At 59.5% G+C, this 113,748-nt stretch carries 106 protein-coding genes, 2 tRNA genes and 2 pseudogenes (1 of these 110 cut by a window edge); 55 read left to right on the top strand and 55 right to left on the bottom strand.

Features of this window, described 5'->3' with window-relative positions; translation table 11 throughout:
* Window positions 1–43 precede the first annotated feature (43 nt).
* The 3 genes and pseudogenes from AC1DK3_RS12050 to AC1DK3_RS12040 form a co-directional block, all read left to right on the top strand.
* A complete protein-coding gene (locus AC1DK3_RS12050) occupies window positions 44–499 on the top strand; it encodes a VOC family protein (protein WP_477192428.1) in 456 nt (151 codons plus the stop codon).
* Between the two features lie 810 nt (window positions 500–1,309).
* The gene (locus AC1DK3_RS12045) at window positions 1,310–3,136 is read left to right on the top strand and encodes a methanol/ethanol family PQQ-dependent dehydrogenase (RefSeq protein WP_477192427.1); all 1,827 of its coding nucleotides are present in this window, start codon (window positions 1,310–1,312) and stop codon (window positions 3,134–3,136) included.
* A gap of 135 nt (window positions 3,137–3,271) precedes the next feature.
* Window positions 3,272–3,433 (top strand): annotated as a pseudogene (locus AC1DK3_RS12040) (EF-hand domain-containing protein); the annotation flags it as partial.
* A 79-nt stretch (window positions 3,434–3,512) separates the two neighbouring features.
* On the opposite strand, the gene AC1DK3_RS12035 reads toward AC1DK3_RS12040, so the two are convergent.
* On the bottom strand, window positions 3,513–4,208 hold the full coding sequence (locus tag AC1DK3_RS12035) for a TonB family protein (RefSeq protein WP_477192426.1): 696 nt from the start codon (window positions 4,206–4,208) through the stop codon (window positions 3,513–3,515).
* A gap of 506 nt (window positions 4,209–4,714) precedes the next feature.
* Window positions 4,715–5,014, bottom strand: a complete 300-nt coding sequence (locus AC1DK3_RS12030; RefSeq protein WP_477192425.1) for a DUF3617 family protein — start codon at window positions 5,012–5,014, stop codon at window positions 4,715–4,717.
* Between the two features lie 561 nt (window positions 5,015–5,575).
* On the opposite strand from AC1DK3_RS12030, the gene AC1DK3_RS12025 reads away from it, so the two are divergent.
* The gene (locus AC1DK3_RS12025; RefSeq protein ID WP_477192424.1) at window positions 5,576–6,715 is read left to right on the top strand and encodes a lysophospholipase; all 1,140 of its coding nucleotides are present in this window, start codon (window positions 5,576–5,578) and stop codon (window positions 6,713–6,715) included.
* 61 nt (window positions 6,716–6,776) lie between these two features.
* Window positions 6,777–6,941, top strand: a complete 165-nt coding sequence (locus tag AC1DK3_RS12020) for a hypothetical protein (RefSeq protein ID WP_477192423.1) — start codon at window positions 6,777–6,779, stop codon at window positions 6,939–6,941.
* A 24-nt stretch (window positions 6,942–6,965) separates the two neighbouring features.
* Here the strand turns inward: AC1DK3_RS12020 and AC1DK3_RS12015 are convergent.
* A tRNA-Ser gene (locus AC1DK3_RS12015) sits at window positions 6,966–7,055 on the bottom strand.
* 129 nt (window positions 7,056–7,184) lie between these two features.
* Between AC1DK3_RS12015 and AC1DK3_RS12010 the strand changes: the two genes are divergently transcribed.
* The 3 genes from AC1DK3_RS12010 to AC1DK3_RS12000 all read left to right on the top strand — a co-directional run bounded on the left by AC1DK3_RS12010 (window position 7,185) and on the right by AC1DK3_RS12000 (window position 9,209).
* Window positions 7,185–7,682 (top strand): hypothetical protein, encoded by a 498-nt coding sequence (locus AC1DK3_RS12010; RefSeq protein WP_477192422.1) that lies wholly within the window; start codon window positions 7,185–7,187, stop codon window positions 7,680–7,682.
* A 101-nt stretch (window positions 7,683–7,783) separates the two neighbouring features.
* A complete protein-coding gene (gene msrA / locus AC1DK3_RS12005; protein WP_477192421.1) occupies window positions 7,784–8,458 on the top strand; it encodes a peptide-methionine (S)-S-oxide reductase MsrA in 675 nt (224 codons plus the stop codon).
* Between the two features lie 247 nt (window positions 8,459–8,705).
* Entirely contained in the window at window positions 8,706–9,209 is a 504-nt protein-coding gene (locus AC1DK3_RS12000; protein ID WP_477192420.1) for a hypothetical protein, read from the top strand.
* A gap of 37 nt (window positions 9,210–9,246) precedes the next feature.
* On the opposite strand, the gene mepA is transcribed toward AC1DK3_RS12000, so the two are convergent.
* Window positions 9,247–10,740, bottom strand: coding sequence for a penicillin-insensitive murein endopeptidase (gene mepA / locus AC1DK3_RS11995; RefSeq protein ID WP_477192419.1), 1,494 nt, complete (start codon window positions 10,738–10,740; stop codon window positions 9,247–9,249).
* Window positions 10,741–10,882: 142 nt separating this feature from the next.
* Here mepA and AC1DK3_RS11990 point away from each other — a divergent pair, with 142 nt between their 5' ends.
* On the top strand, window positions 10,883–11,593 hold the full coding sequence (locus AC1DK3_RS11990; RefSeq protein ID WP_477192418.1) for an alpha/beta family hydrolase: 711 nt from the start codon (window positions 10,883–10,885) through the stop codon (window positions 11,591–11,593).
* 88 nt (window positions 11,594–11,681) lie between these two features.
* Window positions 11,682–13,334 carry a lysine--tRNA ligase gene (locus AC1DK3_RS11985; protein ID WP_477192417.1) on the top strand — a complete coding sequence of 551 codons (1,653 nt, stop codon included), beginning with the start codon at window positions 11,682–11,684 and terminating at the stop codon, window positions 13,332–13,334.
* A 27-nt stretch (window positions 13,335–13,361) separates the two neighbouring features.
* Here the strand turns inward: AC1DK3_RS11985 and AC1DK3_RS11980 are convergent, their stop codons facing one another.
* Entirely contained in the window at window positions 13,362–15,137 is a 1,776-nt protein-coding gene (locus AC1DK3_RS11980; RefSeq protein ID WP_477192416.1) for a DUF262 domain-containing protein, read from the bottom strand.
* Between the two features lie 210 nt (window positions 15,138–15,347).
* Here AC1DK3_RS11980 and AC1DK3_RS11975 point away from each other — a divergent pair, with 210 nt between their 5' ends.
* The 4 genes from AC1DK3_RS11975 (at window position 15,348) to pdeM (ending at window position 20,253) form a co-directional block, all read left to right on the top strand.
* Window positions 15,348–15,701, top strand: a complete 354-nt coding sequence (locus AC1DK3_RS11975; protein WP_477192415.1) for a DUF952 domain-containing protein — start codon at window positions 15,348–15,350, stop codon at window positions 15,699–15,701.
* Window positions 15,686–16,783 carry a quinone-dependent dihydroorotate dehydrogenase gene (locus AC1DK3_RS11970; RefSeq protein ID WP_477192414.1) on the top strand — a complete coding sequence of 366 codons (1,098 nt, stop codon included), beginning with the start codon at window positions 15,686–15,688 and terminating at the stop codon, window positions 16,781–16,783. Before AC1DK3_RS11975 ends, AC1DK3_RS11970 begins: the two co-directional genes overlap by 16 nt.
* A 198-nt stretch (window positions 16,784–16,981) precedes the next feature.
* Window positions 16,982–19,534, top strand: a complete 2,553-nt coding sequence (locus tag AC1DK3_RS11965) for a ligase-associated DNA damage response DEXH box helicase (RefSeq protein ID WP_477192915.1) — start codon at window positions 16,982–16,984, stop codon at window positions 19,532–19,534.
* Window positions 19,531–20,253, top strand: coding sequence for a ligase-associated DNA damage response endonuclease PdeM (pdeM, locus tag AC1DK3_RS11960; protein WP_477192413.1), 723 nt, complete (start codon window positions 19,531–19,533; stop codon window positions 20,251–20,253). The genes AC1DK3_RS11965 and pdeM overlap by 4 nt, the downstream gene beginning before the upstream one ends.
* A 2-nt stretch (window positions 20,254–20,255) precedes the next feature.
* Here pdeM and AC1DK3_RS11955 read toward each other — a convergent pair whose 3' ends face one another.
* The 3 genes from AC1DK3_RS11955 to AC1DK3_RS11945 form a co-directional block, all read right to left on the bottom strand.
* Window positions 20,256–21,011: a TIGR02186 family protein gene (locus AC1DK3_RS11955; protein ID WP_477192412.1), complete on the bottom strand. Its 756-nt coding sequence runs from the start codon at window positions 21,009–21,011 to the stop codon at window positions 20,256–20,258.
* A 44-nt stretch (window positions 21,012–21,055) separates the two neighbouring features.
* Complete coding sequence (locus tag AC1DK3_RS11950; RefSeq protein WP_477192411.1) at window positions 21,056–21,982, bottom strand: sulfite exporter TauE/SafE family protein; 927 nt, start codon at window positions 21,980–21,982, stop codon at window positions 21,056–21,058.
* Window positions 21,983–22,177: 195 nt separating this feature from the next.
* Window positions 22,178–25,060 carry a tetratricopeptide repeat protein gene (locus AC1DK3_RS11945; RefSeq protein WP_477192410.1) on the bottom strand — a complete coding sequence of 961 codons (2,883 nt, stop codon included), beginning with the start codon at window positions 25,058–25,060 and terminating at the stop codon, window positions 22,178–22,180.
* A gap of 363 nt (window positions 25,061–25,423) precedes the next feature.
* Between AC1DK3_RS11945 and AC1DK3_RS11940 the strand changes: the two genes are divergently transcribed.
* Window positions 25,424–26,065 (top strand): hypothetical protein, encoded by a 642-nt coding sequence (locus AC1DK3_RS11940; protein WP_477192409.1) that lies wholly within the window; start codon window positions 25,424–25,426, stop codon window positions 26,063–26,065.
* A gap of 48 nt (window positions 26,066–26,113) precedes the next feature.
* Here the strand turns inward: AC1DK3_RS11940 and pip are convergent, their stop codons facing one another.
* From pip to AC1DK3_RS11925, 3 genes are all read right to left on the bottom strand, one after another.
* Complete coding sequence (pip, locus tag AC1DK3_RS11935) at window positions 26,114–27,094, bottom strand: prolyl aminopeptidase (RefSeq protein WP_477192408.1); 981 nt, start codon at window positions 27,092–27,094, stop codon at window positions 26,114–26,116.
* Between the two features lie 72 nt (window positions 27,095–27,166).
* A complete protein-coding gene (locus AC1DK3_RS11930; protein WP_477192407.1) occupies window positions 27,167–29,005 on the bottom strand; it encodes a solute symporter family protein in 1,839 nt (612 codons plus the stop codon).
* 8 nt (window positions 29,006–29,013) lie between these two features.
* Window positions 29,014–29,274, bottom strand: coding sequence for a DUF4212 domain-containing protein (locus AC1DK3_RS11925; protein WP_290991841.1), 261 nt, complete (start codon window positions 29,272–29,274; stop codon window positions 29,014–29,016).
* Between the two features lie 307 nt (window positions 29,275–29,581).
* Between AC1DK3_RS11925 and mscL the strand changes: the two genes are divergently transcribed.
* Window positions 29,582–29,965 carry a large-conductance mechanosensitive channel protein MscL gene (gene mscL, locus AC1DK3_RS11920; RefSeq protein ID WP_477192914.1) on the top strand — a complete coding sequence of 128 codons (384 nt, stop codon included), beginning with the start codon at window positions 29,582–29,584 and terminating at the stop codon, window positions 29,963–29,965.
* Window positions 29,966–30,040: 75 nt separating this feature from the next.
* On the opposite strand, the gene AC1DK3_RS11915 is transcribed toward mscL, so the two are convergent.
* Window positions 30,041–30,352 carry a hypothetical protein gene (locus AC1DK3_RS11915; protein WP_477192406.1) on the bottom strand — a complete coding sequence of 104 codons (312 nt, stop codon included), beginning with the start codon at window positions 30,350–30,352 and terminating at the stop codon, window positions 30,041–30,043.
* A gap of 267 nt (window positions 30,353–30,619) precedes the next feature.
* Here AC1DK3_RS11915 and AC1DK3_RS11910 point away from each other — a divergent pair, with 267 nt between their 5' ends.
* The 5 genes from AC1DK3_RS11910 to maeA all read left to right on the top strand — a co-directional run bounded on the left by AC1DK3_RS11910 (window position 30,620) and on the right by maeA (window position 36,577).
* A complete protein-coding gene (locus AC1DK3_RS11910; protein ID WP_477192405.1) occupies window positions 30,620–31,228 on the top strand; it encodes a hypothetical protein in 609 nt (202 codons plus the stop codon).
* Between the two features lie 407 nt (window positions 31,229–31,635).
* Window positions 31,636–34,257: a YadA family autotransporter adhesin gene (locus AC1DK3_RS11905; protein WP_477192404.1), complete on the top strand. Its 2,622-nt coding sequence runs from the start codon at window positions 31,636–31,638 to the stop codon at window positions 34,255–34,257.
* Window positions 34,258–34,349: 92 nt separating this feature from the next.
* Window positions 34,350–34,423 (top strand) — tRNA-Gly (locus AC1DK3_RS11900).
* A gap of 485 nt (window positions 34,424–34,908) precedes the next feature.
* Window positions 34,909–35,739, top strand: a complete 831-nt coding sequence (locus AC1DK3_RS11895) for an NAD-dependent malic enzyme (protein ID WP_477192403.1) — start codon at window positions 34,909–34,911, stop codon at window positions 35,737–35,739.
* Window positions 35,621–36,577 (top strand): oxaloacetate-decarboxylating malate dehydrogenase, encoded by a 957-nt coding sequence (maeA, locus tag AC1DK3_RS11890; protein WP_477192913.1) that lies wholly within the window; start codon window positions 35,621–35,623, stop codon window positions 36,575–36,577. The genes AC1DK3_RS11895 and maeA overlap by 119 nt, the downstream gene beginning before the upstream one ends.
* A gap of 248 nt (window positions 36,578–36,825) precedes the next feature.
* Here maeA and AC1DK3_RS11885 read toward each other — a convergent pair whose 3' ends face one another.
* The 7 genes from AC1DK3_RS11885 to AC1DK3_RS11855 all read right to left on the bottom strand — a co-directional run bounded on the left by AC1DK3_RS11885 (window position 36,826) and on the right by AC1DK3_RS11855 (window position 44,382).
* Window positions 36,826–38,328: a flavin-containing monooxygenase gene (locus AC1DK3_RS11885; RefSeq protein WP_477192402.1), complete on the bottom strand. Its 1,503-nt coding sequence runs from the start codon at window positions 38,326–38,328 to the stop codon at window positions 36,826–36,828.
* A 25-nt stretch (window positions 38,329–38,353) separates the two neighbouring features.
* A complete protein-coding gene (locus tag AC1DK3_RS11880; RefSeq protein ID WP_477192401.1) occupies window positions 38,354–39,685 on the bottom strand; it encodes a glutamine synthetase family protein in 1,332 nt (443 codons plus the stop codon).
* Complete coding sequence (locus tag AC1DK3_RS11875; RefSeq protein WP_477192400.1) at window positions 39,686–40,480, bottom strand: ABC transporter permease; 795 nt, start codon at window positions 40,478–40,480, stop codon at window positions 39,686–39,688.
* Window positions 40,481–40,488: 8 nt separating this feature from the next.
* Window positions 40,489–41,400: an ABC transporter permease gene (locus tag AC1DK3_RS11870; protein WP_477192399.1), complete on the bottom strand. Its 912-nt coding sequence runs from the start codon at window positions 41,398–41,400 to the stop codon at window positions 40,489–40,491.
* Window position 41,401: 1 nt separating this feature from the next.
* Window positions 41,402–42,490: an ABC transporter ATP-binding protein gene (locus AC1DK3_RS11865; protein ID WP_477192398.1), complete on the bottom strand. Its 1,089-nt coding sequence runs from the start codon at window positions 42,488–42,490 to the stop codon at window positions 41,402–41,404.
* 82 nt (window positions 42,491–42,572) lie between these two features.
* On the bottom strand, window positions 42,573–43,631 hold the full coding sequence (locus tag AC1DK3_RS11860; RefSeq protein WP_477192397.1) for an ABC transporter substrate-binding protein: 1,059 nt from the start codon (window positions 43,629–43,631) through the stop codon (window positions 42,573–42,575).
* On the bottom strand, window positions 43,621–44,382 hold the full coding sequence (locus AC1DK3_RS11855; RefSeq protein WP_339082311.1) for a GntR family transcriptional regulator: 762 nt from the start codon (window positions 44,380–44,382) through the stop codon (window positions 43,621–43,623). The genes AC1DK3_RS11860 and AC1DK3_RS11855 overlap by 11 nt, the downstream gene beginning before the upstream one ends.
* Before the next feature lie 327 nt (window positions 44,383–44,709).
* On the opposite strand from AC1DK3_RS11855, the gene AC1DK3_RS11850 reads away from it, so the two are divergent.
* Together AC1DK3_RS11850 and AC1DK3_RS11845 are read left to right on the top strand one after the other, a co-directional pair.
* Window positions 44,710–45,822: an alpha/beta hydrolase gene (locus AC1DK3_RS11850; RefSeq protein ID WP_477192396.1), complete on the top strand. Its 1,113-nt coding sequence runs from the start codon at window positions 44,710–44,712 to the stop codon at window positions 45,820–45,822.
* Window positions 45,819–47,009, top strand: coding sequence for an iron-containing alcohol dehydrogenase (locus tag AC1DK3_RS11845; RefSeq protein WP_477192395.1), 1,191 nt, complete (start codon window positions 45,819–45,821; stop codon window positions 47,007–47,009). Before AC1DK3_RS11850 ends, AC1DK3_RS11845 begins: the two co-directional genes overlap by 4 nt.
* Before the next feature lie 189 nt (window positions 47,010–47,198).
* On the opposite strand, the gene AC1DK3_RS11840 is transcribed toward AC1DK3_RS11845, so the two are convergent.
* A complete protein-coding gene (locus AC1DK3_RS11840; RefSeq protein ID WP_477192394.1) occupies window positions 47,199–47,558 on the bottom strand; it encodes an SPW repeat protein in 360 nt (119 codons plus the stop codon).
* Window positions 47,559–47,925: 367 nt separating this feature from the next.
* Between AC1DK3_RS11840 and AC1DK3_RS11835 the strand changes: the two genes are divergently transcribed.
* The 9 genes from AC1DK3_RS11835 to AC1DK3_RS11795 all read left to right on the top strand — a co-directional run bounded on the left by AC1DK3_RS11835 (window position 47,926) and on the right by AC1DK3_RS11795 (window position 56,014).
* Complete coding sequence (locus AC1DK3_RS11835) at window positions 47,926–48,756, top strand: cytidylate kinase family protein (RefSeq protein WP_477192393.1); 831 nt, start codon at window positions 47,926–47,928, stop codon at window positions 48,754–48,756.
* A gap of 49 nt (window positions 48,757–48,805) precedes the next feature.
* A complete protein-coding gene (locus AC1DK3_RS11830; RefSeq protein ID WP_477192392.1) occupies window positions 48,806–49,528 on the top strand; it encodes an SDR family NAD(P)-dependent oxidoreductase in 723 nt (240 codons plus the stop codon).
* Window positions 49,529–49,597: 69 nt separating this feature from the next.
* Window positions 49,598–50,032, top strand: coding sequence for a CBS domain-containing protein (locus AC1DK3_RS11825; protein WP_477192391.1), 435 nt, complete (start codon window positions 49,598–49,600; stop codon window positions 50,030–50,032).
* Window positions 50,033–50,088: 56 nt separating this feature from the next.
* A complete protein-coding gene (locus AC1DK3_RS11820; protein WP_477192390.1) occupies window positions 50,089–50,337 on the top strand; it encodes a hypothetical protein in 249 nt (82 codons plus the stop codon).
* Window positions 50,338–50,624: 287 nt separating this feature from the next.
* On the top strand, window positions 50,625–50,924 hold the full coding sequence (locus tag AC1DK3_RS11815) for a hypothetical protein (RefSeq protein WP_477192389.1): 300 nt from the start codon (window positions 50,625–50,627) through the stop codon (window positions 50,922–50,924).
* A 118-nt stretch (window positions 50,925–51,042) separates the two neighbouring features.
* Entirely contained in the window at window positions 51,043–51,612 is a 570-nt protein-coding gene (locus AC1DK3_RS11810; protein WP_477192388.1) for an HdeD family acid-resistance protein, read from the top strand.
* Window positions 51,613–51,682: 70 nt separating this feature from the next.
* A complete protein-coding gene (locus tag AC1DK3_RS11805) occupies window positions 51,683–52,735 on the top strand; it encodes a patatin-like phospholipase family protein (RefSeq protein ID WP_477192387.1) in 1,053 nt (350 codons plus the stop codon).
* A gap of 4 nt (window positions 52,736–52,739) precedes the next feature.
* Entirely contained in the window at window positions 52,740–54,191 is a 1,452-nt protein-coding gene (locus AC1DK3_RS11800; protein ID WP_477192386.1) for a GntP family permease, read from the top strand.
* 56 nt (window positions 54,192–54,247) lie between these two features.
* Window positions 54,248–56,014 (top strand): metallophosphoesterase family protein, encoded by a 1,767-nt coding sequence (locus AC1DK3_RS11795; RefSeq protein ID WP_477192385.1) that lies wholly within the window; start codon window positions 54,248–54,250, stop codon window positions 56,012–56,014.
* Here the strand turns inward: AC1DK3_RS11795 and AC1DK3_RS11790 are convergent.
* The 6 genes from AC1DK3_RS11790 to AC1DK3_RS11765 all read right to left on the bottom strand — a co-directional run bounded on the left by AC1DK3_RS11790 (window position 56,001) and on the right by AC1DK3_RS11765 (window position 59,446).
* Entirely contained in the window at window positions 56,001–57,059 is a 1,059-nt protein-coding gene (locus AC1DK3_RS11790) for an AI-2E family transporter (protein ID WP_477192384.1), read from the bottom strand. The genes AC1DK3_RS11795 and AC1DK3_RS11790 overlap by 14 nt on opposite strands.
* A gap of 125 nt (window positions 57,060–57,184) precedes the next feature.
* Window positions 57,185–57,403 carry a hypothetical protein gene (locus AC1DK3_RS11785; RefSeq protein ID WP_477192383.1) on the bottom strand — a complete coding sequence of 73 codons (219 nt, stop codon included), beginning with the start codon at window positions 57,401–57,403 and terminating at the stop codon, window positions 57,185–57,187.
* Window positions 57,390–57,662 carry a hypothetical protein gene (locus AC1DK3_RS11780; protein WP_477192382.1) on the bottom strand — a complete coding sequence of 91 codons (273 nt, stop codon included), beginning with the start codon at window positions 57,660–57,662 and terminating at the stop codon, window positions 57,390–57,392. Before AC1DK3_RS11780 ends, AC1DK3_RS11785 begins: the two co-directional genes overlap by 14 nt.
* A gap of 242 nt (window positions 57,663–57,904) precedes the next feature.
* The gene (locus AC1DK3_RS11775) at window positions 57,905–58,732 is read right to left on the bottom strand and encodes a transglutaminase-like domain-containing protein (RefSeq protein WP_477192381.1); all 828 of its coding nucleotides are present in this window, start codon (window positions 58,730–58,732) and stop codon (window positions 57,905–57,907) included.
* A 35-nt stretch (window positions 58,733–58,767) separates the two neighbouring features.
* Window positions 58,768–58,995, bottom strand: a complete 228-nt coding sequence (locus AC1DK3_RS11770; protein WP_477192380.1) for a hypothetical protein — start codon at window positions 58,993–58,995, stop codon at window positions 58,768–58,770.
* Window positions 58,996–59,200: 205 nt separating this feature from the next.
* Window positions 59,201–59,446: a hypothetical protein gene (locus AC1DK3_RS11765; RefSeq protein ID WP_477192379.1), complete on the bottom strand. Its 246-nt coding sequence runs from the start codon at window positions 59,444–59,446 to the stop codon at window positions 59,201–59,203.
* A gap of 339 nt (window positions 59,447–59,785) precedes the next feature.
* Between AC1DK3_RS11765 and AC1DK3_RS11760 the strand changes: the two genes are divergently transcribed.
* The 4 genes from AC1DK3_RS11760 to AC1DK3_RS11745 all read left to right on the top strand — a co-directional run bounded on the left by AC1DK3_RS11760 (window position 59,786) and on the right by AC1DK3_RS11745 (window position 63,375).
* Window positions 59,786–60,094 carry a hypothetical protein gene (locus AC1DK3_RS11760; RefSeq protein ID WP_477192378.1) on the top strand — a complete coding sequence of 103 codons (309 nt, stop codon included), beginning with the start codon at window positions 59,786–59,788 and terminating at the stop codon, window positions 60,092–60,094.
* Between the two features lie 26 nt (window positions 60,095–60,120).
* Entirely contained in the window at window positions 60,121–60,318 is a 198-nt protein-coding gene (locus tag AC1DK3_RS11755) for a hypothetical protein (protein WP_477192377.1), read from the top strand.
* 318 nt (window positions 60,319–60,636) lie between these two features.
* The gene (locus AC1DK3_RS11750; protein WP_477192376.1) at window positions 60,637–61,866 is read left to right on the top strand and encodes a D-arabinono-1,4-lactone oxidase; all 1,230 of its coding nucleotides are present in this window, start codon (window positions 60,637–60,639) and stop codon (window positions 61,864–61,866) included.
* Between the two features lie 21 nt (window positions 61,867–61,887).
* Window positions 61,888–63,375, top strand: coding sequence for an aldehyde dehydrogenase family protein (locus AC1DK3_RS11745; protein ID WP_477192375.1), 1,488 nt, complete (start codon window positions 61,888–61,890; stop codon window positions 63,373–63,375).
* Window positions 63,376–63,411: 36 nt separating this feature from the next.
* On the opposite strand, the gene AC1DK3_RS11740 is transcribed toward AC1DK3_RS11745, so the two are convergent.
* The 10 genes from AC1DK3_RS11740 to AC1DK3_RS11695 all read right to left on the bottom strand — a co-directional run bounded on the left by AC1DK3_RS11740 (window position 63,412) and on the right by AC1DK3_RS11695 (window position 72,970).
* Window positions 63,412–64,860 (bottom strand): NAD-dependent succinate-semialdehyde dehydrogenase, encoded by a 1,449-nt coding sequence (locus AC1DK3_RS11740; RefSeq protein ID WP_477192374.1) that lies wholly within the window; start codon window positions 64,858–64,860, stop codon window positions 63,412–63,414.
* A 9-nt stretch (window positions 64,861–64,869) separates the two neighbouring features.
* The gene (locus tag AC1DK3_RS11735; RefSeq protein ID WP_477192373.1) at window positions 64,870–65,676 is read right to left on the bottom strand and encodes an alpha/beta fold hydrolase; all 807 of its coding nucleotides are present in this window, start codon (window positions 65,674–65,676) and stop codon (window positions 64,870–64,872) included.
* A gap of 10 nt (window positions 65,677–65,686) precedes the next feature.
* Window positions 65,687–65,896, bottom strand: coding sequence for a tautomerase family protein (locus tag AC1DK3_RS11730; RefSeq protein WP_477192372.1), 210 nt, complete (start codon window positions 65,894–65,896; stop codon window positions 65,687–65,689).
* Between the two features lie 45 nt (window positions 65,897–65,941).
* Window positions 65,942–66,271 carry a tautomerase family protein gene (locus tag AC1DK3_RS11725; protein ID WP_477192371.1) on the bottom strand — a complete coding sequence of 110 codons (330 nt, stop codon included), beginning with the start codon at window positions 66,269–66,271 and terminating at the stop codon, window positions 65,942–65,944.
* Window positions 66,201–67,259, bottom strand: coding sequence for a flavin reductase family protein (locus AC1DK3_RS11720; RefSeq protein WP_477192370.1), 1,059 nt, complete (start codon window positions 67,257–67,259; stop codon window positions 66,201–66,203). The genes AC1DK3_RS11725 and AC1DK3_RS11720 overlap by 71 nt, the downstream gene beginning before the upstream one ends.
* An 8-nt stretch (window positions 67,260–67,267) precedes the next feature.
* Window positions 67,268–69,310 carry an ABC transporter permease gene (locus AC1DK3_RS11715; RefSeq protein WP_477192369.1) on the bottom strand — a complete coding sequence of 681 codons (2,043 nt, stop codon included), beginning with the start codon at window positions 69,308–69,310 and terminating at the stop codon, window positions 67,268–67,270.
* Complete coding sequence (locus AC1DK3_RS11710) at window positions 69,303–70,526, bottom strand: quaternary amine ABC transporter ATP-binding protein (RefSeq protein WP_477192368.1); 1,224 nt, start codon at window positions 70,524–70,526, stop codon at window positions 69,303–69,305. Before AC1DK3_RS11710 ends, AC1DK3_RS11715 begins: the two co-directional genes overlap by 8 nt.
* Window positions 70,527–70,567: 41 nt before the next feature.
* Entirely contained in the window at window positions 70,568–71,536 is a 969-nt protein-coding gene (locus AC1DK3_RS11705) for an ABC transporter substrate-binding protein (RefSeq protein ID WP_477192367.1), read from the bottom strand.
* Window positions 71,533–71,847 carry a hypothetical protein gene (locus AC1DK3_RS11700; RefSeq protein ID WP_477192366.1) on the bottom strand — a complete coding sequence of 105 codons (315 nt, stop codon included), beginning with the start codon at window positions 71,845–71,847 and terminating at the stop codon, window positions 71,533–71,535. Before AC1DK3_RS11700 ends, AC1DK3_RS11705 begins: the two co-directional genes overlap by 4 nt.
* A 61-nt stretch (window positions 71,848–71,908) precedes the next feature.
* Window positions 71,909–72,970 carry an LLM class flavin-dependent oxidoreductase gene (locus tag AC1DK3_RS11695; protein WP_477192365.1) on the bottom strand — a complete coding sequence of 354 codons (1,062 nt, stop codon included), beginning with the start codon at window positions 72,968–72,970 and terminating at the stop codon, window positions 71,909–71,911.
* A 162-nt stretch (window positions 72,971–73,132) separates the two neighbouring features.
* On the opposite strand from AC1DK3_RS11695, the gene AC1DK3_RS11690 reads away from it, so the two are divergent.
* Entirely contained in the window at window positions 73,133–74,056 is a 924-nt protein-coding gene (locus tag AC1DK3_RS11690; protein ID WP_477192364.1) for a LysR family transcriptional regulator, read from the top strand.
* A gap of 172 nt (window positions 74,057–74,228) precedes the next feature.
* Entirely contained in the window at window positions 74,229–74,678 is a 450-nt protein-coding gene (locus tag AC1DK3_RS11685) for a hypothetical protein (RefSeq protein WP_477192363.1), read from the top strand.
* 1,240 nt (window positions 74,679–75,918) lie between these two features.
* On the opposite strand, the gene AC1DK3_RS11680 is transcribed toward AC1DK3_RS11685, so the two are convergent.
* From AC1DK3_RS11680 to AC1DK3_RS11670, 3 genes are all read right to left on the bottom strand, one after another.
* Entirely contained in the window at window positions 75,919–76,113 is a 195-nt protein-coding gene (locus AC1DK3_RS11680; protein WP_477192362.1) for a hypothetical protein, read from the bottom strand.
* Window positions 76,114–76,205: 92 nt separating this feature from the next.
* Complete coding sequence (locus tag AC1DK3_RS11675; protein ID WP_477192361.1) at window positions 76,206–76,493, bottom strand: hypothetical protein; 288 nt, start codon at window positions 76,491–76,493, stop codon at window positions 76,206–76,208.
* Window positions 76,494–76,926: 433 nt separating this feature from the next.
* Window positions 76,927–77,154 carry a hypothetical protein gene (locus AC1DK3_RS11670; protein ID WP_477192360.1) on the bottom strand — a complete coding sequence of 76 codons (228 nt, stop codon included), beginning with the start codon at window positions 77,152–77,154 and terminating at the stop codon, window positions 76,927–76,929.
* Window positions 77,155–78,002: 848 nt separating this feature from the next.
* Between AC1DK3_RS11670 and AC1DK3_RS11665 the strand changes: the two genes are divergently transcribed.
* From AC1DK3_RS11665 to AC1DK3_RS11650, 4 genes are all read left to right on the top strand, one after another.
* Window positions 78,003–78,227, top strand: coding sequence for a hypothetical protein (locus AC1DK3_RS11665; protein ID WP_477192359.1), 225 nt, complete (start codon window positions 78,003–78,005; stop codon window positions 78,225–78,227).
* A 19-nt stretch (window positions 78,228–78,246) separates the two neighbouring features.
* Complete coding sequence (locus AC1DK3_RS11660; protein ID WP_477192358.1) at window positions 78,247–78,384, top strand: hypothetical protein; 138 nt, start codon at window positions 78,247–78,249, stop codon at window positions 78,382–78,384.
* 313 nt (window positions 78,385–78,697) lie between these two features.
* On the top strand, window positions 78,698–78,844 hold the full coding sequence (locus AC1DK3_RS11655) for a hypothetical protein (protein ID WP_477192357.1): 147 nt from the start codon (window positions 78,698–78,700) through the stop codon (window positions 78,842–78,844).
* Between the two features lie 168 nt (window positions 78,845–79,012).
* Window positions 79,013–79,750, top strand: a complete 738-nt coding sequence (locus AC1DK3_RS11650; protein ID WP_477192356.1) for a lysophospholipid acyltransferase family protein — start codon at window positions 79,013–79,015, stop codon at window positions 79,748–79,750.
* Between the two features lie 15 nt (window positions 79,751–79,765).
* On the opposite strand, the gene AC1DK3_RS11645 is transcribed toward AC1DK3_RS11650, so the two are convergent.
* On the bottom strand, window positions 79,766–80,965 hold the full coding sequence (locus AC1DK3_RS11645; RefSeq protein WP_477192355.1) for a class I SAM-dependent methyltransferase: 1,200 nt from the start codon (window positions 80,963–80,965) through the stop codon (window positions 79,766–79,768).
* 212 nt (window positions 80,966–81,177) lie between these two features.
* Here AC1DK3_RS11645 and AC1DK3_RS11640 point away from each other — a divergent pair, with 212 nt between their 5' ends.
* Entirely contained in the window at window positions 81,178–81,528 is a 351-nt protein-coding gene (locus AC1DK3_RS11640) for a DUF3175 domain-containing protein (protein WP_477192354.1), read from the top strand.
* Between the two features lie 30 nt (window positions 81,529–81,558).
* On the opposite strand, the gene AC1DK3_RS11635 is transcribed toward AC1DK3_RS11640, so the two are convergent.
* Window positions 81,559–83,082: a glycosyltransferase gene (locus AC1DK3_RS11635; RefSeq protein ID WP_477192353.1), complete on the bottom strand. Its 1,524-nt coding sequence runs from the start codon at window positions 83,080–83,082 to the stop codon at window positions 81,559–81,561.
* A gap of 140 nt (window positions 83,083–83,222) precedes the next feature.
* Here AC1DK3_RS11635 and AC1DK3_RS11630 point away from each other — a divergent pair, with 140 nt between their 5' ends.
* Both AC1DK3_RS11630 and AC1DK3_RS11625 read left to right on the top strand, forming a co-directional pair.
* Window positions 83,223–84,077 (top strand): transporter substrate-binding domain-containing protein, encoded by an 855-nt coding sequence (locus AC1DK3_RS11630; protein ID WP_477192352.1) that lies wholly within the window; start codon window positions 83,223–83,225, stop codon window positions 84,075–84,077.
* A 99-nt stretch (window positions 84,078–84,176) separates the two neighbouring features.
* Complete coding sequence (locus tag AC1DK3_RS11625) at window positions 84,177–85,550, top strand: glycoside hydrolase family 3 N-terminal domain-containing protein (RefSeq protein WP_477192351.1); 1,374 nt, start codon at window positions 84,177–84,179, stop codon at window positions 85,548–85,550.
* Between the two features lie 40 nt (window positions 85,551–85,590).
* On the opposite strand, the gene AC1DK3_RS11620 is transcribed toward AC1DK3_RS11625, so the two are convergent.
* Complete coding sequence (locus tag AC1DK3_RS11620; RefSeq protein WP_477192350.1) at window positions 85,591–86,145, bottom strand: DUF4440 domain-containing protein; 555 nt, start codon at window positions 86,143–86,145, stop codon at window positions 85,591–85,593.
* A 290-nt stretch (window positions 86,146–86,435) separates the two neighbouring features.
* Between AC1DK3_RS11620 and rpsU the strand changes: the two are divergent.
* Window positions 86,436–86,726, top strand: a pseudogene (gene rpsU, locus AC1DK3_RS11615) (30S ribosomal protein S21); the annotation flags it as partial.
* 201 nt (window positions 86,727–86,927) lie between these two features.
* On the opposite strand, the gene AC1DK3_RS11610 reads toward rpsU, so the two are convergent.
* The 8 genes from AC1DK3_RS11610 to AC1DK3_RS11575 form a co-directional block, all read right to left on the bottom strand.
* Window positions 86,928–87,752, bottom strand: coding sequence for an alpha/beta hydrolase (locus AC1DK3_RS11610; RefSeq protein WP_477192349.1), 825 nt, complete (start codon window positions 87,750–87,752; stop codon window positions 86,928–86,930).
* A gap of 12 nt (window positions 87,753–87,764) precedes the next feature.
* Window positions 87,765–89,153 (bottom strand): YiiX/YebB-like N1pC/P60 family cysteine hydrolase, encoded by a 1,389-nt coding sequence (locus AC1DK3_RS11605; protein ID WP_477192348.1) that lies wholly within the window; start codon window positions 89,151–89,153, stop codon window positions 87,765–87,767.
* Between the two features lie 125 nt (window positions 89,154–89,278).
* Window positions 89,279–90,697, bottom strand: coding sequence for an NAD(P)(+) transhydrogenase (Re/Si-specific) subunit beta (locus AC1DK3_RS11600; RefSeq protein WP_477192347.1), 1,419 nt, complete (start codon window positions 90,695–90,697; stop codon window positions 89,279–89,281).
* A 74-nt stretch (window positions 90,698–90,771) separates the two neighbouring features.
* The gene (locus tag AC1DK3_RS11595; protein WP_339082234.1) at window positions 90,772–91,170 is read right to left on the bottom strand and encodes a proton-translocating transhydrogenase family protein; all 399 of its coding nucleotides are present in this window, start codon (window positions 91,168–91,170) and stop codon (window positions 90,772–90,774) included.
* An 11-nt stretch (window positions 91,171–91,181) separates the two neighbouring features.
* The gene (locus tag AC1DK3_RS11590) at window positions 91,182–92,321 is read right to left on the bottom strand and encodes a Re/Si-specific NAD(P)(+) transhydrogenase subunit alpha (RefSeq protein ID WP_477192346.1); all 1,140 of its coding nucleotides are present in this window, start codon (window positions 92,319–92,321) and stop codon (window positions 91,182–91,184) included.
* A 109-nt stretch (window positions 92,322–92,430) separates the two neighbouring features.
* On the bottom strand, window positions 92,431–92,574 hold the full coding sequence (locus tag AC1DK3_RS11585; protein ID WP_477192345.1) for an aa3-type cytochrome c oxidase subunit IV: 144 nt from the start codon (window positions 92,572–92,574) through the stop codon (window positions 92,431–92,433).
* A gap of 171 nt (window positions 92,575–92,745) precedes the next feature.
* On the bottom strand, window positions 92,746–94,662 hold the full coding sequence (locus AC1DK3_RS11580) for a potassium transporter Kup (protein WP_477192344.1): 1,917 nt from the start codon (window positions 94,660–94,662) through the stop codon (window positions 92,746–92,748).
* A 196-nt stretch (window positions 94,663–94,858) separates the two neighbouring features.
* Window positions 94,859–96,706, bottom strand: coding sequence for a M3 family oligoendopeptidase (locus AC1DK3_RS11575; RefSeq protein ID WP_477192343.1), 1,848 nt, complete (start codon window positions 96,704–96,706; stop codon window positions 94,859–94,861).
* A 338-nt stretch (window positions 96,707–97,044) separates the two neighbouring features.
* Between AC1DK3_RS11575 and AC1DK3_RS11570 the strand changes: the two genes are divergently transcribed.
* The 3 genes from AC1DK3_RS11570 to AC1DK3_RS11560 all read left to right on the top strand — a co-directional run bounded on the left by AC1DK3_RS11570 (window position 97,045) and on the right by AC1DK3_RS11560 (window position 102,932).
* Window positions 97,045–98,553 (top strand): sigma-54-dependent transcriptional regulator, encoded by a 1,509-nt coding sequence (locus AC1DK3_RS11570; protein WP_477192342.1) that lies wholly within the window; start codon window positions 97,045–97,047, stop codon window positions 98,551–98,553.
* Window positions 98,554–98,998: 445 nt separating this feature from the next.
* Window positions 98,999–101,161, top strand: coding sequence for a L,D-transpeptidase family protein (locus AC1DK3_RS11565; RefSeq protein ID WP_477192341.1), 2,163 nt, complete (start codon window positions 98,999–99,001; stop codon window positions 101,159–101,161).
* A gap of 211 nt (window positions 101,162–101,372) precedes the next feature.
* Complete coding sequence (locus tag AC1DK3_RS11560; protein WP_477192340.1) at window positions 101,373–102,932, top strand: peptidoglycan L,D-endopeptidase MepK; 1,560 nt, start codon at window positions 101,373–101,375, stop codon at window positions 102,930–102,932.
* A gap of 5 nt (window positions 102,933–102,937) precedes the next feature.
* Here AC1DK3_RS11560 and AC1DK3_RS11555 read toward each other — a convergent pair whose 3' ends face one another.
* The 3 genes from AC1DK3_RS11555 to AC1DK3_RS11545 form a co-directional block, all read right to left on the bottom strand.
* Window positions 102,938–103,867, bottom strand: a complete 930-nt coding sequence (locus tag AC1DK3_RS11555) for a LysR substrate-binding domain-containing protein (protein ID WP_477192339.1) — start codon at window positions 103,865–103,867, stop codon at window positions 102,938–102,940.
* Between the two features lie 279 nt (window positions 103,868–104,146).
* On the bottom strand, window positions 104,147–104,440 hold the full coding sequence (locus tag AC1DK3_RS11550; protein WP_092864014.1) for a DUF2312 domain-containing protein: 294 nt from the start codon (window positions 104,438–104,440) through the stop codon (window positions 104,147–104,149).
* Window positions 104,441–104,738: 298 nt separating this feature from the next.
* On the bottom strand, window positions 104,739–105,047 hold the full coding sequence (locus tag AC1DK3_RS11545; protein ID WP_477192338.1) for a DUF1244 domain-containing protein: 309 nt from the start codon (window positions 105,045–105,047) through the stop codon (window positions 104,739–104,741).
* 210 nt (window positions 105,048–105,257) lie between these two features.
* On the opposite strand from AC1DK3_RS11545, the gene AC1DK3_RS11540 reads away from it, so the two are divergent.
* The 4 genes from AC1DK3_RS11540 to AC1DK3_RS11525 all read left to right on the top strand — a co-directional run bounded on the left by AC1DK3_RS11540 (window position 105,258) and on the right by AC1DK3_RS11525 (window position 110,015).
* Entirely contained in the window at window positions 105,258–106,553 is a 1,296-nt protein-coding gene (locus tag AC1DK3_RS11540) for a glycerate kinase type-2 family protein (RefSeq protein WP_477192912.1), read from the top strand.
* Between the two features lie 89 nt (window positions 106,554–106,642).
* A complete protein-coding gene (locus AC1DK3_RS11535; RefSeq protein ID WP_477192911.1) occupies window positions 106,643–107,071 on the top strand; it encodes a DUF1036 domain-containing protein in 429 nt (142 codons plus the stop codon).
* On the top strand, window positions 107,068–108,513 hold the full coding sequence (gene pyk, locus AC1DK3_RS11530) for a pyruvate kinase (protein ID WP_477192337.1): 1,446 nt from the start codon (window positions 107,068–107,070) through the stop codon (window positions 108,511–108,513). The genes AC1DK3_RS11535 and pyk overlap by 4 nt, the downstream gene beginning before the upstream one ends.
* A 149-nt stretch (window positions 108,514–108,662) precedes the next feature.
* The gene (locus AC1DK3_RS11525; RefSeq protein WP_477192336.1) at window positions 108,663–110,015 is read left to right on the top strand and encodes a TAXI family TRAP transporter solute-binding subunit; all 1,353 of its coding nucleotides are present in this window, start codon (window positions 108,663–108,665) and stop codon (window positions 110,013–110,015) included.
* 44 nt (window positions 110,016–110,059) lie between these two features.
* On the opposite strand, the gene AC1DK3_RS11520 is transcribed toward AC1DK3_RS11525, so the two are convergent.
* On the bottom strand, window positions 110,060–110,794 hold the full coding sequence (locus tag AC1DK3_RS11520) for a tetratricopeptide repeat protein (protein WP_477192335.1): 735 nt from the start codon (window positions 110,792–110,794) through the stop codon (window positions 110,060–110,062).
* Window positions 110,795–110,877: 83 nt separating this feature from the next.
* Window positions 110,878–111,003, bottom strand: coding sequence for a type B 50S ribosomal protein L36 (gene ykgO, locus AC1DK3_RS11515; protein ID WP_013216601.1), 126 nt, complete (start codon window positions 111,001–111,003; stop codon window positions 110,878–110,880).
* A gap of 578 nt (window positions 111,004–111,581) precedes the next feature.
* Here ykgO and AC1DK3_RS11510 point away from each other — a divergent pair.
* Both AC1DK3_RS11510 and AC1DK3_RS11505 read left to right on the top strand, forming a co-directional pair.
* Entirely contained in the window at window positions 111,582–112,487 is a 906-nt protein-coding gene (locus tag AC1DK3_RS11510) for a Kdo hydroxylase family protein (RefSeq protein ID WP_477192334.1), read from the top strand.
* A 390-nt stretch (window positions 112,488–112,877) separates the two neighbouring features.
* Window positions 112,878–113,748, top strand: partial view of a DUF937 domain-containing protein gene (locus tag AC1DK3_RS11505; RefSeq protein WP_477192333.1) — the 5' portion only. The gene runs 308 nt beyond the window's last position; 871 of the gene's 1,179 nt are visible here — the first part of the coding sequence; the start codon lies at window positions 112,878–112,880; the stop codon falls past the right edge of the window.

Raw genomic sequence — 113,748 nt, 5'->3', positions numbered from 1 at the left:
GGCCGACGATGCAGCATCAAGTCAAGCGTGTATGGAGGTGCATATGAGCGGGGTTCAAGTCGACCAGCAAAGCTATCAGATGCCGCCGGAGGATGGGTTTACCGTCGCACACTTTCTCACTGTCGCCGACATCGAACGCTCGGCTCGATTTTACGAAACGGTCTTCGGAGGTCGTATTCTGAGCAAAGGCGATAGCAGCGGCGCGCCGGGCTACATCCAGATCGCGAACACGTGGCTCCTTGTCAACGTGGGAGGCGGTCCGACACCCGACAAACCATCTGTGACGCTCAGCGTCCCCGCCGACCCCGATTCGGTCAGCAGCTTTATGAATATCCGCGTTGCGGATATTCAAGCATGCTTTGAACTTTGGAAAAGTCGAGGAGCCGAGTTTATCACAGAGCCAAAGGAAAAGTACGGCGAGACGCGCTGCTACATTCGCGATCCTGACGGCTATATTATCGAAGTTGGACAAAGAAAGCCGGACTTCACTTACGGCTGAACGGCACGACACATGAAGGCATCAGGTGACCGCATACACTCCGCGACGTGAGAGCGGGAGGAAGGGTGCTTGTTGGCCGCCGCGCTCGAGCAGTCCGCAAATTTGTTAGTGGCTGGCCGAGAACGACGCCGAGAACGTGGATGTCAGAGCTTGTGTGATAAAGCTCTCTGAACCTCAGAGATCTTCGTGAATTCATAGCCGCCGCATGCATGCGCACTCGGGTTTTCTTTCGCGTCATACGAGACGTCCATTAACATATCAGATTTCAAAAACGCGGCCGCACTTTCGTTTGCGCGCAACTCGACAATCATGGGGCATGACATTCTGATCCGCAACGAAACTGCGGGTGACATCCCGGCGATTAGCCGGCTTGTCACTGAAGCCCTCCTGATGCTTGCGCAATCCACTGGACCAGGGCGAGCATCGGACGCGAAGTGCGAAAAAGGCGCGATAAAGAGGAGAACTTGAATTGGTCTTAGGTCAATTGGCGACGAAGCGTAATTTGACTGTTGCGAAAGCGGGAATACTTTCCTGACCGGCAGCGGGATCTCCCGTAAAAGACCCTCGATGACTGGTGGTCCACTGCGATGATGATTGCTCCAAGGAGCGGCTGTGGTGGATACGAAATGTTATTTCCACCGCGAGCGTAGGCCTCTTTCATCATCTCGGAAGTGAGGAATGAAAGTAGAGTGAGTGGAGCCTATGTGCTTTCCACGTTTGCAATCCAACTCCTCTCAAACTCTTCAATCCTCCCAGCGAAGTACGCTGAACCGATGCCGTGTATGAGGCGTCAACAAGTGGAGGAAGCAAATGCGAAAAAGTGCGTTGGCGTGCGGTTTGCTCGCAACTGGCGCGTTCTCGGCGCCTGCATGGGCGAACGAGAGCGTGATAAAGTGCTCTGCAGATCCAAACCAGTGGTGCATCCAGTCCGGTGACTATGCTGGCACCCGGTACTCGAAGCTTGACCAAATCAACACCGAAAACGTCGGTCAGTTAAAAGTGGCTTGGACGTTCTCCACGGGCGTTCTTCGTGGTCACGAAGGCGGTCCGCTCGTGATCGGCGACATGATGTATCTCACGACGCCTTTCCCGAATGACGTCATCGCGCTGAATCTTGCTGACGACCAGAAAATCGTCTGGAAGTATACGCCGAAGCAAGATCCGTCAGTCATCCCCGTGATGTGCTGCGACACGGTCAACCGTGGAGTGCAGTATGCCGATGGCAAGATTTTCCTGCACCAGGCCGATACCGCGCTCGTCGCTCTCGACGCGAAGACGGGTAAGGAGATGTGGAAGGTCGTCAATGGTAATCCAAAACATGGTGAGACCGGCACCGGCTCTCCGCTTATTACAAAAGATAAGGTGATCATCGGCATCTCGGGCGCCGAGTTTGGTGTTCGCGGTTCGCTCACCGCCTACGATACCAACAGCGGCAAGAAGGTCTGGCGCGCTTACTCGATGGGCCCGGATGCGGAAATGCTGGTCGATCCGGAGAAGACCATGTCGCTCGGCAAGCCGATCGGCAAGGACTCCTCGCTCAAGACTTGGAACGGTGATCAGTGGAAGATCGGCGGCGGTTCGGTCTGGGGCTACATGGCCTACGATCCGGACCTCAATCTGATCTACTACGGAACCGCCAATCCCTCCACCTGGAACCCCGTCCAGCGCGCGGGACCGAATGGCAAGCCGATCGATCAGAAGTGGTCGATGACGATGTTCGCTCGTGACGTCGACAACGGTATGGCCAAGTGGGCCTATCAGTTCACGCCGTTCGACGAGTGGGACTATGATGGCGTCAACGAGCCAATTTTGGCCGAGCTCGACTTCGGTGGCACGAAACACAAGACGGCGACGCAGTTCAACCGTAACGGTTTTGCCTATACGTTCGACCGGGGAACGGGTGATCTTCTCGTTGCCGAGAAGTTTGATCCGTCGGTCAACTGGGCTACCGGCATCGACATGGACAAGGCCAGCAAGGACTACGGCCGTCCGATCCGTGTTGAGAAGTACTCGACGTTCAAGAACGGCGAAGGCCAGGACGTGAATACGAAGGGCATTTGCCCTGCGGCACTCGGTACAAAAGATCAGCAGCCGGCTTCTTATTCGGAGCTGACTGGCCTGTTCTACGTTCCGACGAACCATGTCTGCATGGACTACGAACCCTTCAAGGTTTCGTATACGGCTGGTCAGCCTTACGTTGGCGCCACGCTCTCCATGTTCCCGGGTCCGGATGAACCGAAGCGTATGGGTAACTTCATTGCCTGGGACGGCGCAAAGGGCAAGATCGTATGGTCGAAGCCTGAGCAGTTCTCTGTATGGTCGGGCGCTCTGACCACTGCTGGCGGCGTTGCCTTCTACGGCACGCTCGAGGGCTACTTCAAAGCCGTCGACCAGAAGGATGGCAAGGAGCTCTTCAAGTTCAAGACGCCGTCGGGCATCATCGGCAACGCTATGACTTACACCCACGATGGTAAGCAGTACGTTGCAGTGTTCTCAGGCGTTGGTGGTTGGGCGGGCATCGGTCTTGCTGCTGGCTTGACGAACCCGACCGATGGTCTCGGTGCCGTTGGTGGCTACGCTGGCCTCTCGGAGTACACGAACCTCGGTGGGTCTATGACTGTCTTCTCGCTGCCGTAGCGCTTCCTCCAAGAAAGACCGCTAAGGGTCTGCGAGTAACTTGACCGGCGCGCATCTGACGCGCCGGTCCTTTGAAGTCAAATTTTGTTCGCAACCAACCGACAAAGTAAGTGTTGGGGCAGGCAGCGAAACACTCAGGCAGCCGACCCCGACAACGACGGAACATTCGATCAAAAGGGATACGAAGCGCTTGTCGTAACGCGGTTCAAGGCGGCTGATCCCGACAACGACGGCACTCTTGACGACAAAGAACTCGCAACCGACGCCGGCAAATCATTCCTGCTCTTGGTAGAATAGTTTCCTTGGCCGCCTGGCATGCGCGCAAGTCGTATTCAGGCGGCCCCTTTCTCTCGAAAAGCAGGCTTGTGGAGGGGCATCAGCGAGGCGATCTTCCTCTCATTAGCTTCGCCTCAAATGTGAATTGTTGCTCAAGGGAGATGGGCTTTAGGCTGACTTTTGGCGGAATTGGAGGAAAAGGCGCCGCCCGGTCGAGCGCGGCTACAGCTGCATCGTCGAGTATTTTGAAGCCCGAGCCCGATACGACCTCTCGCGACAAGACCTTGCCGTCGAGACCGATAGTAAAGCGCATGACGACAGTTCCAGACCGCCGCGACGGTGCGCTCACTTTCGCGCGCTCGAGGTGCTTGTAGATCTGACCAAGGTAAAGACCGACCGCTTTCGGATCTGCGCCTGTCTTCGCTGGGCCGGAACTCTCCTCAGTGAAGACTGCAGCTTGTGGCGGAAGCTGTTCCTTGATCTGCACCGCATCTGATTGGGACGGCGCCGGCGGTTCTTGCGTCTTGCCCACGCTGGCCTCGACAGCGCTCGCATCCGACACAATGACGTCGCGGAGCTCGTCCGGCTTTACCTCATCCGATTGGGGCGGTGGTCGAAGCGGCAAGATTTTGACCGTATCGATTGCGTCGCCAAGCTTTATAACGCCTTCGGTCGCGATGCCTGGCTCGACAAGCACGAAATCGGTCCCTTGACCGAGGTCGAGCGCATCCGTGCTGAATTTCTGCAACGAAGGTAGCATTAATCTGCCGATCGACGCGTGGATCAGCACAGACATCGATATTGCGATTAATCGCAGCCGGCTCATTCTGGTGTGATATTTCTAAAGCGTGCACGCGTTCGGGTAGTTATTCGCACCTTGCGGCTTCTTTTGGACCCTCACCTTGAGCGTGCGAGAAAGGGGCAAAACCCCAATATTCCATTAGCAGACATTGGTTCGGCGAAGAACTCACTCCGGGCTCGATTTGGCGAATATACTCATCGATCAGAGCATTGCGGAAACTAAGAAGGACCAGGAGCAGAATCGGCTTTCCGTCATAAGTCTGCAGCTATCGGCTTTAGCTTTTTTCGAAAGCTAAATGATCCCCGAGCATGGGGCGCCGTCCAGCATGATTTGGGTTGCTCTTACACGATTCGTCACGCCGGCCTGTCGTTCGAGGTCAGAGATCCTGATGAGAGCCTTCAATATTGGATCGCATCCTGCCGGACGCCTGGTGAGGCTCTTCTCAAGAAGGCCGAAGCGCACGTGCGGCGGTCATGTGAGAAACTGAACCGCAATGATAGTCACGGCCCGACAGTTGCCGATGCGGAACGGCACTCCGATCCTAGGTACTTCCGGTCAACGATTACGCCCATATGAGGAACGCCATCCTGGGGAGGATCGAAAGTGATCTTCGACATCGCGCGATACCACGTCGTGAAATCCCCGGTGTACACCGTGCTTATCTTCTCGGTGCCGCCATCTGATGTGCAAACGACATCGACATATGTTTCGTCGGCGAGCCGCTTGATGCTGGCGACGTTGCACTGTTTGCCGCCCACCACGCTATCGGCTGCTGCAATGCAAGTCTCGAACGTCTTCATTCCGATGCCTTAGTCGACGATCTCCGGATAAAAGGCGTCGGACGGTTCGTGACCGCCCTCATCGATTGAACGGCGCGGGACCAATAGTCCGCCAACCAATCTTTTTTGTCGAAACCCGCCACTTTGTTCGGCTGTGTCGCGATCTACTTTCAGCGAATGGAGCATAGAAATCAGTGCCCTGCCTTCCGATGGGGCTTTAGAGATCTGTCGACGTCCCATCGTGCGTTAAACGAACATATGGCTGCTCTCCGCGCCGCTTCCGAATGGGCGCAATGGAGATTTTGCTTTTATTTTCAGGCCCGCAGGTGAGGGGATTGCAAGAAGCGTGGCCATGCGGCCGTTCAACAAAGATCCGAGCAATTCTTCACCGGTCTAGGCAATCAGTGCACTCCAGCTTCGCCCCACGCCCAGCGAATTCAGGCACGTCATGCCACGATCGTGCGTCTCTAGCGCGGTGCAGCCAATCGGCAACTTCAGACTAGCTTCCGACGGTCATGGTGCCGAACGCTGCGTTCTAGAGGTGAGATAACCATAGCAACACTCACACCGTGGGAGAAATTCATGACGCCAAGGCAGAATAAATTGGTCACTACACTGTGTCTGAGCTTGATGCTCGTGTCCGGAGCGTCTGCTGGAAACGACGCTAAGACGAAAAATGGATCCGGCAATGGAGGTAGTAATACTTCTCCGAGTATTGGAAAGTCACTTTCCCTCAAAGACGAGGCAATGTTCTTCGTCAACGGGAGCCTTACCACCAGCAATTATCCGAGCGCCGGCAGCGGGACGACAGCGCCGACGCCTGCAACTTTCGACGTCAACCAAATGTTCGTCCACTTCCGTAGTCCGAAGTCCAAGTCGTCGCACAAGCTCCCCATCATTATGGTTCATGGTTCTGGTCTCACTGGCATGAGCTGGGAGACGACCCCCGACGGCCGCGAGGGTTGGGCGACCTACTTCACGCGCCTAGGCTTCGATACTTACATCGTCGACTTTCCCGGCCGCGGTCGCGCCGGGTTCAACGTCACGCCGTTAAACCAGGCAAAGTTTGAAAATAACGTCGCGTTGCAACCGAGTTTAGGAAGAACGGGGCTTGAAGGAGCTTGGGTTAATTTTCGCTTTGGTCCTACTTACCAAAACGCGTTCCCAGGAGTGCAGGCTCCGGAGGTCAACCCAGACGGTACGGTCAATCAGGCCAATGTCGAGCAATTCAGCGCCCAGGGCGTGCCCAACGCCGAAGCGACTCTGACGCCAGCGGCAGCTGAGACAGTTCCGGCAGCGCTTGTTGAGCTCCTGAAAAAGACGGGCCCGGCAATTCTAATGGTCCATTCTCAGGCGGGCCAGTTCGCAGACACTGCGGTCGGTCTTCGCCCTGACCTCATCAGACTTATGATTCACGTTGAGAGCAACTGCCGCAATGGCACGGCGTTCACGCAAGCCCAGCTCAACGGCTACAAGCAAGTAAAGTCGGTTCTGTACGTGCACGGGGACAACGTTGTCGGAAATCCCGCAAGTACCGGGCAGCCCCGGCTCACCTTCTGCACGGCTGACATGAACGCCATCAACAACGCTGGCGGAAAAGCAGCGCTGGTTCAGCTGCCGAGCGTTGGCATTAAGGGGAACACCCACATGCTCATGCAGGACAGGAATAATCTGAAGGTGGCCGACTGGCTCATCAAAGAAATATCGAAGCGCGGCTTCTGACAGCTTTCCCCAAACATCTCGACATGGTCCGGCGTGTTCAGCGTCGGACCAATTTTTTTTGATGACGGCCGACGCCGATGAGCTCCACAAGGACGAAGCGTTTCGCGATCCCAACCAGAAGTACTCGCAATACCTCATCCCGGCAGGCGCGGCAGGGAAGCTTCGCGAACAAGCACAGCCCATGGAGATCGAGCATCTTGTGGCGATTCCCGCTCCATCCTCGTAGAGACTGGGATCAAGGCATAATAGCTGGCGGAGGGGGTGGGATTCGAACCCACGAGACCCTTACGAGCCTACACGCGTTCCAGGCGAGCGCCTTCAACCACTCGGCCACCCCTCCATCGCAATCGCGAAGCAGCGCACTTAACCCATCCGCGAGCCAAGCGCAACGCCGCTCGACAAGTCTTGAGGCTTGACCGCCGCCCGTCGCGGTCACACAAAGGCACCCGGTCAACGAGCAAGTGCGAATATGACCAGCTCAGTGCTACTCAAAATCTTTGCCGGACTGGCCGCATTAGGCGTAATCGCCTATTGTTGCCTATGGTACGCGGCCGGCGAGCCGAGCAATTCCTGGCTGCTACGCCTCGCGCTGGCGGCCTTCCTGATCGCGCTCCTGATGAGCGTCGTGAACCCGGAAACCCGTCCCAGATTGATGCTGCGGTTTCTCGCCGCGCTCTTTGCTTTATTTACGCTGATCGCCTTCGCGGCCGATGTTTCACGGCCGCCCGTGGACGGCGTCCCCGGAGGCGCCATCTCATTGATGCAGCACCTGCAAACGTGGTCGCCCTCGTTCGTGGCATCGCTTCAGCGGTCCGCCACGGCAACGGTCGATCCTTTCTTCTGGGACCCGGTGCTGACGTCGGTATTGAACCTGCCGGGAACCGTGATCTTCCTCCTGCTCACGATTGCCTGCGGCTACCTCGGACGGCCGCGCCGCCGTATCCGCATTTTCGCCAACGACTACTGACCGGCCAAATGAACGACGAGACCGTGCCGGCCCTGAAACGAAATGGGATGAGCCATCGTATACTGGGCATCATCCAAACAATAATAAGAAGGAGCCAATCCATGTTCGCAAGGAAGCAGGTCGCGATGCCGACCGCCGAGTCCGCGCCGAAGGGTCGCCCGACCCCAATTCTTAGCCCCGACGCCGAGCACTATCTCTTTTCGCAGCCGTTGAACCCGCCCTATCCCGCCGGGCACGAGGTCGCAATATTCGGCCTCGGTTGCTTCTGGGGCGCCGAGCGGCTGTTCTGGCAGCTGGGTGAAGGCATCTGGATCACCGCGGCAGGCTACGCAGGCGGCTATACGCCCAACCCGACGTATGAGGAGGTCTGCTCCGGCCGCACCGGCCACACGGAAATCGTGGTCGTCGTCTTCGATCCGAAGACCATCTCCTACGACACACTCCTGAAGACGTTTTGGGAAGCCCACGATCCGACCCAAGGCTTCCGTCAGGGGAATGACGTCGGCACGCAGTACCGGTCAGCGATCTATACGACGACGCCAGAGCAGCAAGCCGCCGCCGGGGCATCGCGTAAAACCTACGAAGAAGCGATCGCCGGCAAGGGCTATGGCCCGATCACGACGGAGATCAGACCGGCCGGTCCGATCTACTTGGCCGAAGGCTACCATCAACAGTACCTCGCCAAGGTACCGCATGGATACTGCGGCCTCGCCGGAACGGGCGTCGCTTGCCCTAAGCCCGCAAGCGCCTCGGCACCGGCGCCGGCGAAGAGCTAAATCGCCAAAGACCTGATCAAAGACCACCAAGGCCGTCAGCCATGCCCAACGGGCCTGGCTGGCGGCCTTTCTATTTGGGCGGCCGTCCCTTTCAAACAAGCAGGATGGAAAACCATGGAATTGACTGATATGGCGGGGATGGGGGCATCTAAAGCGCCTGCAATCGGCATGCTGCTCGCGGTATGCTGGGCAGAATTACAAACACCCGGCTTAGACCGTGCCCCTCACTGCTATTGGAAGGGGCGTTATGGGCACGACAAAAACTCTGGCCAAAGGTTGCGGAATATTTGCCCTGGCACATGCCGGCATTTTGACGATCGGGTCCATCGTTGGCCCGCCCCAGGAAAGCGCGGCCTCCGAGAAGCAACCGACTGCGGTTGTCGCTGAAGCAGATGAGCCACAAGAATTTATTCCGCGGGCGCTGTCGAATGAACCGAAAAACCCGTTCTTTCCCTTAGCCAAAATCACTGCGGATTCTGTGCGGGCCTGTAGGGCCGCGGCACTGGCCTTCGATAGTAATAGGCGATTGGAGATGGCCGAAAAGGTGGTGTCGGCCTGTGAGGCGGACGCCGATAAGGACGCGGGCAGGGATTGCACCATGTACGCCGTTAGGGTGGCGTCTGCCGCCTCAAAGTTCATCCATCAGATGAAAATGATCGAAGACGATAATCCGGCGTGGCGGGGCATGATGGATATAATTCGCGGCCACAATGACGAGGCTCGGGATTACGCGAAGCGGTGCGAGAAATAGTGACCTAAGCCTTTACTTGTCTCAAGGGGTAGGGGCGTTATTTCGGATCGACCGTCGCGGCTTTCTTGAGATGCGGACGAAGTGCTGGGCTATTGGCCAAATGCGCTGGAAGCCCCTTCGCCCCCGGCACAGCCGCAGCATTCGCGATCGTCGCATGAACTGCCGCAGCCTTGGCCAATGTCTTCTTGACTTGCACAGGCGTCATCAGCGCTTCGGGCGGTACAGTGATGGGCTCAGGTCCGGACTCGAGCACGGCTTGGCATTCTTTCGGCAGCTCGGCCAGCATGAGCGGCGGCTTCGGCGGCTTCACTCCCGAAACAGGAGGCGGCGCGGGCTCGAGCGGCACCTTGGACGGAACCACTTTCGCCAGCCATTGATCGACTTCCTTCCCGCAACCATCGTCCCCTGTCGGCGGCGGTTGCGGAGCACAGCCCGCAAAACCCTCCGGGCATTTGATGCGCATGTGGAAGTGGTAGTAATGCCCGAACCACGGCCTCACCTTCCCGAGCCACTTTCGGTCCGTATCTTTGGTCTGGCAAAGCGCCTTCTTGATCGCAGGATGAACGAAGATGCGCTCGACTTCCGGATAGGACGCCGCCCGCTTGATCAGCGCGGTCTGCTTTTCGGTGAAAATCTGCGGATCGACGGCAACGCTCGTGCCATCGAGCATCGACGTCGCCTGCATCTCCTCGCGTTCTTTCGGAGTGAGACGGCGATCCGGCATCGGCGTCAGCCAGATATCGGCATCGAGCCCGATCTGGTGGCTCGCATGTCCGGTGATCATCGGCCCACCTCGCGGCTGTGCGATGTCGCCAACCAGCAGTCCCGGCCAGCCGTCGAGCTTCTGCGCATCCTTTGCGAAACGCTCGACGAGCGCGATCAGCTTCGGATGGCCCCAGTTGCGATTGCGCGATAACCGCATCTCCTGCCAAGCAGGACCGTCGATCGGCAACGGCACGGCGCCCGCCAGGCAACCGCGAGAATAGGTTCCGATGGCACGCGCTTCGAGCGGGGCCGGAACCTTGGCCGCGCCGAAAAGATTTTTTGCCCCGATGAATTTCGGCCAGACGGGCGTTTTGGACGGCTCCGCCTGTTCGGTTCCCGGAATAGGCTCGACCTTGATCGAGATCGGACGAGCCTTCGAAGAGCTCGGCGCCGCGCCCGACGGATGTTTCGTCGTCACCGATCCCGTGGTCGTATCGCTCGACGAGGCAGCCGGCGTCGCGCTTGTTGCCTGCGGTTCTTCGCCGGCGGGCCCGCTCTCGTCCGAATTCGTCAGCAGACCGCTTCTCGGCACGAAATGCGGCAACGGCGCATGATGACTTGTACCGGCTTGATTGCCAGTACCGGGATGAACCGGATCGGGCGCAACCGGAACGCCGCTCGCGTCATCGACCTGCAGCGGGTCGGCACGGAGCGGTCCGATGAAATCCAGCACTGAAAGCGGCACGCCTAGCGATTGGAGCAGCGGAGCCCAAACCATGGCCATCGCACAGAAGACCGCGAGCACCAGTAACCTTGCGGCCCTCATGCTTTGTCCCCTTTTTTGACATCGCTCATCCTAGACCATTCTCGGGCGAAATTCTGACCCAAAAGCGATTTCAGTTGCAGTGTTGCCCGGCGCCACATTAACGAACCATGGATAGCGGCATTAACTCCATCGCGAACACATTATGAAACGCCTTCAGAAGGTTACCGAACCCGTCAGCGCCGAAGCGACAACGAGGGCAACGCCCGCGTTTCGTATCGATAGCGGCCCATCCGCTGCCGAAACTCGCCTGATTTTAGCGCATGGAGCCGGGGCGGGGATTACATCTTCGTTCATGGAATCGTTTGCCGCGCTTCTCGGTGAACGGGGGGTCACCCTCACGCTCTTCGAATTTGCATACATGGCGAGCCGCCGCGAAGGCGCTCCGAAGCGGCCGCCGCCCAAAGCCGAGAAACTGATCGGCGAGTACCGGGACTTGGTCAGCGCCGTCGCCAGCGAAAATCCGCACCCAAAGCTCTTTATCGGCGGCAAGTCCATGGGCGGGCGCGTCGCGAGCATGCTGGCTGATGAGCTTTACGAAGAGAAGACGATCAGCGGTCTCGTCTGCCTCGGCTACCCGTTTCACGCGCCCGGCACGCCCGACAAGCTGCGCACCGAACATTTGAAACAGCTTCGCTGCCCGGCTTTGATCGTCCAAGGCGAGCGCGATCCGTTCGGAACCAAAAGTGAAATCGAAGCAATCCGGCTGTCCAAGAAAATCACTTTCGCCTGGATGAGCGACGGCGATCACGATTTCGGTCCGCGCGGGAATTCCGGGTTCACCCGAAAGGGCAACCTTGCTGCCGCCGCAGACGCCGTTGCGGCATTTATCGCGGTGCATTCGGCCGCGCGTTGACGCTGACCTCCGGGACACCTACGGTGCGCGACTTCGCCGCAAAGCAAGCCTTTGTAATATCAACCACACCCGACCGCAGCAGCATCAGATGACCGCACTCGTCTTCACCCCCGAGCAGGCCGCAGCCAGCAAAGACTCCAAGGCTTGGCCGTTCGAAGAAGCACGCCGGCTCATCAAACGCCTCGAGCGTCTGCCCGACGGCGACACAAAAACCGTCCTCTTCGAAACGGGATACGGTCCGTCCGGACTTCCTCACATCGGCACCTTCGGCGAGGTCGCGCGCACGACAATGGTGCGCCACGCGTTCGAGACGCTGACCGGAGGCAAGCGCAAGACGCGCCTCCTCTGCTTCTCCGACGACATGGACGGCATGCGGAAAATTCCGGAGAACGTTCCGGACCGGAAGGCGCTAGAGCCCTACCTGCAGATGCCGTTGACGTCGGTGCCCAATCCGTGGGGCGGCGACTACGCAAGCTTCGGCGATCACAACAACGCCATGCTGCGCCGGTTTCTCGACACCTTCGGCTTCGATTACGAATTCGCGAGCGCCACTGAGTATTACAAGTCCGGCCGCTTCGATGAAGTTCTCCTGCGCGCGGTGGAACGCTACGACGACATCATGAAGGTCATGTTGCCGACGCTCGGCGCAGAGCGGCAGGCAACATACAGCCCCTTCCTTCCCATTTCGCCGAAGAGCGGCCGCGTCCTCTACGTCCCGATGAAGAAGGTGGACCCCAAGACGGGAACCATCACGTTCGAGGACGAAGACGGCAAGGACCTCACGCTGCCGGTCACCGGCGGCCAGGTGAAACTTCAGTGGAAGCCGGATTTCGGCATGCGGTGGGTCGCCCTCGGCGTCGACTTCGAGATGTTCGGCAAGGACCACCAGACGAACGCGCCGATCTACGACAAGATCTGCGAAATCCTCGGCGGCGTTCCGCCCGAACACTATGTGTACGAGCTGTTCCTCGACGACAAAGGCGAGAAGATTTCGAAGTCGCGCGGCAATGGCCTGACGATCGACGAATGGCTGACGTACGCATCGCCCGAAAGCTTGGCGCTCTTCATGTATCAGAAGCCGCGAAGCGCCAAGCGCCTCTATTTTGACGTCATCCCGCGCGCCGTCGACGAATACCTGCAATTCCTGTCGGGCTATCAGAAGCAGGAAGCGAAACAGCAGATCGACAACGCCGTCTGGCACATCCACAACGGAGCGCCGCCGAAGCCCGAAATTCCCGTCACGTTCGGCTTGCTGCTCAACCTCGTTTCGGTTTCGCACGCTCACAACAAGGACGTGCTGTGGGGCTTCCTCGGCCGCTACGCGTCCGGAGCAAAGCCGGAAGACAATCCGATCATCGATAAGCTCGCCGGCTACGCGATCCGCTACTACGACGACTTCGTGAAGCCGACGAAGAAGTTCCGCACGCCCGACGACGTCGAGATCGTGGCGCTCGAAAGTCTCGACAAGGCGCTCGCGGCGCTTCCCCCCGGCAGCGACGGCGACACGATCCAGAACGCCTTGCTCGACGTCGGCCGCGCCATTCCGCGCTATCAGGACCCGACGAAGACCAGCCCGACGGGCGGACCCGGCGTCAAGCTCGATTGGTTCCAAGCGATCTACGAAATCCTGCTCGGACAAGAGCGCGGGCCGCGCCTCGGCACGTTCGTCGCGCTCTATGGAATTCCAGAAACCCGGGCCCTGATTGCCAAGGCACTCAGCGGCGCGCTCGCCAACGCCTAGCCGCAACCGGAATCGCAGTTTCGGGGCTTAGACGAGCGGCGTCGCCGTCTCAGATTCTTCCGCCGCTTTTGCCGCCCGCGCTCCGGACCTGTGTCCGAGGATGTCGATGCGCCAGATCCGGTCGATCAATCCGACCAGCAACAGCTCCCGCGTTTCGATCTGCCCGCGTCGCCATTCGCGCTCGCCAATGACATCGCGCGTAATCGCCAGCATAGGCGCTTGGCTCGACCCCTTCGAATAAATCTCTTTCTTGTCGTCCCACGACGCGTTGCGCGCCCGATCGTTCTCCTGCTGGGTGATCAGCACGAGATTGCCGAGGCTTTCGACGAGCTGCGCGCGCTCCTCTGCACTCGGGAACAATTGCCGCCACGGGCTCGAAGCCGCGGGCCGCTGCGGCAGCACATGCTCGATCGTATATTGATCGGGGTCGACGGCATCCATCCCGCCCGACAATTCGTCTCCGAGCCGCAGCAGAAGCAGCTTGCAAACCTTCGGATTGCGCTTGTGAAAATCCTTGAGATGAAACGCAATGCCGCGCACTTCGTCCCGCGTCAATTGCAGAACGGGATGCGATTTGTCGATCGGATCGCCTGAACGAATGACCTTGACGAGCTCCGAGAACCGGCGAACGCGTTTCCCTGACCCCGCGCACAAAAGGCGGGTCAGCATGGCGAGCCGCTCGATCTCACTGAGGAGAAATGCGGCCCGGGCAGGATCGCGCTTCCAATCCTTGAGCGCGAAAATAGCGGCTGGCGCCCAATCGGCCTCCGGGAGGCGGTTGAGGTATGCAAGCGTCGACTGCATCTCTCGCGGCAACACGCCGTCGCCTCCGCTGCGAACGATCGCATACGACTTGGCGAGCGGCAGGAAAACATCCTTGAAGAACGCCTCCGAGCCGCCGGAATCGCGAATGACCTGGCGCACCCCGGAAACGATCTGCAGCCGCCCGTGCCCATAGATGGTTCTGAGATGTGCGAAAAACGCCTCGAACCCTTCCCCGAGTTCCACGCTCATTTCATCCCACATCGCGACGGCCCATTTGGCGTCGTTGGCGGACATGCGCGCGAGGATGTCGGACTTCAGGATGTCGTTGCGCTGCAGCTTTCTGCCTCGCTCGTTCAGAACGACAAACATCTGGTGGGAACGATCGATATCATTGCCGACGATGACAACCACGAAGCATCGGTCCGCTATGAAATCGGCAAGCGCCGCGCGGTCGGTGTTGGTCAGTTCCGCAAGCACCGTCCTGAAACGGTCGCGCACGTCGAGAAGCGTCGCTTCGGGAAGCGAGGGCGATTGAATGTGAACCGGCAGCACCGAGCTGCCCGGCAACAAGACGTTGTCTTCGAAAACGGCGCGTTCACGTGTCGAAAGGTGCAGCCGGAAACGCTCCGTCCGGAAAAACCTTGTGCCCAGCTGGGCGACGAGCATTCCCTGAACGCGTTTCGTGACGGTCTTTCGTGCGTCGGTTTCGAGGTCCCGCAGCACGGCAAGCAGTGTCATCAATGTGACGAGGCGCTGCTGACCATCGATCACTCCGAATTCACGGGGGGTCATCTTGGGTGACAGCTTCGCCGTTTCAGCCCCCGGCGCATCCATCAACACCACGGCGCCCAGGAAGTAAGCAGGTTCCGGCTCGTCGTCGGAGGAGATGCCGGCGGCTTCCAGAAGATCGTCGAGGAGTTGTTCGGCCTGCTCTCGTCCCCAGGAATAGGGCCTCTGGAAAAGCGGGATATTCAGTAGGTAAGGACCGGACAACAATTCTGAAATGCTTAGCGATGCCGTAGGATACACGAATGCCACAACCCTCTTGACTGCCGTTTGCGGGCCCGAGTATTTCGCCTGCGGCTATTAACACGCACCCCGCCAAACTGTTGCGTGCCTAGCCATCCGTGATAGCAACGATCATGCACCGGCGCCACACCCCGGCCGTTGCTTCCGACAATTGGATGATATCTTTTCGCAGACATCCGGAAAGTTCAATTCGCACGTATCCGTAAAGTTCAAAATGGAATGAAAAAAATCGTCTACAAAATTGCCACGGCCACCGAATGGTCAGATGCAATTGCAAATGGCAATTATGAAGGGTCGCTCGACGACAAGCGAGACGGATTCATTCATCTGTCACAACAGCACCAGCTGTCCGGCACATTAGAAAAACATTTCAAAGGCAAACGCGATCTCGTTCTCATCGCGTTCGAGGCGGCCGCACTAGGCTCTGATCTCAAATGGGAACAATCGCGCGGAGGCGATCTTTTTCCTCACCTCTACTCCGCTCTTCCCGTTTCTGTGGCTTTATGGGAGCGGCCATTGCCAAAAAATAGCGACGGCGTTCATTGCCTTGACGAGGAATGGTTCGCGTGCTGACAGGCATCTACCGGCTGACGCGCCCCGCGCTTTTCGCGCTTGCTCCAGAGGAAGCGCACGAACTCACCGTGCGCGCGCTCGAATGCGGACTTTATCCGCGATCCTTCGGCGCCGACGATCGCGTGCTCTCGCAAACGGTGTTTGGATTGGAATTCAAAAATCCGGTCGGCATCGCAGCCGGTTACGATAAGGACGCCCGCGTACCCGATGCCGTGCTCGGCATGGGCTGCGGCTTCGCCGAGATCGGCACCGTCACCCCGCACCCGCAAAGCGGCAATCCGAAGCCGCGTGTCTTCAGGCTCGTCCAGGACAACGCCCTCATCAACCGGCTCGGCTTCAACAATGGCGGCCACGCCGCAGCTCTTGCGCGTCTCGAAGCGCGGATGAACCGCGGCGGCATCGTCGGCGTCAATATCGGAGCCAACAAGGACAGCGTCGATCGCGGCGAAGATTACGTGTTGGGCCTGTTGCGGTTCAACTCGGTCGCCAGCTACTTCACCGTCAACATCTCCTCTCCGAACACACCTGGGCTTCGCGATCTCCAAGCCCCCGCCGCGCTCGAAGCGCTGCTCGCGCGTATCATGGCCGCGCGGACGAGGCTGACAAATGACGGCGCGCAGCGGCGTCCGATCGTCGTCAAAATTTCCCCCGACATCGCCGCCGACGACATCGCCCCGATCGTCGAAAAGCTCGTCGCCTACGACGTCGACGCCATCGCCGTATCGAACACGACCTTGGCGCGCGACGGCTTGAAGTCGTCCGAGGCACGCGAAGCCGGTGGCCTTTCCGGCCGCCCGGCCTTTCAACGCTCGACCGCTATGCTCGCCCGCATTTTCAAGCAGACGGAAGGCCGAATCCCGCTCATCGGCATCGGCGGCATCGACAGTGGTGAGCGCGCGCTCGAGAAAATCGAAGCCGGCGCCACATTATTGCAGCTTTACACGGGCCTTGTGTACGAAGGCCCGAGCCTCATCGGGGAGATCAAATCTTTCCTCGCGAAGACGCTTCACGCAGGCGCGCACGCGAACCTCGCCGCAATCCGGGGCCGCCGCGCTGACGACTGGGCGAAACGGCCGCTTTAATTGCCGCGTTTTTTTCGACATCTTCGGAAGCTTCAGCAGGTATAACGGCAGAGTTGCCCATAAAAGCGATTTAGAGTGACCTGAGCCAATTTGCCGAAGCAAAAATTAAGCGTGCCGCGCAAATCCACGAAGAATCCGGAAACGGCCGAACAGCCTTCCGCAAAGGACGGCGCGCRCAAGCCGCGCAGCGCCGCGCTGATGGCATCAACGGCGAAGAAAAAAACGCGCCGCACGCGCTCACCTCGCGCGACCGAACCTCTGCCCGCCGAGATCGCCGCGTGGTTCGAAAAGCGCGGCTGGAAACCGCGTCCTCACCAGCTCGCACTTCTCGATGCCGCGCGCGAGCGCCGCTCGACGCTGCTGATCGCGCCGACTGGCGCCGGTAAAACGCTCGCAGGCTTTCTTCCGAGCCTGATCTCGATCCACAACGGCGAAAGGAAGAAAATAGGCGCGGGATTATTCACGCTCTACATTTCGCCGCTCAAAGCACTCGCGGCCGACGTTGAACGGAACCTGACGCACCCGATCGAGGAAATGGGCCTCAAGGTCCGCACCGAAACGCGCACCGGCGACACGTCCCTCGCACGCCGGCAGCGCCAGCGCGTGAAGCCGCCGCAGATTATGCTGACCACGCCGGAGCAGGTCGCCCTGCTCCTCAGTCACCCCGATGCGCCCTACCTGTTCGCCGATCTCGATACGATCATCCTCGATGAACTGCACGCGCTTGCAGCCTCGAAACGCGGCGATCTCCTCGCGCTCGATCTGGCCCGCCTGCGCAAGATCGCGCCGAACGTCATGACGATCGGATTATCGGCGACGGTCGCGCGCCCGAGCGAACTTCGCGGCTACCTCGTTGCGCAAACGGAGCCCGAGGAGGTGACGCGTCTGTCCGATATCGTCACCGTCAAAGGCGGCGCGAAGCCGGTCATCGAAATTCTCGAAGCCGAAAACGAAATTCCCTGGACCGGTCACACCGCCCGCTACGCGATGCGCGAAGTCTACGAAGCAATCGGCGCGCATAAGCTGTCGCTCGTTTTCGTCAATACGCGCATGCAGGCCGAATTCGCATTCCAGGAACTCTGGCGCATCAATGACGACAACCTGCCGATCGGCTTGCACCACGGATCGCTCGAAGCCGCTCAGCGCAAGAAGGTCGAAGCCGCAATGGCCGAAGGCCGTCTGCGCGCCGTCGTCGCCACATCGACGCTTGATCTCGGCATCGACTGGGGCGATGTCGATCTCGTCATCCATCTCGGCGCGCCGAAGGGTGCAAGCCGGCTATTACAGCGGATTGGCCGCTCGAACCATCGGCTCGACGAGCCTTCGCAGGCGATTTTGGTCCCGGGTAATCGGTTCGAAGTTCTCGAATGCCGGGCTGCCCAGCAGGCGGCGGAAGCCGGAGATCAGGACGCTACGCTATCGCGCGTCGGCGCGCTCGACGTCTTAGCGCAGCACGTACTCGGCATGGCGTGCCAGGCGCCGTTCAATCCCGATACGCTCTTCGACGAAGTGCGCTCGGCTCTTCCCTACGCGGGCCTGACGCGAAACCAGTTCGATCGCACAGTCGACTTCGTCTCGACAGGCGGCTACGCGCTGAAGTCCTACGAACGCTTTGCCAAACTGAGACCGGCGGACGACGGCAAGCTCCGCGTCGCCAACCCGCGCATCGTGCAACAGTACCGCTTGAATATCGGCACGATCGTCGATGCCCCTCACCTCAAAGTGCGCCTCGTCTCAGGCCGCGGTGGCAAGAAAAATATCGCCCGCATCGGCGGCCGCGTCCTCGGCGAGGTCGAGGAATATTTCGCCGAGCAGCTGACACCCGGCGACACGTTCGTCTTTGCCGGTCAGGTCCTTCGCTTCGAAGGCATTAGAGACACCGAAGTTTTCGTCTCGCGCGCGGCAGCCGAAGATCCGATGGTGCCGAGCTACGACGGCGGCAAATTCCCACTATCGACGCATCTGGCGAAACGCGTACGCGACATGCTCTCCGACCCGAGCGTCTGGTCGGGCCTGCCGAACCCCGTTGCGAATTGGCTGGAGTTGCAGACCGAACGCTCCGTCATCCCCGCGCCTGACGAAGTGCTGATCGAAACATTCCCGCGCGGCAATCGGCACTTCCTCGTCGCCTATCCGTTCGAGGGGCGTCTCGCGCACCAGACGCTCGGCATGCTGCTCACGCGACGCCTCGACCGCATCGGGGCAAGGCCCGTCGGCTTCGTCGCCAACGACTACGCGTTGGCTGTTTGGGCGCACGACGACATTTCCAGCCTCATCTCCAACGGCCGCCTTTCGCTCGAAGAACTCTTCGACGAAGACATGCTGGGCGACGATCTCGACGCCTGGCTCGCCGAAAGCGCGCTCATGAAGCGCACGTTCCGCCTATCCGCTGTCATCGCGGGATTGATCGAACGGAGACATCCGGGCAAAGTCAAATCCGGCCGTCAGGTGACGATCTCGACCGATCTCATCTATGACGTGCTCCGGCGGCACGATCCCGGACACTTGCTGCTGGAGTCCGCCTGGGCCGACGCTGCCACGGGGCTGCTCGATATCAAGCGGCTCGGCGCTTTTCTGGCTCGCATCAAGCACCGAATCAGACATCAAACTCTTGATCATGTATCTCCGCTCGCTGTGCCGGTGTTGCTGGAGATCGGAATTGAGCTGGTTTACGGCCAAGACCGTGACGCAATTTTGCGCGATGCCGCTGACGAGTTGATCCGCGAAGCAACGGGGGATGTGCGGACATGAACATGCTGAAGCCGGAGCGCATCGGGCTCGACGATTTCGCCGACCAACCTGTGCTCGTTTGCGGCAAAACTTTCGTCGCGCACAAATCAGGCGCACTCTACTGGCCGGCCGAGAAAGCGTTGATCGTTTCCGATCTCCATCTCGAAAAGGGATCGTCCTATGCCGTGCGCGGCCAAATGCTGCCGCCCTACGACACACGCGAAACGCTCCACAAGCTCGCGATCCTGATCGACAGGTACGACCCTGAAACGGTCATCTGCCTCGGCGACAGCCTCCACGATCCGGCCGGCGCCGCGCGCATGGACGCGGCCGACGTCGAAAGCCTTCGCATACTTCAGGAAAATCGCGACTGGATCTGGATCACCGGCAATCACGATCCGAGAATCGATCGCATGCTCGCAGGATATGTGTTGCCCGAGATCGTCGTCGGCGGCATTGCGTTGCGCCACGAGCCGCACGCCGGAGCCTCAACGCACGAGATCGCGGGACACTTCCATCCCGCAGCCCGCCTCGTATTCCACGGAACGTCGTTGCGCCGTCCCTGCTTCGTCGGCAACCGCCTCCGCCTCGTCATGCCCGCATTCGGCGCTTTCACCGGAGGCCTGAACATTCTCGACGTCGCGTTCGAACCGCTGTTCGATGCGGATGGCCTCGACGTCTGGATGCTCGGCCACGAGGGCCTCTATCCCGTCGCTCCGCGCCTGCTGCGCGAGGATTGAACCTACGCGGGCTTGCGGAATGCGTAGGCGGCCGTCAGTCCAGCTGCTGCCGCGAGCAGAACCGTCACAAGGCCATAGGCGAGCGGCTGCGAGATCGCGAAATTATGGATGAACCGCTCGATGCCTTCACGCTGCAGCATGACGCGGCTCTGGTACTGGCCGAGCAGCTTTCCCTCCTTGAAGAGGTAGACGCGCGCGGTCAGCGGGCCGACGGGCACATTCGGCGGCAGCGAAATCGTTGCACGAAAGAGGCTGCGGCCGATGAAGGTCACGCCGAAGTCCCGTCTGACGTAAACGCCTTGCGCCTCCTTCAGGCGGATCAGGGCATCCTTGAACGACCGCACGGTGGCGGCATCCACGTCGGCATCCCGCGCATGAGCCATGTGCACGTGGTCGAAGCCGATCTGGTTCGCATCTAAAAGGGCCTTGTCAGTGATCTCATCGATCGGCCGCGTCGAAGCGATCGCGTAGTAGCTCGGGACCGATGCGAACATCAGGGACGAGGTGTTGATCCAGATACCGGCCACACGCGATTTTTCTCGCACCACCACCGTGGAGGGCATACCCTCGACGACGATGATGATGTCGTAGGTTCCAGCCTCGGGACTTGGCTGCACGCTGTTCTCGACCGTGCCGAAAACCAGAATTTCCGTGCCCGTGAAACTCGACGTGATCGCGACCTGTCGCGTTGATGCGTCCGCTTCCACACCCTCCTTCGGCCTGTCGGAAGCAGCAGCGCTGCCGGCAATCGCGAACATCAAGACTATCGCTGCGCAAAGGCGCTGAAGCATCCGGGTGCACATCATGGCGCCCCCGGCACGAGCGCGAGCGAATATAAGTCGCTGGGCCGCACAGCGAGATCAAAAGCCATGCGAGCCGCAACAAGCAGGATCAGCGCACCGAGCAGAACGCGCAGATGCTCGCCACGAAGTTTCTCACCCGCCATCGTGCCGAATTGCGCACCTAGGACACCGCCCGCGATGAGGATCGCGGCAAGGACGATATCGACCGACTTGTTTTCAACCGCGTGCAGCACCGTCGCCGTCGCGGAAACGAACACGATTTGAAAAAGCGATGTGCCGATGACGAGTCCCGTCGGCACGCGCAAGAGATAAATCAGCGCCGGGATCATGACGAAGCCGCCGCCGATGCCCATCATTGCCGAGATGAAGCCGACGAACATGCCGATGACGATGGGCGGCACCGCACTGGTATAGAGCTTCGATCGCGGAAACCGCATCTTGAACGGCAACCGCTCGATCCAGCCGTGCTGACCGGGCTTACGCAGCGACGAGCCACCCGGCGCGCGCGGCTTTCGCGAAGCGTTTATGCCCTCGATCAGAATAATCGTTCCGACCGTGCCGAGGAAAATCACGTACGTCAGCGAAACCGTTAGCTCGAAGAGACCTCTCGCCGTCAGTATCTTTACGAAATTGACGCCGAGATAAGTTCCGACGAGGCCGCCCGCCAGCATGACGAGCCCGAGCTTCACATCGACATTGCCGCGCCGATGTTGCGTCATGGCGCCGGAAACGGATGACGCGACGACGTGAGACGTGCTGGTCGCGATCGCAACGCCCGGCGGTATGCCGAGAAACGTCAGCAGCGGCGCCAGCAGAAATCCACCGCCGACACCAAACAACCCCGAGAGAAAACCCACAGTCGCGCCGAGTGCCAGAAAGGTGATGACGGAAACCGACATCTCGGCAATCGGCAGATAAAGGGTCATCCGGCGGTCCTGGGCGGCGAGCGGCGCAGAAAGGGAAGGCGTCTCAGAAAGATTGCGCTAAGGGACACCAATCGGCGAGGCACGGCAAGCACCGGCGCCATTATGGCGTGTCACAACCCGTCACAGAATGATCGTCGATCTCTTCCACCGGTTGCAGCCTTTCCCGGCGCCCTAGCCGCTCAGAAAGAAAAGCCGCTAGCCGTTCATGCCGTTTTTCGGGTTGTTCTTCCAGATTTCGCCAGCCGTCCGGGCATCGTTGATGTCGCGACTCGACGGAGAAGGCTTCCACGCTGTGATCATCTTGTCGGCGACCTTCACCTCGTCTGCAGTCAATTTGCCGCGAAGGATGTCACGCCGCCGTACCGCATCGGCGTCACCGCCGCGAGCAGCGATCGAAAGCCACATGAACGCCCGCTTCATGTCCCGCGTCACGCCGAGACCGTTTTCGTAGAGGACCGCAAGATTGAACTGGCTGTCCGCCAGACCACGCTGTGCAGCCGCCTCGAACCACTGCGCGGCCGTCATATAGTCGGGAGACTGGTCGTTCTGATTGGCGCTGAGCACCGCAAGATTGTGCATCGCCTTGATGTTGCCCTGCGCCGCGGCGCGCTGATACCAGACCGCAGCCTGCGCCGCGTCTGGCTTCAGTCCGAGACCGCGCTCATAGAGCGTACCGAGCCGGTACTGCGACTGCGCGAAGCCCTGGTCCGCCGACCGCTGATACCATTTCGCGGCATCCTGGAAGCTCTGCGTCGTGCCCTTTCCTTCCGCGAGACGAGCGCCGACTTCGAATTGCGCCGAAGGATCGCCGTTTGCCGCCGCGAGACGCAGTGACAGCGGACCGACCGTCGCGGGCGGCATGTCGAGCGGCGATGATTTCGACGCACTCGTCTGCGATGCACTGGACTTCGACGGAACTTCCGTAACCGACCCTGTGGTGAGGTCGGCCTTCGCGCCTTCTGTCTCAGCTTCGCTCGGCACCATCGAGGCGGGAACAGCGGATCTGTCGCCCGACCGGGCAGCCGCGTCTCCCAGCTGACCGGACATCTCAGCCATCGCTTGATGACGCCTCGCCTGTTCGAGTCCGGCCGCCGTTACAGGCTGATCGAGATCGACGGCCACGCCAAGCATCGGCAAAGCCGTGGTGCGTCGGGGCGCAGCATCGGACGCCGTATTTTCGCGCCGGCCGTCGCCCGGCATGAGATCGCCGCGCGGTCCGTTCCCGCCGAGCGATGGGTCGGCCGCCTTGTCCTCATGGCCTGCGGGAGACGAAGATCCGGGCACCGATTTGGCTGCATCCGTCGACCCGCCCGTGTCGGCGCCGTTTGCCTGCGGAGACGTTCCGGGCTCGACCTGTTGCACGCTCGAAGGCTCGCTCACGTGGCCTTTGCCGAAACCGAATGTGTACCAAAGGCTCCCCAGCGCAACGAGAGCAACGGCCGCAATCAACATGAGCCGTGGCGATGGCGCCGATGGACCCGATGTCCTTTTTGACGGCACGGCGGCCGGGCGAATGGGCCGGCTTCCGGCAGGCGGCGCCGCCATCGGCCCCTCGGAGGCCGAAGACGAGATCGAGACGGACGCCGCTGGCCCACCGGCGATTTCGGCTTGCTCGGCCGCAAGGCGCATCTTGGCGCGCCGGGCATCGGCGACGAAATCCTGACGGCTCTTCTCACCCTTGCGAGCGGCCTCTTCAGACGCTCCAGAAGCCTCGCGCGGCCCCGCCAGAACGGAAGCGACCGAAGGTCTCGCCGAAATTTCCGCGAAGACCGCACCCAGCGCTTCGTCGATGTCGTCATCGTCGACCTCGACCAGCTCCGGACGGCGCTGAGTTTCGCCGCTGAACGCTCCGCCGCGATACTGGCGGCTGTCGGGTGCCGGCAAAGTTGCGGCGTGCTGAACGAATTCAATTGAATCAACACGATCCAAAAGACGGATCATGGCTTGCTGCATTGTATCGAGAAGGGCTGCGGTCTGCTCTTCTCCCTGACGATTTTGCGACATCATCCGCTCGATCAGCGGACGCAGCTCATCGGCCGCCGAATGCCGGTCGTCGCCACGAAGATCGGCGAAACGTTGAGCCGTCTGCTCGGCCGCCGCCCGTGCGATCGCATCGAGATCAGGAGCACGCTGAACCGGCACCGCGCCGGTGACTGCGTCGACCGGCAGACCCTGGACATCGGCAAGCGTGTGCGAAATGCTCGCAAGCTGCGCCTCGATGATGTTGAGCCGTTCCAGCTGATCCTGCGTCTGCACGAGATGATTGACCACCTCGGCGACATGCGACTCGATCAAGTGAACGGCCGCGAGATCGTCGTGCGTCGCGACGCCGGCGAACAGCTTCGCGAACTGCCGCTCGAACTGATCGAACCGTTGACTGATCTCCGAAATGCCGTTGTCGGGCCGCATCGCTGCGAGCGACTGCTCGATCCCCTGAGCGATCTCGGCGAACTTGCCCTCGAGCCACGCCTCGTCGATGCCCTGCTGGCTCCCTGCGCGCGCAACGGAACCGCTGGAGTAATGCCCCTTCGGCGCGAAATTCACGTCACCAGTCTCGTAGAGGCCGGCCAAGGCGTCGGCTGCCGCGCGATCCCAGGGATCGGTCGCATCGCCGGGCACGGAGTCGATGACGTCGAACGTATCGACGCCCGGCGCGCGCTTCGAAAAGTCGTCATCGCGATCTCGCGCATCGCTATGCGCCGAGCGCAGCGCCATCGGCATTCCCGATCCGTAAGGGTCATTGTACCGCGACGGACCCGAGGGCTGCCGCTTGTCATTTGCCGTCGTCTTTACATCCGCCGGATCCGACAACCGCTGTGCGAGTTCCGCCATCGCGGCTTCGATGCGTACGAACGCCGGCGCAAATTCTTCAGGAACCCGAGGACGGAGCGCATCCGCTTCACGACCCATTCCGTCAATGCGTTCTTGCATTTCGGCGAGTGCTGCCGTGTGGCGCCTGTCCGCGTCGACGAGCTGAGCGGCAATCACATCGAGCATCGCCTTGAGCTCGACGCGGCTGTCGTCGCTGCTCGCGTCCTGGTCTTGCGAGTAGCCAGCACTCAATTCCGAATTCGACATTTTCCCCTCGAGGCAACGCGATGCTGACGGTCCGGGAGAACGCAATGTCAGCGGGATAGGGACATCGCAGGCGTCCTTACCGCGCAGGGCAAATTGCGAACGTGAGGACGCGGCACAAATCAGGCTCGAAGTAACAATCGAAGCATGCCAGTAAACGCGGGGTTAAGGGCCGTGCTAAAAATGATAAAAATATTCAATTACAATGTCTTATTTGGCCTGCCCGCGATCGTGTGAATGACTCCAGTCGAACAAATTTCGCCGCGACCGGGCAATGATTCGGCAACTGCGAGCACAATCACTGCCTTGTGGTGCCGATACACCGCACCATTTGCGGGTCTTAGTGCCTATGCGGAGGACCCGAAAATGACCCTAAGGACAACGCGAGCGGCAACCCTCGCGCTACTGATTTTGCCGGCGCTGGCAAGCTTTGCAGCCGCTGGACCAGTAATGGACGAAGACGCGGACGCGAGTTCGAAATCCAACGAAGGACGCTATTCGATGTCGCCCGTCGATGGAGGCGTCATGCGCCTCGACAAGGAAACCGGCCTCGTCGCGATATGTGCTCGGATCGGCAATGAAATAGCATGCAGGGGCATCGAAGATAAAACCGATGTACCTAAGGCCGACGAACTCGCGGCGCTCAAAGAGGAGAACAGGCAGTTGAAGCGCCGCATCAAAGCGATGATGGCGGCGATCGATACCAACGAAAACATGATGATGTCGCCGAACGGCTACGGCATGCATCCCGGTATGCATGAATTTGGCCCGCAAGCCGGGCCGCCCGTCAGCAAATTTGAAATGCCGAGCGAAGAGGATGTTGATCACGCGCTCGACTACATGACGCGCATCTACAAAAAGATCCGTGATCACGCCAACGATCTCGATAGATCCTCGCCTCCAGCCAAAACAGCAAACGCCCCGGCAGCGACGCCGCCGATTGGCCCCGGGTCRCCGCCGCCTTCGTCTGCGCCCGCTCCCGCGCCTACCCCGAAGGCTACGCCCTGAGTTAATCGTTGAGTTGATCGCTCGGCTGCGCGCGACTGTTGCAATGCTTTACAAAGACGACGCCGGGCTGGCCGACGCGAACTTCCGCGTTGCGCGTACGAGTTCATGGACGATGCCGGGCTCAGTCATCGCGTGCCCGGCGTCGGCAACGACACGTAAATCGGAAGCGGGCCAGGCCTTGTTGAGAAGCACGGCATTCTTCACGGGCGTCACGACATCGTAGCGCCCGTGCACGATGACACCCGGAATGTGCTTCAGGCGTCCGGCTTCGAGCAGCAATTCGCCGTCGCGGCGGAAAAACCCGGCATTGACGAAATAATGGCTCTCGATGCGGGCGAATGCGAGGGCGTAATGATCCGCGCCGAAACGCGCGACACGCTCGGGCTCCGGAATGAGCGAAAGCGTCGTGCCTTCCCAGATGCTCCAGGCGCGGGCCGCCGCGTACCGCAAGCTGAGATCGTCGGACGTCAAACGGCGATGATAGGCTGCAATCATATCGCAGCGCTCGTCGGGCGGTATGGGCCGCTGAAATTCCGCAAATGCCTCAGGGTAGATCCAGCTGCAGCCGTCCTGGTAGAACCAGCGCAGCTCGGCCTGCGTGAGCAGGAAGATGCCGCGCAGGATCATCGAGCTCACGCGTTCCGGATGAGCCTCCGCATAAGCGAGCGCCAGCGTCGATCCCCACGACCCGCCGAAAAGCTGCCAGTGCCCGATACCGAGCTCTGTTCGAATACGTTCGATATCCGCGACCAGATCCGGCGTCGTATTGTTATCGAGCGAAGCATTCGGCGTCGAACGCCCGCAGCCGCGCTGATCGAAGAGCACGATCCGGTATCGCTCGGGATCGTGAAATCGGCGCATGGTCGGGTTGCAGCCGCCGCCGGGGCCGCCATGCAGGATCACGACGGGCTGCCCGTCGGGATTACCGCATTCTTCGACGTAAAGCGTGTGCCCCGCGCCGACGGGAAGCCGATACTCGCGATAGGGCGCGAGAGGCGGATAGAGGTCCAATCGGTCACGAACAGTCATAACGAAGGCCCTTGAGCTTGGGAAAAGCTCGAACCATCCTACCCGATGGTGCCCGCTGATGTGCATGGGGAATTATGTGCGGGCATGCTTCCTGAGCTGCAACCGCTGCATCTCGCGATCGTAAATGATCTCCCCACCCGGAACGCGCATATCCCGGACAATCGACAGCGCGTGGCGGCTGGCCTCGGGTCGCATCAAGCTCGTCATCAGCGCAAGACCGAGCGAAACGGGAAGACCGAGGATGCCGGCGATTGGGCTTGGCGTCGACAGCGTGCCCATCTCGCTCATCAGAATGGCCAATGATGCCGCGACGAAACCCGATATAACGCCGGCGATCGCTCCCCCGACCGTCAGCCGCTTCCACCAGATCGACAACAGCATCGCCGGAAAGAGGCTCGCCCCCGTGATGGAGAGCGCCCACAGCACGAGCCGCAACGGATCGGTCGGGGCGGCAATAGAGAGCGCAGCGCCACAACCGGCAACGACGGCGATGAAGGCGCGCACGACCCATACGCGGTTTTGCGCCGACGGCGGCTCCCAGGACATGCCTTGCACAACGTCTTCGCCAAGCACCGCGGCGAGAGAAACAGTCGTGGCGCTAGCCGTGACGAGCGCCGCCGCGAGCGCGCCGGCAAGCAGAAAGTAAACGAAAGTTGCAGGCAGTCCGACCGCAACCGGAAGCGCGAAGAGCACGCTGTCGCGATCGAACTTCAAGCCCTCGAAGCCGAGATGTGTGGCCGCCTGATCGAAGGCGACGAAATGGTTGGCAGCTGCTTGAAACAGCCACTGCGGCAATGGCCCGAGCCGTTCCGCCCGCACCGCGTCGAGCGTGAAATCGCGCATGAAGACGGCGACCGACGAAATCGTCAGAAGTGCCAATCCCGAAAAGACAGTCGCCCAGCCGAGAGACTTCCGCGCTTCATAAACTCCCGGAGCCGCGGCCACGCGCGGCAATAGCCAGGGCGCCGTGCTGATGCCGGTCGCGATGGCGAACGTTCCGATGATGAAGGCCAGGGGACCGATCGCGCCGAATGGTTGCGTGTAAGGCTTCGTCAGCGACGAGAAGCCGTCGGGCGGCAATTGAAAGGCCAACGGCCAGACATTCACCAGCTGCAAGCCTTCGTTCACCTCGTTTCGCACCAATCCGCGCACCATCGGCCCGTTCGCGAGCTGCGGGATGGGCAGGCTCGTCACGATGACGCTGACCGTCGTCACGACTGCAAGCAGCGCCAGAAAAAGCGCGATCGATTGCGCGACTCCGGACCAGGTGGACGACCGAGTGCCGCCGGCCATGGTCGAGATTGCAATGGTCAGCGCGAGAAGGCAGATGAGCCCGTTCTCGCTGCCGCCGACCAGCCTTTGAGCGACGCTGCCGCCCATTTGAAGTTCGGCAGAAAGAACCAGAAGCATGGGAACCGCTGCGACGGCAGCCGTCACGACCCTGAGCACCCGGCTTTCGAACCGCCGCCCGAGGTAGCTCGGAACGGTGAACGCGCCGAACTTCCGGTAGAAGGGCGCGAGCGCGATCGCCATGATGACGAAGCCGGTGAGCGTGCCGATCAGCAGCACGAGAGCATCGAACCCGGTAAAGAAGAACATTCCGGTACCGGCAACGATCAAAGTCCCGCCCAGCGCCGAAGCGCCGAGCAGCAGCCCCGTATAGGCTGCCGGCACCCGCCGCCCCGCCGCGAAAAAGCAGAGCGTCTCGTTCGTCGAAACGGAGAGACCCATCGCACCGTAGATGAGAACGGGTCCGGCGAGGACCGCCAATCTTAGAAGATGATCATCGAGACGAAGCTGCTCGAAAATCAAAACGAGCAGGAACAGCGCCGTGTAGAGCGCCGCGAAAATGCTGAAATACGTACCGAGCCGAGGATTGACCACCCTCGCGCGGGGAGCGCCGAACGCCATATTCCGCCTCACATGTCTTCATGGGCGCCATGCCAGTGATCGATGGCATTTTGGCGATTGACGTAACTCGCGACCGTAATGAGGGCGACCACGAAGAATCCGTGAGCCGCAAGGAAGTACCCCAACGGAAAACCGAGAAACCTGCTCGCGTTCAACTGCTCGGCATAAAGTGGCAAAATGATAACGAGGGCGATGAACGGGATGATGCTCGCCAGAACCTGCCATTTGGTGTGCCGCCAATAGGGCTTGCGTTCCTTGCGTTCGATCATTCGGCCGGATCTCCCCCTACCGCTCGGCGGACCCCCAAAACTTGTCCTGAGCTTCCGCCATTATGCCCGGCCGGCACAGTCTTTGTCCAACGATCCGATAGGCAAATCGCCCCGGCGCGTCGTTGTCGTGCCTCGTTGTCGTACCAGGCGCAATCCCTTAAGTTCGATACGAGTCGTTGCAGCTCCGCACCACCTTCGGCTGCCGCCATGCATGTGTTCGCCTCGTCATGACGACAGCCCGGATCGTGGATTATGATTGCGGAAAATCCGTCCCGAAATATCAGCTGAGAAGGACATCGCAATGGGCATAGTGAATGATTTCAAAGAATTCGCGATGCGAGGCAACGTCATCGACCTCGCCGTCGGCGTCATCATTGGCGCCGCGTTTGCGCCGATCGTTTCGACGCTCGTCGACAATATCGTCATGCCGCCGATCGGCTATGTATTGGCGGGCGTCGACTTTTCGAACCTTTCCGTCGCGATCCCAACGCCGACCGAACCCGTTCTGATCAGATACGGCATATTCCTGAACGCCGTTATCAAATTCCTCATCACGGCATTCGCAATCTTCATTCTCATCAAGTTCATCAACATGCTCCAGAAGCCGAAGCCTGCGGCTCCTCCAGGCCCCACGCCGACCGAGATCTATCTCAAGGAAATTCGCGATCTTCTTGAAAAGAGAACGACCTAATCCGCCCACGCATTCGGGTTCAGCGAGCGCAATGCAAATGCGCCTCGCTGATCTCTCGCCCGCGGCGTCGACCAGCTATTGCTTGATGTTGTATTGCACTTGTTGGCTGACCCAGCCGCTCACACTCAGGCTGACCGCCGGAGTTTTGCCCTGATCTCCGGCCGCGCGCGTCGCTTCCAAGTCTTTGATCCGCGAATCGAGATCACTGGAAGCCGGATCGACGACGGTGCCTCCGGCCGCAGCTCGTTTGATATCGTGATCGATATTCGCCGCTAGGCCAGGGTTTGAAGCGCTTACCGAGCCGAGATCCTCGGCGTATGCGACGGCGCCGAGCGAGCACGCGGCAACAACAGCGGCGATGCAGAAAGTTGCGGTGACCGTCTTCATCATGCCCCCCGATGAAAGTCCTGAATGATTATCACGCTTCTTAAACGAAGGCGCCAATAAATTCCGCCGGGCTGATCGGCAGGGAGCCTAGACCCGGCTTAGGCTCAAACGCGGTGCAATCGCACCCTCGCTTGCAGGACGTCTCACGCATTGCGGGTTCAATCCCCCATGGCGTACGGCGCGCTGACCGGGATCGAATTAACCGTTACACGCTCGGCGATGTCTGCTCGATTGCTTGCTTCGCGATCTGTGACATAACGTTTGGCCATGATGAGCATATTTCGACGTACTAAACCTCGTACGCACCGCGCGCTTTCCCATATTGCATTCCAGCTTTCGATAATTCTGGCACTCGCCGGGGCATCCCTCGAGGCGACGGCGCAACCCATTCCTCCCGCCATCGATCTCACTCCGCACGCGGGGGGAACGGCGATTCCAGATCAATACAAGCTCAATATGCTTATTCGAACGACGCTCATCGCGCTGAGTCAGGCGAACCAGACGGGCAACTATTCCGTTTTGCGCGATCTCGGAACGCCGCAATTCCAATCGATCAATTCAGATGCGCGTCTCGCCGAAATCTTCTCCGCTCTGCGCCAACGCAATCTCGATTTGTCGCCGATCCTGTTCTTCGATCCCACCATGATACGCCCACCTGCGCTGCAGGATGACGGCATCCTGAGAACGACGGGATTTCTCGATACCAAACCTGAGCGCGTACTATTCGATATGGGATTTCAGCCGATTGACGGCCAGTGGCGCCTGACGGCCATCGTGGTCGAAATCAAGCCACCTGCGCCGCCGCCGGCGCAACCGGCCAAGGATGCCGGCGCGAAAACACCCAAAAAAGCGAAGCAGAATTCTTCGAAGCCTTAATTCGCAACGCAACAAGGCTCGTTAATTCGCGATATGGCATTCGCTATATTCGCAACGTCAAAAAGCAAATTTCGGCACTCGGCGATTCGAGTGATTTATTTGCAACGACGCAACCGATTAACGGAACTTTCCTGCGATATTGTTTTGACCGCTGACTGAAGTCTCATACGTTCACTGTACGTCATTCTACTTTTAAAATGCATATCGTCAGCTCACTGCAGGAAACCTGACGAAAGTGTCTGCTGCCTGCAGCAAGATGCGCGTGCTGAGGAACTTTTAGTCGGGAGTCCGGGGGGATTCCACATACGTCGAATTAGTTAACTTCGCGACGGGTGCGGGGTCGGGCGGTTTATTGCCCGAAGCCGCAACCGCCGATGGATTGTGTGTTGCGTTTGTGGAGTTGTGTCATGTGGACGGCGAGCAGTAATCGCAGTGCATCGACGACCAGGGTGCACTATTTCGGCCGCGGCAGACGTGTGATCTCGTCGGTCGGCGCTGCGGCGCTTGGCATCGCCACAACCATGCCGGCCTTTGCGGCCGGACCGAATACGAGCGCACCGGCAGGCACACCGGCGACACCAGCCGCAGTGAGCACCAGCACACCTCAGCTCTCCACCGTCGGGGCAGGTGGCTGTGCGTGGCAATATACCAAGGCCATCAACAGTCTTGGCCAGCAAGCCCTCACCGCCAACTACGTCGGCCTTGGGTCATCCGCCGCCGGTCTCGCTGCTTCGGGCATCGGGCTCGCAGCACAGCAGGCAGCGGCCGACGCAGCCGCCATAGAGTTCGGCATAATGGGGGGCGGTCTCACCGAGGCGGCCGCGGCGATGCTTCTCGACGTTCCACTCGTTGGTACCGGAGTCGGGGCGTCCCCCGGTCTCGGGTTCGCCGCCGGATCGGCTTTCGCCCTCGCCGGGTCCTCGACGGCAGATGCCATCGGATTGGCCGCCGATATAGCCGGCGTTGCCTTGGACGCGACGGGAGTCGCATCGCAGATTGCAGGTGCTGTTTTCGCGCAGGATCAAGCCAATCTCAACGCCTATGTCTCGGAAAACCTGCCGCTCTGCGACACGACCTTCACAGGCACAGTGACCGTGACGGATGGGGGCGTAAACGTTACCGGGGATTCCATATTCAACGGCGACGTTGGCATTGATGGCGGCTTGAGCGTCAGTGGTGATGTCAACGCCAATCAGGTTCATGCTGCGCAGGGAATTTCAGCTCACGACGGTGCGATCTGGCTCGGTGACCCGGACGGCGTCCACTACTCCGACGGCATCACGCTTGGCGGCGGCGCGCTTTCGGGTGCAGGCACCGGCGGGGCGCTGGCGACGACAGGAGACAAAGACGCTATCGCGATCGGCAACGGGGCCAACGCCAGCAATGCCAACGACACGGCGCTCGGCACCGCGGCCAACGCTAGCGGAGGCGGCGCCACCGCGATCGGCGCGGGCTCGGATGCCTCGGGAAGCAAGTCGGTTGCAGTCGGTGACTCGACCGCGTCCGGCGCAAGCTCAGTCGCAATCGGAGATGGATCGACGGCGGCCGGCATCAACGGGATCGCCATCGGCAAAGGGAACAATTCGGGCACTGGCGCCAACAACACCGTCGTCGGCAGCGGCATCACCATTACCGACGGCAGCTTCAATACCGTCCTCGGCGATCCGATCACGGTCGACGGAGACGGCAACGGCGTCCTCGGAAATAACGACACCGTCGTCGGCAACAACAATTCGGTGATCGGCAACGATAATACTGTCAAAGGCCCCGGGGCTGCTGACGGCAACAACAACAAAGTTCTCGGCAATGCAAACGCGGTAACCGGCACCAACAACTTCGTCGGCGGCAATAACAATACGGCGACCGGCGTCCGCAACGTAGCGATCGGCGAAGGAAGCACATCTACCGGCAACGACGCGGTGGCCATCGGAACCGACGCAACCGCGACAGGCGACAGCAATATCGCAATCGGCTTGTCGTCCGTCGCCAGCGGCGTCCTCTCCACCGCCACCGGTGCCCACGCAAGTTCTGACGACAGCTTGGGTTCGACGGCCGTGGGAGCCTACTCGAGCGCCGATGACAGCGCGTTCTCAACGGCCATGGGCGCCGGCTCGAATGCCGATTTCTCATTCGGATCGACGGCCGCGGGTGCCTTCTCGAATGTTTCCGGAACGATTGGCGGTACCGCAAACGGCGTTGGCGCGACTGTCGCCGCCGGTACGTCGGGCGGCACCGCTACAGGCGCAGGCGCGTTTGCGGGTGCCACCAACGCTTCCGCCTATGGCACGGGCTCCAACGCAACAGGCCTGAGCTCTATCGCAATCGGCAACTCCGATGCGACAGCAACGAACGCCGTCGCGACCGGCAACGGCGCGCAGGCGACGGCTGTAAACGCTTCCGCCTACGGTCCGGGCTCCAGCGCGACGGGCCTGAGCTCTATCGCAATCGGCAACTCCGCCGCGACAGGAACCAACGCAGTTGCGATGGGAACTGGGGCGCAGGCGACGGGCGAAAATGCGATAGCTATCGGCACTGGCGCCAGTGCAACGCCCGCTGGTTCAGCCGCCTGGGGCAATAACTCTGTTGCGCTGCTTTCCGACCAGCAAATGTTCGGTAACGCATCAAACACGTACACGACGCCCGGTATCACGTCGGACTTGAGCATGCAGCGGCAACATGGGTTGCTGCAGCTCCCAACGACGGATGCGAGCGGCAACCTTGCTTCCGATCACGGAGCGACATTCAGGACGATATCCAGGCTGCAAGCCGGTGTTGCTATCGCTCTCGCCGCTGAAGCGCCGCCCCTGACATCGGCGCAAAACTTTGGCTTTCGCATCGGCTGGGGCAACTTCGACGGCTCCGCCAACGGCGCCGCCGCCAGCGCGATCGGCGTGCTCTGCCGGGGATGCTTCCAGTCCGGAGACCGGGTTACATTGGACGGCTCCGTCGGCTCCGGTTGGTCGAGCTACATGAGTTATGGTTCCGGCAATGTGTTCGGCGGGCGAGCAGGCCTTTCGTGGGCCTGGTGACGAGCCCGCGGGAACTATCGGCCACCGCCATCATTTGCACGCCCTGGAAAATCGTGTAGTAACAGGGCAAGAGTCCAGCAAACACGGGCTTTGCGGGCGTAGTTCAATGGTAGAACGGCAGCTTCCCAAGCTGCATACGAGGGTTCGATTCCCTTCGCCCGCTCCACGGATTTAAATGGCTGAGCTCAATCCATGCTGCCATTCCGACTTCACCCACTACCGTCCATTCCGGCTTTTGAGCTGTTTTAGTTCGCGTCGCCCCATCTCCGACGTTTTGCGTGCTGCACTCAATCAGTGCGCTTCACGTAGGGGCATGCAGTCAAGTGTTGTATCCCCCTGCATCAGTCAAAACACGGCAGCTTTTGCCAAGCCGTCTGAAGTGTTTTCGAACGCACTTCCTGGGAAAGGTCAGCCGGTCCAAATCTTCTGGCGCAATTTCGATCTTCAGTTTTTATCTGACTGGTCGCTTGACGGTCGGAAATTCCAACTCCGCAACTATGATCGCCACGGAGCTCCGGTGATTAGTATGAATTTTATTTTCAAATTCTAATGTCCTATTTAATGACTTTCGGGCTCGGATTGATGATCGGTACGGCTGATCGGGCTGAAACAAAGCAGCGACAGTCAAAGATCAACAAAGGAGCCGGAGCCATGGGCAAAGGACCGACGTCTGCATTAAGAAACGTCAAACCTTCGCAGCGCGAAGCGACCCCGGGCTCGGGTGCTTCCGTGCTTCATGATCCCACGCTCAACAAGAGCACGGCATTCACGGACGAAGAGCGCGCCGCGCTTGGGATTGAAGGTCTGCTACCTGTCGCGGTCGAGGATATTAATGGGCAGGTTGCACGCGCGCTGCGCCATCTGGAAGGCAAAACAACAGACCTTGAGCGATACATCTATCTCATCGGCCTCAATGATCGCAATGAGACGCTCTTCTACAAGGTCGTGATGTCGGATCCCGTCCGCTTCATCCCGATTTTGTACGATCCGACAGTTGCTGAAGCCTGCACAAAGTTCGACGAGATCTTCCGCCGGGCCCGCGGGATGTATGTTTCTCTGCATCACAAGGGGCGCATCCGAGAGGTGCTCCGGAACTGGGCGGTAAAGGATGTGCGCTTCATTTGCGTTTCTACAGGCGGGCGCATCCTCGGCCTTGGCGACATTGGGGCCAACGGCATGGGCATACCGATCGGCAAGCTTCAGCTCTACACCGCCTGCGCGTGCGTGCCGCCGCAGTCCCTGCTGCCAATTCTCCTCGACATCGGAACGACCAATACCGCGCTGCGCGCCGATCCGCTTTATCTAGGATTGCGCCAGCTCCCGCCATCGGATGCCGAACTCGATGAGTTCGCCGATGAATTCGTTGACGCGGTACAGGGAGGTCTTCCCGGGCTGCTGCATCCACTTCGAGGACTGGAAGGGAACGGATGCAATCCGCATGCTCGCGAGATATCGCGACAAGGTGCTTTGCTTCAACGATGATATTCAGGGCACCGCAAGCGTAGTTCTGGCTGGCCTCGAGACTGCCCTGCAGATTCTCAACGGCAAAATCTCAGATCAGCGCATTCTATTCCTCGGCGCCGGCTCAGCCGGCATCGGCATTGCCAACCTGATCGTCTCGGCGATGGTCCAGGAAGGACTTTCCATCGAGGAAGCACGCAAGCGGATCTCACTGTTCGACATCCATGGACTTATCGAACCCGGCCGCAACGATCTCTCTCCGTCGCAGCAGGTCTATGCTCATCCGGCTAAACCGTCGACAGATCTCGTCGAGACTATCGAGACCTTCAAGCCTACAGCGCTGATCGGCGTCAGCACGTCGGGCGGCGCGTTCAATCAGCCGGTTGTGGGAGCCATGAGCCGCCTCAACACGAGGCCGATTATCTTCGCGCTTTCGAATCCGACCGAGAAGGCGGAATGCACGGCGGAGGAAGCCTACCGGTGGTCGAATGGCTGCGCGCTATATGCGGCCGGCGTCCAGTTCCCCGACGTGAACATCGACGGCAAGACCTTCCATCCCGGTCAGGCCAACAACTTCTACATCTTCCCCGCCGTCGGTTTGGCTGCCTACGCCGCCCGCCCGACCCGCATCAACGACCAGGTCTTCATCGTCGCTGCGCGAGCATTGGCTGACCAAGTCACGCCGGCGCAACAGGCGCTCGGCAGGCTCTATCCCGCGCAGTCCGACATTCAGTCCGTCGAGGTCGGCACTGCCGTGAAGGTTGCCGAGTACATGTTCGATAGCGGGCTCGCCACAGCGCCACGACCCAAGGACATCCCGAGTTGGATCGAAGCCCAGCTCTATAGGCCCTACTACTGATCCTGCCCCCGTGGCTCGGGCTCCTCCCCCCGGGCCGCACACCCCCCGGGGGCACTGATTTTGTCTTCTGCGGGCTCGGTTACGCCTAGCCGACGGAATGGCACCCAACGGCTTCAGCGAAGCGCTAGGAGCGACGTAACTCACAGCTCTCTAGTCGCTGTCCTCCCGAGAGGTCCACTTTGTGAACAGAGCAAGCGCAACAAAGAATTGAAATCGCGTCCGGCGATGTAGGAGCAGAATGCCTTGGTTCAGGAAAAATGAAACACTTCGTCTGAGAAGCAGATCTGGGGGAACCGGATGCACTCGGCGAAATAATTCTGCGTGTGCTGCCATTCCGGCTTGTTGAGACGTTTCGGCATCAAATGAATGTCGCGCATAAGGTAGCCAGGGTTGAAGTTCTGATCATCGATCCATGGCAACGCTGGATCGCCGAGATCTTCATCCCGCAGCTCGACGGTTACCATTTCTCGCCCGACGAGCCGCATGTGCTTCAGAAGCCGGCTCACAAAGTCGGCGATCAACTCCACTCTCAGTGTCCAACTCGAGCGGAAATATCCGAATACCCACACAAGGTTGGGAACGCCAGTGAACATCATGCCATGATACGTGACCGTATCGGCGAGGTTTAAGGGCGTACCGTCTTTGGAGAACGCAATGTCCCCCAAAACGCAAAGGCTGAAGCCCGTTGCCGTGACGATGATGTCCGCTTCGAGCGTTTTGCCGGATTGCAATCGCACACCCTCCGGTGTGAACCGGTCGATGATGTCGGTGACGATCGACGCCTTGCCCGCGCGAAACGGTTCGAAGAAGTCGCCCTCCGGTATGAATGCGACACGCTGCTGCCATGGCCGATAAGTGGGTGTGAAGTGTTCCGCGACATCGACTGACGGCCCAAGATTCGCTGCGACAGCGGATATCATTTCTTTCGCAACGACATCGGGTTCGTTCTGGGCGCGCAGAAGCCTTCCCTCTTGCTCCTTGAGAAGCTTTTTCCGGATGATGGAGTGGATCCAATTCTCGTCGATTTCCAACGCGCGCAGTTGATCCGCGAGCGCGTCCGCGTTGGTTCCGGGATTGAAATAAGTTGGCGACCTTTGGAGCATCGTCACGTGCGCTGCCTTCTCGGCAAGCGCCGGTATCAGCGTCGCTGCGGTAGCGCCGGAGCCAATCACCAGAATGTTCTTGCCGGCGTAGTCGATGTCGGATGGCCATGTCTGCGGGTGGACAATCTGGCCTTTGAAGTCGTCCATCCCCGGCCAATCCGGCGTATAGCCCTCCTCGTGCCGATAGTATCCCTGGCACATCCAAAGGAAGTTGGTCGCAAACGCAAGATTTTCACCCGTTTGCTCGTTGCGAACGACGAGATCCCAACGCTTGGCCGTGCTATCCCAATTCGCCGAAATGACGCGGTGACGATACCGGATATGGCGCTCGAGATCGTCCTCTTGAACCACGGCAGTCAGATAGGTGAGGATTCTCTCGCCAGTGGCGATTGGTGACTCCACCCAAGGCTTAAAGCTGTATCCGAAGGTGTACAGATCGCTGTCCGAACGCACACCGGGATAGCGATGCGTATGCCAAGTTCCCCCAAACGTCTCCTGCGTCTCAAGAAGAACGTAGGATAATTCGGGGCAGTCCCTCTTGAGCTGGTGGGCGCTGCCGATGCCGGAAATGCCGGCGCCGACGATGATGACGTCGAAATACTGAACATCATCCGCCTGCCCCTTCTGGGTCATCGTTTCCATTGGCATTTCGCTTTCTTGTGTGAAGATCGGCCTAGACGGTTTCCATGTACCGGCGCCGCTCGAGGTCCGTCACGGTTCGCTCGAATACGCCCAGCTCGAAATCAGCGATGCGGAGAGCGTTGTCGACGACCTCAGGCGAAAGCACCTCTCGAATGCCCTTGTCCGATGCGGCACATCGGACGGCTGCTGAGAGGGTCGAGGGCACCTTGTCCACATTTTCGTCGTATGCATTCCCGCTGGACGGCGGCGGAGGGATCAGGCCAAGGCGAATGCCGCGCAATCCCGACCCAAGCGCAATCGATAACCCGTAATAGGGATTGACGTCTGCACCCGCCATGCGGACTTCGAGCCTCGTGCTTCGCGGTGTTGCGTTTATCGCGCGGAAACCGGTCGTGCGATTATCGATAGCCCAGTTTCGCGTCGTTCCAGCGAACGTCATCGATTGCAGGCGCTTGTAGGAGTTCACGTTCGGCGCATAAAAAATCATCGAGGGCGCGAATACGTCGATGTTGCCGGCCACGAAGTTCTTGAACGTGTCGCTGAGACGGAGCGGCTTATCCGCGTCGAAAAATACGGGCTCCTTGGTGACGGTCTTTTGGAGGCTCATGTGGATGTGGCCCGAACATCCCGACAAATCTTCGCGAAACTTTGCCATGAACGTCGCCATGGACCCTGCTTGAGACGCAATCTGCTTCGTCGCCAGCTTGAGCATGACCGAGGTGTCTGCCATTTTCACCGGATCGGAGTGATGCAGGTTCACCTCGAACTGTCCTTGCCCCCATTCGGGCAAGCAGCCTTCAATTTCGTTTGGAAAGCACTCGCGTAGCTTTCCGATTATCGGCTCCCAGTAATGTCCTTCGAGAATTGAATAGCAGTGAATATCCCGAGAGGCAGGTTCGATATCGGACCATCGGCCTTTGCGGACTTCCGCCATGGAAATCGGCAGCAAGTAGAACTCGAGTTCAAGGCTGGCGCTGGAACTGAAGCCCATCGCCTTGGCTTCAGCCACCTTGCGCTTGAGCATGGAACGCGGACAAAGCGGATGGGGCGATCCTTCGGGCGTTGCCCAGTCCATGAAGACGATCGCTGTGTTCGCCTCCCATGGCGCGACGCGGAACGTCGGTAGATCGATCATGCCTTTGACGTCTGGGATACCGGTGTCAAAGAGCCCTGGCAGCACTTCGTCCATCGTTGTCGTTCCCAGAAGAAACGATGCAAAGTGCAATCCGTCCTCAATGGCGTGATAAAAATAGGGAACCGTCAATCGTTTACCGCGCAGAACGCCCGCCGCGTCGGTCGCCGCGATGATGACTGTGTTGATCTTTTCGCTCGTTATCAGTTCGCGGACTTCTTCGATGTTCATTCAGGCCTCCCGTTCATTCGCGTGCCCACGCGAAGAATACATTCCGGCGACGATCAAGATGATCGAAAGAAAGACAATGAGCGTGGCGACGGCATTTACTTCCGGAGTCACCTCGCGGCGCAGGAGAGACCACAATGTCATCGGGAGGGTATTGTCTCGTCCAGTGAGCAGGAACGTCACGGCGATTTCGTCGAAGGAAATCGAGAACGCGATCAACATCGCGCCAAACAATGCCGAGCGGATGCCCGGGAAAGTTACGTTCTTAAAGATCTCCCAGTCGTTGGCACCGAGATTTGCAGCTGCTTCCGCTTGGCTTTTGCCCAGCTGCTGAAGTCGCGCGAACACCTCCGTGATCGTAACACACATCAGCGCCGTGCCCTGGCCGAGCATGATCGTGTGCAACGAAAGGCGCAGGTGGATCGTGAGATAAAACCCAAGAAGGGCGATACCCGTGATGATGCCTGGAAGAACGATCGGCAACATTACGATGCGTCGAAACACACCCTTCCCCGGGAACTCGTATCGATCCAGCGCGATAGCCGCCGGCAGGCCGAAGAGAACACTGATGGCAACGACGCCGAGGCCGACATAAATGCTGTTCCAGATGGACATCAGCATTTGTTCGTCCCGGAAAAGTTCTCCGTACCAACGGAGCGTGAATCCATTGAACGGCAACCCGGTATACTGGCTGTCGTTGAACGAGAAGACCATCATCACCAAGATCGGCGCGTACAGAAATGCGAGCACCGACATGGCCAATGCGGTCACAAGTGAACGATTGCCAAAAGCGCGCATGAGATCTCTCAAAACCGAGTTTGTGTTTTTTCTTCCAGCCATCCCGACGCCGAGATGAGCAGGAGGCCGAGCGTAATAATCACCAAGCCGATTGCAGCAGCCAACGGCCAGTCAAAAGCCACGCCGAGAAGATTGATGACCACGTTGGAAATCATCACGGAGTCTGGCCCTCCGACGAGAACCGGGGCGACGAAATCGCCGAACGCCAGCGAGAAGGTGATGATCGCTCCCGCCACTACACCGGGAACACTGATCGGCAGGATTATGCGCCAGAAGATCATCCAGCCGTCCGCACCGAGATTGCGGGCGGCTTCGATCAAAGATGTCGGCACCCTCTCGAGCTGCGCGTAGATCGACAGGACTGCGAATGGCGTGAAGATGTACGTCAGCGTCATGTCCACGCTGAATTCATTGTAGAGGAACAAACGCACGGGCTCGTGCACTAGGCCGAGATTCTGCATCCCGACATTGAGTATGCCGCCCGACCCGAGGATCGTTTTCCAGGCGTATGCCTTGACGAGATAACTGGCCCACCATGGAACGATCACGAGAAGATAAATGAGGAACTTCAGCCGCTGCGTCCGAACGTGGAAAGCGAGATAGAAGGCCAGTGGATAGGCGACGATCGAGGAAAAGACGGCCGTCATCAAACCGATCCGAGCCGATTTGATGATGACGCTGAGGTAGGGATCCACCGTGAAAACGCGCACGAAATTGTCGAGTGACAATCCGGGAATGAACCGCATGTCGTCCACATGCCCAAGGCTCGTGTAGAGCAGCGTGGCGTATGGGATCAGCATGAAGACCGTGAACCATGCCAACGGTGGCAGCAGCCAAAGAAAGAGCCGACGCCGTTCAATCGCACGGGCGCTGCGGATGCTGGTTCTCTTAAGCTCGAAAGGCTGTTCAATCGCCGTCATCTCAATGCACCACAACGTGGGCTTTGGCTGGATTCACCTTCAGCGCTACGGCTGAGCCATGCGCGACCGGCGGCAGGTCGGTGCGAGCATGGACGTGAACGACGCCCGAGTTACCGTTCAATGCGACGACATACTCGACATATTCGCCGCGATAGAGGCTATCGACGACCGTTCCACCGATCGTATCGGCGGCGGCATCCGCGAATGCGAGATCTTCCGCACGAAGCATGAGACCGACTGCGCTTCCGGGTGCCGCCTCCGCTTTGCCACGCAATCCGACACGATCTCCGTTGCGAAGACGGACCGTCACGGAGTCCGGCTGTTGACTCTCAATCGTCGCGTCCACGATGTGCGCGTGCCCGATGAAGGACGCAACATAACGATTGGCCGGGCGATCATAGATCTCCCGTGGAGTGCCAAATTGCATGACCTTTCCTTGCGACATCACCGCGATGGCATCGCTCATCGCCATCGCTTCATCCTGGTCGTGCGTGACATAGATGAATGTTTTGTTCAGTTCGCGATGCAGGCGAATGAGCTCGAGCTGCATAATCTTGCGCAAGTTGGCATCGAGCGATCCGAGCGGCTCGTCGAATAGAACAACTTTTGGATCGGTGACGAGCGCGCGTGCCAGCGAAACCCGCTGCTTCTGGCCGCCAGAGAGCTGATGGGGCTTCTTGTGTGCATGGTCTTTGAGATGCACGAGATCAAGAAACTCAGCGACCCGCTGCTGAATCTGCGCTTCCGTATACTTGCCCCTCTTGCTCTTGACGCGCAGGCCGAACGCGACGTTGTCCTGGATCGTCATGTTCGGGAACAACGCAAAATCTTGAAACACCATGCGCATATCGCGGTCGGTGACCGGCTGATCTGTGATGTCCTGGCCGTCTCGAAAAATCTGCCCTGACGTCGGCATCTCAAGACCGGCAATCATTCGTAATGTCGTCGTCTTCCCGCACCCGGAGGGTCCGAGAAGAGTGACGAATTTACCGGCCCCGATCGTCATGTCGACGCCGTCAACTGCCCAAGAAGCGTGCCCGTGACCTTCAAAGAGTTTGCGAAGATTTCGAAGTTCAATTCCAACAGTCATCGCACCCAAAGGTCCTATCTCTTAGTGGCTTGGAATAACGGGCACGCCTCTCGCGGCGCTAACGTCCTCTGACGAACAGCAGTTACTTGCTTGCCGCCTTCACTTGGTTCCAAATTTCGAGATACTTTGCTCGGCGCTTCACCGGCTGCCACCAATCAATGTTGGTAAGCGTCGCGGGGTCAGTCATACCCAGCTCGGTATAGGCCGCTTTGGTTTTCTCATCGAGCTCATCGACCATTTTGACATTGGGGTAGCCGAAGCCCGTGACCTTGTGCGCCAGAGCTTGCGCTTTCGCCGAAGACACGTAATCGAGGAACGGATAGACGCAGGGATTGCTTTCGGCTCCCTTGACGATCATCCAGCTATCGCTCCAGCCTCCCCGGCCCTCTTTCGGCATAAGATCAGCGACCTTCTTGCCGTCGGTCCGCAGCTGAACGATTGTGGACTCCCACGAATTTCCGCCGACCGCTTCGCCGGTGGCCATCAAGGTACCCATCTCGCCGGTCGTGAACCAGTATTTGCGGATGTTCGGCTTCATCGCGATGAGCTTGGCCTTGACTTGCTCGAGCTGCTCGTCGCTCAGGTCGTACGTGTTTTTGAATCCGAGATAACGCGAAGCGGTGTAGACGGTCTCGATATCGTCCCAAACAGAGAGCTTGCCTGCGTATTTCGAGTCCCAGAGGAAGCCGAGGGTATCCGTCTTCGGATCGACGAAAGCAGGGTCTGCTATGACGCGGATAATGCCCCATCCGTAAGGAACTCCCCAAAGCTTCCCGTCCTTCACATCCCACGCCGGCCGCTTAAACTGCGGGAGAAAGTTCGCCAAGTTTGGAACTTTGCTTTCATCGATAGGCGACACGGCATCAGCGCTCACAAGCCTCATGGTCGTGTCGTTGGATGGCGAGATGAGATCGGCGGTTCCGCCGCCGCTCATGATCTTCGATACGATCTCATCGTTCGTGCCGACATAGACCGCATTCACTTTGCAGCCGGACTCGGCTTCGAAGGGCTCGACAAAGCTTTTGTCCGCATACCCCTCCCAACAGAGAACAGTTAGCTGTCCCCCGGCCATCACAGAGCTGGAGAATGCAAAACTTCCAACAACCGCGGCCGTAACCAGACGGTGTAATCTACGCGTCACGCAGTCCATTACTCTCCTCCTTCGTCAGCAGTTGAATGGGTATTTCGCCAATCCGGCTCACCGTGTTGACACGGAATTTGTTCATGATGGCGTCGTAGGCTTCCGAGATGTGACGCGCGATCTCCGTGTCGAGGGCGCGAGCGTCACGTCGCCGGATCGCTTCGATAATCGGACCATGAGAGCGCGCCGTCGCGGCCTGCGCCTTTACGTCGTTGGTGTTGGTCATGAACCAGAGGCGGTACGTGAGGCCCGAAAGATTATAGAGCGCCTGGGTCAGAAAAGGATTGCCGCAGTCCTGATAGACCCGGACATGAAACGCAAAATCGAGATGAAGAAGGCCTTCGACATCGCCTTCCCGCGTAAGCGCCGGCACGCTATCGAAGGTGTGGGACAGATCGCTGATCTGCTTGCTGGACGCCGATTCCAGCCAAAGCCGCCACGCGAGCCGCTCCAAATGAAGCCTCAAAGTGTAGAGGTTGTTGACTTCCGAAACCTCGACGGGCGCGACCTCGATCACCTGGTTGCGCGGGAAGAGAACGAGCCTTTCGCCCGCGAGCCGAAGCAATGCTTCGCGCAGCGGTGTGCGGCCGTAGCCGATTTTTTCAGTAAGAAGACGATCGTTAATCACCGAGCCGGGCTGAAGCTCGCAGCGAAGGATCATCGCGCGAACTGCGTGATAAGCCTGTGTGGCTTGCGTCTCTCGCTCACCCTCGGCCTGGGGCAGTCGAAACGGTTCTCTCTTTTTGGGCACAAAAACCCTCGATCGCGAAATCCAAGATCGCGGCAGTAAGGCCTCTCAGGAATATATTGTCAATATTTTTTAGCAGGAAATTCGCTCGAATTTCCAGCGCTGCACTGCATCAAAAATCAGCGCATTTACGGCCATAACTTGCGAATTGACGACTACAATATACTGCTAATATACCTGTATAGCAGGAAATGATCGCCTGATCGCGTTCGTGTGATCGTCGGTCCGAGAAGCTGAAATGACCCTTTGATTGTTGAATAAGATGCACGCACAAAGGCTCCGTGTGATCGGGCGGCCTAACCGATCGCTCAGATCTTGAGGCGCAAAAGCATGGCGGTCTCAGGTGAAGCCGACGGCATTCTCGCCGACGATCCGGATGGCTGGAATAAAAAAAGTTGGAAAATGCTGCGGTGCGGATTCCAAGCAGCGCTCCCGATGATCTCCTATTTTTTCCGGTTCACATCGCTTGCCCGCCAGATGCGGGGGATAGATCCGCGAGCAGGCATCCACGCCTGGATTATGAAGCGCTTCGCCAGGTCGAGCGGGGACACGGTCGAGGACCGCAGGAAGCCGGCATTTCTGTCGCTATCTTTGTTGGAAGGGCCCGCATCTAGGCAGATCTCGATCACAGAACTTGCGATCGATGGACCAGTTACCGCGCTTCCCGCCCGTCTTTACCGGCCGAAGGGCGAGCGCACCGGTCGAAAGCCGTTGTTGATCTATCTCCACTTTGGCGGCTGTGTGCTCGGCGATCTTGAAACTTGCCATACCGCGTGCAGCCTCCTTTCAGAGTACAGCGGTTGGCTCGTGTTGTCCGTTGGATATCGGCTGGCTCCCGAACATCCCTTTCCGGCGGCAGTGGAAGACGTTTTGACGGCGTTCCGCTGGGCTCGATCAACGGCTGATCGCATCGGCGCGGACCCAGACCGCGTTGCGATCGGTGGCGATTCGGCGGGAGGATACCTTGCCATCGCAGCATCGCTTTGCTTGCGCGATCGGCGCGAGCCTATGCCATGCATGCAACTCCTCATCTATCCGGTGGTTGATATGGACCGGCGCGCAATGCCGGTCACTCCATACGATCGCAATTACCCGTTATCCCGTGACGACATGATTTGGTTCGCGGACCAATATACCAGCGCTCCAACAGATGCCGACGATCCTAGGTGCTCGGTCAGCCGCGCTACAAGCCTCGCAAATTTGCCCCCAGCGATAATGGTCCACGCGGGCAATGATTTGCTGCGTCCTGAAGGCATTGCGTTCGCGCAGCGTCTCGCGCGGGAAGGCAATCCGGTCAAGACACTCGACTATCCGTCGCTGCCACACGCCTTCACGGCGATGTCGGGCGGAGTGCCGCGCGCGCGTGATGCGCTGATCGAAATTGCCAAAGCCATTTCTGCAAACATGCAAACAACCGCACACGAAAGAAGGATCGAGAGATGACGATTGCGAATGCGAACTGGAGCTACCCCACCAAGGTTTGGTTCGGTCCTGGTCGAATTGGCGAACTGGCTTCGGCGTGTAAGGAGATTGACATCTCCCGGCCGTTGTTCGTCACCGACCCAGGCATCACAAACCTTCCAATGGTGCGTTCAGCCTTGGCCTCCTTGCAGGACGCCGGGATCGCGGCCCGCGTCTTCGATGCGCTGCAGGGCAATCCGACCTCGGTCAATCTCGCGGATGGCGTGACGGCCTATCGTCAGGGCGGACACGATGGCGTGATTGCTTTTGGCGGTGGAAGCGCCCTCGACGTGGGCAAAACAGTTGCCCTCATGATTGGCCAATCGAGGCCGGTATGGGACTTCGAAGATATTGGCGACAATTGGCGGCGCGCCTCCGCGGAAGCTATCGCGCCCATCATTGCGATCCCGACAACGGCGGGAACCGGCTCGGAAGTCGGACGGGCCACCGTCATCAGCGACGCCGACAACCACGTAAAGAAAATTATTTTCCATCCCACGATGTTGCCTCGCATCGCAATCCTCGATCCCGAGCTGACCGTGGGCTTGCCACCTTCATTAACCGCCGGAACGGGCATGGACGCCCTATCACATGCGATCGAAGCTTTTTGCGCACCGAGTTATCATCCGATGGCCGATGCGATCGCGATGGAAGCCGTGCGCCTTGTGAAGGACTATTTGCCCCGCGCGGTTCGCGCTGGAGATGACATCGAGGCTCGCGGTCAGATGATGTCGGCGGCAGCGATGGGCGCAACTGCGTTCCAGAAAGGCCTAGGCGCTGTCCACTCCGTCAGCCATCCCATCGGCGCGATCTACGGCGTGCATCACGGACTGACCAACGGCGTGGTGATGCCCTATGTCCTCGCTTTCAATGCTCCGGCCATTGGTGAGAAAATGCAGCGCCTAGCCGCTTACCTCGGTTTTTCCGACGGCAAGTCGGGCAGTTCGGCCGTGCGAGCCATCAACGACTGGATCCTCGAATTGAGATCAGAGATAGGTATCCCCGCGACGATCGCCGATCTGGGAGTCGAGAAGGAGAAATTTGGAGATATCGCAAGGCTCGCGGTCGTTGATCCGACCGCAGGCACGAATCCGGTTCCGCTAACTGAAGAAAACGTCCGAGAGCTTCTCGGTGAAATGCACTCAGGAACAGTTCGAAAGGTTGCATGAACCGCAAACGATAAGCAGCATGATCCTCAACAAAACCGATTCCGGGACAGTCTCAGAGCCGCCGTCAGGCGGCTTCTTTTCGCCATACGTAAAAGAACTCCTTACGCGTCTCGGTCGTATTCAAAATTCGGACGCGATAAGGGCACCACGGGTATGCCTATGAACAGCCCGCTCCCTCGTCCTTTAACGTCAGGCACTCATATGCCCTGAGGTGTGCTCGTTCGCCGACCACAGCGCTAGCACGATGGCGGCGATGCCGATCACTATGCTAGTACGCGTCGCGACCGCATGGCCACTGAAGTTCAACACCCACGGTGCTACGATCAGCCAGGCGCCCAAGGCGGCACTGATCCACTCCTCCCAGACGCGGAAGGCAAACAGAGCCGCCAGAGCCAACAACGTGATGACGGCCCCGACGATGTGTGCATTCAGTGCTGCGTTGCCATCCGTTGCATAGCTTAGCGCCCAAGGTGAGACGAACAGCGCTATTCCGAGCAGGACGTTGACCGAGTCCTGCCAGTCGCTTGTGATGTTTTGCTTTGCATCCATTGCCAACCTCCTCTGGTTGACATCGCGAGTCCCATCAGGGGAATTCGCATCTGTGTATTTGAAGTAATTGACCGTCTGGCGCGTTCAAGGACGCGGCAGCCGGAATCGGAAAAAATTTGATCAATCGTGCCCGCGTTACCGCAATGCAATAAGCCGATTGTGTGTGAATCGGTCCGCCCGGGTGAGCGTCAGTAACCTTGCCACCGCACTCCGTGCGAGTTGCTAGGGCGCAAACAACGGCCTAAAATTCTGCCGAATGGATCCATTGAGCGGCGAGCGCGAGTTCTAAGTACCTGTATTGCTGCTTGGCGGCCCGTCGGGCCTGCAAGCACATCCTCCGGCACGCGATGCCGCAAAGGAGGATACGATGGCTGTCATTGCCATGACGCGCGAAACGGCGACGCGCGGAAGCGAAGTTGCGGCGGGCCTCGCAAATCGATTGGGGCTCGCTATTGTTCACCATGAGATCGTCGAGCATGACATCGCCGAACGAGCCGGCATGCCGGAAAGCGAGGTGCATCGATTTCTCGAAGGCGAGACGTCGTTGCTTGAGCGGTGGACGCTCGATCGCAAGCGAATGTCCCGGTATACGGCTCAAGAAATCCTGGAACTGGCGGCAAAGGGAAACGTGCTGATCAGGGGCTGGGGCGCCACTTACCTCCTGAAGTCCGTTCCGCACGTCATATGCGTGCGTATCTGCGCCCCGATGTTATTTCGCGAAAGTGTCCTGATCGAGCGGCTCGGCGTTGGCATCGCCGCAAACGCACGGCGGGAAATCGAGCGCAGCGACGCTGCTCACAATGGAACAATACAAAGGCTTTTCGGCATCGACTGGGAGGATCCGTCGCTCTATGCGATCGTGCTCAATACTGCGCGGGTCCCGGTCGCAGATTGCGTCGAACATATCGTTCGCTTGGCGGAGAGCTCGACATTTCAGGAGACCGCAAGATCCCGCAGCGTGCTGATGGACCAGATCATCTCGCTTCGCGCGCGGACTGCCGTGGAGCGACAGTTCGGCGCCAGTTCCGCTCAAAATTGCTTTGACGTGCATGTTTTCAGCGGCAAGGTGCTGCTCACGGGAGCAACGACGGATGAACAGATGATCGTCGAAGCCGTGCGTTTGCTACAGGGCGTTGAAGGTGTGACGACGGTCGAGAGCAAGGTCACCCATGTTGCATTCGTTCCGCATGAGGACTGACCGCCAATCTGCTCGCCGAGCTAGAGAGACAACGTAAAAGGAGATGGCCATGGCGAGCGGGTTGGACGGCAAGTTTGCTCTTGTCACGGGGGTTAGTAAGAGCGGACAGATCGGGGTTGCGGCATGCCAAGCGCTGGCTGACCTTGGCGCGAGTCTCGCGATCTCGGCTCGCAATCGAGCCAATGTCGAGGCACGAGCGGCCGAGCTACGCTCAGGCGGTGCTCGCGTTCTGGCGCTGGCCGCCGATCTGTCTAACGAGCAAGAAGTGAACGAGGCGTTCGATCAGATGATTCGGGAGTACGGTCGCATCGATATTCTGGTGAACTTGGCGGGCGGGCTCACACGTTACAAACCGGCGGTAGAGCACTCCTTGGAAGACTGGCAGCATGAAATGAGCAACAATCTTTTGTCGTCATTTTTGTGCTCGCGCGCCGCCTTTCTCCGCATGCGGGATAGTGGTGGGGGAACCATCATCAACTTCGCCCGTGCCGGACTGCCTCAGGCCAACATGGTCGCCTACAATTGCGCCAAAGCGGGCATCGAGGCGCTTACGAGAACGCTCGCACTCGAAGGTCGTGACGTGGGTATCCGGGTCAACGCTGTGGCGCCTGGACTCGTAGATACCGAATCCAACATCGCCGCAATGAAGCCCAAAGACCTTAAGCATTGGGCGAGACGTGATGATGTTGCTCAAGCTGTTGCGTTTCTGGCAAGCGACGCGTCTGCCGGAGTGACAGGGCAAGTCCTAGCAGTCACTGGAGGGGGCATTTGAGCCTCCGTAACGGCCGCAGATTGAGATACCCGTTGATGGTTGCCGCAAGATCTCGAGAGGTGACGCAAGATGGCAACCGTAAGAGATGTGCTCGAACAGAAAGGGCGTGAAGTCTACCATATTCATCCAGATGCTTCCGTGCTGACCGCACTCGAGATGATGGCGAAGCATCACATTGGGGCGTTGGTCGTCATCGACGGTGGCAATCTCACCGGGATCATCACCGAACGAGACTACGCGCGAAAGATCGTGTTGAAGGGTCGGACGTCTCCTAGAACGCTGGTGCGGGAGATCATGTCGACGACAATCATCTGCACCCGACTCGATCAAACCGTCGAAGAATGCATGGCGATCATGACCGCGAAGGCCGTGCGCCATCTCCCAGTCCTTGAGCACACGAACCTTATCGGATTGGTTTCGATAGGCGATTTAGTCAAATGCGTCATCGCAGATCAAAAGTTCATAATCGAGCAGCTCGAACATTACATCCAAGGGGGCCGCTGAGCATACCGGCTGGCTCCTCTGTAGCGCTGGCCGCCCAAGATTGTGGGAGACCCGAGATGCAAATCGAAGAAACAAAAGGTCGGTTTGGGTTTCACTTTTCAGCGGGCGATGACGACGCCCATCCGACAGCAGCTTTCGTCCAAATCTATGTGAAATCCAGCGCGATGAGCCGGGTGGCTGACCTACCCATTTCTCCGCATTTGATGACAGCAGCCGAGATTGATCGTTTTGTCGACGATGCGATATTGGCGCTAGAAGCCGTCCGGAACGATGCGAAAAGTGCGCTGACGATGGGCCAGCCGTGACGGATACGAGGGCTCAATTCCCTTCGCCCGCTCCAACGCTCGGATATTCGTCAAGCCAATCGGCCGTAGGCGCTGCACCCCGTTGAACGCGAATACTCAACAGCCGGAATCGCGCAAATTTCTCAACTGCGCCGGAAAACGCAAAATCTGATCGCTCCTCTGAGTTGGCAATTACCGGATTAACGCTATTAGCCATTAAAAAAATAATTTTTAGGACGGATAACGCATCGTCTCTATACTGGGGAATAGACGGGGGACACTTGGAGAAAAGCCAAGGAGTCCAGACGATGAAATATATTCTTGCGACTGCGGCCGCCACGCTTCTCTTGGGCGCGGCGTCTCTCCCGGCAACAGCTGAAGATACGCCCGCCGCAAACGGCTCAACTCATACCATGGGCGACAGCGGCAAGCTTCCGGCGAGCGGCGCCGTCACCAACCGCGTTCCGGATATGGGCGCCGGTACAGGCTCGAGCACCGGCACGGATGGCACCACCCACAGAATGGGTGACGACGGGAAACTCCCGGCAACGAACTCCATGAGCAACGAGGTACCTAAAATGACCTCGCCAGACGCTACCGATAAGTAACGAATTCCAAGCTCATCCTCATCGTCGCGATTGTGATCGGCGCCTCGTCCCGAAACGAGAAGGCCGATTACAGGCAACCGTTTCAACAGCGATTTTTTCGAAGTTCGGGAGGTTCGTAATGACAGCCAGACCAATGCTCGAGACGCGTTCGGAAGCGGCAGATCCCAGTTGGTGGGGCGCTATTCTCGTCGGCGCCATCTTCATTTTCGCCGGTCTCTTCGTTCTCGGCGATGTCGTTGCGGCGACCGTTATCAGTGCCTTTCTCATCGGCATCCTGCTCGCCGTCGCGGGAGTGGCCGAGGTGTTTCAGGCCTTCTCCGCCCAGCATTGGCGCGGCTTCGCCTTCAGACTTCTCGTCGGACTGCTGTACGTCGTCTGCGGGCTGATGCTCATGACGGACCCTGCGCGCGCCTCCATCATTCTCACTTTTGTGTTCGCGATTTCGCTAATCGCCTCCGGATTTGTACGCATCTTCCAGGCCTTTCAGTACTGGGAATGGTTCGGATCGCTTCTGCTCATCTCCGGCATAGTCGGCATCGTTGCGGGTCTTGTCATACTCGCGCAATGGCCAGTTAGCGGCTTGTGGGTTCTCGGTCTTCTGGTCGGTATCGATCTCATGCTCCACGGCGTGTGGTGGATCTCGCTCGGTGGCCGCTTGCGGCAGGAAAGAAGTTCCCTCCCGGCGTGACGCCGTCGGCAGTTGTTTCTTGCGGGTCCGGCAGGCGGGCGACGAGTTTTTGGGTCCAACGTGAGCGACGATGGCGACTAAAAATTCTAACGCCCGCCGGAAAGCCGGCCGAGAGTCCTGTTCGATCGATCTCGCCTTGCAGGGCGGCGGATCTCACGGTGCCTTTACCTGGGGAGTCTTGGATCGCCTGCTTGAGGAAAGCTGGCTTGATATCGACGGCATTTCCGGCACGTCTGCCGGCGCCATGAACGCCGCCGTACTCGTTGATGGCCACGCGGAAGGTGGCGCAGCGGGAGCGCGCGCCGCGCTGGAAAAATATTGGCGCAACGTATCGCACGCGGCTTTGCTCAGCCCCTTCCAGCGTACGCCTCTCGACGTGATGCTCGGACGTTGGACGCTCGACACGTCGCCGGCTTTCGTCGCGATGGATTTGATGTCTCGCTTGTTCTCGCCGTACGACTTGAATCCGGCAGGATCGAATCCGCTTCACGATATCCTGCTCCAAAACATCGATTTTGACCGGCTGGGGCGTGCGCCGATCAAGCTGTTCGTCACCGCGACCAATGTGCGAACGGGCAAGGGCCGCGTGTTTCGAAACGCCGATATCTCTCCTGAAGTCCTCCTCGCGTCCGCTTGCCTGCCGACGCTCTTTCAGGCCGTCGATATCAATGGCGAAAGCTATTGGGACGGCGGCTATTCCGGCAACCCGACGATCACACCACTCGTCCGCGAATGCACGTCCAAAGATACGATCCTTATTCAGATCAATCCGATCGAGCGGCCCGAAATACCCCAATCCGCGCGCGATATTCTCAATCGGCTCAACGAAGTTTCGTTCAATTCCGTTCTGATGAAGGAGTTGCGTATGATTGCGATTTTGCGGCAGGTGGCCAATGCTGGCGACTGCGAGGGCGCACTTTGGGCCGGTATGCGCATTCATCGCATATCAAGTAAGGCGATGGTCGCGCTCGGCTATTCCTCCAAACTCAACGCCGAGTGGCAGTTTCTGTGCATGCTGCGCGATGAAGGGCGCCGCGCGGCGGAAGCATTTCTAGAGACGGACGGAAAAAACTTAGGCCAACGGTCCTCTTTCGACCTCGACACTCTTCTCGAGGGAGTATGACGCTGTGGGTCTTGTCGGCATCCTGATCGGCCTGGGCCTGCTCGTCTTTTTTGCCTTCCGGGGCTGGACCGTACTCTTGCTGGCCCCCGCAGCCGCCCTCATTGCCGCTGCATTCGCGGGAGAACCGCTGCTCGCCAACTGGACGCAAACATTCATGGGGAGCGCGGCGCAATTCCTGGCGCAGTTCTTCCCGATCTTTCTGCTGGGCGCGCTCTTCGGCAAGCTGATGGAAGACAGCGGCTCGGTCGCCGCCATTTCCGGCTTCATGACCAAGAAGCTGGGAGCGAAGCGCGCGATACTCGCTGTTGTCCTGGCCGGCGCGATCGTTACCTACGGCGGCGTCAGCCTTTTCGTGGCGTTCTTTGTATTGGCGCCGATGGCCCGAGCGTTGTTTCATGACGCTGGAATTCCGCATCGGCTCATGCCGGCCGCGATCGTCCTCGGTACTTCGACTTTCACCATGTCCGCGTTGCCGGGAACACCCGCGATCCAGAACGCGATCCCGATGCCGTTCTTCGGCACCACACCGTTCGCCGCTCCCGGCCTTGGCATCATTGCGTCCGCCATCATGCTCGGCTTTGGCCTGTGGTGGCTCCGTCGCGCCGAAAACGCAGCACGCCGTGCCGATAAAAGCGGCGGCGCTCCGGGCGCGGACGTCGATGCGGCGGTGAATAATGAACTTGTTCGCGAACTCGCAACGACCGCACGGGAATTCGATCCCGCCGAAATCCATCGGGGCCATCGCAGCAAAGCCTTGCCGCCAATCGCCTTGGCCGCGTTGCCTTTGATCGTGGTCGTGAGCGTCAATTTTCTGATGTCGATGTTCGTCCTGCCACGCTTGAACGCTGATTTCTTGGCCGATCCCCGGTGGGGTTCGACATCTCTTTCGGCCGTTGGCGGTGTGTGGGCCGTGGTCGTCGCGCTCTTCACCGCGACTTTGACGCTGATCTTCATCAATCGGGAACGTCTGCCCGCTCTTCGCGAGAGCGTCGACGCGGGAGCCAACGCCTCCGTCTTGCCTGCCTTCAGCGTCGCAAGCCTCGTGGGCTTTGGCGCGGTCGTGGCGGCGCTACCGGCGTTTGCGGTCGTACGAGATTGGGTTTTATCGATCGGTGGCGGTCCGCTCGTCTCCCTCGCCGTCGCGACCAATATTCTTTCCGCATTGACAGGATCGGCGTCGGGCGGCTTGACGATTGCACTCGATGCGCTCGGCCCGACCTATATGGCTCTCGCCGCACAGCACGGGATTGATCCGGCGCTTCTGCACCGCGTCGCCGTGATAGGCTCAGGAACACTCGACAGCCTGCCGCACAACGGCGCGGTCGTATCGCTTCTCGCCGTGTGCGGAACGACGCATCACGAAAGCTATTTTGACATCGTCATGGTCGCAATCGTCGGCGCAATCATTGCCTTGGCTGCAGTGATTGTTCTGGGCTCGGCGTTTGGAACATTCTGATGGGTTCCATGTCACGTGCAGACGCGCGGATCCAGTTGCATAGGAGGCACAAGGCAATGCGCCCGATCGTCGACCCGCGTCAGGGTGATGTCGAGGACGACGCATCAAGCACCAAACGGCGCACGCTCATTTCTTTGGCCGGAAGTCTATTGGCCGAAATAAGCCTGCCGAAACTCATCGCCGCTTGGGCAATACTGATTGTCTTGCCGGCCTTGTTGCTCGGAGCGGGGCCGCTGCTCGCGTCGATCTGGATCAGTTCCGTCTCGTCGAAAGCGGCTGAAATTTATACGGGCCTGTTGGCTCCCATCCTTTTGGCAATCCTTATTGTCATTGGATGGTTCGGCGGCAAGCCGCTGTGGCGCCTGATCGAGGCAAACTTCTGGTCGTTGAACGCGCTCGCTGTTCAACCTGCCTATGCGTTGTCACGTGAAGGGCTGCGCCAATTCGCGGAGCGCTTTCTGCCGGCCGATGTCGACCAACGCTCGCGCGACATCGCACGCGCCGTCAGCGCCGCCATATCGGGCCTTTTGATCTGCGGCGTGTCCGTATGGATTATCGCGCTCGCTTGGCCGGGTACGCGCTGGACCGGATCGCTAGCTGATCTCTCGTCCCCATCAAATCTTGCGCACATCGCACTTCACAATAGCGTCGTCATCGTCGCCGCCTATCTGGCCGTCGCTGGCTTGGTTTGGGGTTTGGCGGACACCGTGATGCCACAGCCTCGCGATCTTCCGCGCTATCCACCCGCTCCGGCGACGGGGAGAATTTGGCGGGTGGCACACCTGTCTGACATTCATGTCGTCGGGGAAAGATTCGGCTTTCGCATCGAGGGCGGACGTTCCGGTCCGAGAGGCAACGAACGCCTGAAGCAAACGCTGGCAAAGCTCGACGCACAACATCGAGACCGCCCCCTCGATATCATCCTGATCACCGGAGACATCACGGATGCAGGACGCTCACCGGAATGGGCGGAATTCATCGACGCGCTGTCACCTTACCCGCATTTGGCGGCATTGACGGTCATCCTCCCCGGCAATCACGACCTCAACGTCGTTGACCGCGCCAATCCGGCYCGCCTGGATTTGCCGACGAGTCCCAAGCGGCGTCTGCGTGAGATCCGGGCGCTCTCGACGATGGCGAGCCTGCAAGGCAATCGCGTGCATGTCGTCGATGATGCGACGGGAAAACTTGGCGCAACGCTGGAAGAATTTCTCAGGCCCCACGCTGAAAAGATCGCCGAATTCTCAGACCGGGGAACAATGCGCCTGTCGTGGGATCTGGCGGGACTGTGGCCTGAGGCGTTTCCCATGGTGCTACCTCCGGACAAGGAGGATGGGATCGGCGTCATACTTCTCGATTCAACCGCCGAGACGCATTTCTCATTCACAAACGCGCTCGGCTTGGTGACGCAGGAGCAGACCCGCGCCATAGAGAAGGTCGCCGCGCAATTTCCGAACGCCCGTTGGATACTCGCGCTCCACCATCACATGGTCGAATATCCGAAGGCCGCGAAGGCAATGTCCGAACGTATCGGCACCGCGCTCGTCAACGGAACCTGGTTCGTACGCCGCATGCAGCGACTGTCAGGCAAAGCGATCGTCATGCACGGGCATCGCCATATCGACTGGATCGGTCTTTGCGGCGGCCTCGTCATCGTCTCGGCGCCATCGCCCGTGATGGACGTGACGAACGACCGGGATACCTATTTCTACATCCACAATCTCTGCATTGGCGCCGATGGCAATCTCGCATTGCTCGAGCCCGAGCGCATCGATCTCAAGGCAGACAATGATTTGTCGGTCGCGGCGCCTACCCCCAATTAGTTCGAGGCGCTCCGAAAAGATCGGCAATCCATCGCGTCGACGGATGCTCCTCGCAAAGCGTGAGAAGAGCGATCACGATAGGAACGCCGATGAAGGCTCCGGAGAGACCCCAAAGAAAGGTCCAGAAAAAGACCGCGAACAAAACGACGAAGGGCGAAATCGACAACGCGTTGCCGACGAACCGCGGCTCCAGATAACTGCCCACCACGAATTGAATGACGTTGAGGCAGGCGAACACAAGAACCGTCATCTGCCAAGATTCGAACTGTGCCATCGCGAACACCGTCGGAAAGACAGTCGCGATAAACGGGCCTATGAACGGGATGAAGTTCAGCGCGAATGCGATGACGCCCCATTCGGGCGCAAGTGGCAGCCCCGCCAGCGATGCGAACGCCCACACCAGCAGGCCCGTGACGACGCTCATCAGCGTCCGTACAAGCATGTACCGCCGCAGCTTGACGGCTGTCTTTGCGCCGCCGGCAAGCAGCACTTCGCCTATTTTTCCGTGCTTCCAGCCTTGGAGTTTAACGCGCGCGTCGTCCACCTCCAAGAGGCCCAGCAAAACGTAGATGAAGACGATGACCGAGAAGCTGACAGCCGTATTGAGGCCCGCAGTGACCTGCTGCGCAACGCGGATCAATTGGTCGACGTTGAAATAATTCGCCCACAGCCCGGAAAGCTCAATGCCATGACTTTCAAGCCATCCGGCGACCGAGCGATAAAGCGAATGCAGGCGTTCAGCGTCGCTGGCAACGAAACGGGCGACGCGAGCCGTCGCCCAGCCGACCAGTGACGCAAAAACGAACACCACGAGAATGGTTGCCATCATGGTCAATGCGAGGGCAACAAGCTGCGGAACACGAGTCTGCAGACCCTTCTGCAGCGGCCACGCGATCGCCATGATGAAGAGAGCGAAAGCCAGCGGTGCGAATACCGACTGCGCCAGCGACAGCGCGCCGGCTACCAGCACAACGGTGCACGCGCCGAGCATCGCAAGAAGCGTACGGTTAGCCGGGGACTGGGGCGAGTGTTCAGGAGCTATCACACGGGAGATTCTGAGCTTGCAGCTTCCGGCGGTCAAGTCATCCGTGTTCGAAGTCTGAATACTTTCTAATTCACCGGGTAGCTGCTTCTCCGCAGTTGCAGTTTCAACCGCGCGCCGAAGCTACTTCATACGGCGGACGCTGATAGCAGTTCGCTCTCGCGGGCAACGCGCTCGAACGCTTCCGCGATCGTCTTGATCCGGTATTGGCGCTCGCCGCCGTCCGTCGGAAGAACGCGCGTAACCTTGTAGAGCCTCGCCGAGGCCGCGAGCCCGCGCAGCGACGGAGAAAAATCGACCGTCTGCCCCACTCTGAATTTTGGAATGGACACTCTAGGATTGGACATTTCCTGCCTCCGCATCTCGCGCCAGAGCTGCTTCCAGATCGGCGGGTTCAATCTCAATGATTTGCCGCGATACGCACGCATCGTTCGACGGCAATTCGATGGTGGTCTTTACGCGCCTGTAGCCGATGAAGGACATGCCTTCGACAGGCTCCTGAGACACTTCGATTGCGTAAGTACCCGGCGGATAGTTCCCTTCGATTCCATCGAGGAAGAAGTGGCGGGAAAAGCTTACCGAAGAGCGGCGCGATGCACCTGTCACGATGTCGATCCGAACTGGATCTCGCAGCTACGACGATCGGGCGGCACGCCAGAACCCACTGCCTGCTGATTAACGACGGCGCGTCCGTGCGAGGGCCGGAATTTCATTAAACCTCAAATCACTGGTTTCGGGTGAGGCGCAGCCTCGGCGCGTCGATAGACGCTCCTCAAATGCACTGGAATGTTCTTTTAGCACCCTATCGCCATAAGACCTAATCGCGGCCGCTAGCCGAGCTTTGCATATCAAGTCGGCAGCAACGCGCGGTCAGCAACTTCGTCCGTCCACACGCGAAAACCTTCAAGTGTATTGGGACCGAACGTCGTCGTAATCGCCACGTCTGCCGCGTCCCGCCCGCGGGCGATCAGAACTCGACCAATCCGAGGAACATTGTTCCGCGGATCGAACGTGTGCCAATGATTGCCGAGATAAACCTCGAACCAAGCCGCGAAATCTCCGGGCGGATAAGGCGGCGGCGTACCCGCGTCACCGAGGTAGCCGGTGCAATATCGTGCCGGGATGTTCAGTGCTCGGCAGAACGCAATGGCCAAGTGCGCATAATCGCGACAGACCCCGCGACGCTCTTCATAGGCTTCGGAAGCCGTCCTCGTGACGCGCGCATGTTCGTAGCCAAACGCGATATGATTATGCACGAAATCGCAGATCGCCTGAACCCGCCCCCGGCCCGGTGTCGCGTGACCGAAAAGACTCCACGCTAGATCCAACAGCCGGTCGCTGTCGCAGAAACGGCTGGCGAGAAGGAAAACAAGCGCGTCCTCGGGAAGCTCTTCGACCGGAACCTGCCAAGCATCGGCAATCACCTGATCGGGAAGGCCGGAATCCCTCACAATCGCATCGGTCGAAATTCGCACACGTCCCGCGGGCGCGACGATCCGGCTGCACCAATTGCCAAACCCGTCGCGATAGCCGGAGATCGGGACCGAGGGACTGACAATGATGTGGTCCGGCGTCGCTAGGTCGGAAACGCGCGTGTAATGGATGTTGAGCATCAAAATGGCAGGTGTCGGTTGAGGGAACATGTAGTCCAGCTCGTAACCGACCCGGAGCTTCATCTTACCATCCCTGAACTCGACTTGCCTCGATGCGTTCAATGCTGGGCTAGGTCGGCAAGCGCGTGCCGTTTGAGACCCGAAAGATCGCGCACGCCGTTCGCCGATGCCTCTATGACGCGCAGGGCGAGCATGAGGCACATGCTGTCGGCCAGCGGCGCCGAGTTCGGCTCATCCGGTTGATTTTGAATGTCGAGTAACGCCGCGGCATATGCACGATAGCAAAGTGCGAATTGATCGGGAGTGAACGGGGGTCGGGCGTACATGGCTTCCTCCATGGGCAGGCGGGAGCACGAGCATCTCTCAGCCATCGACGCCGGCGGAAATTTGCCGATGATCGAATGACCTTGCGCGGTTGTGGCGCGTATAGCTACCTTTTTTATTTTTTTAGTCGAACGGCGCGCCGGCCGGCACGAACGAAACGGCCGACGCACATGCAATTATCCAATGCTCAAACGAGACGCTAACCGATCACGCCGGAACTCGATGAGCATCCAGATCGATGATGTTGTCGCCCGGCGCGTTGATGGCGGAGAAGTCCGTCACCTTGTTGCTGTCGCAGACATAGAGCCACTTCGCGTCGAAGAGTTCGCCGTCCCGGATGAAGCCGAGAATGGCTCCATGCTTGGGACGCCAGAAAAGCGTCGGTGGCAACGCCGTTCCCATTTTGACCCAATTGGGCTCGACGTATTCTCCGACAGGCTTCCAGTGAATCATTGTCTGTCCTCAGCTTCCTTCATTATGAACGCGGCCGGGCACAGAACCTCGGCGAAGTCGATACGAAGGTACGGTTATAAGTCTCTTCCCGCCAGGGTGTCCTGACCGAATATCGAAGCAAAGCGATGGGATTAGCCCGATCCGCTTGACCCTGAAGTCGTCCAATCGTTGGCGCGCTTTTGCTGCCGCTCAAGCGCAAAGGTGGATGTTTCCCTACGCCTTAAAACGAACTATGCGCTTTTCGGGAACCAATTGAAACGGGGCGGATTGAGCCGTCTCGCGAGAGCCAGCTGACAGTTTGGCATTGCACAATCGACCCCGAACCCCCATTTATAGCTCATGTGGAACTATCCGAAGCCCGTCCAGCATCAAGCGGCAATTGATGCCATAAAGCCCGAACGCGATCGCGAAGCTGCAAAATCCAGAGTTGCTGAAGCGAAGCTTCGTCGTCAACGCGAGGCTATTCAGGCCATCCAGGAGCGCGAATCCGAACGGCTCGCCGTCCAGACCAAGACGCAACGTTTGCGTGCCGAACGTCTTGCACGCGAGGCTCTCGAACCGCCGCCCGTCAAGAAAACGCGGACCGCCACAAAGAGCATCGCCGAACGCCCCGTTAAGCAGGCCAAGCGATCGACTTCAAAGTCGTGAAGCCGAATTAGACCGCTGGAGTGCCCGTGCCGAAGTTTCTCGAATGCACTGACTTGGCCACCGGCGAAGCTATCAACGTCAATTTCGACAACGTTGAAGTGTTCGAGAGGGCTGATCAATCGGGTCGGTCGGGAACGAAAATTAGCTTCGTGGGCGGCCGCTATATCTTCGTCCAACAGACGACCAAGCAACTAGTCGACAGCGTTAACGGCGACCAGTCCTAACATTCTTGGCTGATACTCATACGGCTCGCATCGAGATGCGGGCCGTTTTGCTGCGCCCTCTGGCCTGCGCATGGCGGCCGGCTCGCCGTAGGCGAGTCGCTATGCGCCGAAAAGACTCTGACAGTTTCAAAAAGCCCAATTGTACATCTTGAATTATTCGTTTTACGGGCTCGGAGTTTCACGCTTAGCCTTTCCCTCATCCTTGTCTTCGGGGCGACGAAGGGGCTTTGAAACTTCGAACACGGGGACGCGGTCCGTCGATTTCTCCAATCGAAATCGGCGAGCCCGCGAGATGGGAAACGCCTAGAAGGTAACGCAATGAAGCACGGCACGTGGACCAACTGGTACGGCAATCAAAGCTGCAACGCTTTCGTCGCCGACGCCCAGACGGAGGATGACATCGTCAAAGCGGTGACGTTCGCAAAGAACAAAGGCTTGAAGGTCCGAGTGGCCGGAACTGGCCATTCCAACGTGCCCCTCATACCCAACTCCGGCGTCGTCATCCGCACCGATAAGTTGAAGGGGATCGCCGCGCACGACTTCGAAAATAATACCGCGACCATTTGGGGCGGCACGAAAATTCACGATATCGGCGACGCTCTGTGGGAGCTCGGCCTCGGCCTCAGCAATCAAGGCGATATCGACACGCAAAGCATCGTTGGAGCGATATCGACAGGCACTCACGGCACAGGCCTGAGTTTAAAAAACCTGTCGTCGATGGTGGACGCGCTGCGCATCGTTGATGCCACGGGAACCGTTCGCACGCTCGACGACAGCAATCAAAACCAGATGCGAGCGGCGCGCGTGTCCCTGGGTCTTCTAGGTATCGTCACGCAGGTCAAGATGAAGGTGACAAAAGCCTATCATCTCCACGAATGGGTCGGCCTGATGCCCTATGAGGCCGCCGCCGAGATCGAAAACGATATGATCAAGAAATACCGACATTTCGGCTATTTCTGGTGTACGTCGGCGCCTTCGGTAAAGTGGCTTGGTGTGCCGACAGAGATCAACCCGGAGCGCTTCGACGACTGCGCTTACGTTCGCATCTTCGATCCAAATCCGATCGATGTGGGCGAGCTTTCAAATTACGAGATACGCCGTCGATACGACCGGAGCTACAGAATATACCCCGAGGTCTACACACCCGACTTCCACGAGATGGAATACATGGTTCCTCTCGACGTCGGCGTGGAATGCTTCAGAGAAGTGAAAACCACGCTTCGCGATCTGTTCGAGGTGGTGACAGTCCCCGGCGAGGTGCGCTACACGGCCGGCGACGATAATTATCTCTCCGAATATTACGGCGGTCCGCGCATCGCAATTTCTGCGTCCGGCAGAATGGGCAAGGAAGATCTCAACTTCTTTCGGGCGCTCGACAAGATCTTCGAGAAGTACGACGGGCGTTCTCACTGGGGAAAGATTCACTTTCTAAACCGCGAACGGCTGGCGCGTGTCTATCCGCGCCACGGAGACTTCGTATCCGTGAGGCGCGAGATGGATCCCGAGGGCATGTTCCTCAACGACTATCTTGAACCGCTCTTCGGTTAGCACGGGGTCAAATCAGCAAAAATGAAAACAAAATCCGAATGGATCGACGCCGCTGCTCGCTTTCAAGCCGAAGCAAGATCATTCGTCGACGGCCGCTTCGTGTCATCCCCGAATGCAGCAACACTCGAGCACGTGAACCCGGCAACTGGTCTGCCGCAGTACGCGCTCGCCCTCGCCGATGACGAACTTCTGAATCGCGCCGTCGACGTCGCGCGCCGGCGCTTCGACGATGGAGCTTGGTCGCGTTGCCATCCAAGCAAACGCCGGGAAGCCTTCTTAAAGCTCGCGGCGCTGATAGAAGAAAACAGCGAACGCCTGGCGCTTTGCGAAACGCTGGACACCGGCAAGGCGATCCGGGATTCATTCCTGCGCGATGTTCCAGGCTCGGCCACGACATTGCGGTGGTACGCCGAAGCCGTAGACAAAATCTACGGCGAGACGGCGCCAGTCGGACCCGGCGTCCTCGCCACGATCAATCTCCAGCCCGTCGGCGTTGTGGGAGCAGTCATTCCTTGGAATTTCCCGATTGAGACGGCCTTCTGGAAAGTCGCGCCCGCACTCATCCTCGGTAACTCGGTCGTTCTGAAGCCCGACGAAAAATCATCGCGAAGCGCATTGCTATCGGCGGCGTTGGCCGTGGAAGCAGGAATTCCCGAAGGCGTCTTCAACGTCGTAACGGGTGGCGCCGAGCTGGGACGCGCCATGGGCCTGCACCCTGGCATCGACGCGCTTTCGTTCACGGGCTCGACGGAGGTCGGCAAAAAATTTCTCGAATATTCCGCACACTCCAATCTGAAAATGATCAGCCTCGAGTGCGGAGGCAAGAGCGCGAACGTCGTGTTCGCCGATACCGCCGACCTCGATCGCGCGGCAAGTTCCGCAGCCGCCGGCATCTTCTTCCATCAAGGACAGGTTTGCTCGGCGAATAGCCGGCTCTTGGTTGAAGACAAGATCGCGGACGAGTTTGTCGAAAAGCTTCGGAAAGAAGCACTCGCGTATTCACCGGGCGCTCCACTCGACCCCGAAACGCCAGCCGGAACGATGATCGGAACATCTCACCGCGACGCCGTCCTTGCCAAGATCGCTGGCGGCAAACGCGACAGCGGCCGCATATTTGGAGGCGTAACGAAAACCGTCGAAGGCTGCGATAACTTCATCGAGCCGACGATCGTCACCGGTCTCGCCGAGACGTCCGAACTCGTGCGCGAAGAAGTATTCGGCCCTGTCCTCTGCGTTCTTCCCTTCAACGGCGAAGAAGCCGCCATACGCATGGCGAACGATTCACCCTATGCCTTGGCAGCTTCCCTTTGGACCGGATCATTCAGCCGCGCTCACCGCGTTGCATCCAGGCTTCAGGCGGGCACCGTCAGCGTCAACGCCGTCGATGCGCTCGATCCGGCATTGCCGTTCGGGGGATTCAAGGGATCGGGCTTTGGCCGCGATCTCTCGCTCTATGCGCTGCGCAACTACGCCCAGCCGAAGGCCGTTTGGTTCGACTTTCGAGACTGACCGCAGTACCGCAGGCGGCGCGGCGGCGACGTCGCCTCAGGCCATCGTGACAAATCGACTGCTGAGATAGGGTTCCATGGCATCGGGCCCGCCTTCGCTGCCGTAACCGGAATCCTTCACGCCGCCGAAGGACACTTCCGGAAAACTCAGGCCATTGTGATTGATCGTCAGCATCCCGGCCTCGATCCGGCTTGCGAGTTCGTGCGCCGTCGCAAGGGACTTGGTATGAGCGTAGGACGCAAGTCCGTAAGGCAGACGGTTGGCCTCCGCAATCGCGTCATCCAAATCCGAATACGGATTGATGATCGCAAGCGGTCCGAACGGCTCCTCGTTCATGACGCGCGCGCTGATCGGCACGTGCGCCAGAACGGTCGGCTCGAAGAAATAGCCCTTGTTGCCGATCCGGCGCCCCCCGGTCCGCAAGTCTGCGCCTCTTTCGACGGCATCGGCGACGAACTCCGCGAGCGCAGGAATGCGCCGCTCGTTCGCCAGCGGACCCATCTGGGTGCTTGCGTCGAAACCGTTACCAACCTTGATGGCTTGCGCCGCTTGGACGAAGCCTTTCAGAAAGCGCTCGAAGACGGTCTCATGAATGAGAAACCGCGTCGGCGCGATGCAGATCTGACCGGCATTCCGGAACTTGATTTGCGCGAGCGTGCTGACTGCATTCTTGATATCCGCGTCTTCCGTGACGATGACCGGAGCATGTCCGCCAAGCTCCATCGTCACCCGTTTCATGTTGAGGCCAGCAAGGCTCGCAAGCTGCTTCCCGACGGACGTCGACCCTGTGAAAGAAATCTTCCGAATGACGGGATGGCTGATCAGGTAACGCGAAATCTCGGCCGGGTCGCCATAGACGAGATTGACGGCGCCGCGCGGCACGCCCGCGTCCACGAATGCGCGAACGACCTCGGCGACAGACGCCGGCGTTTCTTCCGGGCCCTTGACGATGACGGGGCAACCCGCGGCGAGAGCGGCCGCCAGTTTCCGCACGATTGCAACGATCGGGAAGTTCCACGGCGTGAAAGTCGCGACGGGACCGACCGGCTCCTTGATCAGAAGTTGACGCACGTGTGGCCAACGAGAAGGAATAACCTTGCCATACGTACGCCGGGCTTCCTCGGCGAACCACTCGATGAAGTCGGCCGACGAGTTGACTTCGAGAAGCGCCTCGGCGAGCGGCTTTCCCTGCTCGCGCGTCAACAGCGGCGCGATCGTGGCCGCCCGCGCTCGCAGCGTTTCGCCGGCCTTGCGAATGATCTTCGATCGCTCCGGAAGCGGAATTGCAACCCATGCAAAAGCGCCGGTTTCCGTCGAGGCCAATGCCTCTTCGAGATCACTCACAGTCGCGTGCGCGACGGAGCCGAATATCTCTTCCGTTGCGGGATCGATAACGCGGATCTTCCGGCCGTCGCTACTATCGCGCCACTCACCGTCGATCAGAAGCTTGGTATGGACAAATGAGTCCGACGAATTGGCGGCCATGATGATCCCTTAACGTCCTGCGACGCGTTGCTTCGCTTCGCCGTCTGCGGTGTGTTTGAATAGGAAACGTAGCATGTGGGTCGCGACAAGATCGGGGGCTTCGAGCGTGATCGCATGCTTCAAGCCGTCGAGAATGACGAGTTCCGAATTCGGAAGCGCATCGGCGATGAGGCGGTTCAGTCGTGGATTGCAACCACCGTCAAGCTCCCCGGTAATGACAAGCGCAGGCGCTGTGATTTCGTGGAGCCAAGGTCCCATCTCCGTCCCCGCATAAATGTCGAAGACATTCATGAAGATTTCGGGAGGCGTATCGAGAACCTGCTGGGCGCGCCGGGCGATGATATCCGGGCGCGCGGCACCGAATTCATCCGTGAACCACCGCGCCGTCATGGTGTTGAGCACAGCGCTAATTCCCTGCTCACGCAGCATTACGCCGAGACCCTTCACCTTCTCGCTGTCGTCTTCCGTGCGGAACGCGGCGGTCGACAGAAGCCCAAGCGACTGAACGCGATCCGGAAAGCGGCGGGCATAGGCCGGTCCGATCATCCCGCCGAGCGAGTGCCCGGCGAAATGCGCACACTCGATACCGAGCTCGCTGCGAAGCGCCTCCAGATCATCGACGAGATCGTCCAATCCGAAGCGGCCCTCGGGTATCGGAGACTGGCCGTGGCCGCGCAGGTCATATGAAACGCATAAGAAATGCTCTTTCAAATGATCGACGATCTTTGCAAATCCGGTTCTGCGCGCGCCGATGCCATGGATGAGAAACAGGGCCGGACCTTCGCCCTCGATCGTGTAATCGCAGTCGATTGCCATCTTGCGCGCCTCAGCCGGATTTCGCTGGCTCGGACGCGCGATCGGAACAGAGCTCCCCCGCGACGGCCCAGTCGGTGGTATCTACCTCGGTGAAGAGCACGTGCACGGCCTGAGGCTTGGCTCCGCAGATTTCGACCATGCTGTCCGTCAGGCGTTTTGCGATCCGGCGCTTCTGGTCGTTGGTGCGGCCGGGAAATATTTCGACCGTAATGATCGGCATGGGAAGTCTCCTGAAATTTTTTGTCGATGTTCTGCGTTGCGACGCTCAACCGGACTTTGCGGGCGTCGCCGTGGGCGCGGGAGTGCGCAGCGAGAAGAGCTCGCCGGAGACGCCATAATCGCCGGGGTCCATGTCTTGGAAAATCACCTGCACCGCTTGCGGCTTCAGTCCGCAGACGTCGGTGACTGTGTCAGTGAACGCCTTCACCAGGCGCTGCTTCTGATCAGGCGTCCGCCCTTTGAACATTTCAACTCGGATAATGGGCATGCGTAGTCTCCTGTCGTTATGCCGTTCGAATTGCGTGCTACTTTTGCGCAGCGGTGGATGATCGCGAGGTCGAGTGATCGGGCTCCCACTCGCTCCAATGCTGGGCATTGTTGCCGATGGGAGCGATGCGGCCGCCGTCCGCGGTATCGCAATAAAGCCCGAAGTTGCCGGTGGCTTGCTCGCGAAAGAACCGACTAAGCATGCCTTCGATCATGTCACCGTTGACGAGCTTCCACGGTTCGTCGGCCTCTCCGAATGCGGCGATCACCGTACCGTCGGGAAGCGTTCCGCACCGAACAGGCGCCGTCGCTTCGACGGTGAAGATCATCGTCGTTTGAGGTTGTCCCTGCTCCTGAAAGACGGAGTAGGGAAAGAGCGGAGTGGCCTCTATGCCAACACGCCGGAAGAGATCGCGAATGACGCTGCTATGGCGCTCGCCGGGACGCAGCGGCGCCAACGGAATTTCGAATTCGGAAGCCCCCGGACGCCGGCAGAGAACGACACGGCCGTCATTCGCCAGAAGTCCGCCGACGAGCAGCGGCACCCCTAATTTTTCGAGCGACTGCTCCGCGAGGCCGAAGGCCACGTACCCGCCTCTGAAATATCCCAGCGGCTGCCCGGCACCGGCTTTGAAACTGCGTACCCGGCTGATGAGAACGATGTGATCACCCGCTTCGACAAGCTGCTCGCGCGTACAGCACAGCGTAGCGAGACTGCGTTCAAGGACCGGAGGATCGCCCGAGCTCAGATTGCCGAGTGCTTCGATTTTGGCGGCCCCACGCGACGCGAAAGCACTCGCGAGATCGCGCTGCCAGTCACCCAGGATGTTGATGCTATAAGTATCCGCGCGTGCGAACGCTTCCAAGCCCGAAGCCGTTTTCGCGATGCAGACGAGCACGAGCGGGGGATCGAGCGAGACGGAGGTGAAAGAATTTGCGGTAAAGGCGCGAAGTTCGCCCTGCTCATCGCGCGTCGCGACGACGGTGATCCCGGTCATGAAGCTGCCGAGCAGATCGCGAAACTGCCGGCGATCGCAGATCTCCGCGTCGACCCAATCGGCGCGATGAACAAAGCCATCCTGTTGAGGTTGCTGCATGCTTCCCATCATTGCACCGCGATCCGCCGCATGAAGCGATCCGATATCATCGCAATCATCGCGATGCTCAGGCCCGCGAGCAGCCCCATCCCCGAATCGGCCTTGCTGAGCGCGATGTAGACGTCCTGTCCAAGACCACGCGAGCCGACGAGTGCGGCGATCGCCAGCATCGCGAGAGCCGCCATAATCGTCTGGTTCAGCCCGAGGATGATATCGCTCCTCGCAGCCGGAAATTTCACGAGGAAGAGCAGTTGCAGCGGAGTGCAGCCGGCAAGATGGCCGGCATCGATCTGCGTCGCGGGCACATGCCGCAACCCCTGTTCCGTGTATCTGGCCATTGGCACGATCGCGTAAGCGACGATCGCGATATAGCTCGAAAAATCGCCGACTTGGAAAAACATGATCAGCGGAATGAGGATGACGAATGGCGGAATAGTTTGCAGGAAATCGTTCACCGGCCGCATCGTGCGCGATACCGGCTCATATTCGGCTGCGAGCACGCCGAGAAAACCGCCGAGCACGATCGCTGTGATGATCGACGCCGCCATCAGGTAAGCCGAGAACATCGTCGACGGCCAAAAACCGCTGACCGCTATCGCCATCAAGCCGCCAGCAGTTATCGCGGCGAGGCGAATGCCACCAAGCCACCAACCGACCAGCGTCAGCCCGGCGATCAGCGGTAGCCACGGCATTCCAGTGAAGCCCGTATAAAGCAGAAGCCCTGTGAACAGCACGCCGAGAGCGACGCCGACCTGTTGACGGAAAGCCAAAACCAACGCCGAGCCGCAGAAGACTGCGACGTAGATGGCCACGAGCGCAGGGCTCAATTCGAAACCCCAGATCGCAGGCGTCATCGTCCTCATCAATCCGATGCGGAGCGGCAGGAGAAAGTACGTCGTGATGACGCTTTTCAGAGTTGCTGTGACCGTTGAGAGATAGACGCTCACGGACATCAGGGAGTCATTGAGAACTGGCGCCAGATAGCCGCGCATCGAGAGTTGTGCAGGCGACGGCAACAGCGGCGCGATGGCGACCCAGACGATTGCACCTGCGAGGAAAGTCAGTCCCCAGAAACTTTTCCCGGATAGTTTGCTTTGCGGCTGCCGCTCGCGCACGAACGCCGCCTCGCTGACCCGATCGAGCAGAATGGCAAGCAGCGTGACGACCAGCCCCGCGATAATGCCGTTGCCGAATTCGGCACGGCGAGCCGCACGCAGAACTTCCCAGCCGATGTCCTCGAAACCGCCGATGACAGCGGCAAAGATTACCATGCTGAGGGTTGCCATGATGGTTTGATTGAGGCCCATCAGAATCTGGCGCGTCGCTGCCCCCAAACGCACCAGTGCAAACATCTGAAGCCTGCTGCAGCCCGCGATCTCGGCGGCTTCGATCGTCTCGCGCGGCGTCTGATCCAGACCCACCTTCACGTTGCGGGTCATCGGAGGAAGCGCGAAGAGGACGCTCGCGACAAGCCCGGCCACCGGCCCGAAGCCGAAGAGCACGATCAATGGCGTGAGATAGGCGAACGCCGGAACGGTCTGCATGACATCGAGCACGGCATCGACGGCTGCCGCCACGTACCGGTTCGAATGCGCGAGGATGCCGAGAGCCGCCCCGAAAATGCAGGCAAGCGGCAATCCCAGAGACACCAGCGTGAGCGTGGCGATGCTTTCCTTCCAGTACCCGGCAAATACGATGTAGAGGCAGGTCGCAGCCGTGAGCGCAGCGAGCCCGGGTCCCGCAATCCGGAATGCGCCGAGTGTCAGAACGACGACCATCACGCTCCACGGTATATCGAGGAGCACCGACTGCAACGCCTTCAGCTGCCAATTGAGCGCGTCGCCGACGACGCGAAACAGCGTGCGAAACTCGGTGCTAAATCCGGTAATAGCGGCGTTGGTCCAATTCGAGACCGGCAAGCTGAACGATGCAGGTACTTGTCCGAGCCACGAAAGCTCACGTCCGAACATCACGGCAAGAACTGCCAGCGCGAGCGCCGCGAAGCACCCGAGCGCAGTCAAAGACTGGCGATTTGGAAACGCCTCAAGCATGACCGCTGTTCGTTCGCCCCAGGAAGGACTTTATGAGGTTGTGATCGATTACGCCGGCCATGGTCCCGTCGGCCTTGCGTACTGCGACCCGCTGCGCACCGCCTAAGAAGCATTTGAGGGTCGACTCGATCGACTCGTCGGCATTGACGACCGGATCGCCTTGCGGGCTGAACGGCTCTTTCACCGGCACCGCGATTTGGCCTGCCTTGACGACGCGTAACGCCGGCACGTCTGCAACAAAACTCCGGACGTAGTCGTCCGCGGGGTTCAGGAGAAAATCGAGCACCGAGCCGATTTGAACGATCTTGCCGTCTTTCATGATGGCGATGCGGTCGCCAAGCCTCGCAGCCTCGAGGAAGTCGTGCGTCACGAAGATGATCGTCTTGTGAAGCTTCGCCTGCAGCCGAAGGAACTCGTCCTGCATTTGTTTGCGAATGAGCGGGTCGAGCGCGCTGAAGGGCTCGTCCAGGAACCAGAGATCGGGATCGGTGATCAGCGACCGCGCGATGCCGACGCGTTGCTGTTGACCGCCTGAAAGTTGATGCGGGAAGCAGTCCTCGCGTCCCGCCAGCCCCACGAGTTCGAGCATGCTGCGCGCCTTCGCCAGCCGCTCGGTGAGGGCCATGCCTTGAACACGCAACGGAAACGCTACGTTATTGATAGCCGTCAGATGGCCCATCAATCCGAAGTTTTGAAAGACCATGCCGATTTTTCGGCGGCGGATTTCCGTGAGGTCAGCCCGCTTCGCCTGCAGGAGATCAAGTCCTTCGAAGCGAACTTCGCCCGCTTCAGGCTCGATCAGACGCGAAAGACAGCGCACCATCGTCGACTTTCCGGAACCGGAGAGCCCCATGACCATCAGGATCTCGCCGTTCCGGACATCGAGGCTGACGCCGGCGACCGAGGGATTGGCCCCCTCGGCGATGAGGCGTGCGATCTTCTCGTCGCGCGACGACGCCTCCGCGAGGATCGCGCGAACACGTCGCGCGTCGCCGCCATAGACCTTCCAAAGATCGCGGCAGGAAAGAATTGGCCCAGATTTCGCCGACCAGTTTTCTTGCGGCGCAGGGATGCTGCTCTGCGCCGCTTTCACCTCAGTGGATCGTGTAGGCAGAGTGTCGACGTCGGCGGAACCTTCGGCCAAGGCAAACATCGGTCCTCCGGCAACGGGAATGGTGGCCGATACGGCTGCTTTCCATGTTGCAAATAACTTCATTGCTAACCCTCGAAGCCGGATGACGCCTTTGCCGCCCGGCACTACTTCTCCGCGTCGGCAACCCAACCCTTCCAGGTTTTTTCGTTTGCCGCTAGCCAATCGGTGGTGACGGCGTCGAGGGAGGCGCCGCCTTCATCGATCTTGGTAATCATCTCGATTTGCTCGTCGTTCGTGAATTTCAGAGACGAGATGAGCTTCACCGCGGCAGGCCACTTCTCGGCCATCCCGACCCAGGCGACCTTCCTCACATCGCCACGAACGAAGTCGCAGTCGTATGTCGCATTCGGATTGAGGCCGACCTCAGGTTTGTCGAAACATCCATCCTGATAGGGCGGCAGCTCGACTTGGCGAAGATCGTATTTGCCGTAGACCCAGTGGGGCTTGTACCACATCACGAGCAGCGGCGTTTTCTTGGCGAACGCCGATTTGATCTCGGCGACGATCGCGCCTTCGCTACCGGCCGGAATTGAAACGAAGGGCAAGTCGAGAGCTTTTATTCTGTCCTTGTTCGTCGTTCCCCAGTCGGCGGGATAATCGAGGAACCGGCCATCCGGCGCCGTGTCGGGGGTCGCAAACACGGCCGCGCAATTCTTGAGTGCCTTCCAATCAGGCAAGCCCGGGCACGTCTCTTCCATATAGGCGGGATAGAACCAGGTCTCGACGGGCTTGATCCCAAGGCCGCCCACATCGACGACCTTCTTCGTCTCGAGCGCCTTATCGTAGGCATCGCCGATATTGGTCGTCCAGATCTCGAGCGCCGCGGTGACACTACCGTCTTGCAACGCCGTCATCTGCGGGAAATAGCCCGCCACGACGAACTCGACGTTGTAGCCCATGTTTTTCAGGATCTTCCCCGCAATGTGCGTGGTGATCGTCTGGCCGGTCCATTCGTTGATTGTAAGCTTGATGGGGTCGGCCGACTCCGGCTTCCAATCCCCGGCAGAGGCTGCCGCCGCGAACCCGGACGCCGCAGTCACTATCGCAAGGGCACGCGTGAACTTCCTGATCATGTCCGCTCCATTTCGGCTTGACGTTGAAGGCCCGTACAGTTCAAGGCACGAACCGCTTCCGCACTTTCCGCGGGAAGGCGGCTAGAAGCCAGAAGGGGTTGGCGCTCGGCTGAAAAATCCCAATCGTATTGCAGGGAATAGAATGGGTCGGTGAGAGTTGCGGGCATGAGCAGCGCGGAGCCGCCATCCACCGAATGAAACTCGATCACCGGAGTTCTTTCGTCAGCAGCCGACTGCTTTGCCGGCACCGCGCGGCGACTGGACCGCGCGCGGATGACGACGAGTTTGCGTTGAGGCGCTGCAGATGCCAATGCGTTACCTTATGGAGTTAGACCTGCGGGTAGAGTTTTCATTCGTCGCGACATGAGTGATTTATCCGATCTGCGCCGATGAGACGGCTGCATCCAGCCGCGCTTGTTTCGCCGGCTTGAAGTGGGGCATGATTTCCGTCGCGAAGCGTTCCATCATGTCGAGCATGTCCGCTTGCGGCAGACCGAAGCCCGAGCTCATGATGACTTCGTCAATGCCCGCTTCGGCATACTTCGACAGACTTTCAAGCATTCGCGATTTCGTACAGATCAGGAGATTGTCCATCATCTCCTCGAACTGCTGCTTGCGAGGCAACGCTTCGACCATGCCGTCGCGGAGAACACCCGGCCCGCTGAACACGTTGTCGAAGCGCTTATAATAATCGTAGACGGAGTGCCCGATGCGACGGGCTTCAGTGTCGTCGCGAGCCAGATAAATGACTCGCTGCAGCGACAGCTTCGGCGAACGCACACCCACCGGGGCCTCGCTCCTGCCCTTCCTGAAGGCATTGACCTGTTCGAGAAGCACATCGAACGACGAATTGAGTGGCGTCGTCTGAATGTCGTACCCGCGCTTGGCGTAATTATAAATCGCATCCGGCGTTATCGTAGCGATCATGATCGGGACCGGCCGCTCCGGGCGCGGCATCACGGTTATTCCGTCGAACTTGTAGTAAGCGCCGTCCCACGAGACGTTCTCGCGCGTCAGCAGCGCCTCGAGCACAGCGAGCGATTCCGCGAACTTCTTGGGCGTCTCCGAAAGTTCCACCCCAAGGCCGGTCAGCTCCGCCGCGAACGCTCCACGTCCCACGCCCAGCACCAAGCGGTTGTCGCAAAGAATGTCCGCCTGAACGACCTCACCGGCAAACACGCGCATATCGCGGATCGGCAGAACCGAGATCGAGATGACGACGTCGATGTTTCGCGTCAACGTCGCGATTTTGGTCGCCATCTGGAGTGGCGACGGGATGATCAGAAGGTTGATGAGGTGGTGCTCGGGGATCGAAACGGCATCGTACCCAAGGGCGTCGGCATGCACGGCTTGCTCGATCACTTCCCGATAAAGACGATCGCCGCCGTAGTCTTTTCTGGGAAGGAACGTCGTGAGGAAGTAGTTGAAGCGCATCCACTTATCCAACCTGCAAGCGACCATGCAGGGCACGTTATGAAGGCTTGAAAGATCGATAAAGCGATTTTATTGATATAAATCATTCGACTTTGTCGAACTGTCGATATCGCAGTGCAACACCCGCTCGTCGGCTGCTGCCTCAAGGCAAGGATCGTGTGGATGCAGATCGAAGCCCTCGAGACGTTCGTAAAGATCGCCGAAGCGGGGAATTTCTTTCGCGCATCGGAAGTGCTTTGCGTCACGCCATCGACCGTCAGCGCCCGCATCCAAATGCTGGAAGACAGTCTTGGCCAACGCCTGTTTCGCCGTTCGCGCACGAGCGTAACCTTGACCCAGGCAGGAAGCGTGTTCCTGCCCTATGCCCAGTCCGTCGTGCGCAACTGGCACAAGGCGCGCCGCGAAATAGCTTTGCCCAAAGGCTTCAACGGCATTCTGACGATCGCCGCGTCACCCGTCATATGGGGGGATCTGATGGCCTCCTACCTCGCGTCGTTTCAACGTCAGGAGCCAACCGTCGCGATCAACGCAATCGTCGCCGATCCCGCGACAACAGCGGCCAAGCTGAATGCCGGCGAAGTCGACGTCGCAATTTTTCATGAACCGGCGCTGAAAGTCGGCTGGTCGGCCACCAGGCTGCTGACGGATGAACTCGTGCTCGCGTCCACGATACGGCGAGAACTCGTCCGATGGGATCCGAAGTACGTGTACATCGATTGGGGGCGCAAATTCAGCGATGAGGTCTTTCGTGCCTATCCTGTCGACGACACGCCGATCGTAACATTCAGCGACGGCGATGCTGCACTCGACTATATCTTGCGTGTGGGCGGTTCAGCCTACTTGCCTCACCGTTGGATCAACGCGTTGCCGGGGCGGCTCCATCCCGTTCCCCGCGCGCCCGTGTTCGACGTCGGCATCTACGCTGTCTTCGACGCAGCGCTACTCGAAGCCGGCGACCGGCGGACTTTCGTCGATAGTTTCATCGCCGCCATCAACCGCGCGGAACAGATCGAGTTGGAATCAATTCCGTCGTCGGCAGCGAGGGCGCTTTCGAGCTTCGACCAGAAGGCCGGCACCCTGACCTGACAACGGCGTCCGCCGGCGGCTATTGGGGCACCCGACGGGGAAATTCGCCGGATCTGAGAATATTTACGGACGCAGTCTGAACGTACATATTGTCGACATATGAAATGCCCAAAGCATTTGCTCCAGCGCGTCACCGCTTTGCACTGATGAACGATAAAGAGGATCGCCACCGATGAAATTTCTGACCAAGCAAATACTCGTAGTTGTTGCCGCAGTAGCAATGCCATTCTCGGCGCACGCGGCTGACGCAGACGCCGGCATCGAGTTGGCGTTTATGCCGAGTGCGATGGACGTCACCTTGCTCAACGAAGGCGGCAAGTTCGTCACCGTCGACATGAAGAAACTTGCGAAGGGCGACAAGTGCCATTTGGAGAAGGATGCGGTCATCATGAAGGTCGGGCCGGGCGCTGCACCGGCGACGACTCGCGTTCGCTACGCCGCGCCAAATCTCAGTCATGGCGGTTGCCCGTTCATGACGGAGTTCGAACTTCCGGACGCCGACTACACCGCTGCCCGCGCCGCGTTCACAGCCAAGACGGATGAGGCCTCCAAGAAGGTTGACGATCTCAAGAAACAGCTCGGAGACAAGTGGAACGAGCTGACCACCCAGCAAAAACAGTAGGCCACACGGAGCGAAAGGCTGGCCTGCTATTTGGCCTTTCGCTTCCTTCTCACCGAGTCATGCCGCAGAAGAGAAATCAAATAGATCCCTAAAACGAATGGCACGCCCAGTGCCAAAACCATCTTGATATCCTCAAGCATGGTAGCCACCCCTCCAACGTAACCCCCATCATTTCTAGCACATGCACGCGCGAAAACGTCGAAGCGTCTCGTGATGCAAAGTAATTTATCCGCTCCCTCGCGTTTTCTCGGCACCTGATGTTCAGCATATCTTCAGCTAACGGATCATGCGTTACAAGCTTCCCCCGAGAAAGCGGCCGGGAAGACGTCACCGCCCCGGCCGCGAAACACGCCTTCAGCTGGCACCGATCAGCACCCCCGTAGCCACATGCATCGGTTGAACCAGAAGCCGCCCATGCCCCATTGATTGGTGCACATTTGCTGCACGGAATCGCATCCCCATGCAGGACCGCCCGGAGGAGGAGGCGGTGGTCCGACACCCGGCGGCGGAGGCGGCGGACCTCCCTGCGCCTGCTGAATCATTGGCGAGACAGTAGGCGCCGTCGTGAGCCTTGGCTCTGCGACTGCAACCGTCGCGATGACGCTGCTGCTGAACGCAATAAACCCGAACACAATTTTTCTCATTGCGCGTCTCCATTGCTTGAAAGCAGGAAGACTCTAACGGCGCACCAGAGGGAGTATGGAATTCGCGGCTTCCAAGCTGAACATCGGGTTCACAGTCGCTCTCCTTTGATCCGCAGGCCGCGGAAATTCTGGCGCTGAGAATCGAGCGCGCACCATTACCGAAGCCGGATTTTTTTCGAGCAGACACCATCGCCGGCAGAAGTTGTCGGCAGCGATCAACAGAAAGGGCCGGAAAGGCAAACCCTCCCGGCCCCGAAATTCAATTTTCGATTTTCCACCTATTGGCAGCCGCGCGATGCCATGCAGACGTTGTACGGCCCGCCACCAGGAATCCATTGCTGAGCACAGATTTGCTGCGCCTCATCGCAAGAGTTGTAACCTGCAGCCCATCCCGGACCTGGTTCAGGACCGGGACCACCCGGACGGTCGGGCCAACCGAACTTTTGAGCCTGCTGAACCATTGATTGAGCAGTTGGCGCAGTTGGAATCTTTGGCGCGGCGACTACGGCCGTCGCGATAACGCCGCTGCTGAATGCGATACACCCGAACACGAATTTTCTCATTAGGCCTCTCCTTCACTTGGAAGCAGGGAGACTCTAACGGCACTTCCAAAAGAGGATCGAAAACTGGACATCGCGCTGAACATCGGGTTCACCGGCGCTCACCTTTGGGCCGCTGTCCATGACGCGCCGCACACGATAAATCAACCAAAAACAAATTGCATTTCGATTGCCATCGAGGCGCTCGATCACCCGCATAAAAAACAGCTGGAGCAGATTTTTTCTTGTCATCGCGAATTCAAAACTTCAGACGCCGCATTAAAAAAAGGCCGGGAGGAAAAGCGGCCCCTCCCGACCTCGAAATTCAAATTTGCAGACCGCTGTTAGCAGCCGTGACGCCACATGCAGCGCCGGAATCCGGGGCCGCCCCACCCCCAACGATCGGCACAGAGATGCCGAGCACCGTAGCAACCGCCGTATCCATAGCCCCATCCAGGACCACCATAGAAACGTTGCCCGCCGTGCCAACGGCGGTGCCAGCGATAGTAGTCGGCTTTCTGCACCATGGATTGAGCGGCAGGTGCCTTCGTCGGGAAAGCTGGCTCGGCCAACGCCGACGTCGCGATCAAGCTGCTGCTGATTGCAATTAATCCGAACACGACTTTTCTCATTGGGTGTCTCCATTGCTTAGAAACAAGGAGACCTCTAACGCGAAAATTTGCAAAATGTGTGCGCTTACGAGAATGTATTCAAGCTGAACATCCGTTCACGGACCCGCCGCAATTTCTCGACGCCGCGGTCGTCGTGAAACGCCGAATGGAAGCCGGTCTTTTCGGCGAGTGCATGCCGCATCAAGGCGCCGGTTGCGTTGTAGAAGGATGAACCACATCCGGGTGAGCCGCCGGAGCCGGAGCAGGAGCAGGAGCATTGATCGCCGCGGGCGGGACCCTTGGATTCATCTGCCCATAATAATAACTTCCGGCCGCCAATGCGAACGCCACCAACAATAACGCGACAAGAACGTTCAACGTGTTGTCGGTTCTGCGAACGACTTCATCTAGACCTCGGCCTTCGCTCCACAAAGCCATGATCCAATCTCCTCGGTTAATGCTTGCTATGCGTCGGTCCGTCGAGCGCCACCGACGCAGCCGGGAATGCCGAAACAATGCCCGCGTCATCGGTAAGGATGCGCCCGTACATCAACACCGAAAAAAGCACGACGCCGAGAACGAATAAGGCAAGTACGCCGACAAGGATCACGCGTCGCGCATCGCGTCGCGCGATAGCTTCGTCTGCGACATCTATAAAATCGCGGTTTTGGTCTAACGCCATGGCGTTATCCTCCAAACGTTCCTCAGGAGAATAACGGTGCTGACTGAACGAGGTTCCTCGGAGCGCCCAGAGGATACTTATAAAGAAAAAGAGAGCGGACATTTAAGCCGCTCTCTTCTTTGAGCTTATCGCTCATGGACAGAACCATTTGGGGACGGCGCGGTTCTGTCAGCTGCCGATCAAACCTCGGGGTAGAGATTGCCATGTAGATTCATGGGCAACAACTACTCAGCACATACGCTGCTGTCGGCATCCGATAAGCAATCTGATTTGGGTACGGATGGTCAAGCCCAACCTGCGCGATACCTTGGTGCTGCGCTGCTGCGGCCACAGCCGATGCGGCCGGACGGCCACTCAGCGCGCGAAAACGCGCATGCGGGAACCACCAGTCATCAAACGCGTTTTTGGCTCCCGAGCGAGGCGTCAGCCCCGCTCGTTAGGGTGCCGGCTCGGTGCGGACGAGCCGGCATTCCGTTGGCTTAGGAACCACATGCAGAACACTTGTTACAGTTCGGACGAGTTGAAAAAGCTCGCGCACATCATCAATGAAATTCTCACTGAGGCACGAAGCCACCGCCCTGAACTTTCGACTGATGATGTCGTTCAGCGTCTCTGCGCCATTGCCGATCGAGGCGAGCGCGACATATCGAAATTTCGCGCCGCTATGTTGAACCAAGCAGCCTGAGAAGCCCCGCCAGAATACCTCGGAGGCGCGGCGGTTCGTTGGAACCGCCCGCCAAGGCCCTGATCGGCGATGTTCCGCGGTTGTGCTGCGGCCTCGAGGAACCCTCGTGTCCCTGACACGTTGCCTAGCGACGTGCGCCGGAACGTGCCACTGGGAGCGTGCCATGACCTATGAAAGCATTGCGGTAAGCAATAATCAGCCAGCGGAGCTTTTCGATGCGCGGTCCCGCATTGCGCGCCTCGAAGCCAAACTCGAGCAGGCCGACTATCTAATTGCCGAAGCGCTCGAGTCCGCTGTTGATTACGAAGACATGATCCGCAAACTGCAGATGGCCCAGCAAACGCTCAAAGAGGCATTGAGCCGGCAAAGTGATCTGATGCGGGCGTAAAAACCTGCAACGATCCGGTGTGGACGATACGATATTGGTACGGCAGCTCGGCGCAGTAGCGAACACCGGCCTTGTCGGCATCCTCCCACGACTCGAAGGCGCCATCGAGCAATCCAGTCCCTCCGCCAAAGCATCCCTCATCGTCACCACGGCATGACTGACACCACACGACCACGCGAAATTTTTCCATTACGTCACCCCGTAAAATGCTGTGCGCGAGCATGTTGAGCTCCATGCCGCGCCTGCTTTTCTTCTGATTTTGCTTCTGAATTTCGGATGAACGTCGCCGTGAGATTGGTTACCGCCGATCACGGATGTCGACGACAAGCGAGCAACGACGCCACGTGCTCAATGCGTGAATATGTGCCGCACGCATTCGTGCAATTCGGTCGCACCAACTTGAATGTACCTAACGGGAGCTTTATGTGGCCGAGTTCGTTACGAGGCCGCAACTACCTTTGAGTTTTAGTATGCCGAAGCATGCAGGAAAAATCCGGTTCGATGAGGTCAAGCATCAAGCCTCCGACGGATACTATGTTTTCATAGCTCTGATCTGCGTCGTCGCCTCGACAACGCTCGCGGTCCTCATAAGCCTCGGCATCGAAATGCTCGGCTGAAGCGTTGTCGAAGTGAGCATTGTTGCTCGAAAGTTTTATCCCAACACTAGCAACTGCGGCCGACCGGGGGACAATTGCGTCCTCGCATGAATTCGCTACTTTTGGATTGACGCGAGGCTCGTTTTCTCGCGGCCAATTCTGACAACGCAGCACGCCGGTTAAAACCAAATGACCCGTGTATCGAAAAAAAATAAGATTCTGGCGGGGATCGCTGGCCGCATCGTAGCCGGATTGATCAACGCGGTTAAAAAGACGTCGCGACCCGTCTACCAGCCCTCCACTTTTTTCGATGATCTGCGCGCCGAGGCACCCTTCATCATGGCGATGTGGCACGGCCAATTTATGATGCTGGCTGATCTCAACACGCGCGAGTACGCCGTGGCGGCGATGGTCTCGCGTCACGGCGACGGTGAGATCGTGGCGCACTTTTTGAGCAAATTCGGCATCTCGGCAATTCGTGGCGCCGGTGCAGGTCACCGAAAAAGGGATCGCGGCGGCGCATACGCGCTTCGAGCGGCAGTGCGGGCACTCGAAGAGGGGACCATCGTCGCGATGACGGCTGACGTTCCCCCCTCCCGGCCGCGCCATGCGGGCAATGGCATTGTTGCATTAGCCCGCCTCTCCGGCCGCCCGATCATTCCCGTCGCCGCCGCCACCTCGAGATTCATCGTGCTCAACTCCTGGAGCCGGATGACGATCAATCTTCCGTTCTCCAAACTCGCCCTTGTCGCCGGCGATCCGATTTTCGTCGCAGCGGATGCCGATGAAAACGAAATCGAACGCAAACGGCGCCAAGTTGAGAAGTCTCTGAACGCAGTGACGAGCAGAGCTTATGAAATAGCTCAGGCGGCCGAGCCGAGGATGGATGTGGAGCCGGCTGGCACGACGTCAAGTCGCAACGGCTGAATTAGCGCTGCGAAGTCACTCGGCTGCCACGCTTCGGCCCTTGTCCTCTTCGCGCTGGCGCAACCTTTCCTCTTCGGCTGCCATGTAATTGCGGACACGCGGAACGGCGTCGATCGTCTTCGCAAGCTGTATCTGAAAGACGACGAGGCCCCCGTAGCGGAAACCGGCTTCCGCCGCTGCCAGATAGTATTCCCACATCCGGCAGAAACGTTCGTCGAGCACGGAGGCGGCTTCTGCGCGCCTCGCCATAAACCGGCTTCGCCAAGCGGCAAGCGTATCGGCGTAGTGAAGCCGGAGGATCTCGATATCGGTAACGATAAGACCCGATCTTTCGATGGACGGAAGAACCTCCGCAAGCGACGGGAGGTAGCTGCCTGGAAAGATATATTTTGCAAACCACGGGTTGATCGCGCACCGGCCGTCGATGCGCCCGATCGAATGCAGCAACGCCACGCCGTTATCGTTGAGGCTCCGCCGAACGATGTCGAAGTAGGTATCGTAGTCCTTCGGACCGACGTGCTCGAACATGCCGACGGAGACAATTCGGTCGAATGACTCATGCAGCGCCCGGTAGTCTTCCAACCGGAAGTGAACCCGGGAACTGAGACCTCGCTCCCTGCCCCGCCGTTCCGCGACCTTCAGCTGCTCGGGCGATAGCGTCAAACCGGTAACGTCCGCGCCATCGATGTCGGCAAGATAAAGCGCCAATCCACCCCACCCGCTCCCGATATCGAGAATTTTAGCTCCCGGCGGAATGAGAAGCTTTGCAGCTATGTGCCGCTTCTTGGCCAGTTGAGCGGCATCCAAGCTTTGCCCGGGAGCCTCGAAATAAGCGCATGAATATTGCCGGTCGACATCGAGAAACAATTCATAGATTCGATCGTCGATGTCGTAATGGTAATGGACGTTTTTACGCGCCAGTCGTTCCGAGTTCCGCCGCGTCCACTGCCCGACCGTTGTGCGCAAGACATTGCGAAGGCGTCCGAACTGGGGCGGCGTCAGGCTGTGAAGGTTGCGCCCCAAGAGCTCGAGCAAATCGTAAACGGAACCGCCCGACACTTCTAATCGGCCATCGGTGAAAAGCTCGCCGAGCGCCATCTCTGGATGGAACAAAAGTTTCAAAGCCGCTTTTGAATCCGTCAAGCGCACTTTCAGGGGCAGGCCCGTACCGTCGCCGGCCGAGACGCGGTCACCTCCGGGAAATTCGAGCGTCAACGAGCCCTCACGGACGCATTGGCGTACAAGCGATTGCAACGCACGTTTCATCGGCCGGGCCGCATAGTTTGCGCACAAACGTTAAAAATAACGACCGGAAAGGCCCTTTGGTTCCTGGCGAAGGCTCCCCGGTATTCGGAACTTAGGCGACTAACTTCGGTTTTTCACGTGCATTGGATCAACGCAGTAAAATCACTCTAAAGGATTGTAGTTTGCCCCAGCGCGAAAAAAATTCCAAGCCGGAAGCCGATCGCCGGAAAGCGGAGCGCAAGAGCGGCGGACAGAGCCGGCCGAAACACCTCTGGTCCGCGGAGGTCACCGAGCACAGCGACGCACTCGATCTCGAAAACCACGTGTTCGCTCGCAAACCGGCGGAAATCGCCCAATCACTGAAGCGTTCAGCAGAACGCAGTCACCGGCGAAAAACGACGCCGTTCCAATCGGCGATGTCGATGCTCAACCTTTATATTAATCGTGCAGGCAAGAACCTGACCGCCAAACGCCGGCAGACATTGGATCGCGCCAAAGACGAATTGCGCAAGGCATTTGGCCGGACGAAATAATGAGACGAAATAATCATTTTCGCTTGTGCGTTACACACGCTTGCCAGGAGTTCGAACCCGGCTGACCCCGTGTGTGGTCTTCTCCCAATAGAAAGGCCGAAGCATCAAATCGAGAACCGCGCGATAAGCGGCAAATGAAATCGCGAGCCAATAGACCGGCAGAAACAAAATGGAGAAGAGACGTCGCGACGTGCCCGACCCGGCGGACGTAATAACGATGAGCGACGCGGCGGAAAGATAACCCGTCGCGAGGTTGGCTCCGCACAGCCAAAGCAGAAAATCGCTCTCGGGCAGAACCCCTATTCCCAGCACGCTGTATATCGCGGCCAGAACATAGAACCACGGATGGCAGAGCATCGAAACGAGCATGGCGCAGATCGTCACCTGGAAGCCGGCAAACTTCCACGGACCGAGATCGCGCCAAAGCCGGGAGGGGCGGCGCATGTGAACGAGATACGTCTGCATCCAGCCCTTGATCCAGCGTGTACGCTGACCGAGCCACGCACGCCACGTCGTCGGGGCCTCTTCCATCGTCTCCGAGTCGACGAGAGACACTTCGTACCCGAGGCGAGCCAGGCGAATTCCGAGATCGGCATCCTCTGTGACGTTGAATGGATCCCATCCCCCGCATTTGAGAAGAACGTCGCGCCGGAAATGATTTGACGTTCCGCCGAGAGGAATGGGCCACCTGAGATAGTCCAACGCCGGAAGCAAGCCCCGGAAGAGCGCCGCGTATTCGAGCGCGAACTGCCGGCTGAAAAAGGACTCGTCGATGTTCGAGACCGACAGCCGCGCTTGCACGCACGCAAGACGCGGTCCGCCTTCAATAAAGGCGTGAGCCGCGCGGCGAAGCTGATCAGCGTCCGGAACGTCCTCGGCATCGAAGACCACCACGAGCGCGCCGCGCGCATCCTGCAAAGCGTAGTTCAGCGCCCGCGGCTTCGTTTTGGGCTGCCCCTGCGGAACCGTTACCGTTCTCATGTTCGGATAAAGCCCGGCGTTCGCGATCGCTCGCCGTGTCGCCTGATCGTCCGCCTCGGTGATGAAAAGTATTTCGAGGAGTTCGCTGGGATAATCAAGACGCGCAAGCGCATCGAGCAAGCCCGGCACCACGGCAACTTCCCGGTAGAGAGGGATGAGCACGGAGAACGTCGGCAACCGGCTGTCGAACCGCCGGTCGAAAGACCGCCGCTCCGGCCGTCCCTTCGGGTTCCTCCACGCCTGCCAAAACGCGACCAGCCGAACCGCAGAGATCATGAAGAACGGCAACGTGATGGTCAGCGACCAGAGGACGAGGCCGAAATCGTTGAGCAGGATCAGCCCGGCCGTCAGCGCCGACAGCGCCGAGAAGAGGAATGCGCGCTGCCATGCAAGAAGCGGAGAAGCCGCGGAAAAGTCCGGCGCCCGCCGCCGCAAATCGTTGACCGCGCGGTCAAGTTGCCCAATATCGCGTTGAAACTGCGATTGCGACGAACCGAGTCCGCGGACAACAGCACGCGACGTCCGTACGGCACGCGCAGTCGCAGTCGGCGTTTTTGACCGAGCCCCAAACATTTAGCCCCTGGTTGGCCCCCACGGCGACCGCCCTCGCCCAGCCAGTGACAAAGTATATGCTCAAGGTGTGCAGATTTGAAAGCTGGAAGACGCGCGGATTTGCGATCTGTCCGCGAGGGGAGCAAGAAGAGCGGATGAAGATGCAGAGACGAGTCCAGAACGCCCTCCTTGCTTTTACCGCCGTCGTGACGTTGGCGCTCGGCTGTGCCGTCTCCGCCTTCTCCGAAAATGCGGGGCCGATACGAGTTGCAGCAGCGGCCACGGAAACAGCGACTGACACCGCACCCACGCGCCGGGTCGTCATTCGGTTTCTGACCGATAGTGATTTCCCGCCCTTCAACTTCTATGACGAGGACGGCGTGCTGGTCGGATTCAACATCGATCTCGCACGCGCCATTTGCCTGGAGCTCGGTACGTCCTGCGATATCAAGGCCCGTCCTTGGGAGGATCTTTTCGCAGGCCTGAAAAAGGGCGAAGCCGACGCCGTCATCGCCGCTCACAAGGTGACGGGCGCAGCACTCAAAGACGTCGACTTCACGGATCGCTACTTCCATACCCCCGGACGGTTCGCTGGACGCAAGGAGCAGCCCCAAGTCGAGATGACACCGAGCGGCCTCGACGGAAAGCGCATCGCCGTTGCGCGCGGCACCGCACACGAAGCCTTCCTAAAAGCCTTTTTCCGCGATAGCCCGCTCGCGATCTACGAAAACGCCGACTTGGCCCGCGAGGCGTTGGCCGCCGGCAAAGCCGACTTCATTTTCGACGATGGAATATCCCTCGCCTTTTGGCTGAACGGAACTTTATCGCGTCAGTGTTGCGAAATGCGGGGTGGACCCTTCTTGGAACCGAAGTTCTTCGGCGACGGCATCGCAATTGCCGTTCCGAAAACCGATCCTGGCATTAGGCTCCTGCTGAACAAAGCTCTGGAGCGAGTGAGGGCATCGGGGCGATTTGAAGAACTCGTTCAACGCTACTTTCCCGTCAGAATTTATTGAGATTAATTATCGTCGAAGCTGGGCGTCGCGCAAAAGCAGGCCTAATACTTTTGCAGTCTCCCAGCGGACGGGTCTCAAAACCGCGAACCTTTGTCGAGCATGATTCAAACCATCGCCCGGGCCGTTATTCTTGCGTTCCTGTCGGTCGCGCTTCTCGCGCCGATTGAAGGCGGCGGAGACGCTCATGCCGGGTATTCCAAATCGGGGGCGCGTAAATATTCCGCGAGATCTGCGCGCGCAAAATATAAAGCCGCCCGCCTATATCGAAACCGCTTGGCGCGGCGGGCCGCTGTTGCCGCAGCGGCGGCTAAAGCGGCCCAGGCATCCGCCGAGGCCGCCACCAGGCGGCCGCAGAAGCTCCTGACGAGAGCTGAGATCTTAGCATCCGATCCTGCGCGCCTCGAACGGCTCGGCAGCCGCCTCGTCGTGGGTTTTGCGAGCTTCTCCGAGGTCAAACCCCTCGTCGAGAAAAAAGCGATCTCCGGCATCTTCATCACCGATCACAACGTGCGTGGCCGCAAGGCCGCCGATGTGGCCAAAGACATTCAAGTTCTGCAGGACATCCGCAGAGCACAGGGTATGCCACGTCTCATCGTGGCGGCCGACCAGGAAGGCGGTTACGTTTCACGTTTATCGCCGCCACTCAAATGGCAGCCCACACTCGGAATGATCATCGCCAAACTCAAGACCGATAGCGAACGCGAAAAAGCCGTGCGCGAATATGCGGAGACGCAAGCTCGCGAACTCGACCGGCTCGGCATAACGATGAATTTCGGCCCCGTTGTCGATCTGCGGCTCGGGCAGGCTTCCCGTGACGATGGTGAAACACGCATCTTCTGGCGGGCCATCGACAGCGACCCCTATCTCGTCGCCAAGGTCGCGGGCTGGTACTGCGATACGCTGACGAAATTCAACATCATCTGTACGCTCAAGCACTTCCCCGGCCTAGGCCGGGTGGCGCGAGACACGCACGTCGCATCTGGCGAACTCGCCGCAAAGGAAAGTCAGCTTGAGCTGAGTGACTGGCTGCCGTTTCGCCGCGTCATGACCCAGCCAGGCATCGCGACCATGGTCGGCCACGTACGCGTCGATGCCGTCGACAAGGCGACGCCTGCGTCCTTCTCGGATGCCGTAGTCAACGCGGTGATGAGACCGCGCTTCGAAAACGATGGGCTGCTGATTACCGACGATTTCAGCATGGGCGCGGTGACGGGTTCGAAAGACGGCCTCGGCGGCGCCGCGGTCAAAGCCGTCAACGCTGGGATCGACTTGATCCTCCTCTGCGCGCTCGATGCGCACTTCGACATCCTCATGTCAGCACTGATCGAGGCCGACTCGAAGGGTGAGATGGCACACGCCCGCGAGGCGGAATCCCAAGAACGGCTGAAGCGATACGTCTTCGTCGACGACCGTGAAATTCCACCCTCGACACCGCTTCAGGCTGAACAGCTCGGCCCCTCGGTCTCGCCGTGATACCGAGCCTGCCGCGTCCGATCTGCTTATGAGCAGCGCGCTACGGCGGCGGCGACGAATTGCTTGCCGCACTGCCTATCGGCTTGGCCGCGCCTCGCGGATCGGCCGCTAGGAAATGGCTCACAATCCACCAACGGTCGCCGCGCAGCGCGTACTTCATCGAATAAATTCCACCAAGCAATGTACGCGTTCCCTTGCGCTCGCCGCTGAGCCGGTAGACGACCGGACCATTGACCGTCGCGGCACTGCAGTCCGACGTCAGCGACGAAGGCCTGATTGAAATCACCGGATGCTTGGCGAGCAGATCCCTATAGTACGAGCGGATCGCCTCGGTGCCTTGCTGAAGGTTCCCCTTGCTCGCGGTCAGCGTCGCATCTTTCGCGTAAAGCGCGGAGAGCCGCGCCGGATCGCCGCTCGCAAATTCCACCCTCCACCTATTGAGGAGCTGAACGATCTCGACGTCCGAGAGCTTCGCGCACGCCGCATCCGCCTGCACCGGTGCCGCATGGATGCACATGGCGACCGCCGCGAGGCTCACGATCGAAACGAAAGCCAGCGATCTGAGCGAGCGTCTGTAGGTTAAGGGTCCGTTCATGCCTTCGAGTCCTCCAAGTCGCCCGGATTTTTCACGATTCCCGCCCAAACGCGAACCTGGCTTCCGTCGCGTGCGGCCGGCTCCCCGCAGGGGAGTCGCACGCGACAAAACAGGCACCTACACGCGACAAACAACCCCCCCCCGAACACTCGCGCAGTCCCGATTGCCAAGCAGCGTTGTGTTTGCTACAAGGCCCGCAGATAAAGAAGCGCGGGCCCCGGCGGCAAAACCACCGGCGTCGGTGTTTTTGTGCATCCCGACAATCTGGATTCATTAGAGGATACAACCGCTTGCAGGTTCTCGTTCGCGACAACAACGTTGACCAGGCTCTCAAGGCGCTTAAGAAAAAGTTGCAGCGCGAGGGCGTCTTCCGCGAGATGAAACTTCGCGGTCATTTTGAGAAGCCTTCAGAAAAAAGAGCACGCGAGAAGGCCGAGGCGATCCGCCGGGCCCGTAAGCTCGCACGTAAGAAGCTTCAGCGTGAAGGTCTCCTTCCGAGCAAGCCGGTAGTGGCCCGTGGCGGCCCCGGTGGCAAGGGCCCGGGCGCTGGTCGTGGTGGCGCTGGCGGTGGTTCCGGTGGTGGCTTCGGCGGCAGCAGCGGTGGCGGCTTTGGTAGCGGCGGCAGCAGCGGCGGTGGCTTCGGTGGCGGTGGCAGCAGCGGCGGTGGCTTTGGTGGTGGCGGCGGCGGCGGTTTCCGCAGCGGCGGCGCCTGAACCCAACGTCTAGCTAATCGAATATTTAAGGCTCGCGATTTTCGCGGGCCTTTTCGTTTTTCCGGCGCGTCAGTTCTTTTGCGGTCGCGCCGCACGCAGCCTGCTGATCCAGTGGTCGATGATGCCGAACGACGGCCCGTCATGAATGACGTGTCCGCCTCCCGGTATCGTCCTGATCTCTTTGGGTTCGTTGGCAGCCTGGAATAGCCGCTTCCCCATCTCTACCGGCACGATGTCATCGGCTTCGCCATGCAGGATGAAAAGCGGCGCGTGAACATCGCGGATATAGCCGATCGAGTCGTAGCGATCCTTCAGCAGCCAACTGACCGGCAGCCACGGATAATACATCGAGGCGAGTTCAACGATCGACGTATAGGGGCTATCCAAAATCACGCCCGCCACTTTGTTCTCGCGCGCGACCTGAATAGCAACGCCGCTGCCGAGCGACTCTCCATACAGAATAATGTCGTCCGGACTGACGCCCTCTTTGACCAGCGTCTCATAGGCAAGCTTCGCATCGGCGACGTTGGCCGTCTCGGAGGGCTGACCCGTGGACCCGCTGTAACCCCGGTACGCCATCATGAACATCCCGCGTCCGCGCTCGAGATACCGGCGAATGGTTTCGCGCCTCAGTTCCAGCGCACCGCCGTTGCCGTGGAAATAGAGAATGGTCGGCTGCCCGGGTTTCGCCTTGCCATACCAGGCGACGATCTTTTCGCCGTCCGGCGTCGATAGTATCCGCTCCGATACATGCGGCAGGCTCGCAGCCGCCGGCGTTGTCCGCGCCGGATCGGGGAAATAGATGAACTGGCGCTGAGCGATGAACATGACTCCCACAGCTGCCGCGTAAATAGCCGCGGCAGTCGCAACGACGGCTTTAAGTATCAGAAGCATACCGAGCTTGTGCTAGCGACCGCGCCGGACAAGGTAGCCAATCCTGTTGCCCTCCCGTTCCCGAATTTTTTCGAGCGCCGCCAACACGTCAAGACCATGCAACGGCACGCCGGTATCGGCGACCGCATCCTGATTGAGTTTCAGCAGTTCGTGATAGATGGGCTCGGCCGTCTTGTGCAGCATCGCGACGACGGCCACGGTCTTCCTCGGCATATTGACCGGAACGCGCGGGAATACCGAGGAAAGAACATCCTTTGCGCTCTCCGAAAAATGCGAGGCGAACCGCCCGAGCACCGAGACGAGCTTGATCGCAGCCGTCTCTTCGAACCGGTAGTTGAAGCGCTCCATCCATTCGAACAGCTTGTCCATCGTGAAATCTTGGAGCCGAATGCCCGCGGTCTCTCGGTAATCCTGCCATTCCGCGACGAGGTCGAAACCCGATTCCATATCGATGTCGGCCGGCGCGAACGTCAGATCCGTCGCAACACCGACTCGGTCGAGAAAGTCTTTGTTTTTCCGCGCGATCTTGGTCGGATAGGTCGGCAGTTTGAACATCCCGAAGCTGCCCTGCTCATAGGCAAGCCTAACGAGCTTCGAGCAGAACAGGTTGCGTGTGTCGTCGGTCCGCATCGAAAAATCGTAGAGGATGCGTTTGCCGCCCTTCGCGCGCGACGCGGCAACATAATCGAAGATGCATTTGGCGGCCCGCGCGGCCAGGTCCGCATCGCGATTGCGATAGAGCACCGCGCGGACGATGTTGTGATCGAGCGCTTTCGCCAGTGGATTGATGACCGCGCCGTCTTCGATCAGGCTTTCGACCATCCAGTGATCGCCGGCCGGGTCGATATATACGATGCCGATGTGGCTGAACTGGCTGTCGACATCGCCGATCCGCGCGATGGCAGCACTGTTGTGAGCCGTACCGCGAACCAGAATGACGTCACCCGACCGGAAATGCTGCGCGGTGCCGCTCCGGTAGAACGGATAATTCACGAGCGTATTGTTGTCCGAGCCGGTGAACCCGCGCAGCAGATAGCCACCCTCGGCCACGCGCGGATGCCCGGTGGTGATCTCGCCGAGCATGTCGGAGACATAGCGGAGCACGCGAAACACGTCGCGAAAGCCCTGCGTCACGTCAGGCGTCATCAGCCCTAGCATTTCGTAGTGCTGGAGATGATTGCGCAGGCCGACCCGGAGATCGAACAGCCGGTACATCAGGCTCTGCGCGTTCTTCGCAATCTCCGCGACCTGGTAATCGTCAAAACGCGCTTTCGCCGCTCGCTCGTAGATATACTGGAGATTGCGCGCCAAGAGGTCCGCACTCGTGACCGGCGTCGCCGCAAGGATTTCGATGTGCTCGATATCTTTTTCGAAAGACGCCGACGCCACGGGAGCCAACACGGAAAAACCCTCAAACCTGCATTCAACTGATGCAGAAGCTATAGCAGACCAAATCCGGCGCTGCCGGGCAACCTATCGATCGGCAAGCGCATGTTGCCGATCTGCCCCTAAGCCCGCTGGGATCTCTACTCAGCCAGAGCCTTAACGATCTCTTCCGTCATTTTCTTGGCGTCGCCGAGCACCATGACGGTGTTGTCGCGGTAAAATACCGGGTTGTCGATGCCAGCATAGCCGGAAGCCAGCGAGCGCTTGTTGAAGAACACCGTCCCCGCCTTCCAGACCTGGAGCACGGGCATGCCGTAAATGGGCGATGACTTGTCGTCTTCGGCCGCCGGGTTGACGACGTCGTTCGCCCCGATGACGTACACGGCATCGGCCTGCGCGAACTCGCTGTTGATGTCCTCGAGTTCGAAAACCTCGTCGTAGGGTACGTTGGCTTCCGCCAGCAGCACGTTCATGTGCCCCGGCATACGGCCCGCGACCGGGTGAATGGCGTATTTCACTTCGACGCCGGCTTTCTTGAGGGAATCTCCCATCTCGCGAAGGGCGTGCTGAGCCTGCGCCACGGCCATGCCGTACCCCGGCACGATGATGACCTTTGCGGAGTTCTTCATGACGTAAGCCGCGTCTTCCGCCGACCCGAGCTTCACGGGCTTCTGTTCGCCTCCGCCCGCAGCGGCAGCGACCGTCTCACCGCCGAACCCGCCCGCGATGACGGACAGGAATTGCCGGTTCATGGCCTTGCACATGATGTAGGAAAGAATGGCGCCCGACGATCCGACGAGTGCGCCGGTGATGATCAGCGCGACATTGCCGAGCGTGAACCCGATGCCGGCGGCAGCCCAGCCCGAATACGAGTTGAGCATCGACACGACGACCGGCATGTCCGCGCCGCCAATCGGGATGATGATCAATACGCCGAGCAGGAGGGCCAGAAGAACGACCAGCCAGAACAGCCATGCCGAACCGGCGGACATGATGAAGCTGTAGATAACGAAAATCAGAAGCAGGGCGAGGCCGCCGTTGATGACATGCCGCATCGGCAACAGGATCGGCTTGCCGGACATCCGCCCTGAGAGTTTCGAAAACGCGATCACCGAGCCCGTGAATGTGATGGCGCCAATGGCAACGCCGAGCGACATCTCGAGAAGGCTGCCGGCTTTGACGCCGAAACTCGGATCTGCAGGATCGACGAGGATACCGAACGCCGACGGCGCATAAAGCGCGCTGGCCGCCACGAACACTGCAGCGAGGCCAACGAGCGAGTGAAAGGCCGCGACGAGCTCGGGCATCATCGTCATCGGGATTTCGCGCGCCGTCTTGGCGCCGATGAAACCGCCGATGCCGAGGCCGAGTACGATGAGGATCCAGGACGTCGCTGTCGGCTCCGCAAGGCCGAGCGTCGTCAGGATGGCGATCGTCATGCCGATCATGCCGTAGAGATTGCCCTGCCGCGAGGTCGCCGGGCTCGACAATCCTCTGAGCGCCAGAATGAAGAGAACGCCGGCGGCGAGGTAGAGCAGTGCGGCGACGTTTGCGGACATTGGATCGATTCCCCGGGGCCTAATGTCGAATGTCTTCGGCGTTTCTCGTTGCGCAGTTCAAGAGAGAGAGAGCGTCAGCCGTCCTTCTTCGCCGGCGCGTCCTTTTTCTTGTACATCGCAAGCATGCGGTTGGTGACGAGGAAGCCGCCGAAGATGTTGACCGACGCCATCGTCAGCGCGAGGAAGCCGAACACCTTGGCAATGCTGCTGTCGGACGAGGTCAACGAAACGCCGACCGCGAGAAGCGCGCCAACCACGATGACCGATGAAATCGCGTTGGTGACGCTCATCAGCGGCGTGTGCAGAGCGGGCGTAACCGACCAGACGACGTAGTAGCCGACGAATACCGCGATCACGAAGACCATGAATTCGTAGACAGAAGGGCTGATCAGCGCGCCTTCGGCCGCGAACGCCGACGATGCGGAAAAGAAGAACACTGCAAGCGCAGCAAAAAGCGGTGTCGTCACGCGCATGGCGAGGCTCCTCATACCGTCTTCGTCGCGAAATTCGGATGCACGAGCTGACCGTCCTTGGCGACCAAAGTCCCCTTGATCAACTCGTCGTCCCAATTGACCGCAAGCGTCTTTTCCTTCTTGTCGATCATCGTTTCGATGAAGGCCAAGAGGTTACGTGCGTACAAACTCGAGGCATTGACCGCGATCGTACCGGCGAGATTGAGCGGCCCGAAAATCTTGACGCCGTTCGGCGTCTCGATGGTCTTGCCCGCTTCGGTCAGCTCCGTGTTGCCGCCCCGTTCGGCCGCAAGATCGACGATGATGGACCCCGGCTTCATGCTTTCGATCATCGCACGCGTGATGAGCTTCGGCGCCGGACGCCCGGGAATGAGCGCCGTCGTAATCACGAGGTCCTGGTTCTTGATGTGGTTCGCGACAAGCTCGGCCTGCTTCGCCTGATATTCGGCGCTCATCGGCTTCGCATATCCGGCAGCCGTCTGCGCCTGCTTGAATTCATCGTCCTCGACCGCGATGAACTTCGCACCAAGCGACTGAACCTGCTCTTTCGTCGCCGGACGCACGTCCGTTGCGGTCACCTGCGCGCCGAGCCGCCGCGCCGTGGCGATGGCCTGCAGCCCGGCAACGCCGACGCCCATGATGAAGGCTTTCGCCGCGGGCACCGTGCCAGCCGGCGTCATCATCAACGGCAGCGCCTGCCCGAACATCGCGGCACCGTCGACGACGGCTTTGTAGCCCGCGAGATTGGCCTGGCTCGACAGCACGTCCATTGATTGGGCGCGCGTCGTCCGCGGCATCAGCTCCATGGAAAACACCGTACCGCCGCTGCCCGCGAGCGCTTCAAGACCCGCTCGTTCGCCGAACGGATCGATCATCCCGGCGACAATCGCGCCCGGCTTCAAGGCCCGGATATCTTCGGCGGATGGCCGGCGCACGGCGAGCAGAATATCGGCGCCGGAGAGCGCGTCAGCCCGGCTGACGATCTCGGCGCCCTGGGCCCGATAGGCGTCATCGGAGAAACGAGATCTGAGACCCGCACCCTGCTCTATGCGCACGCGCGCGCCGAGGGCTGAGAACTTTTTGACAGTGTCGGGCGAAACCGCAACGCGCGGCTCGTCGGCCGGTTCAGTGGTAACAGTTATCGTAACCATGTCTCGGTCCAATTGAGCGGAAGGGACTGCGCGGCCGATATGAAAAAGGGCAGTCCATGATCGGCCCGCCCTGTTTTGAGGGTGTCTGTTACGCTTGGAAAACCGCGCGTCAGACCAAGAAGAACTTCATTCCGGCCAACAGGACGACGACGAAAACGACGCCGTACTTCGATAGACGCAGAAACGTCTCGTAGGTGTCGACGTGCTGCTCATAGTCCATGGACGGACTGCCCTTTGACGTATCGATGCTCAAGGCTTTCTCCCCTAGGCGGTTGGTTCGTTTCCTGGTTGGTATCTTAAGTCGCCGCGAGCTTCAAGGTGTCGCAGCTCAATCGCCGCAGACAAGGGCTGGACGGCCGCTGCCGCTCAAACTGCAGAATCACCAAGCACGAAGTGAGAAATCGACGTGAACCGGCATGGAGCGCTAGACCGCGACCTGCGTGCCGACCTCGACGACCCGATCGGTCGGAATTTGGAAATAGGTCGTCGCATCCTCAGCGCTTCCTGCAAGCGCGATGAACAGGCGCTCCTGCCAACGCGGCATTTCGGATTTCGCCGTCGTCCGCAACGACCGTCTCGACAGGAAGAATGAGGTCGAGCCGATATCGATGTTGCAGTCTTTGCGGCGCGCGTGCTCGAGGATCTTCGGAACGCTCGGCGTCTCCATGAAGCCGTAACGCGCAATGATGCGAATGAAATGATCGGAAATCCGCTCGATCGTCAGCCTCTCCTGCCGCGCGATGCGGGGCGTCTCCTCGGTCCGGATCGAGAGCAGAATGTTGCGCTCATGCATGACCCGGTTGTGCTTCAGGTTGTGCATCATAGACGTCGGCGCGGCATAGGGATCGCCAGTCAGGAAGACGGCAGTTCCCGATACGCGATGCGGTGGCTTCGCTTCGAGTTTGCGCACGAGCCAATCGAGATCCGCCTCGTTGCGCTTCGTGACCTTGGCGAGAACGCGCGTTCCGCGAACCCAGGTGAACATGATGATCGCCAGCATGCACGCAATCGCGAGAGGCACCCAGCCGCCTTCGAAGAGCTTCAGGATGTTGGCTGAGAAGAACGCCTGTTCAATGAGCAGAAGCGGAATGACGATGAGCGCCACGCGCCAGAGCGGCCATTTCCAGCACTTCCAAATGACGAAGAACGCCATCAGCGTATCGATGACCATGGCAGCCGTAACCGAAACGCCGTACGCCGCCGCCAGATTGGACGACGTGCGGAACGCGAAAATCGCGACCAGAACGGCGATGAAGAGGATCCAGTTGACCCTCGGCATGTAGATCTGGCCTGCCATGCTCTCGGACGTATGCCGGATCTCGAACCGCGGCACGAGACCGAGCTGGATTGCCTGCCGCGTGAGCGAAAATGCGCCCGTTATCACAGCTTGGCTGGCGATCACCGTTGCGAACGTCGAGAGAATGAGCATCGGGATCAGCATGAAATCGGGGTAGAGGCGGTAGAATGGATTCTCGACCGCGGCCGCGTCGTTCATGACGAGCGCGCCCTGCCCGAAGTAATTGAGAACGAGCGCGGGCATGACGAAGTAGAGCCACGACGCCGTAATGGGACGGCGGCCGAAGTGCCCGAGATCGGCGTAGAGCGCTTCGGCGCCGGTACACGCCAAAAACACGAGGCCCATCACCGTCAGCCCCAAGAACCCGTGATGGTAGACGAACGTCATCCCGTAAATAGGGTTGAGCGCGTAGAGCACGTGCAGATTGTCGGCGATATGCGCGAGACCGCCGAGGCCGAGCACGACGAACCAGACCACCATGACCGGACCAAAAAACCGCGCGACCCGATCGGTGCCGCGCGATTGCATCCAGAAAAGTATGGCGAGAACCACAACGGCGACCGGAATGACCGCGCGCTCGAACTGCGGCGCAATCAGCTTGAGGCCCTCGACTGCCGAAAGCACCGAGATCGCCGGCGTGATGACGGCATCGCCGTAGAAGAACGATGCACCGGCAATGCCGAGCGCGCCCAACAACGGGGCGCTGCGCCGGGCGACCGTCTGGCCGAGGGCCATCAGCGCGAACATGCCGCCTTCGCCCTTGTTGTCGGCGCGGAGCAGCAGCAGCACATATTTTATGGTGACGACGAGCGTCATGGCCCAGAAAATGAGGGACAGCACGCCAAGCGCAGCTTCGGCGGTCGTCAAACCGCGATGTGCGGCGGCGGTTATGGCCTCCTTGAAAGCATAAAGCGGGCTGGTTCCGATGTCGCCAAAAACGACGCCGACCGAGCCGACTGCCAATGCCCAGAAGTTCTTACTATGATGCCCTTCGCCGGCGCCGAATTCGGCAGCGGACTGAACTGAAGCGGGCGCTTGTGCCATTCAGGCACCTCGACCTTATTTTAAGGCTGCATCGCAGCAAAGTGGCGGGCTTCTACTCCCGCCTCAGGTCGTTGGGAAGCGGCAAATTCGCCTCCCGCCCCCCGTAAACGCCCCTTCTCCGCTTGACAATGCGCTGCGAAAGGATTCGTTGCACTGCCTCGCCGAGGATTTCCGGGCCCGTTCCTAACCTGCGACCTCAGTCAATTTTTTCCAGTTCATCGATCATGCCTTCGATGACCGTGAGCCCCTTGTTCCAGAACTCCGGATCGCGGGCATCGAGCCCGAATGGAGCAAGAAGTTCGGAATGGTGCTTCGAGCCACCGGCCTTCAAGAGGCTGAAATATTTCTGAACGAATTCGGGGTGTGCTTCGGCGTAAAGACCGTACAGCGAGTTCACGAGGCAATCACCGAAAGCGTAGGCATAGACATAGAACGGCGAGTGGATGAAATGCGGAATGTAAGCCCAGAAGACTTCATAGCCGGGCTTCAAGTCGATGGCCGGTCCTAAGCTTTCCGCCTGCACCTCGAGCCACAAGCTGTTGATCTGATCGGACGTCAATTCGCCCTCGCGGCGCGCCTCGTGAACTTTGCGTTCGAACGTGTAGAACGCGATCTGGCGCACGACGGTGTTGAGCATGTCCTCGACCTTGCCGGCGAGCATGGCTTTTTTCTCGCGCGGATCCTTGGTCTCGGAAATGATCGAATTGAACGTCAGCATTTCGCCGAACACCGATGCCGTTTCGGCAAGCGTCAACGGTGTCGGCGCAAGCAGCGGACCCTGATCGCGCGCCAGCCACTGGTGCACGCCATGACCAAGCTCGTGCGCGAGCGTCATGACATCCCGGGGCTTGCCCAGATAATTCATCATCACATAAGGGTGCACCGACGGGACTGTCGACGCCGAGAACGCGCCTGGCGCCTTGCCCGGCCGCACCGGAGCATCGATCCAGTTCTTGTCGAAAAACTGCTTGGCGATCGACGCCATCTCGGGCGCGAAACCATTGTAGGCGCGCAGTACGATCTGCTCGGCTTCCGGCCATGAAATCGTCCGCTCCGGCTTGTCCGGCAGCGGCGCGTTCCGGTCCCATGACGCAAGCTTCTTCTTGCCGAGCCACTTCGCCTTCATCGCGTAATAGCGATGTGAAAGCAGCGGATAGGCAGCCCGGACGCTCGACACGAGCGCATCGACCACCGGACCCTCGACGCGATTGGCGAGATTGCGGCTATCCGCAACGTCCTTGAAATTGTGCCAGCGGTCGGAAATTTCCTTGTCCTTCGCGAGCGTATTCGTGATCCGCGTGAACAGGGGCAGATTGGCCTTGAAAACGTTGGACAACGCTTCTGACGCCGCCTTGCGCTTCTTCTCATCCGCGTCCGACAGGAAGTTCAGCGTCGGCTCCAGCGACAACGGCTCCTTGTAGCCTTTGACCTGGAAGCGGAGCGACGACATCGTCTCGTCGAACAGCCGGTTCCACGCCGCGCGGCTCGTCTGCGATTTTTCCGTGAAAAGCGTCTCGATCTTCTCGTCGAGCTGATGCGGCTTCTCTTTCCTGAGATCGTCGAACCACGGCTTATACCGGCTGAGGCTTGCGTGCTTCAGCGCCTCATCGATCACGGCGTCGTCGATCTGGTTGAGTTCCAGCTCGAAGAAAATGAGATCGGTATAGAGCTTCGTCAGCGCTTCCGAGATATCGGCGTTGAACTTGGCGCGCGCAGGGTCCGTCTGGTTCAGGACGTAGTAGAGCCCCGAATAGGAACCGAGCTTGCCCGCGAGATCGGCAAGCTTCTCGTAGTCCTTGATGGGCCCGATCAGTTTGTCGCCGTCTTTCGCGAGGTCCGCGAGACGACCCTGATATGTCGCCTTGATGCGCGTCGCCTCAGCGGCGGCATCTTTGAGATCCCGCCGGATTTCAGGTGCATCCGGACCCGAGTAAAGATCGCTCAGATCCCATCCGGGCATCGCTCCAAGCGGCTGCTGATCTGCGGGCGATTGCGAAGGAGCGTCGGGGGCGAAGTTGATGTCCGAAAAAGACTGGCGGCGCATGGGTGTCCTTTACAAACGGAAATTTCGTGGGTGGCTTACCACAGGCTCGCCGAAGATGAAATTCGAGCGGCCCATGCCCCCTTCCGCACAACTGGCCCGCGTCGAGTGGGTTCTGCAACGTCCAAAACAGTCATCGCGAGCAAAAACTTCCGCGCCACATCAGCCGCTTACCGATGAGCGAAGAATATTGTGCCAATCCGAAACCTTACATTTACCCTTGTCGGGCAATCTCCACTCGTTGCGTAAGTTCTAGGTCACCGCGTGTTTGAAGCTGGGTCAATTCCAGCATCGCCCGCCGCAGCTGACCGGTGTATCCGTAAGAGTAAAGTTGCGTGCAAATGTCCAAGCGTATTCTCATCGTCGATGACGATCCTGCCCAGCGTCGCATTCTCGAAGAAACGATCAAGCGGTTCGGTTTCGAGACCAGAACTTGCGGTTCCGGCGAACAGGCTATCCAAATTCTCGAAGGCGCCGAGCATTCTCAGATTGGCTTGGTGTTGCTCGACCTTGTCATGCCCGGCATGGACGGAATGGCTGTCCTCGATCGCATCGGCCGTGTAGCCGGCATGCCGCCGATCATCGTGCAAACGGCGCACGGCTCGATTGAAACGGCCATCAACGCCATGCGCCGCGGCGCCGTCGATTTCGTCGTCAAACCGGCTTCACCGGAGCGGCTCGACGTATCGATCAAGAGTGCCCTCAAGATCGAAGCACTTGCTGACGAAATTAATCGCATCAAGAAGACCGTAGACGGCACGTTGACCTTCGGCGATCTCGTACTTCGCGGCGAAGCCATGAAGCGCGTCATAATGCTCGGCAAGCGCGCCGCCGCTTCGAACATTCCCGTCCTGATCGAAGGCGAGAGCGGCGTCGGCAAAGAGCTGATCGCACGCGCCATCCAGGGCGAAAGCGATCGCGCCGGAAAGCCGTTCATCACCGTGAACTGCGGCGCCATCCCCGAAAACCTCATCGAAAGCATCCTTTTCGGCCACGAAAAGGGGGCCTTCACCGGCGCCGTCGACAAGCGCATGGGGAAGTTCCAGGAAGCTGACGGCGGTACGCTCTTCCTCGATGAGGTCGGCGAGCTTCCTCTCGACGCGCAGGTGAAACTGCTGCGCGCCCTGCAGGAAGGCGAAATCGATCCGGTCGGCGCCAAGCGTCCTGTGAAAGTGAACTTCCGCCTCATTTCCGCGACCAACCGCGACATGATCCAGCAGGTAAAGGACGGCAAGTTCCGCGAGGACCTTTATTACCGCCTCAACGTCTTCCCGATTTTCATACCGCCGCTACGTGAGCGCGTGGAAGACATCCCCGAACTTGCCCGGCACTTCATCGCCCGCTTCGCAGCCGAAGAAGGCAAGCGCGTCGCGACGATCTCCGACCGTGCGATGAAACTTCTTCAGTCGTATTCGTGGCCCGGTAACGTCCGACAGCTCGAGAACGCAGTTTTCCGCGCCGTCGTTCTGGCCGATGGACCGGAGCTTTCTGTCGCCGAATTCCCGCAGATCGCAGCCCACGTCGAAGGCTTCGAGACGGAAATCCCGGCAGCGCCCTCAGCCGTTCAGAAACCGCCCGCCTACACCGGACCGGCTCTCCTCGGCGCCGAGAACACTGTGCCGCATACGGTCGAAATGAGGTCGCAGATTTCCGGAAGCTCGTTGGGCATCCAGGCAGTCGCTGAGGACGGCGAAATTCGCTCCCTCGAAGCGATCGAAGCCGACATGATCCGATTGGCCCTCGGCCGTTATCGCGGACACATGACGGAAGTGGCGAAACGCCTCAACATCGGCCGCTCGACGCTCTACCGAAAGATGCAGGAATACGGATTAGAGCCCCGCACCAACTAGCCCCGAAATAACCCGACGTGAATTCGGCAGAGTTCGGATCGCGCGCCGAGTACGCCTGAGTCTTGCCTGACGAGCTTCCCTCGTCGTCACATTCTCGCCGGGCAGTCTAACTATCGAATTATGTGAGAGCGGAGGCCCCTTCGCCCTCACCCGCAAAAGCCCTGGCTGCATCCGGGGCTTTTGCATTTTTTGGATACCGCGACATGAAGCTGCGCCCCGGCACGGCACAGACTTCAATAAAATCGCAACTTTCTTCGCTCTATTTTGTTAGCTAAGCGCATACGTCGGACGGGCGGCGTTTTTATTGCCGGCATACGCTTCGAGAGCACGAAACAGCAACAGTTTCGCCACAGCGCTGTGCAATACAGCCATGTCGCGCGATCGGGCTAGTAAGGCGGAGTGCTGGCGCGTATCTAAGGCCGGTAACCAAGAGGTGAAAATTTCTATGCGTGTCGCGACACTTCTGGCGGTCGGCGTAATGCTGACCACCGGCTCGGTATCTGCAGCCTTCGCTGTTGAATCCGATACTGCACAAACCGATGGAGCGGATCGCGCATCGAGTGTAGGCCCCGCGCCCGATGGTAATTCTGGTGGCGGCACGTCTGAGGCTCCGCAGACCGCGATGCGCCCAGAGCCCGCACCGACTGCGACACCCGAGGTTGCACCTTCCCCAACGGCGCCCGCCGAGGCAGCTGATGCGCCCGCTGCGGCAACGGCACCTGCTTCCGCGGAGCCCGCCCGAGAGCCCGCCCAGGAACCCGCCAAGACTGAAACCGCCGCGCCCGCGCAAAGCCCAGCTCCTGCAGCGCCCGTTGACGCAGCTGCACCCGCCCAGAGCACGCCGGAGAGCACGTCGGCTGCGCACACGATCGTCCCCTCGAACGATCTCCTCTACCTTCCCGTTTCCCGTTACCTGCAGGACAACGCCAAAAAAGCGTTGGCAGGCACCGACCAGGCGGATCGCCAGGTCCTGATCCAATTCTACGACTCCCGCATGGGCTCGACGCTTTGGGTGAGCAAGACGGGTTACAACGACGCCGCAAAAAACCTCATCGCGACCCTCAAAGACGCTGACAGCTGGGGCCTCCGCGCGGCCGACTTCAAAATCGCTGATCTGAAACCGGGCCCTAATGGCGAGTTCAACCTCGACGACCTGACTGTCGCCGAGACGCGTCTGTCGCTCGCGGCGATGGAATATGCGCGCGATGCGCGTGGCGACCGGATCGCTGACCCGTCTTCCCAGCTCGGCACGTATCTCGACCGGAAGCCTGTGCTTCTCGACCGCAGAACCGTCATCGATAGTTTGGCGAGCGTCCCGGACAAGGGCACGTATCTGACCGAGCTTCACCCGAAGCATCCGCAATTCATTCGTCTGCGCGAAAAGCTGTTGGCACTCCGCGCCAACGCAAAGGCCGAAGAAGCATTGAAGATCCCGGATGGTCCGATTCTGAAGCCCGGCACCAGCCATGCCCAGATCGCGATCCTCCATAAGCGCCTCAAGGTCGCCGCCGCGACCGTCACGGACGACGGCAAACCGGCAGACGACACCTTCTACGATAAGGCGCTCGCCACGGCTGTCGTGGCTTACAAGGAAAGCAAGGGAATTCAGCCGGCCAATCCCTCGATCACCTCAACGCTGCGCCGCTCCCTGAACGCCGGCAACGACGTCAGCGATGCGAAGCTTGTCGCCAACATGGAAGAGTGGCGCTGGATGCCGGACGACCTCGGCAAATACTACATCATGGTCAACATTCCCGAGTTCAAAGTCCGCGTGATCTCGGACGGCGAGGTCATTCACGAGGAGCGCATCGTTACGGGCCGCCCCGATACGCAATCGCCGATCTTCTCCGAAATGATGCGGACCGTCGTGATCCAGCCGCGCTGGAACGTGCCGGATTCCATCAAGATCAAAGAGCTGTTGCCGAGCCTCAGAGCCGGCGGCGATCCGCTTCGCCGTCAGGGCCTCGTCATGGAGCGCAACGGCCGCAAGATGGATCCCTACAGTGTCGATTGGAATCGCAACGACATTCGCAACTTCAATGTCTATCAGCCGCCCGGCGGCAGTAATGCCCTCGGCGTCGTCAAGTTCCTGTTCCCGAACAAGCACGCTGTCTATTTGCACGACACGCCGAGCAAGAGCCTCTTCAATGAAAGCACGCGTGCCTTCAGCCACGGCTGCATGCGCGTCCGCAATCCTGTGAAGCTTGCCGAAGTCCTCCTCGATAAGGACAAGGGCTGGGATGCGTCGATGGTCCAAAACCTCATTGTGAAGGGACCTGAAGAAAACGAAATCAGCCTCGACCAGCCGGTACCCGTCCACGTCACGTACTTCACCGCTTGGGTCGACGACGGCGGCGAAGTCCAGACCTTCGGCGACGTCTACGGTCACGAGAAGCGGATCAATCTGGCGCTTGCCGGCCGCTGGAACCAGATCGTGAAGGCCGACGAGAAGAAAGTCTCGCCGGAAGATATTCCGCAGGGTGACGGTTGGGGCGGTGACGGCTTCGGCGGTCTGTTCGGCAGCTACGACGATCGCGACAATCGTGGCCGCAAGAAATATGACCCGGGCCTCGGCAACTTCTTCAAGCAGGTTTTGGGCGGGTTTTAACCTCCGCAAACTGATCTTCGCAGCCGGCCGATCCCAGATCGGCCGGCTTTCCTTTGTCCGGGCCTGAGCATTCCGGCCTTTTTATCGCCCCTTCCAACCCTTTAAATGTTCGAACAGGTTACCGCCTCTTAACGGTTCGGGATTAATCGTTAATGGCCGAGCATTTTTGGCCCCAGTCGGGCTCGGGGATTTAGTAGGGACGGGGGAATTCGTGGCCTTTCGCCGATCAGGCCTGGTTTTGGGCTCGTTGACGCTTGTTGTGTCCGTGTTTCTGCACGCCGATAAGATGACGGCGGCAGGTGAACCCGAAGAACGCACGATCTCGTTCTTTCACATCCACACTCAGGAACGCCTGACCGTCACCTACAAGCGCAACGGCCAATACATTCCTGAAGCGCTGAAGCAGATCAATTGGATCATGCGCGATTGGCGCCAGAACGAGGTCAAGGAAATCGCTCCCGCGACGCTCGATATCGCGTGGGAAATGCACGAAGAACTCGGCTCCAAGGAGCCCATAAGTATTATTTGCGGCTACCGCTCCTCAGGCACCAATGAAATGCTGCGCCATACCCGCGGCGGCCAAGCCAAACAGAGCCAGCACATCACGGGCAAGGCGATCGACATCACGTTCCCCGACATTCCGCTGAAAAAGATGCGCTACTCCGCATTGATCCGCGAACGCGGCGGCGTCGGCTACTACCCGACGTCAGGCATTCCGTTCGTTCACATCGATACCGCAAACGTCCGCATGTGGCCGCGCATGCCGCGCCAGGAACTCGCTCTGCTCTTCCCGAACGGCCGCTCGAAATATGTCCCTGACGACGGCCGGCCGATCACACCGAGCGACGTCAAGGCCGCCCAAAGCAAGTACAGCGAACTCGCAACTCAGGTCGCCGAATTCTTCCACGATCGCCGGACGCCCGGCACGTCCAGAACGATGGTCGCGTCGGTCGGGATCAGCCCGCCGAAAAAGAGCCTGAACGTCGTTGCGTCTCTCGGAAATCCCTCACGGCCCGCGGCCCAAATGGCAGACGGCGCGCAGCGCCGAAACGTCAAGCTGACGACCGAACCCGATCCGGCCCTGACGGCGCCGCGCCCGTTTGCACCTGCACAAGTTGCTTCGCTTGAACCCGATGCTCAACCGATGCCTCAATTGAAGTCCGCGCCGAAGCTCGTCGACCGCTCGTCACGCTTCACGCTTCCGTCGCAAGCGGATCGCGGCAAGCTCGACGCCTTGGTAACGGCCGCCGCCACCATGCCGGTGCCTGAACTCGTCCAAGAACCACGTCCGGCCGTCCGGCCGCAAAAGGCCTTGGCGGCCGTCGCGCTGGCTGAAACCCGTCAACCCGCAGCGCCTTCACCGGCGGCGCGTGTCGCGAGCCTCGATCCCGCCGCAGGGACCGCGACCGACATGCACCCCGCAAGCCTCGGCAACGGCTGGGCGCAGGCCCCGCAATTCGACGACGACCACCCTGACGAACTCGATTATCGGCCCTTCCCGCTCGCGCCGCTGCTGAGCGACACACCCGCTTCCCGCGACCAGCTGCTTGCCGAAATGCAGGCACCCGACGTCGCGGCGACCCTCGACGTTCTGGATGACGTTGGCGGTGTCGTGCCGATGAAGTTCAGACCCGGCCGGCAGCTGGCGGAATCGTCGAAGTCCGACCAATTCCAAGGCAAAGCCGTGCACACCGAAGCCCTGCTGGAGATCGAACAAAGCAGAATGCCAGCCGGTATTGAGAATAGGGCGGTCCAAACCAGCGCGCGCTGACCCGATCAGACCTGGACTGCAGAAGCGCCACGCTTCAACGAGAGCTGACCCGCTTCAGCCACGAGTTTTCCCAGCGCCAGAAAATCTTCGCGCCGCGGACTGGAACGCCGCCAGGCGAGCCCAATGGAGCGCGACGGCTCGGGGTCGACGAAGCGGATGATCTTGATCTCCCGGCTCCGGCCTTCCACACCGAGGCAGATTTCGGGAAGCAACGTGATCCCAAATCCTGCCGATACCATCTCGACGATGGTCGACAGGCTGGACGCACCGAACGTATTGACGTCGTCGACCTGTTGCAGACTGCAGTACGTGAGCGCCTGATCGCGCAGGCAATGCCCCTCTTCCAGCAGAAGCAGACGATCGTGCTCGACCATTTCCTTCGTCGCGCGAACGCGCCCCGAGAGCTTCCTCGTCTTCGGCAGAGCCAGCAAAAACCTGTCTTCGAAAATCGACAGCGTTTCGATGTCGGGATTCTTTATCGGAAGAGCGAGAAGTAGAACGTCGAGCTTACCCTCGACGAGTTCGTCCGTCAGAGGCTGCGTTTGCGTCTCGCGCACATGGAGCTCGAGGTCCGGATACTTGGCCTTGAGAAGTGGCAGTAGCGGCGGCAGCAGATAGGGCGCGACCGAAGGAATGACGCCGAGCCGCAGCGTGCCGGAGAGAATGCCGCCGGCGTGATGGGCATAATCGATGAGATTGCGCACATCGTTGAGCAGCCGCTGCGCACGAATGGCGATTTCCTCGCCCTTCGGGGTCAGCTTGATGCCGCTGCGTGTGCGCTCGACGAGCGCGATCCCGAGCGACGCCTCGAGATCCTGGATTTGCATGGAGAGCGCCGGCTGGGTCACCGCGCAGGCATCGGCCGCGCGGCCGAAATGCTGCTCGCGCGCGAGAGCATCGAAATACCGAAGCTGCTTCAGAGTAACATGGGCCATCAGCTAGACTAATGTGTAGGACAAGAAATCACGATTTGTCCTTATCACAGTCGCGCGGTACCGTGAACTATCGGACGCGTGGAAACGATATCACGTTTCCGCGCGCAGATAGACGACTGCCGCGAGGCTGTCATCGCCAGCACCGTCCCGGCCCCCAGCGCCGAATGGGGATGGGGCGGTGCTGTTTTCAGGTTGTAGCGGGAACCACCGGTTGGATTCCACGCAGAGCGGCCCCCGAACGGCACGTGAGCAAACGCGCCGCGAGCCCGAGGTAGATGCCTACTCGGCGGCCATCATCTTATCGACGACGGAGGTGTCGGGAACCGTATCCAGCATGCCGAGCGCATGCATGTAGACTTCCAGAATGCTTTCTTCTTCCTGCCGCTCCTCGTTCGACTTTTTGCGAAGCCGCACGATCTGGCGCAGTGCCTTGACGTCGAAGCCGACAGATTTCGCCTCGGTGTACTTGTCGCGAATGTCGCTCGCGAGCTGCTTCTTTTCCTCTTCCAAGCGTTCGATTTGCTCGACGAACTGGCGCAGCTGGTTTTGCGCCGAGGCTTGAAGCGTGCTCATGAAGGCTCCTACTGATATCAAGTGCCGGCCGACGCTATCGGCGGAGCCTCTTCGCAGCAAGGCGACGAGCACGGCTATCCCAAGGGATAATATCGAGCCGAGGACTTGACGTTGTATATGTCGCAACGCGACTCACTTCTGTTCGCTGCCGTTCTACCTCGCCCGGCGGCCGGCTCCCCAGAGGGGAGTCGCCGGACGAAACAAAAAAACTCGGCCGGCGCGCGGAACGCGTGTCGCCAGCGCCAAGCTAAAGCTGTCGCCGGGCGAAATCCAAAACGCGCCGGGCGAAACTAAAAACTCAATGATCGCGCGGCCTGTTCTGCTCGAAGGCGTCCTGCTTCTCGGCGGGCGCATCGGTCTGATACTTGGCTTTCCACTCTTTGAACGGCATGCCGTAGACGATCTCGCGGGCATCGTCCTTGGAAAGCTCGAGACCCTTGGCTTCGGCCGCATTCGACATCCAGGTCGACAGGCAATTTCTGCAGAACCCGGCCAAATTCATCATATCGATGTTCTGAACGTCCGTGCGCGACTGCAAATGCTCAACCAGGCGCCGAAAGACCGCTGCCTCGAGCTCGATCGTCGTCTGCGGATCGAATGTCTTCATATTGAGCTCCTTGCTTCTCCGGCTGTCTCAAAAGGCCTTTACGACATAAGCACCGCGCCAGCCATCCGGAAGCCCCATCCGCCCTGTGCCCGCGCCCCCGGTCAAACCCGAAGTCTGGCTGCGGCCTCTGATGCCTTGACGCGCGTCGGGCGTTTGCGCAAACCAAGACCAACAATCACAAAACAACCAGGAACCGGCCAGGGCAATATGATGAAAGACGGGTCGAACGGCGGCGTGCGTGAAACTTTGAGCACGCTGTTCGAAGCCGCGCATCGGACAGCGCATCCCTCGGTCTGCCTGCCGGCCCACCTTCCGCCCGTGCCGAAGGGTGGCCGAATTATCGTCATCGGCGCCGGTAAGGGCTCGGCCGCGATGGCCGTCGCCGCGGAAGCGCACTACATCGCAACCGGACATGACAATAAGATCTCCGGCCTCATTTCGACCCGGCACGGCTTTGGCCTCCCGACCGGCATCATCAAGATCCTGGAAGCGGGCCACCCGGTCCCCGATGCGAATTCGATCGTCGGCGCCGAACGCGCCATCGCGCTTGCCAAAAGCGCCGGACCCAACGATCTCGTGCTCTGCTTGCTGTCGGGCGGCGCATCCGCCATCTGGTCGGCACCAGTCCAGGGCGTCAGCTTCGAAGCGAAGCAGGCTCTGACGAAACAGCTTCTCAAATCCGGCGCACCGATCTCGGAGATGAATTGCGTTCGCAAGCATCTGTCCGAAGTCAAAGGCGGCAAGCTCGCAGCCGCCGTCTATCCGGCACGTCTGCTGACCCTCGCGATTTCCGATGTGCCGGGCGACAATCCCGACGAAATCGGTTCCGGCCCGACGGTCGCCGATCGCTCGACCCTCGCCGATGCACGCGCCGTCCTCGAAAAATGGAAAATCACGCCGTCGCCCGAAATCGCGAAGGCCCTCGGCGACCCCGCGAATGAAACGTTGAAAGCCGGCGACCCGAAGCTCGCGAATTCGACTTACGAGATCGTCGCGGCTCCGAGAGCTTCGATCGAAGCGGCGGCGACAATCGCCCGCGAACTCGGCTATCGCGTCGTATCGCTCGGCGACGACCTCGAAGGCGAAGCGCGCGACGTTGCACGCGCCCATGCCGAAATGGCGCTCGAAGCCAAGCGCAAGGGCGAGAAGGTCGCCATCATGTCGGGCGGCGAACTGACCGTGACCGTCCGCGGCGACGGCTCGGGCGGCCCGAACCAGGAATACGCCCTCGGCCTCGCTTTGGCGCTCGATGGCGCGACGGGAATTGCAGGTCTTGCAGGCGATACCGACGGCATCGACGGCGGTGGCGGCAACGCCGGCGACCCCGCGGGTGCAATGGTCTTCCCCGATACGCTGAAGCGTGCGGAGGCCGCCAATCTCAATGCCGCCAAGTTCCTGGAGAACAACGACTCGACCGGATTTTTCCGTCCGCTCGGCGACCTTATTCTTTGTGGCCCCACCCAAACCAACGTCAACGATTTCCGGGTTATCCTTATTGACCCGTAAAATGCGAACGCCATCGGCGACGGACTGGATTTACGACCGGAATTCTCCCCTTCGAGACCGGAGGCTCTGACGTGCCACTCCGCTTCCGCATGCGCACTCTCCGACGGAACTTTGCGCTTTCATTGGGCTTTTGCCTCTATGCGACGGCCGCACACGCCGACCTGAAGCTATGCAATGCCACGTCGAGCCGGGTCGGCGTCGCAATCGGCTATCAGGACACCACGGGCTGGGCGACGGAGGGCTGGTGGAACATAGCCTCGCAGACCTGCGAAACCCTTCTGAAAGGCGCGCTTCCGAGCCGCTTCATTTACGTGCATGCCGTTGACTACGATCGCGGTGGCGAATGGGGCGGCAAGAACGATATGTGCACGACTGAAAAATCCTTCGCCATCAGGGGTGTTCAGGATTGTGCGAAACGCGGATATAAGCGCACGGGTTTTTTTGAAGTTGATACCGGCGAAGCAAAAGAGTGGACCATCCGCCTCACTGATCCCGGGCAAGGAAAAGCAGACAAATGAGACGTAATAGGCGGGTCAAGATTGTAGCGACGCTAGGACCCGCGTCTGCTGCACCGGAAATGATCGAGCGGCTCTTTCTTGCGGGCGTCGATGTTTTCCGCATCAACATGAGCCACTCCACGCACGATGGCTCCAAGACGCTTTACAATGCCGTCCGTGCCTGCGCCGCGCGCCATCGCCACCCGATCGGCATTCTCGCCGATCTCCAGGGCCCCAAATTCCGCATCGGCAATTTCGAAACCGGCCGAGTGAACGTCGCGACGAAATCGATCTTCAAGTTTGATCGCGACGAGACGCTCGGAACCGAAGAGCGCGTTCATCTGCCCCACGCTCAGATATTCGAGGCGATCCAGCCCGGCCACATGCTCGTTCTCGACGACGGCAAGCTGAAGATGCGCGTCGTCGAAACGACGCCCGTACAGATCAAAGCCGAAGTCCTGACCGGCGGAATGCTGGCAAGCCGCAAGGGCATCTCGATGCCCGACACGCTGCTGCGGATCAGTCCGCTCACAGAGAAAGATAAGTCCGACCTCGCGCACGCGCTGAAGCTCGGCGTCGATTGGGTCGCACTGTCGTTCGTCCAGCGTGCCGAAGACGTCCACGACGTCAGGAAAATGATCGGCACCCGGGCCGCCATCCTGTCCAAAATCGAAAAGCCGTCAGCCGTCGCCGACCTCGAGGACGTCATCGCGGCGTCGGATGCCATCATGGTCGCGCGCGGCGATCTCGGCGTCGAGATGCCCGTCGAGAAAGTTCCCGGCATTCAGAAGCGGATTACGCGTCTGTCACGGGCCGCCGGCAAGCCCGTCATCATCGCGACGCAGATGCTCGAAAGCATGATCTCCTCCCCCATGCCGACGCGCGCGGAAGTCTCCGACGTCGCAACCGCCGTGTTCGACGGGGCCGACGCGATCATGCTTTCGGCTGAAAGCGCCGTTGGCCAATATCCCGTCGAGGCCATCCAGATGATGGACAAGATCGCCGTCGAGGTTGAGCACGATCCGGTTTACGAGCCGATGCTCTACGCGACGCAGACGGAGCCGCAGCCGACGGGCGCCGACGCGATTGCCGCCGCAGCGTCCGCCATCGCCGACACAGTCCGCCTCGGCGCGATCGTTTGCTATACGGCGACCGGTTCGACGGTTCTCCGCGTGACACGCGAACGCCCCGGCATCCCGGTCATCGGCCTGACGCCGATCGAGTCGACCGCGCGGCGCTTGGCGCTCGTGTGGGGCGTGCACACGATCCTTACCGGCGATCCGGAAAATCTTTCGCACATGGTCCGGAAAGCCTGCCGTATCGCGTTCGAGGAAGGTCTCGTCAAAGCCCGCGAGGGCATCCTCATCACGGCGGGCATTCCACTCGGAAGCCCCGGCGCAACGAATATGATCCGTATCGCCTTCGTCGACGAATCCGGCGCACCTATTGCTGAAGAGGTCTAGGGTCATTGAAATCCCGCGCAACCCGCGCAGGGTTTCGCTAGGCGCGTACCCTTGAGCATGTCAGTCGCAATAGACGTGACATGTTCACGGCTATCCATCGTGTTATGTCCGGCACTGGCTTGTAGCGGTTGAAGTCGGGGGGACATCCAATGCGATCTAGATTTGTGCGCTTCCAGCTCCGCGATTTGCTGCTCATCATGGTGCCGGTGCTGATAGCCGTCGCAGGCGCCACCTGGATAACCTTTCGTTTCGCCCATCCGGCGCCGCCCGATAAACTTGTGCTGTCCGCTGCTGCTGCCGGCAGCCCCTATTATCGTTATGCCGAGCGGTACCGGGCGGTCTTTGAACGCAACGGCGTCAAGCTCGAAATCCGCGAATCTGGCGGGTCGCTGGCCAATCTCAAATCTTTATCTGACCCGGGCTCCGGCGTGGACGCGGCCTTCGTCCAAGGCGGACTTGCCTCGAGCAATGACACGCACGGATTGCTGTCCCTCGGGCGCGTCGCGTACGAGCCACTTTGGGTTTTCTATAACGGCGGCACGCCGCTTGAGCGGCTAACCGAGCTCAAAGGCAAGCGCATACTGGTCGGCCCTGCAGGCAGTGGAACCAACAGCCTGGCCGTGCGGCTCCTCGCGGCCAACGGCATCACCGATGAAACGGCGACGCTGATCAATCACGAGCTACCGGATTATGTTGACCTGCTCGCCAAGGGAGAGGCGGACGCAGGCTTTCTCGTGCTCGCGCCCGAGGCGAAGACGATCCAGCGGCTGCTGAGAAGTCCCGACATTCACTTTATGAGTTTTGCGAACGCTGATGCTTACGCCCAGCGCTTCCCGTTCCTTTCACGACTCGTATTGCGGGAGGGCGTCGTCGACTTCGCGGCCAATGTCCCTCGTAGCGACACCACGCTCATTGCGACGACCGTAGCAGTAGTGGTGCGGGAAAGCCTGCACCCGGCACTTATCAACCTGCTGGCCCAGGCCCTGCAGGAGGTGCACGGACAGTCGACGGTCAACGATGCCGGCGAAGTGCAATTGTTTCAGAGCGCCGGCGAATTCCCGACGGCCAATGATCCCGAATTCGCATTTTCCGATGAGGCACGCCGGGTTTACCGCTCGGGAGCGCCGCTTCTACAGCGCTACGTGCCGTTTTGGGTGGCAACGACTGTCGATCGCTTGATGATTTCTCTTGTGGTCTTGGTGCCAATTCTCATTCCGCTGCTGCGTTTCGCGCCCCAAATTTATGATTGGCGCATTCGCCGCCGCATCATCCATTGGTATGGAGAACTCAAGCGTTTGGAGGCCGCCGCCAAGAGCGCATCAAGCTCCGAGGAGCGGGCAGCAAAGTTGCGAGATCTTGAGACGATTGAGGTAGCTGTCGACAACCTACCTATTCCGCTCGGCTTCGCAGATCGGCTGTATCAACTGCGCCAACACATTGAACTGGCGCGCCGCCGCCTCACGGTCGCCGTAGCCGATGATGCTGCCGCAGCACGGTCCTGACGCTCTAAATTTCAGGAATTATTGGACGAGCCGGGCGCGGGAACTCAGATCCCCTGGCCCTGAATTTCTTTCTTGAGCTTATCGCGCGCGGTCTCGGCGCCTTCGATGTTGGGGTGCACTTTGAGAAGCTGGTTGTAGACCTCGAGCGCGGCCTTTTTCTCACCCATCAGAACGAGAATTTTCGCCATGCCGTCCAGCGCCCGGAAGTGGTTCGGCTCGATGGCGAGCGCACGCCGGAGATCGCCCAGAGCAGCCGTGTAATTGTTCAGCCGGTATTCGACGTAGGCGCGATGGCTCCACGCCTCGGCGTATTCGGGCGCGAGTTCCACCGCCGCGTCTAGGAACGGCATTGCCTTCTCGCTCTCGTTTCGAGAAGAGAAAATCTCAGCCCGATCGATGAGCAGGTTGACGGTGTCGCCACCTTCGAGCCGCCACAGCCGCTCAATGGCAGCACCGATTTCGCCCCCTTGGCGTTGGTCGCTCTCGGTTGCGAGAAAGGCGTAAAGGTTATCGAGGGTCTTGGTGGTTTCTTCCGGCGACTTCGGCCAGGGCAAACCCATCATGCCGGGTTCGCCCTTTTGCTGGGCGGCAGCACCGGGCGAAGGCGCGACCGGCGGCGACTTCTTCTTTACGGCAGGCAGCTCCTCCCGCGGCCGCGCCGGCGGGGCGGGGACTTCGGGGAAAGGCTGGGTCTTCAAAAGCTCATTGTCGGCTGCAGCGTTAGCCGCGCCGGCCGAGACCGCCAAAAGAAAGAGAAGAAGGCGTGCGCAAAAAATCATGCCTCGAAGCTAATCGAGGCATGGGATTTGGTCAAAAAGACTCTCGTGAATTCGCCGTAACGTCGCGCTCTGGCGCAACGATCTCAACCCTGGCGGGCCTTGAAGCGGCGGTGAGTCTTGTTGATGACGTAAACCCGGCCTTTGCGGCGGACCACGCGGTTATCGCGGTGCCGTGAGCGCAGGGACTTCAAAGAGTTTCTAACTTTCATGACGACACCGGTTAAAATGGTAGGCGAGAGAGAGATCGACCCTCCGACCCTGACCATGTCAAAAGAGATGGAAGCCGGGCTTGTACCCGCCAGAAGCCGGGAAAACAAGGCCATTCCGACGAAAAGCCGCGCTGGAGCGAGCCGAAAAGCCTGAAGTCCCGAAAACGACGGCCAGTTCAGGCCTAAGCCACGGGAATTTCGTCGAATTTACCGGCAGGCTACCGGAGCGCCCCGCCCCTTGTGTTTCGACGCCCCAGAGAGCGGATTGAAAGCTCAATTGCCGTCAGTCATGAGGCTCGCCCTGCATGTCCATTACAACGCGTTTGAGCCCTCTGACTTCCGGATTTTCTGTGGATAAGCAGAAGGCTGGCCCCTGAATAGGCCGGATGGCGACTTCTCGACTCCGTCGCGACCGTGCTTCTTTCCGCCGGGGGTTGCAGGGATTTTCAGCACCCGCCAGCTTGCCACTGATTTATCGACGTTAATGTTCACGCATGCCGGCATTTTTATGCAGCCGGGTCCGATTTTTATTTCGCACGAATTTTTATTTCATCAGGCACCGATATTGGGAGCCGCCCATGCTTTCAGGGAATACGTCGCTCGAAGTTTTTAACGCTGCCATGTGGAATGACTCCTTCGCGCCTGAAGATCAGCGCCGGGCGGTCAACAGCTTGGAAGACGGCCGCATCCTTTATTTCAGACACCTTTCGTTTCAGCTTGATGAGCCGGAGAGATTTCTGCTGGCTACAGCCTGGTCCAACCAGAAGGCAAAAAACATCAGCCTCGACCCGAACGAAGGCAAGTTGCGCGGCACGAAGGTCGAGGGACCGGACAGCAATCAACTGACGGCGATGATGCGGCGGTATGCATCCTACACGCAGCAATTCATGCAATTGCTGTTGCCTGGGTACGCTCCACGTCTGCAACTTGGGCGAACCAGTTTTCGGCCGCAAGAGATCGAAGGCAGAGAGCCCGCCTCCTATCGCAAAGACGATCGGCGCCTACATCTTGATACGTTTCCTTCGCGGCCGTGCCGGGGAGCGCGCATCTTGCGCGTGTTCACCAACATCAATCCTGCGGGCAAACCGCGCCTGTGGCTGGTGGGAGAACCTTTCGAAGCATTCGCCGAACGGTTTCTCCCGAGCGTGAGACCGGCGGTGCCCGGCCTTTCGCGCATCGAGTATGCGCTCGGCATCACCAAAAAGCCGAGAACACCTTACGATCACATCATGCTGCAATTGCACGACCGCGCTAAAGGCGACGCACGCTATCAGCGCGAGGCGCCGCGCCAGGAGGTCGCCTTCGAAGCAGGTAGCACCTGGGTGGTTTTCACGGATCAGGTTGCGCACGCCGCAACGAGAGGCCAATTCGCGTTGGAGCAAACATTTGAGCTCCCGGTCGCAGCACAACAGCGGCCTGACCGGTCTCCTCTGCGCGTTCTCGAACGGATGACCGGCCGCTCGCTGGCTCCGGCAGCAAACTGAAGCAAGGTTCTCGCGCGCAACGCGGGTAAGCGTTACGAATCTTTGCTTAAGTGAGACGGCCGCCTTGCGTACCAGGCGGCCGTTTGCTTAGAAAAAATGCATGTAAAGTTGAAGCTACAAAGCTCACATGCGGGAACCTCTTCAGAACCCGAGCGAAAAGCCCCTGGTTAGTTTTTCTTAAACGATTTCGAGACGATCTGCGCGGCGGTTGGCTTCAAATTTCTTACCAGAAAACGGCCTAGACTATCGTCGGATGAGCGCGCATATGGCCATATCGCATGTGCGCTGATCAACATGACCCAGATCAGCACCCCAAAAGCAACGGCATGTAAGTAAGCAACGTTGGGGGGATTCTCGCGTCGGGGGGACAACCGATAAGGAGGTTGCCCCATGGACTTGGTCTCCAACATCACTCAGATGCTCAGCTCTACTTTGGTATCGCGTATTGCTTCGAGCCTCGGCCTCGATAGGACACTCACAGAAAAAGCAATCGGTGCTGGTGTCCCCGGCCTACTGGCTGCGCTCACATCGCTCGTCTCCAGACCCAACGGCGCTACGGCGCTCAATGGCGCCATTGCGCGACAACAGCCCGGATTGCTTTCGAGTTTAAGCAACATGCTCGGCGGCTCTACGCAGTCGAACATTATCGAAACAGGCACTAGCACCCTCACGTCTCTTCTTGGCGGCGAGACGACATCTGCACTCACCAACGCGGTTGGTCAGTACGCAGGGATTGGGAACGCGGCCTCGAAGAGCCTTTTGGGCCTGCTCGGACCTGTCGTGATGGGCGTATTGGGACAGCAGCAGCGCGCAAGTGGACTCGATGCGACAGGCCTCGCAAACCTGCTCACTTCACAGAAAGATAATATCGCCCGTGCGCTTCCCGCTGGGTTCTCGAATTATCTTAGCGGCACGGGCATTCTGGATGGTCTTGGTGGTACGACCGATACGCGGGCCGCATCGGCAACGGCGAGACCAAGTTACACGACGATGCCACCACCAACACCGAGACCTGCGGACCGGTCTCCCTATATGCAATCATGGGGCTGGGTACTCCCGGTAGTCGCCGCGCTGATACTTGGCGGCCTCGCTTGGCACTGGTGGCGCCCGAACCCAACGGATACTGCTCTCAATTCTCCTCCGCCATCCACCGCACCATCGAGCACCGGAACCAGCACCGGCGTCTCGGGGCTCGGAGCAATGCCCGCATCCTTCGAGGCGCTCGAAAATCTGCGCGGCATCAAGGTCGGCGACGTCGACG

It is taken from the genome of Hyphomicrobium sp. 01T421, assembly GCF_056398805.1.
This window is presented reverse-complemented; position numbering and strand designations above follow the sequence as displayed.

Excerpts from the sequence above, each read along its gene's own strand:
- pip (WP_477192408.1), bottom strand. The coding sequence starts at position 27,094 with ATGACTGTTCGTGACCGATTGGACCTCTATCCGCCTCTCGCGCCCTAT.
- AC1DK3_RS11670 (WP_477192360.1), bottom strand. The coding sequence starts at position 77,154 with ATGGCGTTAGACCAAAACCGCGATTTTATAGATGTCGCAGACGAAGCT.
- AC1DK3_RS11950 (WP_477192411.1), bottom strand. The coding sequence starts at position 21,982 with ATGACCCTTTATCTGCCGATTGCCGAGATGTCGGTTTCCGTCATCACC.
- AC1DK3_RS11655 (WP_477192357.1), top strand. The coding sequence starts at position 78,698 with ATGCCGAAGCATGCAGGAAAAATCCGGTTCGATGAGGTCAAGCATCAA.
- AC1DK3_RS12025 (WP_477192424.1), top strand. The coding sequence starts at position 5,576 with ATGACGCCAAGGCAGAATAAATTGGTCACTACACTGTGTCTGAGCTTG.
- AC1DK3_RS11760 (WP_477192378.1), top strand. The coding sequence starts at position 59,786 with ATGTGGAACTATCCGAAGCCCGTCCAGCATCAAGCGGCAATTGATGCC.
- AC1DK3_RS11510 (WP_477192334.1), top strand. The coding sequence starts at position 111,582 with ATGCTTTCAGGGAATACGTCGCTCGAAGTTTTTAACGCTGCCATGTGG.
- AC1DK3_RS11965 (WP_477192915.1), top strand. The coding sequence starts at position 16,982 with ATGGCATCAACGGCGAAGAAAAAAACGCGCCGCACGCGCTCACCTCGC.
- AC1DK3_RS11975 (WP_477192415.1), top strand. The coding sequence starts at position 15,348 with ATGAAAAAAATCGTCTACAAAATTGCCACGGCCACCGAATGGTCAGAT.
- AC1DK3_RS12000 (WP_477192420.1), top strand. The coding sequence starts at position 8,706 with ATGGGCACGACAAAAACTCTGGCCAAAGGTTGCGGAATATTTGCCCTG.
- AC1DK3_RS11545 (WP_477192338.1), bottom strand. The coding sequence starts at position 105,047 with ATGAAGACATTCGATCCGCAGACGACGATCGAGCTCGAGGCAGCGGTC.
- AC1DK3_RS11575 (WP_477192343.1), bottom strand. The coding sequence starts at position 96,706 with ATGCGCCGCCAGTCTTTTTCGGACATCAACTTCGCCCCCGACGCTCCT.
- AC1DK3_RS11540 (WP_477192912.1), top strand. The coding sequence starts at position 105,258 with ATGAAAGACGGGTCGAACGGCGGCGTGCGTGAAACTTTGAGCACGCTG.
- AC1DK3_RS11570 (WP_477192342.1), top strand. The coding sequence starts at position 97,045 with ATGTCCAAGCGTATTCTCATCGTCGATGACGATCCTGCCCAGCGTCGC.
- AC1DK3_RS11735 (WP_477192373.1), bottom strand. The coding sequence starts at position 65,676 with ATGGCAATCGACTGCGATTACACGATCGAGGGCGAAGGTCCGGCCCTG.
- AC1DK3_RS11945 (WP_477192410.1), bottom strand. The coding sequence starts at position 25,060 with ATGTCGAATTCGGAATTGAGTGCTGGCTACTCGCAAGACCAGGACGCG.
- msrA (WP_477192421.1), top strand. The coding sequence starts at position 7,784 with ATGTTCGCAAGGAAGCAGGTCGCGATGCCGACCGCCGAGTCCGCGCCG.
- AC1DK3_RS11710 (WP_477192368.1), bottom strand. The coding sequence starts at position 70,526 with ATGAAGTTATTTGCAACATGGAAAGCAGCCGTATCGGCCACCATTCCC.
- AC1DK3_RS11970 (WP_477192414.1), top strand. The coding sequence starts at position 15,686 with ATGGTTCGCGTGCTGACAGGCATCTACCGGCTGACGCGCCCCGCGCTT.
- AC1DK3_RS11580 (WP_477192344.1), bottom strand. The coding sequence starts at position 94,662 with ATGGCACAAGCGCCCGCTTCAGTTCAGTCCGCTGCCGAATTCGGCGCC.
- pdeM (WP_477192413.1), top strand. The coding sequence starts at position 19,531 with ATGAACATGCTGAAGCCGGAGCGCATCGGGCTCGACGATTTCGCCGAC.
- AC1DK3_RS11820 (WP_477192390.1), top strand. The coding sequence starts at position 50,089 with ATGCAAATCGAAGAAACAAAAGGTCGGTTTGGGTTTCACTTTTCAGCG.
- AC1DK3_RS11905 (WP_477192404.1), top strand. The coding sequence starts at position 31,636 with ATGTGGACGGCGAGCAGTAATCGCAGTGCATCGACGACCAGGGTGCAC.
- AC1DK3_RS11870 (WP_477192399.1), bottom strand. The coding sequence starts at position 41,400 with ATGACGGCGATTGAACAGCCTTTCGAGCTTAAGAGAACCAGCATCCGC.
- AC1DK3_RS11770 (WP_477192380.1), bottom strand. The coding sequence starts at position 58,995 with ATGTACGCCCGACCCCCGTTCACTCCCGATCAATTCGCACTTTGCTAT.
- AC1DK3_RS11810 (WP_477192388.1), top strand. The coding sequence starts at position 51,043 with ATGACAGCCAGACCAATGCTCGAGACGCGTTCGGAAGCGGCAGATCCC.
- AC1DK3_RS11845 (WP_477192395.1), top strand. The coding sequence starts at position 45,819 with ATGACGATTGCGAATGCGAACTGGAGCTACCCCACCAAGGTTTGGTTC.
- AC1DK3_RS11520 (WP_477192335.1), bottom strand. The coding sequence starts at position 110,794 with ATGATTTTTTGCGCACGCCTTCTTCTCTTTCTTTTGGCGGTCTCGGCC.
- AC1DK3_RS11910 (WP_477192405.1), top strand. The coding sequence starts at position 30,620 with ATGATGAGCATATTTCGACGTACTAAACCTCGTACGCACCGCGCGCTT.
- AC1DK3_RS11635 (WP_477192353.1), bottom strand. The coding sequence starts at position 83,082 with ATGTTTGGGGCTCGGTCAAAAACGCCGACTGCGACTGCGCGTGCCGTA.
- AC1DK3_RS11685 (WP_477192363.1), top strand. The coding sequence starts at position 74,229 with ATGAAATTTCTGACCAAGCAAATACTCGTAGTTGTTGCCGCAGTAGCA.
- AC1DK3_RS11985 (WP_477192417.1), top strand. The coding sequence starts at position 11,682 with ATGACCGCACTCGTCTTCACCCCCGAGCAGGCCGCAGCCAGCAAAGAC.
- AC1DK3_RS11825 (WP_477192391.1), top strand. The coding sequence starts at position 49,598 with ATGGCAACCGTAAGAGATGTGCTCGAACAGAAAGGGCGTGAAGTCTAC.
- AC1DK3_RS11895 (WP_477192403.1), top strand. The coding sequence starts at position 34,909 with ATGGGCAAAGGACCGACGTCTGCATTAAGAAACGTCAAACCTTCGCAG.
- AC1DK3_RS11745 (WP_477192375.1), top strand. The coding sequence starts at position 61,888 with ATGAAAACAAAATCCGAATGGATCGACGCCGCTGCTCGCTTTCAAGCC.
- AC1DK3_RS11750 (WP_477192376.1), top strand. The coding sequence starts at position 60,637 with ATGAAGCACGGCACGTGGACCAACTGGTACGGCAATCAAAGCTGCAAC.
- AC1DK3_RS11555 (WP_477192339.1), bottom strand. The coding sequence starts at position 103,867 with ATGGCCCATGTTACTCTGAAGCAGCTTCGGTATTTCGATGCTCTCGCG.
- ykgO (WP_013216601.1), bottom strand. The coding sequence starts at position 111,003 with ATGAAAGTTAGAAACTCTTTGAAGTCCCTGCGCTCACGGCACCGCGAT.
- AC1DK3_RS11610 (WP_477192349.1), bottom strand. The coding sequence starts at position 87,752 with ATGCTTCTGATACTTAAAGCCGTCGTTGCGACTGCCGCGGCTATTTAC.
- mepA (WP_477192419.1), bottom strand. The coding sequence starts at position 10,740 with ATGAGGGCCGCAAGGTTACTGGTGCTCGCGGTCTTCTGTGCGATGGCC.
- AC1DK3_RS11725 (WP_477192371.1), bottom strand. The coding sequence starts at position 66,271 with ATGCCCAGCATTGGAGCGAGTGGGAGCCCGATCACTCGACCTCGCGAT.
- AC1DK3_RS11885 (WP_477192402.1), bottom strand. The coding sequence starts at position 38,328 with ATGCCAATGGAAACGATGACCCAGAAGGGGCAGGCGGATGATGTTCAG.
- AC1DK3_RS11715 (WP_477192369.1), bottom strand. The coding sequence starts at position 69,310 with ATGCTTGAGGCGTTTCCAAATCGCCAGTCTTTGACTGCGCTCGGGTGC.
- AC1DK3_RS11650 (WP_477192356.1), top strand. The coding sequence starts at position 79,013 with ATGACCCGTGTATCGAAAAAAAATAAGATTCTGGCGGGGATCGCTGGC.
- AC1DK3_RS11955 (WP_477192412.1), bottom strand. The coding sequence starts at position 21,011 with ATGTTCGCGATTGCCGGCAGCGCTGCTGCTTCCGACAGGCCGAAGGAG.
- AC1DK3_RS11830 (WP_477192392.1), top strand. The coding sequence starts at position 48,806 with ATGGCGAGCGGGTTGGACGGCAAGTTTGCTCTTGTCACGGGGGTTAGT.
- AC1DK3_RS11740 (WP_477192374.1), bottom strand. The coding sequence starts at position 64,860 with ATGGCCGCCAATTCGTCGGACTCATTTGTCCATACCAAGCTTCTGATC.
- AC1DK3_RS12045 (WP_477192427.1), top strand. The coding sequence starts at position 1,310 with ATGCGAAAAAGTGCGTTGGCGTGCGGTTTGCTCGCAACTGGCGCGTTC.
- AC1DK3_RS11775 (WP_477192381.1), bottom strand. The coding sequence starts at position 58,732 with ATGAAGCTCCGGGTCGGTTACGAGCTGGACTACATGTTCCCTCAACCG.
- AC1DK3_RS12050 (WP_477192428.1), top strand. The coding sequence starts at position 44 with ATGAGCGGGGTTCAAGTCGACCAGCAAAGCTATCAGATGCCGCCGGAG.
- AC1DK3_RS11600 (WP_477192347.1), bottom strand. The coding sequence starts at position 90,697 with ATGTCCGCAAACGTCGCCGCACTGCTCTACCTCGCCGCCGGCGTTCTC.
- AC1DK3_RS11840 (WP_477192394.1), bottom strand. The coding sequence starts at position 47,558 with ATGGATGCAAAGCAAAACATCACAAGCGACTGGCAGGACTCGGTCAAC.
- AC1DK3_RS11850 (WP_477192396.1), top strand. The coding sequence starts at position 44,710 with ATGGCGGTCTCAGGTGAAGCCGACGGCATTCTCGCCGACGATCCGGAT.
- AC1DK3_RS11730 (WP_477192372.1), bottom strand. The coding sequence starts at position 65,896 with ATGCCGATCATTACGGTCGAAATATTTCCCGGCCGCACCAACGACCAG.
- AC1DK3_RS11990 (WP_477192418.1), top strand. The coding sequence starts at position 10,883 with ATGAAACGCCTTCAGAAGGTTACCGAACCCGTCAGCGCCGAAGCGACA.
- AC1DK3_RS11565 (WP_477192341.1), top strand. The coding sequence starts at position 98,999 with ATGCGTGTCGCGACACTTCTGGCGGTCGGCGTAATGCTGACCACCGGC.
- AC1DK3_RS11695 (WP_477192365.1), bottom strand. The coding sequence starts at position 72,970 with ATGCGCTTCAACTACTTCCTCACGACGTTCCTTCCCAGAAAAGACTAC.
- AC1DK3_RS11535 (WP_477192911.1), top strand. The coding sequence starts at position 106,643 with ATGCGCACTCTCCGACGGAACTTTGCGCTTTCATTGGGCTTTTGCCTC.
- AC1DK3_RS11690 (WP_477192364.1), top strand. The coding sequence starts at position 73,133 with ATGCAGATCGAAGCCCTCGAGACGTTCGTAAAGATCGCCGAAGCGGGG.
- AC1DK3_RS11880 (WP_477192401.1), bottom strand. The coding sequence starts at position 39,685 with ATGAACATCGAAGAAGTCCGCGAACTGATAACGAGCGAAAAGATCAAC.
- AC1DK3_RS12020 (WP_477192423.1), top strand. The coding sequence starts at position 6,777 with ATGACGGCCGACGCCGATGAGCTCCACAAGGACGAAGCGTTTCGCGAT.
- AC1DK3_RS11525 (WP_477192336.1), top strand. The coding sequence starts at position 108,663 with ATGCGATCTAGATTTGTGCGCTTCCAGCTCCGCGATTTGCTGCTCATC.
- AC1DK3_RS11865 (WP_477192398.1), bottom strand. The coding sequence starts at position 42,490 with ATGACTGTTGGAATTGAACTTCGAAATCTTCGCAAACTCTTTGAAGGT.
- AC1DK3_RS11665 (WP_477192359.1), top strand. The coding sequence starts at position 78,003 with ATGACCTATGAAAGCATTGCGGTAAGCAATAATCAGCCAGCGGAGCTT.
- AC1DK3_RS11915 (WP_477192406.1), bottom strand. The coding sequence starts at position 30,352 with ATGAAGACGGTCACCGCAACTTTCTGCATCGCCGCTGTTGTTGCCGCG.
- AC1DK3_RS11765 (WP_477192379.1), bottom strand. The coding sequence starts at position 59,446 with ATGATTCACTGGAAGCCTGTCGGAGAATACGTCGAGCCCAATTGGGTC.
- AC1DK3_RS11815 (WP_477192389.1), top strand. The coding sequence starts at position 50,625 with ATGAAATATATTCTTGCGACTGCGGCCGCCACGCTTCTCTTGGGCGCG.
- AC1DK3_RS11630 (WP_477192352.1), top strand. The coding sequence starts at position 83,223 with ATGCAGAGACGAGTCCAGAACGCCCTCCTTGCTTTTACCGCCGTCGTG.
- AC1DK3_RS11805 (WP_477192387.1), top strand. The coding sequence starts at position 51,683 with ATGGCGACTAAAAATTCTAACGCCCGCCGGAAAGCCGGCCGAGAGTCC.
- AC1DK3_RS11595 (WP_339082234.1), bottom strand. The coding sequence starts at position 91,170 with ATGCGCGTGACGACACCGCTTTTTGCTGCGCTTGCAGTGTTCTTCTTT.
- AC1DK3_RS11620 (WP_477192350.1), bottom strand. The coding sequence starts at position 86,145 with ATGAACGGACCCTTAACCTACAGACGCTCGCTCAGATCGCTGGCTTTC.
- AC1DK3_RS11705 (WP_477192367.1), bottom strand. The coding sequence starts at position 71,536 with ATGATCAGGAAGTTCACGCGTGCCCTTGCGATAGTGACTGCGGCGTCC.
- AC1DK3_RS11625 (WP_477192351.1), top strand. The coding sequence starts at position 84,177 with ATGATTCAAACCATCGCCCGGGCCGTTATTCTTGCGTTCCTGTCGGTC.
- AC1DK3_RS12030 (WP_477192425.1), bottom strand. The coding sequence starts at position 5,014 with ATGAAGACGTTCGAGACTTGCATTGCAGCAGCCGATAGCGTGGTGGGC.
- AC1DK3_RS11835 (WP_477192393.1), top strand. The coding sequence starts at position 47,926 with ATGGCTGTCATTGCCATGACGCGCGAAACGGCGACGCGCGGAAGCGAA.
- AC1DK3_RS11680 (WP_477192362.1), bottom strand. The coding sequence starts at position 76,113 with ATGACAAGAAAAAATCTGCTCCAGCTGTTTTTTATGCGGGTGATCGAG.
- AC1DK3_RS11875 (WP_477192400.1), bottom strand. The coding sequence starts at position 40,480 with ATGCGCGCTTTTGGCAATCGTTCACTTGTGACCGCATTGGCCATGTCG.
- AC1DK3_RS11925 (WP_290991841.1), bottom strand. The coding sequence starts at position 29,274 with ATGATCGAACGCAAGGAACGCAAGCCCTATTGGCGGCACACCAAATGG.
- AC1DK3_RS11785 (WP_477192383.1), bottom strand. The coding sequence starts at position 57,403 with ATGTCCAATCCTAGAGTGTCCATTCCAAAATTCAGAGTGGGGCAGACG.
- AC1DK3_RS12035 (WP_477192426.1), bottom strand. The coding sequence starts at position 4,208 with ATGTCTGTGCTGATCCACGCGTCGATCGGCAGATTAATGCTACCTTCG.
- pyk (WP_477192337.1), top strand. The coding sequence starts at position 107,068 with ATGAGACGTAATAGGCGGGTCAAGATTGTAGCGACGCTAGGACCCGCG.
- AC1DK3_RS11720 (WP_477192370.1), bottom strand. The coding sequence starts at position 67,259 with ATGCAGCAACCTCAACAGGATGGCTTTGTTCATCGCGCCGATTGGGTC.
- AC1DK3_RS11930 (WP_477192407.1), bottom strand. The coding sequence starts at position 29,005 with ATGGCGTTCGGCGCTCCCCGCGCGAGGGTGGTCAATCCTCGGCTCGGT.
- AC1DK3_RS11675 (WP_477192361.1), bottom strand. The coding sequence starts at position 76,493 with ATGAGAAAAGTCGTGTTCGGATTAATTGCAATCAGCAGCAGCTTGATC.
- AC1DK3_RS11550 (WP_092864014.1), bottom strand. The coding sequence starts at position 104,440 with ATGAGCACGCTTCAAGCCTCGGCGCAAAACCAGCTGCGCCAGTTCGTC.
- AC1DK3_RS12010 (WP_477192422.1), top strand. The coding sequence starts at position 7,185 with ATGACCAGCTCAGTGCTACTCAAAATCTTTGCCGGACTGGCCGCATTA.
- AC1DK3_RS11590 (WP_477192346.1), bottom strand. The coding sequence starts at position 92,321 with ATGGTTACGATAACTGTTACCACTGAACCGGCCGACGAGCCGCGCGTT.